Below are 115,343 nucleotides of genomic sequence, written 5' to 3' on the forward strand. Positions count from 1 at the left end.
GGGTGATAGCCCCGTATGTGAAATCGGACCGGTGGTACTAAGCGTACGACAAGTAGGGCGGGACACGTGACATCCTGTCTGAATATGGGGGGACCATCCTCCAAGGCTAAATACTCGTAATCGACCGATAGTGAACCAGTACCGTGAGGGAAAGGCGAAAAGAACCCCGGAAGGGGAGTGAAATAGATCCTGAAACCGTGTGCATACAAACAGTAGGAGCGGACTTGTTCCGTGACTGCGTACCTTTTGTATAATGGGTCAGCGACTTACATTCAGTGGCAAGGTTAACCAGATAGGGAAGCCGTAGAGAAATCGAGTCCGAATAGGGCGATCAGTCGCTGGGTGTAGACCCGAAACCAAGTGATCTACTCATGGCCAGGATGAAGGTGCGGTAACACGCCCTGGAGGTCCGAACCCACTAATGTTGAAAAATTAGGGGATGAGCTGTGGGTAGGGGTGAAAGGCTAAACAAACTTGGAAATAGCTGGTTCTCTCCGAAAACTATTTAGGTAGTGCCTCAAGTATCACCATCGGGGGTAGAGCACTGTTATGGCTAGGGGGTCATTGCGACTTACCAAACCATTGCAAACTCCGAATACCGATGAGTGCGAGCTTGGGAGACAGACGTCGGGTGCTAACGTCCGGCGTCAAGAGGGAAACAACCCAGACCGCCAGCTAAGGTCCCAAAGATTGGCTAAGTGGAAAACGAAGTGGGAAGGCTAAAACAGTCAGGATGTTGGCTTAGAAGCAGCCATCATTTAAAGAAAGCGTAATAGCTCACTGATCGAGTCGTCCTGCGCGGAAGATGTAACGGGGCTAAGCCAGTCACCGAAGCTGCGGATATCCGTAAGGATATGGTAGGAGAGCGTTCTGTAAGCCTGCGAAGGTGTCTTGTAAAGGATGCTGGAGGTATCAGAAGTGCGAATGCTGACATGAGTAGCGATAATGGGGGTGAAAAGCCTCCACGCCGTAAGCCCAAGGTTTCCTGTTCAACGTTCATCGGAGCAGGGTGAGTCGGCCCCTAAGGCGAGGCAGAGATGCGTAGCTGATGGGAAGCAGGTTAATATTCCTGCACCGTCGTATGATGCGATGGGGGGACGGATCGCGGAAGGTTGTCTGACTGTTGGAATAGTCAGTTTCTGTCTCATAGAAGGCGCTTAGGCAAATCCGGGCGCRGRATTCAAGGGGATGGGACGAGTGAACTTGTTCACGAAGCAATCGGAAGTGGTTCCAAGAAAAGCCTCTAAGCTTCAGTCATACGAGACCGTACCGCAAACCGACACAGGTGGGCGAGATGAGTATTCTAAGGCGCTTGAGAGAACTCGGGAGAAGGAACTCGGCAAATTGGTACCGTAACTTCGGGAAAAGGTACGCCCCGGTAGCTTGATTGGTTTACTCCATGAGGGTGAAAGGGTTGCAATAAACTGGTGGCTGCGACTGTTTAATAAAAACACAGCACTCTGCAAACACGAAAGTGGACGTATAGGGTGTGACGCCTGCCCGGTGCTGGAAGATTAAATGATGGGGTGCAAGCTCTTGATTGAAGTCCCAGTAAACGGCGGCCGTAACTATAACGGTCCTAAGGTAGCGAAATTCCTTGTCGGGTAAGTTCCGACCTGCACGAATGGCGTAACGATGGCCACACTGTCTCCTCCCGAGACTCAGCGAAGTTGAAATGTTTGTGATGATGCAATCTACCCGCGGCTAGACGGAAAGACCCCATGAACCTTTACTGTAGCTTTGCATTGGACTTTGAACCAATCTGTGTAGGATAGGTGGGAGGCTTTGAAGCGGGGACGCTAGTTCTCGTGGAGCCAACCTTGAAATACCACCCTGGTTTGTTTGAGGTTCTAACCTTGGTCCGTTATCCGGATCGGGGACAGTGCATGGTAGGCAGTTTGACTGGGGCGGTCTCCTCCTAAAGTGTAACGGAGGAGTTCGAAGGTACGCTAGATACGGTCGGACATCGTGTTGATAGTGCAATGGCATAAGCGTGCTTAACTGCGAGACTGACAAGTCGAGCAGGTACGAAAGTAGGACATAGTGATCCGGTGGTTCTGTATGGAAGGGCCATCGCTCAACGGATAAAAGGTACTCTGGGGATAACAGGCTGATTCCTCCCAAGAGTTCATATCGACGGGGGAGTTTGGCACCTCGATGTCGGCTCATCACATCCTGGGGCTGTAGCCGGTCCCAAGGGTATGGCTGTTCGCCATTTAAAGTGGTACGTGAGCTGGGTTTAAAACGTCGTGAGACAGTTTGGTCCCTATCTGCCGTGGGCGTTGGAAATTTGAAGGGGGCTGCTCCTAGTACGAGAGGACCGGAGTGGACGAACCTCTGGTGTACCGGTTGTCACGCCAGTGGCATTGCCGGGTAGCTAAGTTCGGAAGAGATAACCGCTGAAAGCATCTAAGCGGGAAACTTGCCTTGAGATGAGATTTCCCAGAGCCTTGAGCTCTTTGAAGGGTCGTTCGAGACCAGGACGTTGATAGGCTGGGTGTGGAAGTGCAGTAATGCATTAAGCTAACCAGTACTAATTGCCCGTACGGCTTGTCCCTATAACCTTAGCAGGTRCAGAGGATAAGACKGTACAACGTTGCRTGTGTGTTGATACTACCAGTCATTACCCCRATCTTTGCTTCTTCCAGATTCATGGCYTTGTCGYYCMACWGRRGACAARYGYCAGTACAAGTTATGCCTGATGACCATAGCAAGTTGGTCCCACCCCTTCCCATCCCGAACAGGACCGTGAAACAACTTTGCGCCGATGATAGTGCTGCAACCAGTGTGAAAGTAGGTTATCGTCAGGCTTGTTATTCGAAAAAACCCCCATCGGTGATCCGGTGGGGGTTTTTTTACGTCNGTTGGTCCCACCCCTTCCCATCCCGAACAGGACCGTGAAACAACTTTGCGCCGATGATAGTGCTGCAACCAGTGTGAAAGTAGGTTATCGTCAGGCTTGTTATTCGAAAAAACCCCCATCGGTGATCCGGTGGGGGTTTTTTTACGTCTGGCGCTTTGGCATGCTTCACCGCATACCGGCATAAAAAAAGGCAGCGCTACGCGCTGCCTTTCTTGCTTTCCGTTTATTGAGCGCCAACCACCGGCGTGGCGCCGCTCCTGGCCACCCACTCGATCAGTGCATCGACTGCCGCGCGGCCATTGCCGTTGCCTGCCAGGTCGCTATTGATCATGGCGACCACTACGCACTGTTGATTATTCGCATCGGGCACGTAGCCGGCGATGGCCACCACATTCTTTAATGTTCCCGTCTTGATGCGCGCCCGTGCAGCGGCCGGGCTGTTCAGCAGGCGCTTGCGCATGGTGCCGTCCAGTGCCACGATGGGCAGGCTGGACTGGAACTCGGGGGCCCACGGACTGTACTGCATCGCCTGCAAGACACCGGCCATTTGCGCTGGCGCAATGCGCCCCGTGCGCGACAAGCCGGAACCGTTGTCGACCAGCATGCCCTGGGTATCGATATGGTGCCGCTGAAACCATTCCTGGATCACTTGCCGTGCCCGGCTGGCCGTGTCTTCCGGTGCCGCCATGGCGACGGGGCGGCTGCCCAGCCAGCCATCGCTTTGCAGGCTGCCCAGGCTCAGGAACAGGGTGCGGGCCAAGGTATTGTCGGAGGTCTTGTTGATATCGCGCAAGACTTCCGGCAAGGCGCGCGCCACGTGGTCGGCCAGCATCCGCGTGCCGACCGGTTCGGCCGTCGGCGGCAAGCCTGTAAATGGCGCTTCGCGCACCGTGCCCGTGATGGTGCCACCCAGGCGTTTCCAGGTGGCGCGGAACAAGCGGTCCGCATAATCGTTGCGATCAAGTACATTGATGCTGGTCGCCTTGCTGCAATTTTGCGGGAAAGTGCCGTGCAGGATCACTTGCAGCTTGCCGCTCGCATCGCGCCGGTATTCGGGCGGGCGCCAGCCATCTTCCCACCTGGCGCAACTGCCCTTGATGAGTTTCATGTCGCTCGTGATGCTGACGTTCTCGAGCGCCGGCTGCATCAGGATGCTCAATTGCCGGTCCGTCGAGTTCATATTGATATCGAGCAAATTTGTGTTCAACAATAAGGCATCGGGGATGACGTTGTAGCGGAACTCGGCCGACTCGTCGAACGGTGGCGTGCCGATATCGGGCCGGGCCGGCTGAAACAGCTGACGGTCGAGGATCAGATCGCCCTTGATTTTCACGATGCCCTGGTTGCGCAGGGTTTGCAGCATATGCTCCAGCACGTCCGCGTTGAAATCCGTGTCGGCGCCGCCGCGCAGGATCAAGTCGCCCTTCAGCACGCCATTGATGACGTCGGCGCTGGTGCGCAGTTCCGTGCGGCCGCGGAAGATGGGGCCTAATTGTTCCAGGCCCACGGCCGTCGTCACCAGCTTCATGGTGGACGCGGGCTGCATGCTGCGCTCGGCCCCATGCGACAGCACGGTGGTGTTGCCGCGCAAGACGATGGCGCCCATGGCGTCTTCGGGGATATTCGCGCTGCGCAGCAGCAGGTTGACGGATTCGGGCAATTGCGCCTGCGCATTTGACAAGCCGATGCCAGCCAGCAAGGCGGCGATGAGGATGGGACGGAACATGGTGCTCCTTAGTGGAAAAAGACGTAGGCGACAAAGACGGCCGTGATCACGCCAGCCAGATCGGCGATCAGGCCGGCCGTGATGGCATAGCGCGTCTTGCGGATGCCGACGGAACCGAAATACAGGGCCACGATATAGAAGGTGGTGTCGGCCGAACCCTGGAAGACGCAGGCCAGGCGGCCGACAAACGAGTCGACGCCGTAGGTGTTCATGGCGTCGATCATCATGGCTTTCGAGCCGGAGCCGCTGAGCGGCTTCATCATGGCCGTCGGCAAGGCGGGCACGAAATCCGTATTGATGCCCAGGTTGGCGAAGAACCAGTTCATGCCACTCATCAGGAAATTGAACACGCCCGCGTTGCGGATCACGCTGATGGCCACCAGCATGCCGACCAGATAGGGAATCACGGTGATCGACGTCTGGATGCCGCCTTTCGCGCCCTCGATGAAGGCGTCGTACACGTTCACCTTCTTGCGCAGCGCGCCGATGATGAAGATGGCGATGACGCTGATCAACACCAGATTGCTGACCACTTTCGAGACCAGCTCGATTTCCTGTTTCGTCAGGTATTGCGTGAAGTACCAGATCATGGCGACGATGGCGCTCGTCATGCCGCCCATCCAGCCCAGCACGACTCTGTTGAGCAAGTTGATGCGCTGCTTGATGGAGACCGTGATGATGCCGACCATGGTGGCGACATAGGTGGCGATCATGCACGGGATAAAGATGTCGGACGGGTCGGCCGCGCCGAGGATCGAGCGCTGCGCCATGATGGCCAGTGGAATCAGGGTCAGGCCCGAAGTGTGCAGCACCAAAAACATGATTTGCGCATTCGTCGCCTCTTCCTTGTTCGGGTTCAAGGTTTGCAGGCTTTCCATGGCCTTCAAACCGAACGGCGTGGCCGCATTGTCCAGGCCCAGCAGGTTGGCCGAGAAATTCATCACCATGTGGCCGGTCGCCGGATGGTCTTTCGGAATTTCCGGGAAGATGCGCGAAAAGAACGGGGCGATGACTTTCGCCAGCCAGCCGACGATGCCCGCCTTTTCACCGATGTTCATGATGCCGAGCCACAAGGTCATCACGCCTGCCAGCGGCAGGGCGATGTCCATCACGCCCATGCGCGCCGTTTCGAAGGTGCCGTCGATGATGCGCTTGAAGATATCGGTATCGCCGAGAAACAGCCACTGCAGCACTGCGGCCAGGAAGCCAACGAGGAAAAAGCCGGACCAGATGTAATTAAGTGCCATATGCGATCAGTTCTGTATTTCGGGGAGGTGAAAGGTGCTGCAAACAAAGTATAGAGGCAGCCCGATACGAGTTGATGAAAGAATGCAGCAATCGCATGCCAAAAAGTTATAAGCTGGCAGCCTGTTTTCATTGGCGCCCCGTAGCTTGCCCGCGTAGTGTGGGGGATGCCTGTCGCTTATCGCTGTTCGTTACCCTTGTCTGCACTGGACCACTGATGATGTTTTTACGCAAAACCGCCTGCGCCGCCGGCCTGGCCCTGTTGACGCTATTTACCGTGCCCGCCGATGCCGCCACCGATGCCCGCGCGAACAAGACCCTGCATTTGTTTTTGAGCACCAGCGAGACGGGCCTGGACCCGGCCGTGGCCTCGGACCTGGCCAGCCTGAATTTGATGGAAAACATTTTTGACCCGCTGCTGCGCTATGACTACCTGGCGCGCCCGGTGCAACTGCAGGGCAACACGGCGCGCGGGATGCCGACCGTGGAAGACGACGGCCGCACGTATATTTTTCACTTGCAGCCCGGCATTTTCTTCACCCCCGATCCCTCTTTCAAAGGCCAGCCGCGCGAAGTGACGGCGCAGGATTATGTGTACAGCCTGACGCGGCTGTATGACCCCAGCCTGAAGTCGCCGTGGTTGTTCTTGCTGGAAGATAAGCTGGTGGGCGACGCGGCCCTGAAAAGCAAATTCAGCTACGACACGCCGATCGCCGGCCTGCAGGCGCTGGACAAATACACCTTGCGCATCCGCTTGAATGGCGTCGATCCGAACTTCCTGTTTTACCTGGCCATGCCGGCGACCGCCGTGGTGGCGCGCGAAGTGGCGGAGGCGTACCCGGCGGCAGGGCAGATCGGCAACCATCCCGTGGGCACGGGACCCTTCCTCGTGAAGGAGTGGAAGCGCAGCGACAAGATCGTGCTGCAAGCCAATCCGACTTTCCGTGCCACCGTGTTCCATACACAGGTCAAGGCGCTGGCCGCCTTGCCGCCGGACGCGCGCGCCATCGCCGCCGCGCTGGAAGGCAAGCAATTACCGCTGGTCGAGCGCATCGAAGTGCGCATCGTCGAGGAATATCAATCGCGCATGCTGGGTTTTCTGAAAGGCGAATTCGATTACCTGGAGCAAGTGCCCGAATCGATGACGGACATGGTGCTGGAAAACGACGCCTTGAAACCGGCGCTGGCCGCCAAGGGCTTGCAACTGACGCGCTTTCCCGTGCTGCAGACGTATTACATGTGGATGAACATGGACGACCCCGTGCTGGGCGGCACGAGCAAGGACAAGCTGGCCCTGCGGCGCGCCATCGCCCTCAGCTACAACAGCCGCGAAGACATCGCGTTATTAAAAAAGGGGCTGGCCTTGCCGGCGCAATCGCCGCTGCCGCCCAACATGCTCGGTTACGACAAGCATTACCGCAGCCCCGTCGGCTACGATCCGGCGCTGGCGCGCGCCCTGCTGGACCGCTTCGGCTACAAGGCGGGGGCCGACGGTTTCCGCGCGCAGCCGGACGGCACGCCCTTGCTGCTCACCATGCATACGGAGCCGAGCACGGTAGGACGGCTGCGCGATGAATTGTGGCGCCGCAACCTGAACGCCATCGGCCTGCGCGTGGAATTCAAGAGCGACAAGAAGACGGAAATCATCAAGGCGTCGCGCCTGGGCAAGGTGCAGATGTTCGAGACCAACTGGATCGCCGACTTCCCCGATGGCGATAACTTTATGCAATTGTTGTACGGTGGCAACGTTGGCCGCGCCAACTATGCCCGCTTCAACTTGCCCGATTACAATAAACGCTATGAGGAGGCGCGCCTGCTATCCGATACGCCGCGCCGACGCAGTCTGTACTTCGACCTGTTTCAGCTGATCCACGCTTACACGCCGTGGGTGCTGCTGACGCATCCCATCTCTGCCGACCTGCAACAACCGTGGCTAAAAAACTACAGGCGCCACCCCGTGGAATTCACGTCCTGGCGCTATCTGGACGTGGATAAAACCAGGGCTGGCCCCGCAGGCAAGTGACCCTGTCGCTGAAAAGGGCATTCATTCCAAAAAGTTATGGTTAGGAAAGCATTTTTCATTGGCTGGGCCCGGATGCATCGCGCTACTCTGAAAATGAAAACAAATAAAGTAAAGCGCTGGCGTCATAAAAAAATGTACCGCGAGACAGACGCCGCGACCTTACAAAACAGCCTGGACTTGAGAACTCAAGTTTCGATTGCCCAACAAGGAGAGACCAGTGAAATTGAAGAAACTAGCGCAGTTGGTGGCATTGATGGGGGTGGTGGGGCCGGTGATGGCACAGGAAGCGGCGGCGCCGGCGATGCAACGGGTCGAAGTAACGGGCAGCAGCATCAAGCGCGTGGCCAAGGAAGGCGCGCTGCCGGTGCAAGTCATCAGCTTTGACCAGATCGAAAAACAGGGCATCACGACGACCGAGCAACTGGTGCGCACCCTGTCGGCGAATGGCACGGGCGCCGATAACATGACGTCGGGTAATAACGTGTTTGGCGCCGATGCCGACCGGGTCAGCGGTGGCGCCTCGTTCGCCTCGCTGCGCGGCCTGGGACCGTCGAGCACTCTGGTGCTGTTGAATGGCCGCCGCATCGCCACGCACGGCGCCAGCGGCAAGTCGGTCGACCTGAACTCGATACCGCTGGGTGCAATCTCTCGCGTGGAAATTCTCAAGGATGGCGCTTCGGCCATCTACGGCACGGACGCCATCGGCGGCGTGATCAATTTCATTCTGAAAACCAATTACAGCGGCGTGGAAGCGTCCGTCTCCACGAATGACACGCAGGCCGGCGGCGGCGCCACGCGCCGCGCTTCCCTGCTGGCAGGCACGGGCTCGCTGGAGTCGGACCGCTACAACATCATGGCCAGCCTGACGGTTGATAAAGCGCAACAGCTCAATGGCCGCGACCGTTCCTTCGTCAACGGTTTCCAGCCGGGCCGCGGCCTGTCGCCCGATACCACGGGCACGCCGTTTGCCAACCAGATGGGGGGAGCCGGGACGGCGCTGGGTGCCTCGTTCCAGCTGCCTGGCGATGCAAACAAATACCTGCAAGCCAATCCGCTGAGCTTCCAGGGCAAATGCGACACCATCGCCGGCATGTCGCAATACCAGACGGAGCTATGGAAAGACGTGACCTCGCCGCTGCGCACCAGATATTCGTGTGCGTACGACTATGGCGCCGATTACGTGCTGCAATTTCCCGTCGAACGGGCCAATCTGTTGTCGCGCGGCACGTTCCAGCTGGCGCCCGACCACCGCATGTTTGTCGAAGTGCTCGGTTCGCGCACCAAGGCGACAGCTATCCTGACGCCGATGCAGGTGCAGGCGACGGTCGCCAACAAGAATCTGTACCCGGTGGGCGGCGCGTATTACCAGGATCTGTCGGCCTACATCCCGTCGTTCGACAACACCAAGCCGATTTCCTACAAATGGCGCGCCAATGACGTGGGCAACCGCACGCAGGAAAACACCACCGACAATGCGCGCGTGCTGGTGGGATTTGAGGGCAACTTCGGCAAGTGGGATTACAAGGCCGGCATTTCGCGCGCCGAAAGCAGCACCAAGACCAAGCTGACGGATGGCTATTCCTACACGGACAAGCTGTACGCGGCCCTGGCGACGGGCATCATCAACCCGTGGGTGGGCGCCGGCCAGAGCCAGACGGAAGCGGCCAGGCAATTGATCGAATCGACCAAGTTCCGTGGCGACTTCCAGCACGGCAAGACGACCCTGACGCAGATCGACGGTTCCGTTTCGGGCGAACTGTTCCAGCTGCCGGCCGGTGCGCTGGCCATGGCGGCCGGCTTCGACTTGCGCCGCGAAGGTTACAGTTTCGCGCAAGACGTCGATGCCACGCAGATTTTGCTGTCGCCAGGCAATGCCGCACTCAAAGATGCCAGCCGTACCGTCAAGGCCGTATATGCGGAACTGCTGGTGCCGGTCACGAAAGACCTGGAAATGCAGCTGGCCATCCGCCGCGACGATTACAGCCTGGTGGGCGCGACGACGAATCCGAAAGTGGCCTTCCGCTACCAGCCGGCCGACTTCCTGCTGTTCCGCGGTTCGGCCAGCAAGGGTTTCCTCGCGCCGAGCTTCCAGCAGCTGTATTCCGGTTCGCTGAGCCAGGAATTGCCGAACGGCGTGGTCGACCAGGAAGGCTGCGCCAAGCATCCGGGCGTGCCCGAGTATTGCTCCATCGACCGCCTCGACTACAAGACGGGCGGCAACACGAATTTGAAGCCGGAAACGTCGAAGCAGGGCAGCGTCGGTTTTGTCATCGAACCGTTCAAGGGCTATTCGGCCTCGTTCGACTACTGGGCCATCAACACCAAGGACCGCATCCTGAACCGCACGCCGCAAATCGTGCTGGCCAATTACCAGGCGCTGAACCAGTACATCCACCGCAATCCGGACGGCACCATCGAGTACGTGCAGGCGGGCTGGATCAATGCGGCAGGCAGCCGCGTGCGCGGCCTCGACGTGGGCTTGCGCGGCGAAGGCAAGGTCAATGACGCGAAATGGACGGCGACCCTGGATGGCACGTATATGGACAGCTTCAAGTTTGCCGAATATCAAGGCCAGGAATACCAGGAACTGGTCGGCAAGTTCTATACGCGTGACCTGTATTTGCGCTGGAAACATAACGCCAGCTTTGGCGTATCGCGCGGCGACTGGAGCGGCTTGCTGATCCAGAGTTTTTCGTCGGGCTACAAGGACCAGTTGCCGAATGGCGGCAAGGGCGCGCCGCCACCGGGCTTCAAGCCGGACGTGTCCAGCTACACCACGTATAACCTGTCGGGCACCTACACGGGCTTCAAAAATACCACCATCACCGTGGGTATCCAGAACTTGTTCGACCGCGATCCACCGTTCACCGCGCACAACGTGGATGAAGTGGTGGGCGCCGGCTGGGACCCGCGCGTGGCCGACCCGCGCGGCCGTTCGCTGTCGTTCCAGCTGAAGTACAAGTTCATGTAAGGCGGTCATGCCGGCGGCGATCCCGTCGGCATGCTAACCTCGTGCGGCGGCGCCTGGCGTCGCCGTTTTTATTCCAGGAAAGGGCCGCATGTCCAGTCAGACCAATCTCAGCCGGCGCCGCTTCGGCGGCTTGCTGGCCGCCACCGTGGGGGCGGCAGGCACACCGGCGTGGGCGGCGGCCGCGCAAGGGAAGGACAAACGCATGCAACAGCACCACGCATTGATCAAACCGGCGCGCCTGCGCGACGGCGACCTGGTGGCCATCATCGCGCCGGGCGGTTTCACGGATGAAGAGGCCATCGCCAAGGCCCAGCGCAATATCGAATCGCTGGGCTTGCGCGTCAGCCTGGGCGCGAATATCCGCGCCGTGCACGGCAACTATGCGGGCACGGTGCAGCAGCGCCTCGACGATCTGCACGCGGCGTTCGCCGATCCCGAGGTCAAGGCGATCTGGGCCATTCGTGGCGGCTCCGGCTGCATTTCGCTGCTGGCGCTGCTCGACTACGCCTTGATCCGGCGCAATCCGAAAGTGCTGATCGGCTATTCCGATATCACGGCCCTGCACCTGGCCATCGCCAGCCAGACGGGCCTGGTGACCTTCCACGGACCCGTGGCCTCGTCCACGTTTTCCGATTACACGGTGACGCAGCTGCGCAATGTACTGATGACGCCGCAAGACAGCTACACGATCCCGATGGCGCTGGACAACCATCGCCGTGCGCAGACGCAGCCGAACTTCGCCATCCGCACCGTGCATGGCGGCCAGGCGACGGGACGCTTGACGGGCGGCAATCTGTGCCTGGTCAGCGCGCTGGCCGGCACGCCGTATGCGGCCGATTTCCGCGAACGCATCTTGTTCCTGGAAGAAATCAATGAAGTGCCGTACCGCATCGACCGCATGCTGTGCCAGCTCGACCTGTCCGTCGGTTTCAAGCACGCGGCGGCCTTGATGCTGGGCATCTTCGAGCATTGCGAGGCGGCCGAGGGCGATACGGCGCTGACCCTCGATGCCACCCTGGACCAGCATTTGCAGCCCTTGCGCGTGCCGGCCGTCAGCGGCTATTCGTTCGGCCACATCCGCCACCAGTTCACGCTACCGATGGGCATCTTGGCGACCCTGGATGCGGACCGGCAAACCTTGACCTTGCTGGAGCCAGCCGTCTGCTAGCGTACGGTGCAGCGGGGCGATTGTCAGTATGCTAGTGTGATAAGGCGTGGCACGAGGCCGCGCCGCCTTTCTCACCGCACACGACATGATCAACCGCCACGCCAGTACCTACATCCTCAGCCACCCGCTGGCCTTCGTGCTGCAGGTATTGAAGGGCTTTCGCGCCAACCAGGGCTTGCTGCTGGCGGGCGCCGTCGCGTATTACTCGCTGCTGTCCATCGTGCCCCTGCTGATGCTGGTGGTGGTGGCCCTGTCGCACGTGATCGCGCAGGACGAATTGCTGCAAACAATCGGCCATTACCTGGAATGGCTGGTGCCGGGCCAGTCGAAAGCCATCGTGGCGGAAGTGGCGCATTTCCTCAACAACCGGGGCGTGATCGGCTGGCTGCTGCTGCTGACCATGCTGTTTTTCAGCTCCCTGGCGTTTACCGTGCTGGAAAACGCCATGAGCGTGATCTTTATCCACCGCGTCGCCATCCGCCGCCGCCATTTCCTCATTTCCGCGGTGCTGCCGTACTGCTACATCCTGTGCCTGGGCGTGGGCATTTTGCTCATCACCCTGGTGGCGGGCAGCTTGCAGGTGATGGGCGAGGAAAGCGTGCGCTTCCTGCGCCACGACTGGGGCCTGGAAGGGGTGTCGGGCGTGTTGCTGTACTTGCTGGGGCTGGCGGGCGAAATCCTCGTGCTGAGCTCGATCTACCTGGTCATGCCCGTGGGGCGATTATCGATCACGCATGCGCTGATCGGCGGCGTGACGGCGGCCCTGCTGTGGGAAATCGCCCGCCATGTACTGGTCTGGTATTTTTCCACCCTGTCGCAGGTCAACGTCGTGTATGGCTCGATGACGACAGCCATCGTCGTCATGTTCAGCCTGGAAATCGGCGCCACCTTGCTGCTCTTGGGCGCGCAAGTGATTTCCGAATACGAAAGAGTGGCGCGTGGCGGCGAAGAAGACAAGCCACTGGCGCTAAGGACTTGATTTAAAGTATGGTTTGAATTCGTTGTTGCACTGCACAAAAGCCTGTGCTATACTGCGTTCAGTGATTGAGATTTGCTTGCAAATAGTCTCACTATCCAGGCTCAGCGCGGCGACCGGCAGGTGTAATGTCGATGGCGTGACAGTGCGAAAGCGTGGATTTTGTAATTCCGGATACGTTGGTCGATTTTACACTTGGAGTCACCATGCAGATAGCATGGGAGTCCGAAAATCAGGAGGCACTTTGCAGATAGCACTGGCGTCCATGACACGATTAAAGCATTGGTAATACATTGGAACGAAGCCTGCATATGTGCAGGCTTTTTTTTCGTCTGGTGGACGCATTTATAAACCTACTGCGCAGCCTGCTATTGAATCGGCGTTACTCGCCGTACCGAAGTACGGCTGCGTTACTCAATCCGATATCAGGCTTGCTCGCGACGGTTTCTAAAAGCGCCGGGACTTTTACTGCTTTTTATAAAGCCCTGGCGATGAGTATCTTCTGGATATCGCTGGTGCCCTCGTAAATCTGGCACACGCGCACGTCGCGGTAGATGCGCTCGACGGGGAAATCGGACACATAACCGTAGCCGCCGTGCACCTGGATGGCGTCGGAGCACACTTTTTCCGCCATTTCCGACGCAAACAGCTTGGCCATGGCCGCTTCCTTCAAACACGGCAAGCCCGCATCCTTCATCGACGCCGCATGGCGGATCAGCTGGCGCGCCGCTTCAATCTGCGTCGCCATGTCCGCCAGGCGGAATTGCACGGCCTGGTGTTCATAGATGGGTTTGCCGAAACTCTCGCGTTCGCGCGCATAGCTCAAGGCCGCTTCGTACGCGGCGCGCGCCATGCCCACCGCTTGCGAGGCGATGCCGATGCGCCCGCCTTCCAGGCCGGACAGGGCGATCTTGTAGCCTTGGCCCTCTTCGCCTATTAAATTTTCCGCAGGGATGCGGCAGTTCTCGAACAGGATTTGCGCCGTGTCCGATGAATGCTGGCCCATCTTCTGTTCCAGTCCCGCCACGATGTAGCCCGGCGTGTTCGTCGGCACCCAGAAGGCGCTGATGCCGCGCTTGCCGGCCGCCTTGTCGGTGACGGCCATGACGATGGCCACGTCCGCATACTTGCCGCTGGTAATGAACTGCTTCGTGCCGTTGAGCACATAGTCATTACCGTCGCGCGTGGCCGTCGTGCGCAGGGCCGAGGCGTCGCTGCCCGTGTGCGGTTCCGTCAGGCAAAACGCCCCGAGCATCGTGCCTTGCGCCAGCGGACGCAGCCATTGTTCCTTCTGTGCATCATTGGCGTACATCATGGCGATGCTGCACACGGGGCAATTGTTGACGGAGATGATGGTCGAGGTGCCGCCATCGCCGGCGGCGATTTCTTCGAGCACCAGGGCCAACGATACGTAGTCGAGGCCGGCGCCACCGAGCGCTTCCGGCACGGCCACGCCAAAGGCGCCCAGCGCGGCCAGTTCCTGCAATTCTTCTTTCGGGAAATGATGTTCCTTGTCCCAGCGGGCCGCATTGGGCGCCAGGCGCTCGCGCGAAAAGCTGCGCAGCGCCTCCTGAATCATGGTCTGTTCTTCATTGAGTATCATGGGACGTCGTCTCGTTTGTTTTTATGGTGTGTAGGGAACTACCAGCCGATGGGCTTGCCGTCGTAGTTGCGAAACACGGCTTTGTCCGTGGCCGGCAGGCTGGCCAAGGTGGCGCGGATGCCGGCGGCACTTTCCTCGGGCGAAATATCGGCGCCGGCGCCGCCCATGTCCGTGCGTACCCAGCCCGGGTGGAACGCCACGCAGCTGACGCCTTGCGGACCATGCACGAGGCTGGTATCGATCAGCACGGAATTCAAGGCCGCCTTGCTGGCGCGGTACAGCGAACCGCTGGGGTTGCCCCGTTCGCTCAGGGAACCCATGTGCGAGGACAGCACGGCCAGCTTGCCCTTGGCATTGGCCACCAGCGGCGCCAATATCGGCAGCAGGCGCATGGCCGCCAGCACGTTGGTGTGCATGACGAGGTCGAAATCGGCTTGCGCAGGGAAACCGTCGTGGCGGGGGCCGTACACGCCCGCGTTGAGGATGGCCACGTCGAGCTTTTCATCGTCGAGCTTCCAGCCCAGGCCGGCACAGCCTTCCACATCCGTCACGTCGAGCTGGTGCGCTTCCGCGCCCAGTTGCTTGAGGGCCTCGCAAGCGTCCGGCGTACGCGCCGTGGCGATCACTCGCCAGCCATCGTGGCGGTATTGACGGACGATTTCGTGGCCGATGCCGCGCGAGGCGCCGATGATCAATGCGGTAGGCATATGTTTTCTCCCTGAAAATAAAATGAAAGGCGCGCACCGTGGTGCGCGCCCGTGCTCGGGAAGAGCTTATACCAGTTCGATCGCCATCGCCGTCGCTTCGCCGCCGCCGATGCACAGGGCAGCCACGCCGCGCTTGCCGCCGGTTTTCTTCAGGGCGCCCAGCAGGGTGACGATGATGCGCGCGCCCGAGGCGCCGATCGGGTGGCCCAGCGCGCACGCGCCGCCGTGGATGTTGATCTTGCTATGCGGAATATCGAGATCGTGCATGGCGGCCATCGGCACGGCCGCGAAGGCTTCATTGATCTCGAACAAGTCCACGTTGCTGCTGCTCCAGCCCGTCTTGGCGTAGAGTTTTTTCACCGCGCCGATGGGGGCCGTGGTGAACTCGTTCGGCGCCTGCGCATGCGTGGCGTGGCCGTGGATTTTCGCGATGACGGTGCAGCCCAGCTTTTTCGCCGTCGATTCGCGCATCAGCACCAGGGCGGCCGCGCCATCGTTGATCGACGAAGATGAGGCGGCCGTGATGGTGCCATCCTTCTTGAATGCCGCCTTCAGGGTCGGGATTTTTTCCAGGCGGGCTTTTTGCGGGCCTTCATCGATGCTGACGACGGTGTCACCGCCGCGGCCGGAAACGGTGACTGGTACGATTTCCCATGCAAAACTGCCATCCTTGGTGGCCGCTTGCGCGCGTTTCACGGATTCGATGGCAAATGCATCCTGCGCTTCGCGCGTGAACTGGTACTGGCTGGCGCACTCTTCGGCAAACGTGCCCATCGAGCGCGCATTGCCCTTTTCATCGCGGCTGTAGGCGTCTTCCAGGCCATCCATCATCATGTGGTCATAGATCATGCCGTGGCCGATGCGGTAGCCGCCGCGCGCCTTCGGCACGAGATAGGGGGCGTTGGTCATCGATTCCATGCCGCCCGCCACCACCACGTCGGCGCTGCCGGCGAGCAAGGTGTCGTGTGCGAACATGGTCGTCTGCATGGCCGAGCCGCACATTTTCGACAGGGTCACGGCGCCGGTAGAGTCCGGCAAGCCCGCCTTGCGCAAGGCCTGGCGCGCGGGCGCCTGGCCCTGGCCTGCCATCAGGCAATTGCCGAAAAACACATGTTCAACGGCATCGGGCGCCACGCCGGCCCGCTCGACGGCGGCGCGGATGGCCACGGCGCCCAGGTCGCTGGCGGTCACGTTGGCAAAATCGCCCTGGAAGGCGCCCATGGGGGTGCGCGCGGCACCGACGATTACGACTGGATCATTCATGTTGGATCTCCGGTTGAGGGTAGGGATGGTGACTGCATACAAAAACGCAGGTGCTGCGGATACGGGAAGACGTCCTCGATATGGCCGTCTTCGATGCGCTGCTTGCGCGCCTGCCAGTATTGCGCCGTCAGCAGGTCGGCATGGTGCTGCATGAAATAGCTGCGGATGCGGGGATTGCCCAGCAGGAAGGTCCCGAATTGCTCGGGAAACACATCGTGCTTGCCGATGGGATACCAAGGTTCGGCCGACATTTCTTCCTCCTCCGTGCGGGCTTGCGGGATGACGCGGAACTGGCAATCGGTGATGTACTCGATTTCATCGTAATCGTAAAATACGACACGCTGATGACGGGTTACGCCAAAGTTTTTATACAGCATGTCGCCAGGGAAAATATTTGCCGCCACCAATTCCTTGATGGCGTTGCCGTATTCGACGATGGCGTGTTCCACCAAGTCGTCGCGGCCTTCTTTCTCGGCATTGCTCAGCCACATGTTCAGCGGCACCATGCGCCGCTCGATGTACAGGTGGCGGATGATGATCTGCTCCCGGTCCTCTTCGACCAGCGAGGGGGCGAACTGTTTCAGTTCGGCCAGCAGTTCCGTGGAAAAACGGTCGCGGGGAAAGGCCACGTTGGAATACTCGAGCGTGTCGGCCATGCGGCCCACGCGGTCGTGGTGCTTCACCAGCAAATACTTTTGCTGGACTTGCGCGCGCGTGGTTTCCTTGGGCGGCGGAAAAAAATCCTTGATCACCTTGAAGACATATGGAAACGACGGCAGGGCAAACACCAGCATGACCAGGCCGCGGATGCCGGGCGCGCTCTCGAAATGATCCGACGAGTGTTTCAGGTGCTGCAGGTAGTCGCGGTAAAACAAGGTCTTGCCCTGCTTTTGCAAGCCCAGTATCGTATAAATCTCACTGCGAGGCTTGCGCGGGAGCAAACTTCGGAGAAATTGTACATAGGCCGACGGCACTTCCATATCGACCAGGAAATACGCGCGCGTAAACGAAAACAGCACGGCGATCTGCTGCTGCTCGAACAGCACCGTGTCGAGCACCAGCTTGCCGTGGCGGTTGTGCAGGATGGGCACGACGAACGGGTATTCGCGGTTGCCGTTGATGGCCTTGCCGACCAGGTAGGCGCCCTTGTTGCGGTAGAACAAACCGGTCAAGACCTGGAGCTGGTGGTTCGGCTCCAGCCGGTCGCCGCCGAACAGCTGCCGCAGGCGCGCTTCCACCTGGGCCACGTCGCGCTCGAGGTTGGCAAATGCGCAGTCCAGCTGGAAGTTGTTCACCATGCGCTGCAAGGTGTGGCGCAAGCCATCCTTGCCCGGATAGTACACGCGGTAAGTAGGAGCGGGGTCTTGCGTTTCGATGTACTCCGTGGAAACGACGGGGCGCACGAAAATATAGTCGTTATTGAAATAGGTGCGGTGCAGGATGTTGCAGCAGACGGAATTGAAGAAGGTTTCCGCCAGTTCCGGCTGCTTGTGTTCCGTCAGCATGCCGATGTAGTGCAGCTTGAGTTCGCGCCACACTTCGTCGGTCAACTCCGACTCTTCGTACTCATCTTCGAGCATCTGCACGCATTCCTGCACGCGCTTGTCATAAAAGTCGATGCGTTCGCGGGCCGCCGTTTGCGCCGCGGCCCAGGCGCCTTGCTCGAAATACCGCTTGGCTTGCTGGCTCGTTTCGCGGAACAGGCGGTAATGCTTGTCGAAGCCGAGCAAGATGGTGCGCGCGATATCGAATGCAATCTGGGAAGAAAGCAATTTGGGGAAGGCAATGTGCGTCATATCTGTGCTCGCATGAATGGCTCATCACCCAGTCGATTGCCGCGCGCCCGTACTTACTTGGTTTCCGCAAACAGTTCGCGGCCTATCAGCATGCGGCGGATTTCGCTGGTCCCGGCGCCGATTTCGTACAGCTTGGCATCGCGCCACAGGCGGCCGGCCGGATACTCGTTGATGTAGCCGTTGCCGCCCAGGGCCTGGATCGCTTCGCCCGCCATCCAGGTCGCCTTCTCCGCACTATACAGAATAGCGCCGGCCGCATCCTTGCGCAGTTGGCGCACGGCTTCCGGCGTGGTGGCGCGGTCGCAAGCCTGGCCCACGGCATACACATAGGCCTTGCACGCCATCATGGTCGAATACATATCGGCCAGTTTGCCTTGCATCAACTGGAATTCGCCGATGGGCTGGCCGAATTGCTTGCGGTCATGTACATAGGGCACGACCAGATCCATGCAGGCCTGCATGATACCCAGCGGCCCGCCGGACAGCACGGTGCGCTCGAAATCGAGGCCCGACATCAGCACGTTGACGCCCTTGCCCAGGCCGCCGAGCACGTTTTCGGCCGGTACTTCGCAATCCTGGAACACCAGTTCGCCCGTATGCGAGCCGCGCATGCCCAGCTTGTCGAGCTTTTGCGCGATGGAAAAGCCCTTGAAATTCTTTTCGATCAGGAAGGCCGTCATGCCGCGCGGACCCGCTTCCAGGTCGTTCTTCGCGTACACCACCAGCACGTCCGCGTCGGGGCCGTTGGTGATCCACATCTTGGTACCGTTCAAGACCCAGCGGTCGCCCTTGAAGTCGGCGCGCAGCTTCATGCTGACGACGTCCGAGCCCGCGTTCGGTTCCGACATGGCCAACGCGCCGATGTGCTCGCCCGTGATGAGTTTCGGCAGGTATTTCGCCTTTTGCTCGGCCGTGCCGTTGCGCTTGATCTGGTTCACGCACAGGTTCGAGTGGGCGCCGTAGGACAGGCCGACGGAAGCCGAGGCGCGCGAGATTTCTTCCATGGCGATGATGTGCGCCAGGTAGCCCATGCCGGCGCCGCCGTACTCTTCGCTGACGGTGATGCCGAGCAAGCCCATGTCGCCCATCTTGCGCCACAGGTCCATGGGGAACTGGTCCGTGCGGTCGATGTCGGCCGCGCGCGGCGCGATTTCGGCGGCGGCGAATTGTTGGATCGCTTCGCGCAAGGAGGCGATGTCGTCGCCGTGGTCAAAGGTCAAGCCTGGGAGATGGAGCATGTCGTCCTCGTCGTCGTTATAAGTATGAGTGTGGCGGTCATGGTGGCCGGGGCAGTAAAGCTGTGAGTCAATGAAGCAATGATACCTAGTTGTGACGTTTACGTAAACGTCAAGCGATGCGTGTGCGGCCTGCGCCGCCGCGTGAATGCCTAGTTTGTTTGCGCCTTATCAAGGTTCAAGTCCGCCAGCATGCGCGCGCACGCATCTTCATGCGCGCTGATCTCCGCCAGCGCCATTTCGATATCGATGCGCTGCTGCTCCAGGGTCTGCCGGTGCTGCGCCAGCACGCCCAGGAAGCGGTCCATCTGCGCGCGCGTGTCCTTCGGCGACTCGTACATGTCGACCAGGCTCTTGATCTCCGACAACGCCAGGCCCAGGCGCTTGCCGCGCAGGGTCAGTTTCAATCGGGTGCGGTCGCGTGGCGTGTAGACGCGGCTACGGCCACCGGCGCCTTCGCGTTTCGGGCTGAGCAAGCCCTGGTCCTCATAGAAGCGGATGGCGCGCGCCGTGATGTCGAATTCCCGCGCCAGTTCGGTAATGGTATAGGTCGTCGTGGGTGCGGGCGGTGTCGGTTGCATGGGTGGTCGGTAGCTGGATGGATGATGCGAGGCAATGGTTGGCAAAGTGCCGTTTACGTCAACGTCAATACTATTGTAGCTTGCCCTGCCCGTGCTGCAACAAAGAAAAAAGAAGACGTGAAGGGGGAATTTGGCGAATCAGGCAACAATTACTGAAAATAAATTGATTCTTCTTGCACAAACGCGCTTAAGATCGAGAGTTGGTGGCCAACATGACACCAAAAAGAGCTTTCCTGGCATAACGGCGACATTCTTTTCGCTGTGATGGCAGTAAAATTTTTTAGGCGCAGATTCTTTCCTGTAGGCACGATCAAAAAACAACGTTTCACTATGAACACGTTGTTCATATCGTTTCCATATTGGAAACAAAATGGCCCTTCTGAAAACTTTGTCTACAAGAAATTGTATGACATGGGCATTGCGCGTATCGATAGAGGAGGGCATTATCCGATACCGTACGTTGTAATGCCAAACCGAGGCTTTGAATCGTGCTGCAGTGCGAAAATCAAGGCTAGCCGCGAATTTGACCCGAAGCCACGCAGAATCGCAAGAGAAAATTCGGCCCACTTTTTGACCTGAAAAGCCCGGCCGGAGTGTTAATTGTTAATTGATGCTCTTTTCAAATGTAACAATCTGTATGGTCATTCAAGAAACTGACTTTCATGTTACAACATGAAATAGTACACCTATGAATTCTTCTAACGAACGCGAAAGCTTCAGCCAGCGACTTCAGTTGGCTCTCAAAAACGCCCATTACTCTCCAGACAGCCCGACCAGACTGGCCCGGGAATTCAACATCCGTTTCGATGGACGCCCGATTACTGTGCATGCAGCTAGGAAATGGTTAGTAGGTGAAGCAATTCCCACGCAAGAAAAATTGCGCATGATTGCCCAATGGTTGGGTGTTCCCGCGGAATGGTTGCGTTTTGGCGGCCCGGAAAGCGCCACGCCGAATGGCGAAGCGGGCAGCGCTTTATCGCGCTTTGAGTCCGCTGATGTGAAATTAATTGCCGATTTGCAAAGATTAGATGAACATCATCGTCAAATCGCGCGAGAATTTATTCGCATGCTGGTGAGAGTCAACTACCAAAAGTAAGCATTCAGGCCCTCCCCGGCCGGTGCCGTCCGCCTTACGCTGACGGCGCTCCCCCTGTCCTTTTATTTGCGCAAGGTCATACTGGAGACATGATTTTGCCGCACAATAAGACCTCGCATGTTGCGCTGCAGCGGAATTATTTGACAATAATCCCGTCCGCAGCGGCGCAGCGGCCAATACCAGCGCATAATCACGTCAGAAGCAGCCAGTTCATCCACTACGGAGCCGAGCATTTGAGCCGTCTTATGAAAAGTAACTACAGCAATACCGCGCAGCTGAAGGACTTGATGACCGTGCCCCCCATGACTGCCGCGCAACATGCGGAAGTGATGCGCAAACGGATCGCCCACCGCAGGATGGTTGAAGAAGCCAGGGATTTGAAGCAGGCCAGTGCCCATCAGTTCGACAAGCGGTGAGTGGTGGATGCCTGACCAAAGCTGCTGCGCGTCGCGCTTTGCGGCCGGCGATGCTCACCGTACTAAAGTACGGTTGCGCTTCTCGGCCACAAATCACTGCCGCTCGCTACGCTTTTGTCAGGCATCGTGACGCCGACTCAATCGTGACGCCAACTACAAGATAGGGGTGTCGCCAGTGGGCTTAAGACCATTCCACCGCGGCGCCAGGCTGTGCTCGATGCCGAGCAGGTCGATGACGCGCGCCACCGTATGGTCGACCATCTCCGCGATGCTGTGCGGGTGGTGATAAAAGCTGGGTAAGGGCGGGAAGATGATGCCGCCCATTTCGGTCACGGCCGTCATATTGCGCAGGTGCGCCAGGTTGAACGGCGTCTCGCGCACCATCAGGATCAGGCGGCGGCGCTCCTTGAGCACCACATCGGCGGCCCGCGTGATCAGATTATCCGACAAGCCATGCGCGACGGCCGCCAGCGTCTTCATCGAGCATGGTGCGACGACCATGCCATCCGATTGAAACGAGCCGCTGGCGATTGACGCGCCGATGTCGCGCAGCTTGTGCACGACGTGCGCCTGCGCTTCGATGTCCTTGCGCCCCACGCCCGTTTCCTGGTGCAGGGTCAGTACGGCCGCATCCGACAAGACCAGATGCGTCTCGACGCCGGGGATGGCACCGAGCAATTGCAGCAGCCGCAAGCCATACACGGCGCCTGTGGCGCCCGTGATGGCCACGACGACACGGCGCGGCCGCTGCGTTTGGCTATCAGGCATCCAGCAGGGACTTCAGTTCGCCCGATTCAAACATTTCATTCATGATATCGGAACCACCGATGAACTCGCCTTTCACGTACAGCTGTGGAATGGTCGGCCAGTTCGAGTAATCCTTGATGCCTTGGCGCACTTCCGGGTCATCCAGCACGTTGACGGTAGCGATGTTTTCTACGCCGCACGCTTTCAGGATCTGGATGGCGCGGCCGGAAAAGCCGCACTGCGGGAACTGGGCCGTGCCCTTCATGAACAGCACGACTGGCGTGTTCGTCACGGTTTCTTTGATCCAGGTTTGTACGTCGCTCATAGCTGCCTCTGATGGGTAAATAAATAGATGCCGTCATTTTATAAGAAAACGCCGGCACGGGTATGCGCTCAAGTCATAAATTGGGCAAGTCAGCCACGTTCAGGCGTGCAAGGTCTTGCCCAGGCAGACCGATTGTGCCGCGCCCACGTATTTGCCCCAGGCAATGACTGGAGCATAGCCGTGTTTGGCATAGAACGCCACCGCGCGGCTATTGACCACGCGGGTGGACAGGTGCAGCGCCTGGTAGCCATGCCGGCGCGCCTGCGCCTCCACGTGGGCCAGCAGGGCCGCGCCCACGCCCAGGCCACCTTTGCCGGGGCGCGCATACATGCGCTTGAGTTCGCCTATGGAACTGTCCGCCCCGCCCAGCGGGCGCAGGGCGGCGCAGCCCTGCAGTTCCCCGTCGGCATCGCGGGCGATATAAAAGCCGCCGCGCGGCGTTGCCGCTTCGGCATCGAAAGAGGCGCGGCCGCTGTCGCCATTGATGCGCAGCAGCGCGTCCGACAATTCGTCGAGCAGCAGCTGCGCATCCGGGCCGGCGGCATCGACCGCCAGGATGACAAGGTCATGCCTGGCGGCCATGGGCTTAGCCGCGCAGCTTGGCGAACGCGGCGGCCATGCTGCCGGCTGGCTCTGGCGCGTTGCGCGACTGCGACTGGTGCTGCGCCATGCTGCGGCGGTCGTTGCGGTCGCCGCGTTGCTCCGGTTTGCTGCCCGCTTGCGGCGCGCTGTCCGTCAAACGCATGGTCAGCGCGATGCGCTTGCGCTTTTCATCGACTTCCAGCACTTTCACGCGCACCACTTGCCCCGCTTTGACCACCGTGTGCGGATCTTTGACAAACGTGTTCGACAGGGCGGAAATGTGCACGAGGCCATCCTGGTGCACGCCGATGTCGACAAAGGCGCCAAAGGCGGCCACGTTGGTAACGACGCCCTCGAGTATCATGTCCGGACGCAAGTCGCGGATTTCTTCCACGCCTTCCTTGAAGGTGGCCGTCGTGAATTCCGGACGCGGGTCGCGGCCCGGCTTTTCCAGTTCCTTCAGAATGTCGGAAATGGTCGGCACGCCGAACGTTTCATCCGCGTATTTTGCCGGGCTGAGGGTTTTCAGCAAGGCGGTCTCACCGATGACGGCCTTGATATCCTTCTTGATGTCGGCCAGGATCTTTTCCACCAGCGGGTACGATTCCGGGTGGACGGCCGAGGCGTCGAGCGGGTTCTCTCCGCCCATCACGCGCAAGAAGCCCGCCGCCTGTTCGTAGGTCTTGTCGCCCAGGCGCGGTACGGCCTTCAAGGCCGCGCGCGACGTGAACGCGCCCTTCATGTCGCGGTAGGTGACGATGCTTTGCGCTACGCTGGCCGACAGGCCGGAGACGCGGGCCAGCAGCGGCGCCGATGCCGTGTTGACGTCCACGCCGACGGCATTCACGCAATCTTCCACCACGGCATCGAGCGAGCGTGCCAGCTGGCTTTGGCTCACGTCGTGCTGGTACTGGCCCACGCCGATCGATTTCGGGTCGATCTTGACCAGTTCGGCCAGCGGGTCTTGCAGGCGGCGCGCGATCGACACGGCGCCGCGCAAGGACACATCCATGTCCGGCAACTCTTTCGAGGCGAATTCGGACGCCGAATACACCGACGCGCCTGCTTCCGAGACGACGATCTTCGTCATCTTCGCTTCCGGATGCTGCTTGATCAAGTCCTGCGCCAGCTTGTCCGTCTCGCGCGAGGCGGTGCCGTTGCCAATCGAAATCAAGGACACATTGTGCTTGGCAGCAAGACGGCCCAGCGTGTGCAGCGAACCGTCCCAGTCGTTCTTCGGCTGGTGCGGGTAGATCACGGCCGTGTCGACCACCTTGCCGGTGGCATCGACGACGGCGACTTTCACGCCCGTGCGCAAGCCAGGATCGAGCCCCATGGTGGCGCGCTGGCCGGCCGGCGCGGCCAGCAGCAATGCCTTCAAATTGGTGGCGAACACGTTGATCGCGTCAAGTTCCGAGCGTTCGCGCAGCGCGCCCATCAGTTCCGTTTCCAGGTGCATGAAGCTTTTCACGCGCCAGGTCCAGCGCGCCGTGTCCGCCAGCCACTTGTCGGCCGGGCGGCCTTGTTGCTTGATGCCGAAGCGGGCGGCGATGCGGCCTTCGCACGGATTGTGCGGCGCATCCCATTTCGGTTTTTCCGCTTCCGTGTCCAGGCGCAGGGTGACGTCGAGGATGCCTTCGCGGCGGCCCCGCAGCAGCGCCAGCGCGCGGTGCGAGGGGACGGTGGAAATGGTTTCCGAGTAATCGAAATAATCGGCGAATTTTTCGCCTTCGTCCTGTTTGCCTTCCACCACTTTCGATTCGACGATGCCATGTTCCTGCACGTATTCGCGCAAGGTTTGCAGCAGCGTCGCGTCTTCGGCGAAGCGCTCCATCAGAATCTGGCGCGCGCCATCGAGGGCCGCCTTGGTGTCCGCCACGCCCGGATTGTTGCCGTCGGCACTCGTAAACGCGTCGCGCAGGAACTTGCCCGCTTCCGTTTCCGGCGTCAGTTCCGGGTTCTCCAGCAAGCCGTCGGCCAGCGGCATCAGGCCCGCTTCGATGGCGATCTGCGCCTTCGTGCGGCGCTTCTGCTTGTACGGCAGATACAGATCTTCCAGGCGCGTCTTGTCTTCCGCGTGCATGACGGCGTCGAGCAGCTCGGGCGTCATCTTGTTCTGTTCCGTGATCGAGGCCACGATGGCGGCGCGCCGCTCTTCCAGCTCGCGCAGGTAGCGCAAGCGCTCTTCGAGCAGGCGCAGCTGGATATCGTCGAGGCCGCCGGTCGCTTCCTTGCGGTAACGGGCGATGAAGGGCACGGTGGCGCCTTCGTCGAGCAGTTCGATGGCGGCGGCAACCTGCACCGGTTTGGCGGCAAGTTCAAGGGCAAGGCGTTGTTCGATAGTGGGCAGCATGGTTGTTTCCAGAGCGATCAAGCCTGGAATGATACGCAATCGGCGCGATTGCGCAATCTTGACAGCGCAAATGGACTGTGCGTTGACAAGCGGCCTAGCGGGCCGGCAGCAGCGGGCTGGCGGGTGCGGGAGTTGGCGGCCTCTGCGGCGTGACGGACTTGCCGAAGGCATTGCCCATGCGGTGTTCGAGGGCGGCGCGGTTGTACAGCCCCAGTTGGTTCGACGGGCGCTGCATGACCGCTTCGGCGCCGGACAGGGTGGGCGGCGGCCGGTTCAGGGTGTTGCTGTTTGGCAATAATTTTTCAGTCAGGCACGACATCGATGGCGCGCGCTGGCCTTGCCCTTCCGCTTCCGCGCAGCCTTTCTGGGGGGCGGGTGCCTTCACGACGACGGTGTGCTCGTCCGCCTGCGCGGGCAGGGCGGCGCAGATCAACAGCAACAGCGATAACAGGCGTGCCATGGCGGCTCCCGGAGCGGTGGACAAGCGCTCAGCATAGCAAAGTCATGTGTCGCAGTGATGACACGCCAGCCCGGCAGCTATATGACCGATGTCATGCAGTTGTCATTTTACGCAGCTACCATCCTGCCATTCTGCAGACAACATTGCAGTCAAGACACTTCATGAGCAGGATTTTTCGTTGATTCCCCTGGAAAATGACACTAAGCCACCGCCGCGCCGCAAGGGGCAATGCCCTGTCCGCCTGCTTGCTGATGACATTGATGACATTCATGACATTCGCGCGGCCCGCTGCCGGTGCGGATGGCGCTGATGCCAGCGCGCACTCTACCCTGCGCTTCGACTTGCCCGCCCAGCCGCTCGACGCGGCCCTGGTGGCGTTTGGCGAAGTGACCGGGTACTCCGTGCTCGTCAGCAGCCAGCTGGCGGCCGGCAGAGTGGCGGCGCCCGTGCGCGGCGAGTATACGCCGGCCGAAGCACTGCAGCGCCTGCTGGCAGGCACGCAGCTGGGCGCGCGCTTCAGCGGCAGCAATGCGTTTACCTTGCTGGCGCTGGCCGACGCCCCTGTGGCGCCGGCGCCCGTGCCGGCCGAGGCCGCTCCCGCCGCGCCACCGTTGCAAGGCTACGCGTCCGTCCTGCAGCGCTCGCTCACGCGCGCCCTGTGCCGCTTGCATCCGGACGCCTTCGGCCGCTACCGGCTGGCCTTCCAGCTGTGGCTGGACGAGCGGGGCAAGGTGCGCGACGTGCACGTGCTCGAAGGGAGCGGCGTGGAACAGCGCGACCGCGCCGTGTTGCAGCGTTTGCGCAGCCTGCTGATGGATGGCGTGCCGCCGGCGGGTTTGCCGCAACCGCTGACGATTTTACTGACGCCGCGGCCCGACCCCGGCGCCGATTGCGCGCCCTACCTGCCGGCCGGAGCGCCCTGACGATGTCGGACTTGCTGAAAGCCACCTTGCGCAAGCTGTTCCTGGAACGCTACGGACAGTTTCGCCGCCACCTGCAGCGCCGCCTGGGCTCGGAAGACCTGGCCAACGATGCGCTGCATGAAACATATTTAAGAGTGGAAAAGATGACCGCGCCCGAGGCGATCAGCTACCCGTCCGCCTACCTGATGCGCATCGCCATCAACATTGCGGAAGATCAACGCCGCGACAATGCGCGCCTGCTCAGCCTGCCCGATATCGACGATCTGTACGAGATGGCCGACGAGCTGGCCGACCCGGCCCGCACCTACAGCGCGCGCGCCGAAATCGAGGAACTGGAACGGGCGCTGCAGGAGCTGCCGAAACGCCGGCGCGCCATCGTCATCGCCGCCCGCGTCGATCAGTTGCCGCACCGCGACATCGCCGAGCGCTTCGGCATTTCCGCCCGCACGGTGGAGAAGGAATTGCGCGCCGGCCTGGAACATTGTTGCGAGCGCATGGGACGCGATTTCATCCAGCGCTTCGGTCCCGGCGCGGGAAAAACGTCTACACATCATGACTGAACAAGCGGAAGACGATATGGGTGTCATCCAGAAGGAAGCGCAGGCGTGGGTCGTGCGCCTGGCCTCGGGCCAGGTCAGCGAGCGCGATGCGCAAGTGTTTCGCCACTGGTGCGCGCGCAGCCGCAAGCATGCGACGGCGTTTGCCGAGGCGCGCGCCGTGTGGAGTGCGATGGCGCCCGCCGCGCATGCGGTCAAGCGGGCGCAGGCACCCGTGAACGTGGCGCGGCGCGCCTGGCTGGGCGGCGCAGTGGCTGCCTCGCTGGGCTTGCTGGTGCTGCGCCCGCCCACGGACCTGTGGCCGGCCGTGGCGGGCCTGGGCGCCGACTACGCCACCGGTACGGGCGAGCAGCGCGAAGTGGCGTTCGATGGCGGCGTGCTGGTGCAGATGAATACGCAGACGCGTCTCGACGCGGCGCCCGTGCAGGACGGCGCCGCGGCGCTGGTGCTGCTGGCGGGCGAGGCGGAATTCCAGGCCGGCCTGCGCGGTGCGGCGAGGGTGCGCGTGCAGGCGGGCGACGGCATGGTGTCGGCCGGCAGCGCACGCTTCAATATCCGCCTGTTCGGCCAGGAAGTGTGCGTGACGTGCCTGGCGGGCCGCTTGCGCGTGGCGCAGGCCGGCAACGATGCGGAGCTGGCCGCCGGCCAGCAGCTGCGTTACCGGCCCGAGCATTTCGGCATCGCCCGCGCCGTGGAAAAAAGCGACGTCAGCGCGTGGCGCCACCGGCTGCTGGTGTTTAAACAAAGCACCCTGGCCGAGGTGGTGGACGAGGTGAACCGCTACCGTCCGGGCAAGCTGATCCTCAATGGTGACGCCTTGAAGCACACGCGCGTGCAAGCGAGCTTCTCGCTCGACCGCCTCGACGATGTGATCGCCCTGATCCAGGATGCATATGGCGCGCGCGTGACGCGGCTGCCGGGCGGCATCGTGCTGTTCGGCTGAGGCCCGCCTTGGCACGCCAAGGCGGAGCGCCAATTATGACATTTTCATGACCTTTTGCAGTCCCGGACCTTGTTCCCTGTCAATGCTGCTGGAAGCCGCGAATCAGTGCCTGCCGCCCGCCCCGTGCGTGCCGCGCGCCGCCTCGCGATATCGGTCAGCAACGGAACATGAAAAGGGAATGTCGCCATGCAGCGAAGCAAGTCGGTCACGAAACACGCATCCTCCTCCGCCATGGCGGGCAACCGGACCGGGCGCCCGGTGCGCCTGAAACCGCTGGCGCTGGCCATCGCCATGCTGCTGCAGACGGGCGGCGTGCAGGCGCAGCAGCCGTTCAGCGGCGCCTGGTTTGCGGGCAAGGGCGCGCAGCAGGGCACGGCCGCCGCCACCGGACGCTTGCCGAATGGCCAGGCCATCATCGGGACGGACAATAAGCAGGCGCAGCAGCAAAAAGCCAATGCGCAGCTGCAAAGTTCGCTGAACAATCTGCAACTGGCGGCGCGCGCCATCGCGGTGCAGCAGGCGGCCCAGCAGGCGGCGCGCCAGGCGGCCATCGCCGCCGGCGCGAAGGTGCCGGAAGGCCTGGCCGAAGGCGGCTTGAAAGTCGACAGCAACAGCCTGACGGCAGGCTGGTTCAATGCGAATGGCCCCACGCAGGCGCAGGCCGATGGCAAGACCGTGGTGACCGTCAAGCAGACGGCCGACAAGGCGATCCTGAACTGGGAGACGTTCAATATCGGCCAGAATACCACCCTGCAATTCGACCAGTTGGCGAACTGGTCCGTGCTCAACCGGGTCAACGATCCGCTGGCCCGGCCCAGCCAGATCCGTGGCCAGATCAAGGCGGACGGCACGGTGATGCTGGTCAACCGCAACGGCATCCTGTTTACGGGCAGCAGCCAGGTCGACACGCGCAGCCTGGTGGCCGCCGCCGTGGGCATGAGCGACAGTCAATTCAAGAAGGGCATCTACAGCGAAACGCTGGGCTCGGGCTTCAAGCCCACGCTGGCCAACGACCTGGTGCTAAACGGCAGCGTGGCCACGCACGGCAACGCCACGGCCGACGTGGTGGTGCAGGCCGGCGCGCAGATCAGCACGCGCAAGCCGCAGACGGTGACGGAAGGCGGCGGCTATGTGCTGCTGGCCGGGCGCGAAGTGCATAACGGCGGCAGCCTGTCGGCGCCGAACGGCCAGGTGACGCTGGTTGCCGGCGACAGCTTCGTCATCCGCAAGGGGCTGGGCACGGACGCCAACCAGACCTCCAGCACGCGCGGCAACGAGGTCGACGCCAAGTTCAACGCGCACAGTGGCGCCGGCACGGCGATGAATACGGGCCTGGTGCAGGCGCTCACCGGCGACGTCACCCTGGTGGGCCGCGACGTGCAGCAGGCCGGCGTGTTGCTCAGCAGCACCAGCGTGACGACACGCGGCACCGTGCACCTGAAGGCCGACGGCAGCGACGGCCTGGTCACCCTGGCGCCGGACAGCCTCACCACGGTACTGCTCGACGACAGTGGCGCCACCGCGCTGGACGTGCAGCGCGATGCGCTCATCAAGGACTCAGCCCTGCTCAGCGACGGTGCCTACAACCGCCGCGACCTCTCGCTGATCCAGATCGCCTCCGGCCGTGACATCGTCTTCGACAGCGGCTCGCTGACCCTGGCCACCGGCGGCCAGGTCAATGCGCTGGCCACGCGCCGCACGCAAGTCGCGCGCGGCGCCAGCATCGACGTTTCCGGTGCCGTCGGCGTCAACGTGGCGATGGCTTCGAACAACGTGCTGATCAATGCGCAGGGCAACGAGCAGCGCGACGCGCCCGGCAACCGCGACAGCAAGGTGCTCAACAACGCCGACCTGTGGGTCGACCGGCGGGACCTGGTACGCGTGGCGGCCGGCACGAATGGCTATCCTACCGACCGCTGGTACACGGGCGGCGGCTTGCTCGAAGTGAGCGGCTATCTGAACACCAGTGGCCATGGCATCGGCGAATGGGCGGCGCAGGGCGGCACGGTGGCGTTCAAGGGCGGCGAACTGGTGACCCAGGCCGGTTCCTCGCTCAATGTTTCCGGCGGCACCTTCGACGTCCAGACCGGGATGATTCGCCAGAGCTGGCTCAGCGGCAAGGATGGCCAGCTGTACCGGTTGTCGACGGCGCCCGGCGACGTGCTCTATAGCGGCCTGTATCGTGGATTCGAATCGTTGCACAAGCGCTGGGGAGAGGGGGCGACCGAAAACTTTGCCAACCCCCTGATCGGCGCGCGCGAACGCCTGGAAAACGGCTATATCGTGGGCCGTGACGCTGGCCGCGTCATCGTCGGCACCGGTTCCGCGGTGCTCGAAGGCGGCATCGAATCGAGCGTGTTCCAGGGCGAGCGCCAGAAGGCGACGCGCGATGCCACCCTGGATAGCTACCGCCAGTCGCAGCTGGCGGCGCCCCGCAAGGGAGAATTGCTGCTGGGCCAGATCGTGCCGGTATTCGATGCCACCAGCGCACAGTTGCGCGACAACCCGACGGCCCTGCTGCAGTCGCTGCACGTCGGCACGGCCGGCGCTGGCAGCGCCCCAATGGCCGCGCCCGGCCTGCCGGACGCCATGCCTGACAGCCTGGTCGGCAAGGCCTTCCTCGATGCGGGCTGGCTCAACGCCCAGCAACTGGGCGGCTTCAAGGCCTATGTCACCGGCGGTATCGCGGTCGATGCCGCCGTGCAAGTCGCTCCTGGCGGCGAGATTGCGCTGCACGCTCCCGAGGTAGCAGTGAATGCCGGCTTGAGCGCGCGCGGCGGCAGCATCGCCCTCGGCGACATCGTCAACAAGCTGGCCAGCAGCGGCAATGGCTGGATCGACACCGTCATCGCGCCGACACCGAAAGGGCAGACGGCCGGCATCAAGGTCGCATCCGGCGTCACGCTCGACACCCGCGGCCTGTGGAGCCAGCTGCAGCTGGACCCGAGCGACATTTCCGGCTTGCCGTACGTCAATGGCGGCAAGGTGTCGCTGGTCGGCAGCGGCGCCGTCACCCTGGCTGCCGGCAGCGTCATCGACACTTCCTCCGGCGCGGCCACGCTGGCCAATGGCAAGTTGCAGGGCGGGCGTGGCGGCAACATCACTCTCAAATCAAACCAGAACGACGTCGATGGAAAAGGCTCGGCGGCGCTGGTGATGGACGGCGAGTTGCGCGGTTACGGCGTGAAGGGGGGCGGCACGCTGAGCATCGATTCCGGCATCGGCGTGGCCATCGGTGGCGGCGTGCTGGCCGAGAACGGCATCTTGCCGGCGGGCCAGTCTGTTCCGGTGCACCTGACCCTGGCAGAGGCCTTCACCATCAAGGCCGGCACGGTGCTCGACAGCGATTTCAGCTATATCAGCAACCGTCTTGCGCCCGGCCAGCCGTTGCTCGACCTGCCTGACTTCAGCGTGTCGCGTCCCTACACCCTGGCTGCCCCGTGGGTGGTGCCGCCGGCCTCGGTCAGCTGGGAATATATCTACATCGGCGCCACGAATGGCTCCACGTACATGTCCGGCATGACCGTGCCGGCAGGCGTCACGCTGAACAGCGTGCAGGGCAAGCTTGGCTCCGGCTACCTGGTACCGGCCGCGGCGTTCCCGAACGGCATGCCCGTCGCTCCCTATAGCGCGATAGTGGCCGCCGGCACCGCGTTTGCGGCGGACGTGACCCTCAACGCGGGTGACCGCCTGATGGCCGGCAACCGCGTGCCGCAGGATCTGGCGATCAAGCCGCTGCTGATACTGGACAGTTCCCTGTTCCAGCGCGGCTTTGCGCACTACGACATCAGTGGCCAGCAAGGCGTGCAGGTGGCGCAGGGCGCCGCCATCGACGTGGCGATGCCGGTGCTGCGCGCCGATCCGGCGGTGGCGCGCACGCTGGCCAGCGGCGCCGATCCCGCCGCCGCCTTGCAGCCGTGGCTGGGGCCGCAGTGGCAGGAAGACGCCGTCAAGGGCGTGTTGACGCAACGCGCCGGCGCCGATATCGCCTTGGCGGCCGGCACCCGCAGCGCCAAGGCGCCGCTGGTGATCGGCCAGGGCGCCGCGCTGCGTGTGGACGAGGGGCAGAGCATCAGCCTCACCGGCAATGGCCAGGTCACGGTGGAAGGCAAGCTCAGTGCCGCCGGCGGGCGCATTTCCGTGCTGCCGGGCCTGCTGGTCACCGGTAACGAGAGCAATCGTCCGGATGGCAGCGCCAATGCCCAGTCGATCTGGATCGGCGACGGCGCGGTGCTCGACGTGGCCGGCCGCGCGGCCACCGCCATCGATGCCCAGGGAGGCGTGTATGGCCATGTCGGCAGCGGCGGCACCATCGAGATCGGCGCCAGGCACAAGCTTGACGCCACCCGGGTCGAGGCGGCCGACGCTTTTGTCGTGCTGCGTCCTGGTGCGCGCCTGGAAGCGTCCGGCGCAGCGGCCACACTTGACCTGCCCGGCCAGGGCAGCGTGCTGGTGGCCGGCGACGGCGGCAGCATCGCGCTCAGCTCCTTCCGTGGACTGTTCCTTGACGGCGGCATGCATGCGGCGGCCGGTGGCGCGGGCGCGGCCGGCGGCACCCTGGCGCTGAACCTGGAAACACCGAACTACGGCATCGTCGGCAAGATCGACTTGAAGGGACTCGTCGTCGAAGACGCGGTGCGCGTGCCGCGCGAACTGGTGGTGTCGCGCCTGCAGGGCGACAGCGGCCTGGCCAGCGACCTGATGGCCGGCGACAGGGACCCGGCGCTGCGCTACGGCGCGGCGCGCCTGGGCGTCGACCGCATCCAGGCCGGCGGTTTCGACCACCTGGCCCTGCTGTCCAACGGCTTGCTCAGCTTTGATGGCGATGTCGACCTGTCGCTGGGACAAAGCCTGCGCCTGACCGCCACCTCGCTGGCGCTGGGCCAGAAGGCCGACGCCGCCACGCAGGTCAGGCTGGCGGCACCGTATATCCGCCTGTCGGGCACCACCCGTACGCAAGCCGATGACCATTTGCTGCCCAACCCGGTCAACGGTTCGGGCAATCTCGGCGCGGGCGGCGGCAAGCTGGGCACGCCGGCCGTCGCCGACACTGCGCGCCTGGCCCTCGATGCCGCCTTGATCGACCTTGCCAACACCGTCAATTTCGGCGCCAATGGCAGCATCGTGCAGAACGTCGCCAAGGACCTGGAAGTCAAGCGTGACGCCTTTGGCGAGCTGGAACTGCGCAGCAGCGGCGATATCCGCATGCTCGGCGATGCCGCGCTGTACACGCCCGGCAACCTGACCCTGGCGGGCGCGCAGATCTATCCTGCCAGTGGCGCCAAGGGTCGCGTGATCGTTGGCCAGAAATCGGTGCTCAACGAGTACGGACAGATGGTGCGCCAGTTCGACCCCGCGCGCAGCCTGACCATCGAGCGCGCCGGCGATCCGTCCGCGCCGCTGCCGGCCATGCCGTACTCGGTATTCGGCTCGCTCGAACTGGGCGCGGCCACGGTGAACCAGGGCGGCGTGTTGCGGGCGCCCTTGGGCAAGATTGCGGTGGGCATGAACGGCTCGGGCGCGGTGACCAGCCAGCTCAATGTGCTGCCCGGCAGCGTGACCTCGGTCAGCGCGAATGGACTGGTCATGCCTTACGGCGGCACGCTCGACGGTCTCAGCTACATGTATGACGGCGACGACGTGGCGTACAAGGGCGTGGGCAACGATCCGGCGATCGTACTCGCCGGCAAGAGCGTCGACGTGCGCGATGGTGCCGTGCTCGACATGACGGGCGGCGGCAGCCTCATGGGCGCCGCTTTCCTGGCCGGGCGCGGCGGCTCGACCGATGCGCGCCTCAATCCATTGGTGCAGACCTCGGCCAAGGGTGGCTTCGTGCTGCCCGGCCTGGCCACCAACCCCGTCTACGCCATCGTGGCCGGACCGCAGGCCGCCTATGCGCCTGTCGTTGCCGAGAACGGCGCGGGCGATCCGGCGCTGGGCCGCCAGATTACTATCGGCACCGGCGTGCCTGGCCTGGCGGCCGGCACCTACACCTTGCTGCCGTCGAGCTTTGCCCTGTTGCCGGGCGCCTTCCGGGTCGAACTCAATGGACTGGCGGCCGGCGGCATGCCCATGGGGACGGCCACGGCCATGCGCAATGGTTCGTATGCCGCCGCGGTGCAACTGGGCATCAGCAACACCAGCCAGCGCGACGTGCGGTCATCGCAGGCGCTGCTGACGTCGGCCGACGTGCTGCGCAGCTATTCGCAATTCAACGAAACCAGTTATGCCGACTTCGCGCTGGCCCAGGCCGTGCGCGACGGCGTGCCGCGTCCGCTGCTCGAACGCGATGCCAAGGCGCTGCACTTCGACCTGGTGGCACCCGTGGCCGGCGACAGCACCGCCGCCACCGACGCGCTGCGCTTTGCCGGCAAGGCGCAGTACACGCCTGGCAAGGATGGCTTCGGCGGCAGCGCCCTGCTGCTGGGCGGCTACAGGCGCAACTATGAAATCCTGGGCAGCGGCGCCGCGCCCACCGCCGGTTTCGATGGCACGTCGGTGCGCGTGGACGCCCTGAACGCCATTGCCGCGCCGCGCCTGGGCATCGGCGGCTTGCCAGTGGCTAATTACAACGATCCGTTCACCGGCCGTCAGCAAGCCAACGTGGCGCAGTTCCAGAGCGGCGCGGGTACGGTCGTGCTGCGCGACGGCGCGGTGCTGCGCGCTGGCGAGGTTTTCCTGGTGACCGATACCAAGGCCGGCGGCATCATCATCGAGCAGGGCGGCGGCATCAATACGCTGGGCCGCGGCACCGCCGCCTGGGATTCATCGAACGGCTTCGTGTATGCGCCGGGCGCGTCCAGCGTGCTGGCCGTTTCGAACGGGCGGCTCGACATGCTGGCCCCGACCTTCAGCACGGATCCGATCCGCGGGGCGGGCCGCATCGATATCGGCGCCTGCGCGCCGGGCGCCACATGCAGCGGCGCGACGCCGCTGTATTCGGAAGGCACGATCGCCGCCGCCACGGACCAGAGCTTCCAGCTGCGCGACGCCACCACCTACGGCACGCGCAACCTGGTGCTGGCGGTGGGCGGCATCAACGTCGGCAGCGAAGCGTCGCTGGCGGCGATGGCTGCGCGCGATGCGCTGCCGGCCGGGTTGACGCTGAACCAGGGCATTCTCGACCGCCTGCTGCGCGGCGACGCCAGTGCCGGCGCACCTGCGCTGGACAACCTGGTGCTGACGGCGCGCGACGCCATTAATTTCTATGACAACGTCGAATTGTCGACCATAGACGCGAGCACGGGAAAATCGTCGCTGGAGCGCCTGGTGATCGGCACGCCGGCGATCTATGGCGCCGGCGGCAGCGACGCCGTCGCGCGCATCCACACCGACGTGCTGGTGTGGAATGGCGCCACCACGGCGCCGGGCCTGCCAGCCACCGAAGGGGCGGGCAGCGGCAAGGGGCGCCTGCAGATCGACGCCCGCCAGGTCGAGTTCGGCTATGGCCCCAACAGCCGGCCAGACACCATCCACAGCATGGACCGGCTGATCCTCGGCTTTGGCGATGTCGCCATCAACGCCGCCGAGCGCATCACCGCCAACCATAGCGGCTCGCTGGCCGTCTACCAGTCGCAAAGCGGCTGGGATACGGCCAGCAAGGGCTACCTGCGTAGCGGCGGCAACCTGACCCTGAATACGGCGCTGCTGACCGGCAACGCCGGCTCGGTCAACAAGATCAAGGCGGGCGGCGACATCGTGGTCTCCAGGCCATCCACGGCCAAGGATGTGCCTCAGGACGCGACCGCCCTGGCCGGTGCGCTGGGCGCGGAGATCGCGCTCGACGGGCGCAGCGTCACCCTGGACACGTCCGTGCTGTTGCCGAGCGGCAAGCTCACTGTCTCGGCCGAGCGCGACGTGCTGCTGGGCGACGCCGCCCGGCTTGACCTGGCCGGCCGCAAGATCGCCTTCCACGACGTGAGCAAATACAGCTGGGGTGGTGACGTGGTACTCGACAGCCGCAGCGGCGACGTGCGCCAGGCTGCCGGTTCGCGCATCGACATCTCGGCCGTATCGAACCGCGCCGGCAAGCTGACCGCCACGGCGCTGGGCCAGGAAGCGGGCACGGTGTCGTTGCTGGGCGGTATCGCGGGCGGCAGCAGCGGCCACTATGACGCCGGCGGCACCGAGGTGCCGTTCGCGGCCGGCGGCGCCGACATCCGCGGCCAGCATATCGCGGACTTTGGCAGCCTGAACCAACGCCTGACGGATGGCGGGGTAGTCGGCAGCCGCAGCTTCCAGCTCAAGCAGGGCGACCTGGTGCTGGGCAACGAGCTGCGCGGACGCGAAATCAACGTCTCGGTCGATGCCGGCCACCTGACGGTCAAGGGCACCGTCGACGCCAGCGGCGAGCAGGTCGGCAGCATCCGCCTGGCCGCGCGCGACGGCGTCCACCTGGCCGGCAGCGCCGTGCTCGATGCCCACGGCAGCGTGTTGCGGGTCGATAGCTATGGCAAGGTCATCGAGGCACCCAACCGTGCCGTGATCGACATCGATGCCGGCAGCGGCCGCCTGGTGCTCGACAGCGGTGCGCGCATGGACTTGCGCGCCGGCACGGCCGGCAAGGCCGACCGGATCGCCTCGCTGGGCACGCTGGAACTGAGCGCGCAACGTGTCGGTGGCGCTCGTGGCAACGACATCGCCATCGATGCGGCCGGTCCGCTGGCCATCGACGGCGCCCGTGCCATCACAGTCAACGGCTTCTGGTCGTACACGGACGCCCGTCCGGGCACCGACGCGACGGCCGACGGCCGTCCCTACCAGGTCATCGACCAGGACTACCTGGACCGCAAGCACGACGACAGCGTGGCCTTCATGACGGGCGCCCTGGCGAATGACGGGCTGATGAATGGCCGCCTGTCCGGCCTGCGCAACTACCGGGACGCCTTCCACCTGCGTCCGGGCGTAGCCATCCTCAGCGCCACGCCGGGCGGCGACCTGCATGTCGATGGCGACATCGACCTGTCGGGCTACCGCTACGCCAGCGTCAACCCGCATGCCATGCACACCGCAGTGCGCGGCTCGGGCGAAGCGGGCGCGCTGGTGCTGCGCGCCGGCGGCAAGCTGAACATCTTTGGCAGCCTGAACGACGGTTTCGACGGTGCGGCCCTGCCGGTCACGCCGGACGACAATGGCTGGGTGCTGACCAAGGGCCGCGTGCCCTGGGGCGCCGACGTCATCGTGCCGCATGACCAGCTGGTCACGCTGGCCGACGACACTTTCTTCCAGTCCGGCCGCACCCTGAACTACGATCTGCCCATGAAAGCCATGGGCTTGCGCGCCGACACCGCGCTGCCGGCGCAGGCCACCTTGACGGCCGACTTGCAGTTGCCGGCCGGAACCGTGCTGGGTGGCGCCGTGCGCAATGCGGCTGGCGCGGTGATATATGCGGCTGGCACAGTGTTGGCCAGCAATGTCACGCTGAGCAGTGGCATGCGGCTCGATGCCGGCACCCGCCTGCCGGTACCGATGCGGGTCGCCGCCATGACCTGGCCCGGTGGCGTGCCGCTGCCGTATCCGATCGGCGCGGTCAACGATACGCCCAGCCCCGACTATAACGGCGATGGCGTGCCCGATACCCCTGCCAATGGGGTGATACTGGCTGGCAATTTGACCCTGCGCAAGGGCGCGCTGGTGCCGAGCGAAACCTGGGTGCGCCTGCCCGACGGCGCCGATATGGTCAAGCTGCGCCCGAGTGACGCGGCCGGCAACCAGGGACGCAACTGGGCCCTGGCGCCGATGCTGGCGAGCGGTTCCCAGTCGTGGTCGATGCGCCTGGTGGGCGGCGCCGATACGCAGGCGGCCGACAGCCGCGCGCTGCGCCAGGGGGCACCGGACGCGGGCTTGCTGCTGACGGATCATCATTACGGCATGGGCCAGGCTTACGAGCTGCCCACCGTGGCCGTGCCGCCGACGCCTGGCGTGGCGGGCAACTTTTACTGGATGGGCCAGTCGGACATCTATGCCGGCTATCCGGCTGGCACGAAGATCAATCTCGACGATTTTCCGAGCGTGGAAGCCTTGCTGGAATACAACCAGTGGGGCGTGGGCGACCTGGTGACCTGGCTGCCCGAGGGCGCCAGTTTTCCAGCGGTGGCCAAGCCGGCGCGGCAACAGCTGTTCAGCGTGCTGCGTACCGGTACGGGCGACCTGGACCTGCTTGCCGGTGGCAACTTCAGCCAGAGTTCGCCGTATGGCGTCTACACGGCCGGCACGCAGGCGGCCGACGTTGGCGCCGCCTACCGTCAGGCGCGCGCGACTGATCGCAACGGTTCCATCCTCGGTCCCGATGGCGCGGCCTTCAAGCCCTACGTCGATGGCGGTGCGCAAAGCCTGTACCAGGCCTGGTATCCGGACCACGGCGGCAACGTGCTGGTGCGCGCCCAAGGCGACGTGACCGGCGATCTGGTCGGCGCCGCCCGCGGTGATCGCCGCACGGACGACCTCGGCTACATGCGTCCCCAGCTCAGCAGTACAGGTGTTGGCAACTGGCTGTGGCGCCAGGGCACCGGCAGCGCCGTCGCCCAGGCTGACGGCGTGCCGACCGCCTGGTGGATCAACTTCGGCAGCTACGTCGCCGGTGGCAGCGGCAGCAATTACCTGTTCGAGACGCTGCCGGTGATGACCGGCTTCACGGGCATCGGCACCCTGGGCGGCGGCAACCTGGTGCTGGAGGCCGGCGGTGCCGCCGGCATGCTGTCGACCCGCGCCGACCAGTCCGGCAGCGCCGTGGCGCGCAGCCAGGGCCTGAATTTGGTGGTGGCCAGCACTGGCCGGGTGGCGCCGGACGGTTCGGCGATGACCTTGACCGGCGGCGGCGACCTGGACTTCCGCATCGGCGGCGGCCTGAACCCGGTGGCCGAAGTGCGTTCGTTCGCCACGCCGACGGGCGAGGTCACGTCGCAGACCCGCTTCGAGGGCAGCCGTAGCGACCTCAATAGTACCTTCGTCAACTTGCGCGGCGCCATGCGCATGGCGGCCGGCTCGGTGGGCGGCATCGAGTTGCGCTTCGACAAGGGCGATAACCAGGAGTCGCGCGCCTATCAGGTCTACAAGGCCACGTCGTCGATCGGCGGCGGCGGGCCGGTGCTGGTGCCGGGCGATGCCGGCGTGCGCATCGATACGCGCGGCGACCTGGTGCTCGGTGGCGTGGGCGACGCCGGCCGTGTCACGCAGGTGAACAATGGCACGCCGTTTACCGCACAAGGGGTGGCGCACGATGGCGAGGGTTACAGCTGGTTCTCGCTGTGGACGCCATCGACCGCCATCGACCTGTTCAGTGCGGGCGGCAACCTGACGCCGTCCACCGCCTGGATGGATGACCGCGCCAGCGCCAACCTGGCGTCCGCCGGCGGGCGCTTCGTGCTGCCATCGCAACTGCGGGCGGTCGCGGCCAGCGGCAGCCTCTACTACGGCAACTCCAGCCTGGGCGGCAAAGACCTTACGGGCGTCCCGCTGCGACCCGCGGCCGGCCTGCTGCTCGCACCCTCGCCGGTCAGTCCACATTTCACCCGCAGCACCCCGGGGCAACTGGAACTGATGGCCGGTGATTCGATCTATGCGGGCGGTTATTCGGTGACGGCTTCGGGCGCCGATCCGACCATGCTGCCTAGTCCTTTCAATCCCGGCTTCGCCGGTGTTTCCGGCGTCACCGTGTACGGCGACCTGTATACGCACAACGTGAGCCAGAATGCGCAGGCGCCCGACTTGCTGTTCGTGCCGCGCGATGCGGGCGGCTCGCCGCAACGCTATCCGCTGTTCACGTTTGCGCCGCCGACCGCATCGGGCTATGCGGTGCAGGGCCAGCTTCCGGCGCGCTATTACGCCGCCGAGGGCGATCTTGTCGGGTTGCGCACGGGATCGATCATCACGCGCAATGTCGGCAAGACGGAGCGGCTCAGTACCTGGTACGAAGGCGGCGGGCCGGTGGCGCTGCGCGCCGGACGTGACATCGTCAACTCCGGCACGGCGCTGGGCCTGTTCGACGGCACGCCCGATGGCCTGCTGGGCTGGAGTTCGCAGGTGGCGTACAACAACCCGGCGCTGCCGCTGCGACCGACCCTCGCCACCCTGGGGGCGGCGAGTGGCAATCTGCTGGTGCACAACAATCCGGACGATGTCTCGGTGGTCAGCGCGGGCCGCGACCTGCGTTACAGCACCTTCTATGTGGCCGGTCCCGGCACGCTGGAAGTGACGGCCGGGCGTGACATCTACATGGCAGACAAGGCGGAACTGAAAAGCATCGGGCCGGTGGTCAACGTCAAGCCGGGCGACCGCAGCAGCGGCGCCGGCATCGTGGTCGCTGCCGGGGTGGGAGCGCATGGTCCCGATTACGCCGCCTTCGCCGCACGCTACCTCGATCCGGCCAACCTGAGCGAGCCGGGCAAGTCCCTGGCCGACCAGCCAGGCAAGGCGGTGGCCGTGTATGGCGGCCGTCTGGGCCTGGCCGACTGGCTGCGCACGGAATTTGGCTACAGCGGCGACGCGGCGGGCGCGCCAGCCTTCCTGGCCGCGCGCCAGAGCGAGCTCGACAAAACTAGCCAGGCCACCAGCGGTGCCGTCAGGCGCGACCTGCAGCGTGAGTACGGCCTGTCGAGCCAGTTGCATCTGGTCAACTGGCTGGAAACCCGCTATGGCGCCGGCCAGCGCAATGGTGCCGGGCTGACTTTCGATGCCGCCAGCATGGACGCCCGCAAATTTTTCGCGGCCTTGCCGGCCGAACAGCAACGTGTCTTCCTGCGCAACATCTATTTCGCCGAACTCAAGGCTGGCGGGCGCGAATACACGGCAGCGGGCGGCGTACGCGAAGGCAGCTACCTGCGCGGCCGCGAAGCCATCGCCACGCTGTTCCCGACCAAGGATGCGCAGGGCAAGCCCGTGACGTATGGGGGCGACCTGACCATGTTCAGTGGCGCCACCTACTATCTGGATGGCAGCGAGGGCGCCAGCACCACGCGGCCGCGCAAGGGGGTCACTTACCTTACTCGCGAGCAATATGCGCTTGGTGGAGACAGCCATCGGCCCGTGTTTGACCTGGCCGATGCCGGCATCCATACCGATTTCGGCGGCAACATCGACATCCTGACGCCGGGCGGGCGCACCCTGGTCGGCGTCGATGGCGGTTTCGTGCCGGGCGAAGGCTCGGGCGTGCTGACGCAGGGCGCCGGTGAAATCCAGATCTATGCCCGCGACAGCATCCTGCTGGGCCAGAGCCGCATCTTCACCACGTTCGGCGGCAACATCCTGGCCTGGTCGGCGCAGGGCGACATCAATGCCGGCCGCGGCTCCAAGTCCACGGTGGTGTTTACGCCGCAGCGCCGGGTCTACGACGACATCGGCATGGTCACCTTGTCGCCGACTACGCCGAACACGGGCGCCGGCATCGCCACCCTGAATCCGATCCCGGAGGTGCCGCCTGGCGACATCGACCTGATCGCCCCGCTCGGCACCATCGATGCGGGCGAGGCGGGCATCCGCGTCTCGGGCAACGTCAACCTGGCTGCGCTGCAGGTAGTCAACGCGGAAAACATCCAGGTGCAGGGCAAGTCCACGGGCATGCCGGCCATCGCCGCGGTGAACGTGGGCGCGCTGAGCAATGCCAGCGCGGCCGCCTCGCAAGCCGTGACGGCGGCGCAGGACGTGCTGCAGCGCGAACGGGCCGCCACGCGCCAGGCGCAGCCGTCGCTGTTCACGGTGAAGGTACTGGGCTTCGGCAACGAGCAGGCGGACGAGGGCGGCGCCGGCAAGCACAGCGGCGGCGAGCCGCAGGCGTCCAGCTACCAGCCGGCCGGCGTGGTGCAGGTGCTGGGTGCGGGACCGTTGACGGCGCCGCAGCTGCAGGCGCTCACGCCAAACGAGCGGCGCGGCCTGCAGCCATGAGATTTATGAACATTTGATGACATTCGGCAGTCGCCGCGCGCGGCGGCTGTCTAGGCATCAGTAGATCAGCATTAGCAATAAACAATACGCCGGCCCAGCGCCGCAACACAGGGCAACCGTTTGATTTTAAGGTGAATGGAAGATGCGTGAAATGACAAGCAAGGGCAGGGGCGTGCCGCCAGCGGCGCCCGCGACCGCCTTGACGATGCTGTGCCTGGCCATGCTGGGGCTGCCCGGCATGGCGCGCGCGCAGGATGCGGTGCCGGCGGCGGCTCCCGTGGCCGCGCCGGAACGGCAGGTGACGATCGAGGAATACCTGGTGCGCGGCAATACCGTGCTCGATGCCCGCGCCATCGAGGCAGCCGTGACCCCATTTCTGGGGCCGGGGCGCACCCTGAAGGATGTGGAAGGCGCGCGCGACGCCCTCGTCGCGGCATATCAAGCCCGTGGCTACCAATCCGTCTACGTCGACTTGCCGGAGCAGCAGGTGGAGCAGGGCGTGGTGGTGCTGCAGGTGAGCGAAACCAAGGTGGGCCGGCTGCGCGTTGTCGGCGCGCAATACAACTCGCCGCTCGACGTGCGCCAGCAAGTGCCGGCCCTGACGGAAGGCAAGGTGCCCGACTTTACGCAGGCGCAAGTGGAGCTGACGGCGCTGAACCGCGGTCCCAAGCGCCAGGTGATGCCGCTGGTCAAGCAGGGCAGCCTGCCCGGCACCATGGACGTGGACCTGAAGGTCGAGGACAGCAGCCCGTGGCGCGCCAACGTCGGCCTGAACAACGACTACAGCGCCGATACGAAAAAATTGCGCACGAGCATGTCGGTCGGCCACGACAACCTGTGGCAGCTGGGGCACAGCGCCACCATCAGCTTTTTCGGCACGCCGGGCGACCTGAACCAGACCAAGGTGTGGTCCGCCTCGTACGTGGCGCCGATCGGCACGCAGGGCTGGAGCGTGGAAGCGACCGGTTACCAGTCGAACAGCAACGTGGCCAGCACAGGCGGCACCAGCGTGCTGGGCAAGGGGCATGCGCTGGGCATGAAGCTCAACTACACGGTGCCCAACAGCGGCATCTGGTGGCACAGCTTTTCTGCCGGCATCGACTTCAAGGATAACCAGGAAGCGCTCACGCTCAATGGCACGGGCAGCAATATTCCGCTCAAGTACGTGCCGCTGAGCGTGTCGTACAACGGCTTTGCGCAGACGGAGACAGCGACCTACGGCCTGGGCCTGTCGCTGGTGGCCGGCACGCGCGCCGCGTTCGGCTACGGCAGCGACAGCGCCGCCTACGACAACAAGCGCTACAAAACTTCGCCCAGCTTCCTCGTGCTGAAGGGCGACGCCAACGCCACGTATACCCTGGGCAGCGGCGCGCAGCTGCATGGGCGCATGTCGGGCCAGCTGGCCGATGCGGCGCTCGTGTCGGGCGAGCAGATGGCCGCCGGCGGCGCCAATTCCGTGCGCGGCTACCTGTCGGCCGAAGCGACGGGCGACTATGGCGTGTCCGGCACGGTCGAATGGCGCACGCCCCAGCTGACGTATTTCAGCCGCCTGGAAAACTGGCGCTTGTTTGCCTTCGCCGATGGCGCGCGACTGCGCCTGCGCGATCCGATGATCGAGCAGAAAGATCTGTTTGGCCTGGCGTCCGTGGGCGTGGGCAGCAGCTTCCAGTTCCTGCGCTACTTGAATGGCCGCATCGACTTTTCGTATCCGCTGCGCGATGGCCCGCGCACGCACAAACACGTGCGCCGCATCAATTTCAACCTGTCGGCCAGCTACTGACGGGCCAGCTCAACAGCACTGCACTTTTTTAGACTTTTCTTCGGAGAATCACTGTCATGCAACGTTTTCTTTTTCTGCTCACGATCCTGGGCACGCTCGTTCCCGGCCTGGCGCATGCCTGGTGGCAGCCCGACTGGGCTTACCGCAAACCCGTCACCGTCGACGCCGGCCCGAAGGCGGGCGCCGTGGGCGGCGATCCAGGCCGCATTCCCGTGCTGCTGCGCTTGCATTCGGGTAACTTCAACTTCGAAGGCGTCAGCGACAACGGCGCCGACCTGCGCTTCGTGGCGGGCGACGACAAGACGGTGCTGAATCACCAGATCGAGCAATTCAATCCACTGTTGGGCATCGCCCTGATCTGGGTCGACGTGCCGGCCCTGACGGCCGGTACGCCGCAGCAGCTGTGGATGTACTACGGCAATCCGAAGGCGCCCGCTTCCGGCAATGGCCAGCGCACGTTCGACCCCGACTACAGCCTCGTGTATCACTTCAGCGAACCGGGCGTGCCTTCGCGCGACAGCACCGCCTACGGCAACCATGCCCAGACAGCCGTGCCGGCGCTCGACGGTTCCGTCATCGGCGCCGGTGCCCGCCTGGGCACCACGCCATTGATGCTGCCCGCCTCGCCATCGCTGGCGCAGGCTGCCGGCGCGCCGTTCACCTTTTCCGCCTGGGTGCGTCCGGACAGCCTGGGCGCCCAGCAAGTGCTGTATGCGCGCCGCGACGGCGCCAATGAATTGCTGATCGGCGTCGACCAGGGCGTGCCTTTCGTGCAGGTGAATGGCCAGCGCAGCAAGCCGGGCCAGCCTATCCAGGCCGCGCAATGGTCGCACCTGGCCGTCAAGGCAGACAAGAATAATGTGGCCCTGTACGTGGGCGGCCGTCCGGCCGTCTCGCTAGCCACGGCCCTGCCAGCGTTCGCCACGGCCGCCTCGGTGGGCGCCGATGCAGTGCCGACCGCTTCCGGCGCCACCACCCTGGCCAACTTCACGGGCGCCATCGACGAGCTGCGCCTGTCGCGCACGGCCCGTCCTGACGCCCTGCTGCTGGCCGACGCTGTCTCGCAAGGTTCCGAATCGCGCCTGGCCGTGTTTGGCGCCGATGAACAGCAGGCCGGTAAAAGCCATTTCGGCTTCATCATCGCCGCCATGCCGCTCGACGCGTGGATCGTTGTCGGCGTGCTGGGCCTGATGATGGTCTTGTCGTGGATCATCATGATCGGCAAGGGCCGCAGCTATGGCGCCATCTCGCGCGCCAATGCGCAATTCATGCAGTCGTTCCACGAAGCGGCCGGCGCGCCGCTCGACCACCTGGCGCGCAACGGCAAGCTGAGCGCTTCCGTGAAGACGGATTCCTCGCTGTGGCGCCTGTATGACGTGGCCATCGACGAGATGCGCCGCCGCCACGACCGCGGTTACGACTTGAACGCCGTGTCGAACGCGACGATCGGCGCCATCCGCGCCGCCATGGATGGCGTGATGGTGCGCGAAAGCGAGCGCATGTCGAAACGCATGATCTGGCTCTCGACCACCATCGAAGGCGCACCGTACGTGGGTCTGTTCGGTACCGTGATCGGCATCATGCTGGTGTTCGTCGTGGCGGCCATGGCCGGCGCCGTGGACATCAACTCGGTGGCGCCGGGCATGGCGGCAGCGCTGCTGTGTACGGCGGCCGGCCTGGGCGTGGCGATTCCCGCCCTGTTCGGCTACAACTGGCTGTCCTCGCGTTCTGACGCCATCGTCGCCGATATGGCCGTCTTCGTCGATGAGTTCGCCACGCGCCTGGCGGAAGAGCAGGGCGACGGACGCCAGATGCGTCCCGCGCTGCATCAGGCGTGAGGGGGCATAACCATGGCCACCTCCGCCAAGTTTACCCCCCGCAAGCGTAGCGGCGGCATCAACATCACGCCCTTCGTCGACGTGTTGCTGGTGGTGCTGGTGATCTTCATTTTGACCAGCAACGCCAGCATTCCCGGCATCAAGGTCGACCTGCCCAAGGCCAGCTCGGCCATGGCGCTGGAAAAACCGAAGACCAAGGCCATCACCATCGACAACGCGGGCCAGGTCTTCCTCGATGCCTATCCCGTCACCTTGCCCGAGCTGGAAGAGCGCTTGCGCACGGAAAAGGCGCTGACGCCCGACTTTCCCGTGATCGTGCGCGGCGATGCCGCCGTGCAATACGCGAAAGTGGTCGAAGTGCTGGACCTGCTGCGCCGTATCGACCTGAACCAGGTGGGTCTGGTGACCGGCAAGCCGGCATGAGGAGCGCAAGGTGAAGCGTGACGACATGATGAAGATGGCCGGCTCGGAATCGTCGGGCGCGGTGCAGTGGTGGCGCCGCTGGGGCGGCGTGGCCGGCGGCGCGCTGCTGGCCGCTGGTCTGGCCGCGCTGGTCTGGTATTTGCTGTCCGATACGGCGGCCACCAAGCGCGAAGTGGCGGCCCCGCCGATGCTGATGCTGCCACCGCCGCCACCGCCGCCGCCGGAACCGGAAAAATTGCCGGAACCGACACCGGACAAGGTGGTGCCGGAAGTGTCCGAGCCGGAACCGACGCCTGCCGACAAGCCCATGGATGACGCGCCGGAAAGCCCGTCGCCGGACAAGGGCGACCCCGTCACCATCGACGGCGCGGCGCAGGCCGGCAGCGATGCGTTCGGCATCCAGGCCGGGCGCGGCGGCGGCATGACGGGCGGCGGCGGTGGCGGCGGACTCGGCGCGGGATCGTATGGCCGCTACGTGGCCAACGCGCTGCAGCTGGCGTTCGCCCGCGACCCGCGCACGCGCCAGCTGGCGTTTGCCGACATCCGCGTCGACCTGTGGCTCGATCCGGAAGGCAAGACGACGAAAGTGCAGCTGGTGCAAGGCACGGGCAATGCGCAGACGGATGAGCAGGTGCTGGCCATGGTGCGCGATTTCCGCGCCGATGAGCGGCCGCCGGCATCCCTGCGTTTCCCGGCCCGCGTTTCCATCAAAGGCCGGCGCCCGTAAGCGCATGACTTTAATTCCTCATTTACCGAAAGAAGCGATGAATTCCATATTTTCTTCCCCACAGCGTGCGCGCCGTCTTCCGCTGGCGTTCGCTGCCCTGGCCCTGAGCGTGGCGGCAGGCGCCGTGCAAGCGCAGGCACCGGCCGACAGCACCATGGTCAAGCTGATCCGCGGCTTGATCCAGAGCGGCGCCCTGAACAAGGATGCCGGCGAAGCCTTGCTGGCGCAGGCGCAGAGCGAAGCGCTGGCCGCGGCGCAAGCCCGCCCGGCCGCCGCGCCGGCCGCCCTGGCCCAAGTGCAGCCGGGCGACGTGCGCGTGCCGTATATTTCGCAAACCGTGCGCGAGCAGATCCGCGACGAGATCAAGGGCCAGGTCATGGCCGAGGCCAAGGCGGGCGGCTGGGCGGCGCCGAATGAAACGCCGGCCTGGACCAAGCGCATCCGCCTGGAAGGCGACGTGCGCGCGCGCTACGAATCGCGCTATTACGACATGGCCAACAGCAATATCGAGATCGACTGGCGCTCGCTCAACAGCGGCAGCGGCTACGACGTCAATTCGAACACGAATCTGGCCCTGCCGGCGTTGCTGAACACGCGCGAAGACCGCAAGCACTTGCTGCGCGCCCGTGCCCGCCTCGGTATCCTGGCCGACATTTCCGACACCACGCAAGCGGGCATCCGCCTGGCCAGCGGCAATGACGACAGCCCGGTCTCGACCACGCAAACCCTCGGTGGCGGCCTGGGCAAGAAGAACATCTGGCTGGACCAGGCCTGGTTGTCCTACCAGCCCGCTTCCTGGCTGAAACTGACGGCGGGCCGCTTCGACAATCCATTCGTGTCCGGCGACGAACTGTTTTCCAGCGAACTTAATTTCGACGGCATCGCGGCCAAGGTGCAGCAGCCGGTCGGCGAGAGCAAGGACGTCACCGTGTTCGGTACCCTGGGCCTGATTCCGCTCGAGTATTCGTCCGACAATGCGCCTAGCCGCAGCCAGGCAAAAATGTCCAGCGAAAACAAGTGGCTGCTCGGTGCGCAGGTGGGCGCCTCGTGGAAGATCAATAGCGACCATCAACTGCGCGGCGCCGTGGCCTACTACAACTTCCGTAACATCAGCGGCGAATATTCGCAGCCGTGCGCGCTGTACGCGGGTGCCGATGGCTGCAGCACCGACTGGTCGCGTCCGTCGAGCATGCAAAAGGGCAATAGCTTGATGTTGCTGCGCAATATCGCCTTGAACCCGCTGGACCCGGCGAATACGCCGCAGCCGCAATTCGTCGGCCTGGCCTCGAAATTCCGCCTGGCCAACCTGAATGCGCGCTGGGATAGCAAGGTCGCGGGCGGCACGGACTTGCGCATCGAAGGCGATTATGTGCGCAACATGGCCTATGACAAGAATGAGATGTGGGCGCGCGCCAAGGGCGGCATCATGAACAACTTCGGCGGCACGGGTGGCGTCTCGCAAGCCGATTTCAAGAGCGGCGGCAATGCCTACATGCTGCAGGCCACCCTGGGCAAAGCGAACCCGGCGGCGCGCGGCGACTGGAACGTGCTGCTCGGTTACAAGCGCATCGAACCGGACGCTTTGCCTGACGCCTACAACGATTCCACCTTCCACCTGGGCGGCACGAATGCGCGCGGCTACTACCTGGGCGGCGCGTATGCGCTCGACAAGAATACCTGGCTGAACGGCCGCTGGACGTCGAGCCGCGAAGTGTTCGGTTCGGCACTGTCGATCGACACCCTGCAAATCGAATTGAACGCGCGTTTTTAAGGAGCCATGATGTTGATATCCAACAAAATGCGCTTGCCGCTTTTGCTGCTGATGCTGCTGGCCGGCGGCACGGCCCAGGCGCAGGCGCAGAAGGGGCAAAGCATGGAAGAGCGTTTGCGTGCCGAGCTGCGTAATGTCACGGCGCAATTGCAGCAGACGCGCGGCGAACTGGAAGCGCTGAAAGCCAAGGGTGCGCCGGCCGCCAAGGCGGCGCCGGAGGCCGCACCCGCCAGCGAGGGCTTGAAAAAGGAACTGGCGCGCAGCCAGTCGCAGCTGGCGCAAGAACGCGCGCAGCGGGAAAAGCTGGGCGAGCAGCAACAGCGCAGCGCGGCTGCCGCGCAAGAGGCGGCCGCCAGTGCGGCGCAGTACCGCCAGGCCAGCGAGCAATTGACTGCCACGGGCAAGCAGCTGGCAGCGGAACGGGCGCGCCTCGATGGCGAAGTGACGGCCCAGCGCAGCGCCCTGGCGCGCTGCGAAAGCAAGAATGCCCAGCTGTATGCGGCCGGGCAGGAGATCCTGCGAGCGTATGAAGGCCTCGGCGTGCTGGACGTCATGAAGGCGCGCCAGCCGTTCGCCGCGCAAAGCAGAGTGAAACTCGAGCAAATCGCGCAGCAGTACGGCGACCAGCTGTACCAGGGCCGCTTTGATGCGCGTCAAACAGAAACACCTGCCGCGCCCGCGCCGGCCCCCCAATAATCTTTTTAAAATGAATGGAACGACGATGGAAAATACCAACACCTTGCTGACCACCCTGAATGCGGAACAAACGGCCGAGGCCATCAAGACTGCCGGCTGCGCCGTCACCAGCATTGAACACGATGGCGTCGTGCGCCTGCACAGCGCCAGCCATGGCATCGGCTTCCAGGTGCTGTGGGGCAATGAGGCCGCGCCCGGCCAGTACGCGGACCTGACCCTGAGCTGCCCGCTGCGCGTGCAGGGCGGCGACTTGCCGGCCGGCTTGCTGGCCGAATGGCACCGCAGCAAGCGTTTCGCCCGCGTGGCCCAGCATGGCGATTTCGTCGTGCTGGAGATGGATGTGCTGGTTGCCGGCGGCGTCAGCAAGGATTACCTGAATATCAATCTGCAACTGTGGACGCAGATGATGGGACAGTTCTTCTTGTTTTTGCGCAACTTTACGCCGGCCGATACGAGCACGGCACCGGTAGTCGAGGCCGCCAGCGTGACCGAAGAAGAAACTGTGCCGGCCTGATAAGCTATCCACAGGCGGCGAAAAAAGGCCCATGACGGGCCTTTTTTGCCGTCAGCGGACCCCAAGTGTCGTATTAAATACTTATTTTTTAGGCATCGCGCATTAAAACTGCTCAAAGAGCGTGTGTGAATCAAGCCAGCAACGGCTGTATGGCGGATAATATTGCCTGTTGCCGATTTGGATACGACCTTTAGACAAAAATGCGCCCCATGGATTTTACCCGCGACGAAACCAGTGAAACCCCAGTTGCCCCGGCCAGCGCGCCGGGAGCGCCTTTGCCGTATGCCGTCGCCACCTGGCTGCAGCGGGTGGAGGCTGCCGCCCATCCGAAGGCCGTGCTGACGATTGCCGAGCCGGACCCCAAACTCAACGCCCACCGCCTGATCTATGTGCTGGCGCCCACCAGCGGCGGCCGCCACGTGGCCCTGTGCCTGTACAAGGCGCGGCTGCGGCCGAACGGCGACGTGGCGGCGGCGTCCCCCATCAGCGAAATCTTCTCGCTGCTGTCGGCGCCGCCCACCTTTTTGACGCCGGCCGACGAAGACCTCGTGCGTTTCTTCGTGGCCATGCGCAGCGGGCAGAATTCACAGACGGGCAGCGCCACGGAGCCGAAGGGCAAGGTGGGCGCGGCCCTGCTGAAAATGCTGGCCGAGCAGGATAAATTGCTATGGGCCAATTCCTGGGCCGACGTCGGCAATGGTCTCGTGTATCCGTTGAAGGAAGGTCCCGTGCGCCCCGCGCGCCTGTTCTGGCGCGACGAAGGCAAGACCATGCGCCTGGGCTGGCAAGTGGATCCGCCCGAAGGCGCGAAGCACCATGGCGCCGACCAGATCGACTACATGCTGCCCACCGATCCGCCGTGGTACATCGACAATCTGTCGTGCGGCGTGCTGGAACTGAACCAGGGCGGCTCCGATATTTCCCTGGCCGACTTGCAGGCACTGGTGGCGCAGGCGCCGCCCTTGAATGCGAACGACAAGGTGCGCGTGTCGCAACTGCTGCTGGCGCAGGGCTTGCAGCATTTGATGCCGCTGCCGCAACCGTTGCCGCAGCGCTTGCGCAAGGACGTGCCGGCGCAACCGGTGTTGCTGCTCGACAGCGCCATGCTGGCCGATGGCAGCCTGCAGCGCTGGAGCGACTTCGCCGTGCTGTCCTACGACTACGATGGCGAGCGCGTCTCGTTCGACCCGTCGCAGCGCGTGGTGCGGCAAGTGGGCGAGGTGACGGAAATTATCCAGAGAAATACGGTTGATGAAGCGCGCGCGCTGGCCACCCTGGCCGAGCTGCAATTCAAGAAGCCGGGCTCCGCTCCCTTGAGCGGCTTGAAGGGCGCCTTGCTGCTGCCTTCCCAGGCGGAATGGCTGCGTTTTGCCGAGTCCGGCATAGACGCCTTGCTGGAGCAGGGCTGGATCGTCGAAAAGACGGCCAAGTACCGCTACGACGTGAGCGACGTGGGCGACTGGTACGCGGAAATCGACGACCAGGACCCGGACAGCGGCAACGCCTGGTTCGAGCTGGAACTGGGCATCGTCGTCAACCACGAGCGCGTGCCGCTGCTGCCCGTGCTGGTGCAGCTGATCCGCAACGCGCCCAACGATTTCAATCCGAAAGTCATCGAAGCGCATGCGGACGATGACCAGATGCTGGCGACCTTGCCGGACGGCACGCGCGTGGCCTTGCCATGGGGCCGCGTGCGGCCGATTTTGAACACCCTGGGCGAACTGTATTTCAGCGACAAGATCAAATATGCCGTGCGCATGTCGACCCTGGATGCGGCGCGCCTGGAAGAGCTGGCGCGCGGCCTGGAGCTGCAGTGGACGGGCGGCGAGCAATTGCGCGCCATGGGCCGCAAGCTGAGCCAGTTCGGTTCCGTGCAAAAAGTGGCGGCGCCCGCCGGTTTGCAGGCGACCCTGCGCGATTACCAGGCCGACGGCCTGGCGTGGATGCAATTCCTGCGCGACCATGACCTGGCGGGCATCCTGGCCGATGACATGGGCCTCGGCAAGACCGTGCAAACGCTGGCGCATATCCTGGTGGAAAAGGAAGCGGGCCGCCTCACGCATCCGGCGTTGGTGATCGCGCCGACTAGCTTGATGGGCAACTGGCAGGACGAGGCGGCAAAATTCGCGCCCAGCCTGAAAGTGTTGCTGCTGCAAGGCAAGGACCGCGCGCAGCAGTTCGACCAGATCGACCAGTGCGACCTGGTGCTGACCACCTACGCCTTGTTGCCGCGCGACGAGGAAATCCTGCGCGAGCACGATTTCCACCTGGTTATCCTCGACGAATCGCATTACATCAAGAATACGCGCAGCAAGGCGGCGCAAAGCGCGGGCCTGCTGCGCGCGCGCCACCGCTTGTGTCTGTCCGGCACGCCGCTGGAAAACCACCTGGGTGAATTGTGGTCGCAATTCCACTTCTTGCTGCCCGGCTTGCTGGGCGACGAAAAGACCTTCAATACGCAGTTCCGCCATCCGATCGAGCGCCAGGACGACCCGCTGCGCCGCATGCTGCTGAACCGCCGCATCAAACCGTTCCTGCTGCGCCGCACGAAAGATAACGTGGCCAAGGAATTGCCGCCGAAGACGGAAATGGTGCGCAAGGTGGAATTGACGGGGCCGCAGCGCGACCTGTATGAAACCGTGCGCCTGGCGATGGATCAAAAGGTGCGCGAAGAAATCGACAAGAAGGGTGTGGCGCGCAGCCAGATCGTCATCCTCGAAGCGCTGCTGAAACTGCGGCAAGTGTGCTGCGACCCGCGCCTCGTGAAATCCCTGCCGGCCAAGAAGCAGTCGGCCGGGTCGGCCAAGCTGCTCGACCTGATGCAGATGGTGGAAGACTTGCTCGACGAAGGGCGCAAGATCCTGGTCTTCTCGCAATTTACCAGCATGCTGGAATTGATCGAGGAAGAGCTGGAATCGCGCGACATCCCGTATGCCTTGCTGACGGGCGAAACGAAGGACCGGGGCGCGCAGGTGGCGGCCTTCCAGCAGGGTGCCGTGCCGATCTTCCTGATCAGCCTGAAAGCGGGCGGCGTGGGCCTGAACCTGACGGCGGCCGACACGGTCATCCATTACGATCCGTGGTGGAATCCGGCGGCGGAAAACCAGGCCACGGACCGCGCCTGGCGCATCGGCCAGGACAAGCCCGTGTTTGTCTACAAATTGATTGCGAAGGGCACCCTGGAAGAAAAAATCCAGCTGCTGCAGCAAAAGAAATCGGAGCTGGCGCAATCGATCCTGGCCGAAGGCGAATCGCAAAAGATGGCCCTGACGCAGGAAGACTTGCAGCAGATTTTCGCCCCGCTGGAAGATTGACGCTGCCGCACGCGTATACTTGGCAATTCTCTCTTGCCAGGTATACCGCATGCTGCCCTTCCTGCCCTTCCTGCCTTTCCTTCTCCTGCTGCTTGCCGGCGTCATCCTCATGGCGCTGCGTTTCGTCCAGTTGCGCCGCGCCCTGCTGCGCGCGCGGGCGGGCGAAGCGCAGTTCCGCCTGTTGGCCGAACATGGCCGCGACGCCACCTTCCTGCTCGACGCCGCCACTCTCGAATTGCTCTACATCAGCCCCGCCGCGCAGCGCCTGACCGGTTACGACCTGGCCGCCTTGCGCGAACACGCGGCGCAGCTGGCGCAAGACGTGCCGGCCCGGCTGCAGCGCTGGCGCGACGGCGACACCAGCCGCTTGACCTTGCTGCGCGAAGTGGAATTGCCGCATGCGGACGGGCACCCGCTGGCGCTGGAAATCAGCTCGACCATCGTGCCTGCGGCAGCGGGGCGGGGCGTCACCGTCGTGGGCACGGTGCGCGACGTCAGCGCCGCCCAGGCGCAGGAAGCGGAGCGGGAAAAGGAGCAGAAGCGCTTCGCCTCGATGCTGTCGCATGAATTCCGCACGCCGCTGGCCACCATCGACGGCGCCATCCAGCGCCTCGTTTCGACGTCCACCGAGGCGGACGAAGCCACGCGCAAGCGCTACGTGAAGATTCAGACGGCCGTCGACCGCCTGCTGGCCATGATCGACGATTATTTGTCGCCCGAACGCATGGCGGCCATCGGCCGCGAGCGGGCCGCCGACGGCATCGCGCCGCTGGCCTTGTTGCAGCAGGCGGCCGCCACTGTGCCGGCCAGCCATCGCGTACAGCTGGAACTCGACGAGGACTTGCCGGCCCGGTTGCGCTGCGACGTGCCTGGCATGGCCCTGTGCCTGAAAATCCTGCTCGACAACGCTGTCAAGTTCAGCCCGCATGGCAGCGTCATCACCGTGTCTGCCAGGCTGGTGCCCGAGGGCGGCGTGGCTCTGTGCGTGGGCGATGCGGGACCCGGCTTGCGGGAAGAAGAATTGGCGCAGCTGTTCGAAAAAGGTTTCCGTGGAACCGATGCGACGCATGCCGGTGCGGGCCTGGGCCTGTACATGGCGCGCGCCGTGGTGGACGTGCATGGCGGGAGTTTACAGGGGCATAATCTGCCCGAAGGCGGGGCTATTTTCCGGATTTGGCTGCCGCTTCCTGGCTAGACTAGAAAAAAGTTGCTTCCGCTGAAGGCAACCGTGATAATTCCTTGACGTAAACCTATTGTGCCGTCCATCATGGTGCAGAAGTGAATGGCATGGTTTGCCCACGGTAGCTCACTAATGGAAGAATGGCGTTGCAATGACGAAAATACTGATCGTCGAAGACAATCTGGACTACGCCGAAGACATGGCGGAGTTTCTCGTTGAGCTCGAACACGAAGTTCATATCACCAGCTCGGCTGGCGGGATGTGGACCGCGTTGAGCCATGGCAATGTCGGGGTGGTCGTGCTGGACCTGGGCTTGCCCGATGAGGACGGCTTCAACGTCATCCCCCGCATGCGCCAGCTGTATCCGCAGATCGGCGTGCTGGTGCTGACGGGGCGTGTCGCCTTCGACAGCCGCATCCTCGGCTTGCGCCTGGGCGCCGACCACTATCTGACCAAGCCGATCAAATTCCCAGAACTGGCCGCCCACATCGAGGCGCTCGACCGCCGCGTCGGGCCGCAAGATCCCGTGCCCGAGCCGGGCAAGTGGACCTTGAAAGTAAGCGCTCGCCAACTTGAATTGATGGGCGCCGTCATCGCCCTGACGGAAAAGGAATTCAACTTCCTGCATCTGCTGACCATCAACACGCGCCCCGTGCCGCGCGACGTCATCGTGGCCGGCATGGGCGGCGAAGACCCCGATGCGGGCCGCCGGGTCGACATGCTCGTGTACCGGCTGCGCAAGAAAGCCAAGACGGGCCTGGGCCAGGACTTGCCGCTGCGCAGCGCGTATGGCGAGGGCTACAGCCTGTCGGCCAGTTTTAATCTGTCCTGAGACCTGATGCCAGCCACCCGCAAGAGGGTGGCTGCATAAAAAGGGACGGAGTCCATCACTTTTTCCAGCATTTCAAAGAAAACAGGGTCAGAGTCGCGTCCTGCGCTCGCAAGTGTGTAAAATCAAGGCCTTAGCCTTCATTTATCGACTTTGCCATGGCCCGTTTGCCCCGCCTCATCATTCCAGCATTGCCCCATTACGTGATACAGCGCGGCAGCAACCGCCAGAGCGTGTTCCAGGATGCGTCCGACTACGCGCAATTTTTGTCCTGGCTGAAAACGGGCGCGAAAATGTTCAAGGTGGCCATCCACGCCTACGTTTTGTTGCCAGATCAGCTACATTTATTGGCCACGCCCAGCGATGCGACGGGCCTGGGACAGCTGATGCAGTGGCTGGGACGCTATTACGTGCCGTACTTCAACCAGAAATACGGCCGGGAAGGGGCGCTGTGGCAGGGACGCTACAAAACCGCCGTCATCGATCCCGATAATTTCTTCCTCACGTGCTGCCGTTACCTGGAATGCGTGCCCGTGCAGACGGTGCTGGCCGCCCAGGCATTGGACTATAGTTGGTCCAGCTATGCCCACCATGCCGGTGTGCGGCCCGATCCCGTCATCACCGACCATGCCTTGTACTGGGCGCTGGGCAACACGCCGTTCGACCGCGAGGCGGCGTATTTGCGCCTGTTCGAGCAGGGCCTGGGCAGCAGCCAGGTCAAAGTGGTGGAACAGGCTGTATTGAAGGGCTGGCCCCTGGGTTCCGACGCTTTCAAGCAGGCGCTCGAGCAGAAAATGCAGCGGCAAGTGGTGCCCGCCAAGCGGGGCCGTCCCCGCAAAATCGTGGCCGAGTCCGACGCCAATTGAAACACATTCGCATTTAAAACAAAAAATGGTGTCTTTCTGACGATTTATTGAAATCGCTTTCACTATGTCCCTATTAAATTTTTTGAGCGACAGAATCTAATTTAATTCGACTCCGACCCTAATTTTTCTGGTTGAGTTTTTTGTTGCGTTGCACTACTCTAGTTTTTCGATAGTCATATGCAGCGGAGAAGCCCATGAAAGCGCAAGGCCTGTACGACCCAGCCAATGAACACGATGCCTGCGGCGTCGGTTTCGTCGCCCATATCAAGGGCAACAAGACCCATTCGATCGTCGAACAGGGTTTGCTGATTCTGAAAAACCTCGATCACCGGGGCGCCGTGGGCGCCGATGCGCTGATGGGCGACGGCGCCGGCATCCTGATCCAGATTCCTGACCAGTACTACCGCGAAGAAATGGCCAAGCAGGGCGTGGAATTGCCGCCGCCTGGCGAATACGGCGTGGGCATGGTCTTCCTGCCGAAGGAACACGCGTCGCGCATCGCTTGCGAGCAGGAAATCGAACGCGCCGTGCGCATCGAAGGTCAGGTGGTGTTGGGCTGGCGCAACGTGCCCATCGATACGGACATGCCGATGTCGCCTACCGTGCGCGCCAAGGAACCGGTGATCCGCCAGATTTTCATCGGCCGCGGCCCGGACATCATGGTCACCGATGCGCTCGAGCGCAAACTGTATGTGATCCGCAAATCGTCGGGCCACGCCATTCAGGCCTTGAAACTGCTGCACGGCAAGGAATTCTTCGTGCCGTCGATGTCGGCCCGCACCATCGTCTATAAAGGCTTGCTGCTGGCCGACCAGGTGGGCGTGTACTACAAGGACTTGCAGGATGCGCGCTGCATCTCGGCCCTGGCCCTGGTGCACCAGCGTTTCTCGACGAATACCTTCCCGGAATGGCCGCTGGCCCACCCCTACCGCCTGATCGCGCACAATGGCGAGATCAACACGGTGAAAGGCAACTTCAACTGGATGCGCGCGCGCGAAGGCGTGATGAAGTCGGCCGTGCTGGGCGACGACTTGCAGAAGCTGTTCCCGCTGATCTATGAAGGCCAGTCCGACACGGCGTGCTTCGACAATGCGCTGGAATTGCTGCTGATGGCCGGCTACCCGATCGCCCAGGCGATGATGATGATGATTCCGGAAGCGTGGGAAAACCACACGACGATGGATGACAACCGCCGCGCCTTCTATGAGTACCACGCCGCCATGATGGAACCGTGGGACGGCCCCGCCGCCATGGCGTTCACGGACGGGCGCCACATCGGCGGCACCCTGGACCGCAATGGCTTGCGTCCGGCGCGCTACATCGTCACGGACGACGACCTGGTGGTGATGGCGTCGGAATCGGGCGTGCTGCCGATTCCCGAGTCAAAAATCATCCAGAAATGGCGCTTGCAGCCTGGCAAAATGTTCCTGATCGACCTGGAAGCGGGCCGCATCATCGACGACCAGGAACTGAAAAACACCTACGCCAACGCCAAACCGTATAAAGCGTGGATCAACTCGGTGCGCATCAAGCTCGACGAGATCAAACTGGCCGAAGGCCAGGCCAAACTGGACCGCGCGCAGGGCGAAAAAGCCCAGCCATCGTTGCTGGACCGCCAGCAGGCGTTCGGCTACACGCAGGAAGACCTGAAATTCCTCATGGCGCCGATGGCACTGGCCGGCGAAGAAGCGACGGGCTCGATGGGCAATGACTCGCCGCTGGCCGTCATGTCGAACAAATTGAAGCCTTTGTATAACTACTTCAAGCAATTGTTCGCGCAAGTGACGAATCCGCCGATCGACCCGATCCGCGAAGCGATGGTGATGTCGCTGGTGTCCTTCATCGGCCCGAAACCGAACTTGTTAGATACCAACAACGTCAACCCGCCGATGCGCCTGGAAGTGGCGCAGCCCGTGCTGGGCTTTGACGATATGGCGCGCCTGCGCAACATCAGCGCCCATACGGGCGGCAAGTTCAAGTCGTACGAACTCGACATCTGCTACCCGCTGGCCTGGGGCAAGGAAGGCGTGGAAGCGTGCCTGGCCTCGCTGTGCGCCGAAGCCGTCGACGCCGTGAAATCCGGCCACAATATTTTGATTGTGTCGGACCGCGCCATTTGCGCCGACCAGGTGGCCATCCCCGCGCTGCTGGCCACGTCCACCGTGCACCAGCATCTGGTGAGCAAGGGTTTACGGGCCTCCACCGGCCTCGTCGTGGAAACGGGCTCGGCCCGCGAAACGCACCACTTCGCCTTGCTGGCGGGCTATGGCGCGGAAGCCGTCCACCCGTATCTGGCCATGGAAACCCTGGCCGAGATGGCGCATGGCTTGCCGGGCGAGCTGTCGGGCGAGAAAGCCATCTACAACTACACCAAGGCGGTCGGCAAGGGCTTGATGAAAGTCATGTCGAAGATGGGCATTTCGACCTACATGTCCTACTGCGGCGCGCAAATCTTCGAAGCCATTGGCTTGAACAAGTCGCTGGTCGACAAGTATTTCAAGGGCACGGCCTCGAACGTGGAAGGCATCGGCGTGTTTGAAGTGGCGGAAGAAGCGCTGCGCCTGCATGCGTTGGCCTTCGGCAACGATCCCGTGCTGATGGATAAGCTCGACGCGGGCGGCGAATACGCGTTCCGCGTGCGCGGCGAAGACCATATGTGGACGCCGGACGCGATTGCGAAATTGCAGCACTCCACGCGCAGCAACAATTTCTCCAGCTATAAGGAGTACGCGCAAATCATCAACGACCAAAGCCGTCGCCACCTGACCTTGCGCGGCCTGTTCGAGTTCAAGCTCGATCCGACCAAGGCGATCCCGCTCGATGAAGTGGAACCGGCCAAGGAAATCGTCAAGCGTTTCGCTACCGGCGCCATGTCGCTCGGCTCGATCAGCACGGAAGCGCACGCCACGCTTGCGGTGGCCATGAACCGCATCGGCGGCAAGTCGAACACGGGCGAAGGCGGCGAAGATCCGAACCGCTACACGCAAGAATTGAAGGGCATCCCGATCCGCCAGGGCGACACCATGGCGTCCGTCGTGGGCGCCGAGCAGATCGTCGTCGATATTCCGCTGCAGGAAGGCGACTCCATGCGCTCGCGCATCAAGCAGGTGGCGTCGGGGCGTTTCGGCGTCACGGCCGCTTATTTGAATTCCGCCGACCAGATCCAGATCAAGATGGCGCAAGGCGCGAAGCCGGGCGAAGGCGGCCAGTTGCCGGGCCATAAGGTGTCCGAATACATCGCCAGCCTGCGCTTTTCCGTGCCGGGCGTGGGCCTGATTTCGCCGCCGCCGCACCACGACATCTATTCGATCGAAGATCTGGCGCAGCTGATCCATGACTTGAAGAACGCCAACCCGCGCGCCTCGATTTCCGTGAAACTGGTGTCGGAAGTGGGCATCGGCACGGTGGCCGCCGGCGTCACCAAGGCCAAGGCCGACCACGTCGTCGTCGCCGGCCACGATGGCGGCACGGGCGCCTCGCCACTGTCGTCCGTGAAACATGCGGGTACGCCGTGGGAGCTGGGTCTGGCGGAAACGCAACAAACCCTGGTCTTGAACGGCTTGCGCAGCCGCATCCGCGTGCAGGCCGACGGCCAGATGAAGACGGGCCGCGACGTGGTCATCGCCGCCCTGCTGGGCGCTGACGAGATCGGTTTCGCCACGGCGCCGCTGGTGGTCGAAGGCTGCATCATGATGCGCAAATGCCACTTGAATACGTGTCCGGTGGGTGTGGCCACGCAAGATCCGGTGCTGCGCGCCAAGTTCTCGGGCAAACCCGAGTATGTCGTCAATTACTTCTTCTTCGTTGCCGAGGAAGCCCGTCAATTGATGGCGCAGCTGGGCATCCGCACGTACGACGAACTGATCGGCCGGGTTGACCTGCTGGACAAATCGAAGGCGATTTCGCACTGGAAGGCGCAGGGGCTGGACTTCTCGTCCATCTTCCACAAGCCGGAAACACCGGATCACCAGGCTTGCCGCCACGTGGAAAACCAGGACCATGCGCTGGAAAAGGCGCTCGATCACAAGCTGATCGCGCAAGCGCGCGCGGCGCTGGAAAAGGGCGAGCGCGTCTCCTTCATCTCGCCCGTGCGCAACCTGAACCGCACGGTGGGGACCATGCTGTCCGGCGAAGTGGCGAAGAAATACGGCCATGCCGGCTTGCCGGACGACACCATCCACATCCAGCTGCAAGGCACGGCGGGCCAGTCGGCCTGCGCCTTCCTGGCGCACGGCATCACGATCGACCTGGTGGGCGAGGGCAACGATTACGTGGGTAAAGGCTTGTCGGGCGGGCGCATCATCGTGCGGCCGAATACGGAATTCCGTGGCTGGGCCGTGGACAACATCATCATCGGCAACACGGTGCTGTACGGCGCCATCGCCGGCGAAGCTTTCTTCAACGGCGTGGCCGGTGAACGCTTTGCCGTGCGCAACTCGGGTGCCACCACGGTGGTCGAGGGCCTGGGCGACCATGGCTGCGAATACATGACGGGCGGCACGGTCGTGGTCCTGGGCAATACGGGCCGCAACTTCGCGGCCGGCATGTCGGGCGGCATCGCCTATGTGTATGACCCGGCGGGCGACTTTGCCAGCAAGTGCAACACGGCCATGGTCAGTCTGGACAAGGTCGTGTCGGCAGCGGAACAGCATCTCGACCGCGATGCCTGGCATACGCAGCACCGCGACGGCGCGCCGGAAGCGGACGAGGTCATCCTCAAGCGCCTGATCGAGCGTCATTTCAAGCACACGGGCAGCACCCGCGCCCGCGTCCTGCTCGACGACTGGGCCGCGGCGCGCGGCAAGTTCGTGAAAGTCTTCCCGAACGAATACAAGCGCGCACTGATCGAGATGGCAGCGGACGCCGCCATGGAAGTGCAAGCCGTCGCCGCCTGAGCCAGCCAAGCTCATTGCCAAATGAACGACCAGGGAGCGGCCATGCCGCTCCCCGCCAGCCAAATACAAAGGAACTATCGTGGGTAAAATTACCGGCTTCATGGAATTCAAGCGCCAGGACGAACACTATCTGGAGCCTGCCGCGCGCCTGAAGAACTACAAGGAATTCGTGCTGCACCTGTCGGACGCGCAAGCGACCGTGCAGGGCGCGCGCTGCATGGATTGCGGCATCCCCTTTTGCACCACGGGTTGCCCCGTGAATAACATCATTCCCGACTGGAACGACCTGGTGTACCGCGGCGCTTACCGCGAAGCGCTCGACGTTTTGCATTCGACAAATAACTTCCCGGAATTTACGGGCCGCATCTGCCCGGCGCCGTGCGAATCGGCCTGCACCCTGGGCATCCATGAAGATCCGGTCGGCATCAAGTCGATCGAGCATAAAATCATCGACATGGGCTGGGAGCACGGCTGGGTCACGCCGCAGCCGGCGGGATTCAGCACGGGCAAGAAAGTGGCCATCGTCGGCTCCGGTCCTGCCGGCCTGGCGGCGGCGCAGCAGCTGGCGCGCGCCGGCCATGCCGTCACCGTATTTGAAAAGAGCGACCGGGTCGGCGGCTTGCTGCGCTACGGCATCCCCGACTTCAAGATGGAAAAATCGCACATCGATCTGCGCGTGAAACAGATGGAAGCCGAAGGCGTGGTTTTCCGTACCAGCGTGCTGGTCGGCAAGGATTTTCCGGCCAACGTGAACAACTGGGCCAAGGAAACCATTTTCCCGGAAGACCTGGAAAAAGAATTCGACGCCGTCATCATGGCCGGTGGCGCGGAGCAGCCGCGCGACTTGCCCGTGCCGGGCCGCGAGCTGAAGGGCGTGCACTTTGCCATGGATTTCCTGCCGCTGCAAAACAAGGTCAACGCGGGCGACAAGCTCAAGGACCAGATCAAGGCCACGGGCAAGCACGTGGTGGTGATCGGCGGCGGCGACACGGGTTCCGACTGCGTCGGCACGTCGAACCGCCATGGCGCCGCCTCGGTGGCCCAGTTCGAACTGATGCCGCAGCCGCCGGAACAGGAAAACAAGCCGCTGGTCTGGCCGTACTGGCCGACCAAGCTGCGCACCTCGTCCTCGCACGAGGAAGGCTGCGAGCGCGACTGGGCCGTGGCCACCAAGCGTTTCGAAGGCAAGGGCGGCAAGGTGGAAAAGCTGATCGCCTGCAGAGTCGAATGGAAAGACGGCAAGATGAGCGAAGTGCCGAACTCGGAATTCGAGATGAAGGCGGACCTGGTCTTCCTGGCCATGGGTTTTGTTTCACCAGTACAACAAGTGTTGCAAGCGTTCGGCGTCGATACGGATGCGCGCGGCAATGTCAAGGCGACAACGGATGGCGCCGGCTGCTACCAGACCTCGGTGGCCAAGGTGTTTGCGGCCGGCGACATGCGCCGTGGCCAGTCGCTGGTGGTGTGGGCCATCCGTGAAGGACGCCAGTGCGCGCGCGCCGTCGATGAGTTCCTGATGGGTGCCTCCCTGCTGCCACGCTAATTAACGAGCAATTGTTCGTTTTTTTGACAGGGCCACGGCGCGGTTTGCGGCGTGGCCCTTGTTATTTTTAGTTGGCAGGTCGATGGCCGTGAACGCTGGCGGATGAGGGCGCGATGCGCAGGTCAAATTTCCACTACAATATCTGACTTTCGATTCATTAGTGTTGTATTCTTCCCCATTACGGGGCTGTCCCAAGGGGTGTCTCAGCAGAGGTTGGCGTTTCTGCACTACAATACGCCATTAAAATAGTGAGCTTCGTCGTGCCAAATCTTGTTGAGATCCGTGATTTACACTTTGCCTATGGAGAACGTTCGATTTTATCGGGCCTTCAAATGGATTTCCCACGTGGAAAAGTTGTGGCCGTCATGGGTGGCTCCGGCAGTGGCAAGACGACCGTACTGCGCCTGATCGGCGGGCAGTTGCGTCCCAGTTCCGGTTCCGTGAATGTGGACGGCCAGATCGTCCATACGCTGGGGACCGACCAGTTATATCAGTTGCGCCGCAAGATGGGCATGCTGTTCCAGCACGGCGCCCTGTTTACGGATTTGACGGCGTTCGAAAACGTCGCGTTCCCTCTGCGCGAACACACGGACTTGAATGAAGAGCTGATCCGCACCCTGGTGCTGATGAAGCTGCACGCCGTGGGCTTGCGCAATGCGGCGCAATTGAAGCCGGCCGAGATCTCGGGCGGCATGGGCCGCCGCGTCGCGCTGGCGCGCGCCATCGCGCTCGACCCCGAACTGATCATGTACGACGAGCCGTTCGCCGGCCTGGACCCGATTTCCATGGGCGTGACGGCCAATTTGATCCGCAATCTGAACGATGCGCTGGGCTCCACGTCTATCCTGGTATCGCACGATGTGAAGGAGTGTTTCGCCATCGCTGATTACGTCTATTTTCTGTCATCGGGCAAAATTGTGGCGCACGGCACGCCGGCCGAGATGGCCGTGTCGACGCATCCGTACGTCAAGCAGTTCGTCAATGCCGAGGCCGATGGCCCCGTGCCCTTCCATTATCCGGGCAAGTCGCTGGCCGACGACCTGGGCCTGCATGCGGGAGCGGGCCGATGATCGCGCGTTTCCTGGCGTCGATCGGAGCATGGTTGCGCAATTCGGTACAAGACCTCGGCTTTGCCGTGCGTTCCTTCTTTATCGTCGTGGCCGCCTCGGGCGGACTGTGGCGCCGGCCCCACCTGCTCATTGAGCAACTGTTTTATATCGGCAGCCGTTCGCTGGTGATCATCGCCGTCTCCGGCCTGTTTGTCGGCATGGTGCTGGGCTTGCAAGGTTATTACACCCTGAGCACCTTTGGCGCGACGCAGTCGCTGGGGCAGCTCGTTGCGCTGTCGCTGATGCGCGAACTGGGACCGGTCGTCACGGCGTTGCTGTTCGCGGGCCGCGCCGGCACCTCGCTGACGGCGGAAATCGGCCTGATGAAGGCGGGCGAGCAATTGTCGGCCATGGAAATGATGGCCGTGAACCCGATCCAGCGCGTGCTGGCGCCCCGTTTCTGGGCCGGCGTGATCGCCATGCCTATCCTGGGCGGCATCTTCACGGCCGTCGGCATCATCGGCAGCTATCTGGTCGGCGTGGTGCTGATCGGCGTCGACGAAGGCTCGTTCTGGTCGCAGATGCAAGGCGGCGTGAATGTTTGGAAGGATATCGTCAACGGTACGTATGTCAAAAGCTTGGTGTTCGGGATCGCGGTGACCTTTATCGCCCTGTTCCAGGGTTATCAGGCGCAGCCGACACCGGAAGACGTCTCCGGCGCCACCACGCGCACGGTGGTGATTTCCTCGCTGATGGTGTGGTGGCTCGATTTCATGATGACGGCGTTGATGTTTAGCAAGTAATTACGGATCAGCAAAAAAATTAGCGGCCTGGGCTGTAACTGCGCAGGTGGCGGCAAGTAAAAATTATTTAGGATTGTTTATGCAACGTAAATCTTTGGATGTCTGGGTTGGCTTGTTCGTCTTGCTGGGTGTGGCGGCGGTGATGTTTCTGGCGTTCAAGGCCGGCAATATGAGCTCGCTGTCTTTCAGCAAGACGTATACCATTACGGCAAAGTTCGACAATATTGGCGGCCTCAAGCCGCAGGCACCCGTCAAGGGCGCGGGCGTGGTGGTAGGGCGCGTGGCGCAGATCACATTTGACGACAAGACGTATCAGGCGCTGGTGAAACTCGACATCGAAGATGGCTACAAATTTCCGAAAGACAGCTCGGCCAAGATTTTGACGGCCGGTTTGCTGGGTGAGCAATATATCGGCCTGGAAGCAGGCGGTGATTTGGCCAACCTGGCAGAGGGCGACAAGATCGCCCGTACTCAATCGGCCACAGTGCTGGAAGACCTGATCAATCAGTTCATCTACAGCAAGGCAGCGGAAGGAAAGGACAGCAAATGAGCGAGTCGACCAAAAAAAATCAAGGCAGCCTGGCGCGTATCGGCCTGGCCCTGGCCATCGCCGCCGGCGTGAGCGCCTGCGCCACCGGCACCAATCCGCGCGACCCGCTGGAAGGGTATAACCGCGCCATGTTCAAGTTCAACGACACCGTCGACCAGGTGGCGCTGAAGCCCGTTGCCACGGCCTACAAGACGGTGACGCCGTCGTTCGTGCAAACAGGCGTGGGCAACTTCTTCGGCAACCTGGCCGATGTGTGGAGTGCCGTGAACAACTTGCTGCAAGGCAAGGGAGAAGCGGGCTTGCAAGACGTCGTGCGCGTCAGCATGAACTCGACCTTCGGCATCCTCGGCCTGATCGACATCGCGTCGCAGGCCGGCATTCCCAAGCATAACGAAGACTTTGGCCAGACCCTGGGCTGGTACGGCGTCCAGTCGGGGCCGTACGTGATGCTGCCGCTGCTGGGCCCATCGACCGTGCGCGACACGGTGGCCTTGCCGCTCGACATCGCAGGCGACCCATGGCGCTACAAGGATCCCGTCAATGTACGCAATATCGGCACGGTGACGCGCGTGGTCGACAAGCGCGCCGCGCTGCTCGACGCGACCAACCTGATGGAAGCGGCCGCGCTGGACCGCTATGAATTCATCCGCGACGGTTTCCTGCAGGCGCGCGAAAGCAAGGTGTTCGACGGTGATACGGACCGCCGCGACCGCAAAGTGCCAAAAAACGACAGCAGCGATTACGAGCCGGAGTACGAGGCAAAACCGCAAGCTGCCAATGACGCGCCTGCGGCCACCGCCGCCGCCGAGGTGGCGCCAGCGGACCTCGTAACATCTGGTAGCAATACCGTTGCTTCCGAGGCCAGGCCCCAGGAGTAAACTGAACACAAGAACACCACGGCTGCGATCAACGCCAGCCGGTGCATAGCAACACCATGAAAGGTAGAACCATGAAATTGATGAAACAACTGCTGGCGATGGCGACCATCGCCTTTGCCACCGCGGCCCAGGCCGCACCCGCCGTCGAAGCGCCGGACGCCTTGGTCAAACGCATCAGCCAGGACGTGATCGACACGGCCAAGGCCGACAAGGCCATCCAGGCCGGCGATATCAAGCGCGTCACCGAATTGGTGGAAAGCAAGATCTTGCCGTATGTGGATTTCCAGCGCATGACGTCCCTGGCCGCCGGCCGCTTCTGGCGCGATGCCACGCCGGACCAGCAAAAGCAGCTGTCCAGCGAATTCCGCACCCTGCTGATCTACACGTATTCGGGCGCCCTGTCGCAGATCAAGAACGAAACCGTGGAATTCAAGCCGCTGCGCGCCGACCCCGCCGACACGGAAGTGGAAGTGCGCTCGCAAGTGAACGTGGCGCGCGGCGAACCCGTGCCGCTGAACTACCGCGTGGCGAAAACCCCGGCCGGCTGGAAGATCTATGACATCAACGTGCTGGGCGCGTGGCTGGTGGAAACGTACAAAAGCAGCTTTGCCAGCGAGATCAGCAAGGGTGGCATCGATGGCCTGATCAAGACCTTGCAGGCAAAAAACAAGGCCCTGGCCAGCCGTCCCGCTGCCAAAGCCAAATAATCGGCTATCATATAGCTCCAGACCCAGCTCCAGACCAGCGCAGCCCGACGCCATGCCCGACTCTCTCGACACCTTGCAGTCCCTGACTTCCCTGACCGTGCACAATGCCACTTCGGCATTGGAGCAGGGTCTGGACGCCATCCGCTCGGGTCAGACGAAGTTTGACTTGCGCAACGTCAAGGCCGTCGATTCGGCCGCCGTGTCCGTCATGCTGACGTGGCAGCGCGCCGCGCAGGACGCGGGCGGCGTGCTGGAGCTGAAAAACCTGCCGAACAACCTGAAAAACCTCACCAAGCTGTATGGCGTCTGCTCGCTCGTCTCGAGCACCTTGAGCGCCGACGACTGCGCCAGCGCCGGCGGCCACGCCGAACGCAGCCCGTCCGACCTGCATCATCATTGATCCTGTCCCACTCCCCGCATCAGCAGTAGCTTTCAAGCCGGCAGGCCAGCAGCGCCGCCGGCTTGATCTCCAAGTGTTCCACGAATTTTCCAACTATAATTGACTGTTGCGCCGTCCTCGCCTGAAGGTGGCGCCCTGCACCGGCCTGCCGGCCTCGATGTCTCCGGCAACTGGCGCATCACACCAGACGCATTACACTTGAAACAAGCACATGACCGCAATTCAAATCACGAATGTAGAAAAGAGCTATAAATCGCTCAAGGCGCTGGGCGGCGTGTCGCTGGCCATCGAAGAAGGCGAGTTCTTTGGCCTGCTCGGTCCCAATGGCGCCGGCAAGACCACCCTCATTTCCATCATCGCCGGCCTGATACGCCCCGACGCGGGCACCGTCAAGATCCATGGCCACGACGTGGTCAAGGACTTCCGCAACGCGCGCCGCAACCTGGGCGTGGTGCCGCAGGAACTCGTGTTCGACCCGTTTTTCACCGTGCGCGAAACCCTGCGCCTGCAGTCCGGCTATTTCGGCCTGCCGAACAACGACAAGTGGATCGACGAGGTCATGGAAAACCTCGACCTGACCGGCAAGGCCGACACCAACATGCGCGCGCTGTCCGGCGGCATGAAGCGCCGCGTGCTCGTCGCCCAGGCGCTGGTGCACAAGCCGCCCGTCATCGTGCTCGATGAGCCGACGGCCGGCGTCGACGTGGAACTGCGCCAGACGCTGTGGAAGTTCATCTCGCGCCTGAACCGCGAAGGCGGCCACACGGTCGTGCTGACCACCCACTACCTGGAAGAGGCGCAAGCCATGTGCCAGCGCGTCGCCATGCTGAAAAGCGGGAAGGTGGTGGCGCTCGACACCATGTCGGCCCTGATCCGCCGCATCGCCGGCTCGCAGCTGCAGCTGCACCTGAAACACGGCAGCCTCCCGGCCGACCTGCAGCACCTGGTGCTGCACCCGGAAGAACAGCACGCGCCGAACAAGTTCAGCCTGCGCGTCAACGAATACAGCGAAGTCGAGAAAATCCTCGCCCGCCTGCGTGTAGCGGGCGTCGAGATCGATGAAATGCAATTGCAACAAGCCGACCTGGAAGATATCTTCTTGCAGATCATGGATAAAGGTACCGTATGATTTCGACAGGATTTCGCACCCTCGTCTACAAAGAGACGCTGCGCTTCTGGAAAGTGGCAACGCAAACCGTGGCCGCGCCCGTGCTCACGTCGATGCTGTACCTGCTGGTGTTCGGCCATGTGTTAGATGGCCGCGTCGAGCCGAGCCCCGGCGTCAGCTATACGGCCTTCCTGATTCCCGGCCTGGTCATGATGAGCGTGCTGCAAAACGCGTTTGCCAATTCCTCGTCCTCGCTGATCCAGTCCAAGATCACGGGCAACCTGGTGTTCGTGCTATTGACGCCCCTGTCGCACTGGGAAATCTTCTCGGCGTATGTACTCGCTTCCGTCGCGCGCGGCCTGGCCGTGGGCTTTGGCGTGTTTGCCATCACTTGCTGGTTCGCCGACCTGTCGTTTGTCGCGCCGCTGTGGATCGTCATCTTCGCGTTTCTCGGCGCCGCCATGCTGGGCACCATGGGCCTGATCGCCGGCATCTGGGCCGAGAAATTCGACCAGCTGGCCGCCTTCCAGAACTTTTTGATCATGCCGGCCACCTTTTTGTCGGGCGTGTTCTATTCGATCCATTCGCTGCCCGCGTTCTGGCAGACGGTGTCGCACCTGAACCCCTTCTTTTACATGATCGACGGCTTCCGCTACGGCTTCTTCGGCACCTCCGACGTCAGCCCGTGGCTCAGTCTTTCCATCGTCGCCGGCTTCCTCGTGATCCTGGCGCTGGCGTCGATCCGCCTGCTGAAAAGCGGCTATCGTTTGCGTCACTAGTTGCGACACTGATTGCGCCATTGACGGCGGCATATCCCATTACTACCTTATTCAATATCAAGGACTTATCGTGACCACCACTCCAGAACTGATCCACGGCTACCTGTCGGCCGGCCTCGAATGCACGCACCTCGAAGTGGAGGGCGACGGCCAGCACTTCCAGGCCGTGATCGTCTCGCCCGCGTTTGCCGGCAAGCGCCTGATCCAGCGCCACCAGATCGTCTACGCGGCGCTGGGCGACCGCATGCGCGAAGAAATCCACGCGCTGTCGATGAAAACCCTGACACCTGAAGAATTCCAAGGATAAGCACATGGACAAGCTCCTCATCAACGGCGGCAACCGCCTGAACGGCGACATCGCCATCTCCGGCGCGAAAAACGCCGCCTTGCCCATCCTGTGCGCAGGCCTGCTGACCGCGGGCGACCTGAACCTGACGAACGTGCCGCATTTGCACGACGTGGCCACCATGCTCAAACTCCTGGGCCAGACGGGCCTGAAGGTGCAGCAGGACGGCGACCGCGTCGTTCTCAACGGCAGCGCCATCGACACCCTGGAAGCGCCGTATGAACTGGTGAAAACCATGCGCGCCTCGATCCTGGTGCTGGGCCCCATGCTGGCGCGCTTCGGCGAAGCCAAGGTCTCCTTGCCGGGCGGCTGCGCCATCGGTTCGCGCCCCGTCGACCAGCACATCAAGGGCCTCGAGGCGCTGGGCGCCGAGATCCGCATCGAAGCGGGCTACATCTACGCCAAGTGCGCCAAGCTCAAAGGCGCGCGCATCGTGACCGACATGATCACCGTCACCGGCACCGAGAACCTGCTGATGGCCGCGACCCTGGCCGAAGGCGAGACCATCCTGGAAAACGCCGCCTGCGAACCGGAAGTGACCGACCTGGCGCACCTGCTGGTGGCCATGGGCGCGAAGATCGACGGCATCGGCACCAGCCGCCTGGTGATCCAGGGCGTCGAGTCCTTGCACGGCGCCGCGCACGCGGTGATCGCCGACCGCATCGAAACGGGCACCTTCCTGTGCGCCGTGGCGGCCACCGGTGGTGACATCACCTTGCGCAATGTGCGCACGGACATCCTCGACGCGGCGCTCGACAAGCTGCGCGCCATGGGCCTGACGATGACCTTCGGCGCCGACTGGATCCGCGCCGAGATGTCGGCCCGTCCGAATCCCGTCAGCTTCCGCACCACGGAATACCCGGGCTTCCCGACCGACATGCAGGCGCAGTTCATGGCTGTCAACACGATCGCCAATGGCGCCAGCCGCGTCACCGAGACGATCTTCGAGAACCGCTTCATGCACGTGCAGGAAATGAACCGTCTGGGCGCCGACATCACCATCGAAGGCAATACCGCCATCATCGCCGGCGTCAAGCAGCTGCGCGGCGCGCCCGTGATGGCGACCGACCTGCGCGCGTCGGCCTCGCTGGTGATCGCGGCCCTGGCCGCCGATGGCGAAACCCTGATCGACCGCATCTATCACCTCGACCGCGGCTACGACCGCATGGAAGTGAAATTGTCGGCCGTCGGCGCGAACATCGTGCGCATCAAGTAAAAACAAGAAAAGGAACGAGCATGAACGGATCGAACAACGGTGACAGCTCCCAGCTGATTTTGGCGCTCTCGAAAGGCCGCATTTTTGAGGACACCATGCCGCTGCTGGAAGCGGCCGGCATCAAGGTGCTGGAAAACCCGGAGACCTCGCGCAAGCTGATCTTGGCCACCAACGATCCGAACGTGCGCGTCATCATCGTGCGCGCCAGCGACGTGCCGACCTATGTGCAGTATGGCGCGGCCGATTTCGGCGTGGCGGGCAAGGATGTCTTGCTCGAGCACGGCGGCGAAGGCCTGTACCAGCCGATCGACCTGAATATCGCTGCCTGCCGCATGTCGGTGGCGGTGCAAGCCGGTTTTGACTATGAAAAGGCCGTGCACCAGGGCGCGCGCCTGCGCGTGGCCACCAAGTTCGTGCACACGGCGCGCGAGCACTTCGCCGCCAAGGGCGTGCACGTCGACCTGATCAAGCTGTATGGTTCGATGGAGCTGGCGCCTTTGGTCGGCCTGTCCGACGCCATCGTCGACCTGGTCAGCACGGGCAGCACCCTGCGCGCGAACAACCTCGTCGAGGTCGAGCACATCATGGAAATTTCGTCGCGCCTGGTGGTCAACCAGGCTGCGCTCAAGCTCAAGCGCGAGCGCTTGCAGCCGATCATCGAGGCGTTTGAACGCGCCTCGCAAACTGCTTCGCAAGCCTAGACAACACATTCAGTAGCAGAAAGCCGATTATGCCGATACAGATACGCAAGCTCGATTCAAGCCAGGAAGGTTTCCAACAATCGCTCGACACCTTGCTGGCGTTCGAGGCGGGCACCGATGCAGCGATTGAAACGTCGGTCGCGAAAATCCTGGCCGATGTGAAAACGCGCGGCGACGCCGCCGTGCTGGAATACACCAACCGTTTCGACCGCATTCCGCATGGCGGCGCGGCGGAAATGGCGGCCTTCGATATTTCGCAAGCCGAATTGCAGGCGGCCCTGAACGGCCTGCCGTCGGCCCAGCGCGAGGCGCTGCAGATCGCCGCGCAGCGCATCCGCGCCTTCCACGAACGCCAGCGCGAGGAATTGCGCGGTTTTACTTACACCGAGCCCGATGGCACGGTGCTGGGGCAAAAGATCACGCCGCTGGACCGGGTCGGCATCTACGTCCCGGGCGGCAAGGCCGCTTATCCGTCGTCGGTGCTGATGAACGCCATTCCCGCGCACGTGGCCGGCGTGGGCGAAATCATCATGGTGGTGCCGACGCCCGATGGCGTGAAAAACCAGATGGTGCTGGCCGCCGCCGCGATCGCGGGCGTGACGCGCGTGATCACCATCGGCGGCGCGCAAGCCGTCGGCGCGCTGGCCTACGGCACGCAGACCATCGCCGCCGTCGATAAAATCGTCGGCCCCGGCAACGCCTACGTGGCCGCCGCCAAGCGCCGCGTGTTCGGCATCGTCGGCATCGACATGATCGCCGGGCCGTCCGAAATCCTGGTGCTGTGCGACGGCACGACGGACCCCGACTGGGTCGCGATGGACCTGTTTTCGCAGGCCGAGCACGACGAGCTGGCGCAAGCCATCCTGCTGTGCCCCGACGCGGACTATATCGCCAAGGTGGAAGAGAGCATCGCCAAGCTGCTGCCGACGATGCCGCGCCAGGCCACCATCAGCACTTCGCTGGCCGACCGTGGCGCGCTGATCAAGGTGCGCAGCATGGCCGAGGCGTGCGAGATCGCCAATGCCATCGCGGCCGAGCACCTGGAAATCTCGGCGGACAACCCACAGCAGTGGGCCGAGCAGATCCGCCACGCGGGCGCCATGTTCCTGGGCCGCTTCTCGTCCGAATCGCTGGGCGACTATTGCTGCGGTCCCAATCACGTGCTGCCGACCTCGCGTACGGCGCGCTTTTCGTCGCCGCTGGGCGTGTACGACTTCCAGAAGCGCTCGTCCATCATCCACGTCAGCGAAGCGGGCGCGCAAACCCTGGGCCGTGTTGCCGCCACGCTGGCGTATGGCGAAGGCTTGCAGGCGCACGCGCGCAGCGCCGAACTGCGTCTGAAGCCGCAGCCATGACGAAGTTGGCGGAGCGGCCGGACTGGGTCAACCGGGTCTATTGCGAAGACGCGCTGGCGGGGCTGGCGCGCATTCCCGATGGTTCGGTGGACCTGATCCTGACGGATCCGCCGTACAACCTGGGCAAGGATTACGGCAATGCCTCGGACCAGCAGTCGGTGGCCGACTACTTGCGCTGGACGGAACAGTGGATCGATGCGGCGCTGCCCAAGCTCAAAGCCAACGGCAGCCTGTATATCTTTTTGACCTGGCGCTATTCGCCGGAGATCTTCGTCATGCTGAAACAGCGCATGGCGATGATGAATGAAATCATCTGGGACCGCCGCGTGCCGTCCATGGGCGGCAGCGTGCGCAGCTTTTCATCGGTGCACGACACCATCGGCTTCTTCGTCAAGCGCAAGGATTACTACTTCGACCTTGACGCGGTGCGCATCGCCTACGACGCGGCCACCAAGAAAGCCCGTTCGCGCTCGATTTTCATCGGCGCGAAATGGCTGGAAGTGGGCTACAACCCGAAAGACTTGTGGAGCGTGTCGCGCCTGCACAAGGAACACCCGGAACGGGCCGACCACCCGACGCAAAAGCCGCTCGAAATCATCGAGCGCATGGTCAAGGCTTCGTGCCCGCCCGGCGGCGTGGTGCTCGACCTGTTCATGGGCAGCGGCACCACGGCGCTGGCGGCCAAGCGCTGCGGGCGCGATTTCGTCGGCTTTGAACTCAATCCCGACTACTGCGCCATCATCGAACAGCGCCTGGCGGCCCTCACGCAGGAGCTGGCAGCACCGCCCGCGGCCAAGCCCGCCAAGGCGGCGAAAAAGCCGGCGGCCGCCAAAAAAACGGCGGCTACCAAAAAAACGGCCGCCGTGAAAAAAGCGCCGGCCCGCAAGGCGCGCAGCGCCGGCGTGCCGGAAGACGTCGTCATTTAGTCTCCCCAATTCCATCAGGAGTGTTTGCAGCATGTCTTTCCTCGATCAGTTAATCAGCAACACCGTGCGCTCCGATGTGCGGGCCGTCAAAAGCTACCAGGTCGCCGATGCCGGCGGCTACATCAAACTCGATGCGATGGAAAACCCGTATCCGCTGCCGCCGCAGCTGCGCGAGGAGCTGGGCGCGCGCCTGGCCGGCGTCGCGCTGAACCGTTATCCGCCATCGTACGCCAGCCTGCAGCAAGCCATCTGCGCCAATCTGGGCGTGCCAGCCGGCTACGACGTCATGCTGGGCAACGGCTCCGATGAACTCATTTCCATCCTGGCCATGGCCTGCGCCCGTCAGGAGCCGGGCCAGCGCGCCGTGCTGCTGGCGCCCGTGCCGGCCTTCGTCATGTATGCGCGCTCGGCGCAGTTCGCGGGCATGGATTTCGTCGGCGTGCCCCTGCAGGCTGACTTCAGCCTGGATATGCCGGCCATGCTGGCGGCCATCGCAGCGCACCGCCCGGCGCTGGTTTTCCTCGCCTATCCGAACAACCCGACGGGCAACCTGTTTGCCAGCGCCGACATCGAACGCATCCTTGCCGCCCTGGGCGACACGGGCATCGCCGTCGTCGACGAGGCGTACGAGCCGTTCGCGCAGCACAGCTTCATGGGCCGCCTGCCCGAATTCGATAACCTGGTGGTGATGCGCACCGTGTCGAAACTGGGCCTGGCCGGCATCCGCCTCGGCTACATGTCGGCCGCGCCGGCCCTGCTGGCGCAATTCGAGAAAGTGCGTCCGCCGTATAACGTGAATGTGCTGACGCAGGCGGCGGCCGAATTCGCGCTCGAGCACCTCGACGTGCTCAATGCGCAGGCGGATCTGCTCAACAGCGCGCGCGACGACCTGGCACGGCGCCTGGCGGCGCTGCCGGGCGTGACGGTCTTCCCTTCGAAGGCAAATTTTCTTCTGATTCGTGTGGCGGATTCCGACGATGTTTGCGCAAAACTGCTTGCCCGCAGGGTTTTAATTAAAAATATGAGTAAAATGCATGCTGCGCTGGCCAATTGCCTGCGCATCAGCGTCAGTACCCCGGAAGACAATGCCCTTTTTTACGATGCCTTCAAGGCATCCCTCGTTTAGCCTATCGCCAGAGCCTCCCATGAACCGCACCGCAGAAATCACGCGCAACACCAATGAGACGCAAGTTCGCGTCGCCCTCAACCTGGACGGCACGGGCCAGCAAAAGCTCAATACCGGCGTGCCCTTCCTCGACCATATGCTGGACCAGATCGCCCGCCACGGCTTGATCGACCTCGATATCGAAGCGACGGGCGACGTGCATATCGACAACCACCATACGGTGGAAGACGTGGGCATCACCCTGGGCATGGCGGTGGCCAAGGCCATCGGCGACAAGAAGGGCATCCGCCGCTACGGCCACGCGTATGTGCCGCTGGACGAGGCGCTGTCGCGCGTGGTGCTCGATTTCTCGGGCCGCCCTGGCATCGAATACCACATCCCGTTTACGCGCGCCATGATCGCCGGCTTCGACGTCGACCTGACCCTGGAATTTTTCCGCGGCTTCGTCAACCATGCGGGCGTGACTTTGCATATCGATAACTTGCGCGGCACGAATGCCCACCATCAGTGCGAAACCGTGTTCAAGGCCTTTGGCCGCGCGCTGCGCATGGCTGCCGAGCTCGACGAGCGCGCCGCCGGCATCATTCCATCGACCAAGGGCAGCCTGTAAGCGCCGCTCTCGCTATACTGTAGATTCCGGGATCAAACATGAATAAAATTGTGGTGGTGGATTACGGCATGGGCAATTTGCGCTCGGTGGCGCAAGCCTTGCGTGCCGTGGCGCCGGAAGCCGACGTGCGCATTTCGGGATTGGCGCAAGACATCGACAGCGCCGACCGCATCGTCCTGCCGGGCCAGGGCGCCATGCCCGACTGCATGCGCAGCCTGCGCGAATCGGGCGTATTGGAGGCGCTGCTGCGCGCCGCCGACAGCAAGCCCGTGCTGGGCGTGTGCATCGGCGAGCAAATGCTGTTCGACGGCAGCGAAGAGGGCGACGCGGCCGGCTTGGGCTTGATGCCAGGCCAAGTCGTGCGCTTCCAGCTCGACGGCCAGGTGCAGGAAGACGGCTCGCGCTTCAAGGTGCCGCAAATGGGCTGGAACCAAGTGCGGCAAACGGCGTCCCATGTCATGTGGGATGGCATCGCCGACAACGCGTATTTTTACTTTGTGCACAGTTATTTTGCTCAACCTCAAGAGGCGGCGCACACGGTGGGCGAGACTGTCTATGGCGCGCCGTTCGCCTGCGCCGTCGCCCGTGATAATATTTTCGCGACACAGTTTCACCCTGAAAAAAGTGCTGCCGCTGGCTTGCAGCTGTACAAGAACTTCGTTCACTGGCAACCTTAACGTTGGCTTTCCGGCTTTTTTTCCGCCTCTCACTCACTTTTAAATCACACTGACCATGCTGCTCATTCCCGCCATCGACCTGAAAGACGGTCACTGCGTACGCCTGAAACAAGGCGATATGGAACTTGCCACCGTATTTTCCGAAGACCCGGCCGAGATGGCCCGCCATTGGCTGATGCAAGGCGCGCGCCGGCTGCATCTGGTCGACCTGAACGGCGCTTTTGCCGGCAAGCCGAAGAACGAAGGTGCCGTGAAAGCCATCCTGAAGGCCGTGCAAGATTTCGCTGTGGAAAACGACATCGAGGAAATCCCCGTGCAGCTGGGCGGCGGCATCCGCGACCTCGACACCATCGAGCGCTACCTCGACGCGGGCATCACCTACATCATCATCGGCACGGCGGCCGTGAAAAGCCCCGGCTTCCTGCACGACGCCTGCGGCGCCTTCCCGGGCCACATCATCGTCGGCCTTGATGCCAAGGATGGCAAAGTGGCAACGGATGGCTGGAGCAAGATGTCGGGCCACGAAGTGATCGACCTGGCGAAGAAATTCGAAGCCTACGGCGTCGAAGCTATCATCTACACGGACATCGGCCGAGACGGCATGATGGGCGGCATCAATATCGAAGCCACCGTCAAGCTGGCGCAAGCCGTCAAGATCCCCGTCATCGCCTCGGGCGGCCTGCACAACATCGGCGACGTGGAAGCGCTGTGCGCGGTCCAGGCCGAAGGCATCGAAGGCGTGATCTGCGGCCGCTCCATCTATGAAGGCACGATCGACCTGGCGCAGGCGCAGGAACGCGCCGACGAACTGACCGACGCCGCCGTTTAAGCCTGCCCGGCCGGGGCGCGCGCGTGCATGCCCGGCCGAGCGACAATCTGGATACCATCATGCTTGCAAAACGTATCATCCCCTGCCTCGACGTGACCAATGGCCGCGTCGTCAAAGGCGTCAATTTCACGGAATTGCGCGACGCCGGCGACCCCGTGGAAATCGCCCGCCGCTATGACGAGCAGGGCGCCGATGAAATCACTTTCCTCGACATTACCGCCTCGAGCGACAACCGCGGCCTGATCTTCGACATCATCGAAGCCGTCGCCTCGCAAGTGTTCATTCCGCTGACCGTCGGCGGCGGCGTGCGCGTGGTGGAAGACGTGCGCCGGCTGCTCAACGCGGGCGCCGACAAGGTCAGCATCAACACCTCGGCCGTGACGAATCCCCAGCTGGTGTACGAGGCATCGCAAAAGCACGGCTCGCAATGCATCGTCGTCGCCATCGACGCCAAGCAGGTGTCGCCCGGCAAGTGGGAAGTGTTTACCCATGGCGGACGCACGGCCACGGGCCTGGACGCGTTCGAATGGGCGCGTAAAATGGAAAGCCTGGGCGCCGGTGAAATCTTGCTCACCAGCATGGACCGCGACGGCACCAAGGTGGGCTTCGACCTGGGGCTGACGCGCGGCGTGTCCGACGCCGTCAGCATTCCCGTGATCGCCTCGGGCGGCGTGGGCGGCTTGCAAGACCTGGTCGATGGCATCAAGGTGGGCCGCGCGGACGCCGTGCTGGCCGCCAGCATCTTCCACTATGGCCAGCACACGGTGCAGGAAGCCAAGCGTTTCATGGCGCAGCAGGGCATCCCCATGCGCCTGGCGTAAAGACAAGCAGTCAATATCAGCGGGATAGAAGAACATGCAGAACGGAACCATCGTAGCAAGCAATGCCAAGTGGCTCAAGAAGGTCAAATGGGACGAGCACGGCCTCGTGCCCGTGATCGCGCAGGAAGCGGGCAGCAATGACGTGCTGATGTTCGCCTGGATGAACCGCGATGCGCTGGCGCGCACGGTGGAGCTGGGCGAAGCCGTGTACTGGAGCCGCTCGCGCAAGAAACTGTGGCACAAGGGCGAAGAGTCGGGCCACACGCAAAAGGTGCTGGAAATCCGCCTCGATTGCGACGAAGACGTGGTCTTGCTGAAAATCGAGCAAGCCGGCGGCATCGCCTGCCATACGGGCCGCCATTCGTGCTTCTTCCAGAAGTTCGAAGGCGACGAGAAAACAGGCGAATGGCAGATCACCGACCCCGTCCTGAAAGACCCTGAGACGATTTACGCGGAAAGCAAGAGCAAATGAGTGAAACCCTGAAGCGTCTGGCCGCCGTGATCGAATCGCGCAAGCTGGCCAACGGCGGCGACCCCGCCACCTCGTATGTCGCGCGCCTGTTTGCCAAGGGCGATGATGCGATCTTGAAAAAAATCGGCGAGGAAGCGACGGAAACGGTGATGGCCGCCAAGGATGCGCGCCGCGACAACGATCCGTCGAAGGTCCTGTACGAATGCGCCGACCTGTGGTTTCACTCGCTGGTGATGCTGGCGCAGTTCGACCTGACGCCGCAGCAGGTGCTTGACGAGCTGGCGCGCCGCGAAGGCTTGTCCGGCCTGGAAGAAAAGGCGGCGCGCAAGGATGAGCTGCGCGACGCTGGCGAAACAGACAAACACTGACCTGACCGGAGAACGCGTGGATAACTGTATTTTCTGCAAGATTGCTGCAAAACAAATTCCCTCGACCATCGTGTATGAGGATGACGACTTGCTGGCCTTCAAGGACATCAATCCGGCCGCCCCCGTGCATCTGCTGCTGATCCCGAAGCGCCACGTGGCCAGCCTGTCCGATTGCGACGATAGCCATACGGAAATACTGGGCAAGCTGCTGCGCCTGGCGCCGAAACTCGCCGCCGAGTTCGGCTGCGCCGTCACGTATGACGCCGAGGGCACGCCTGCCGGCGGCTTCAAGACCATGATCAACAGCGGCCCGAACGGCGGGCAAGAGGTGTATCACCTGCACATGCATGTGTACGGCGGTCCCCGTCCCTGGCGCGGCCAGCACTGATTTCGCCGCGCGCCGGGTTCACGTGTATACTACCGGCATTGGTTGACGCTATTCGGGCACCGTCCCGCAAGGAGAATGTGATGGGTTCATTGAGTATTTGGCACTGGGTGATCGTTCTGGTCATTGTGATGCTGGTCTTCGGCACCAAGAAACTGGGCAATATCGGCGGTGATATCGGCAAGGCCGTCAAAGGCTTCAAGGATGGCGTCAAGGGCGACGATGACGCGCCGGCAGCCAATACCCCTCCTGCTGCGCCATCGCAAGTGGCCGACAAAAGCACCATCGACGTCGAGACGAAAGAGAAAAGCAAGTCCTGATAGCGTGGCGGGGCGCTTGCCTCGTCCGGTAACAGCCCTTGTCCGCTTATGATCGATCTCGGTCTCTCTAAAATCGCCATCATCGGCGTGGTTGCGTTGATAGTCATCGGCCCTGAAAAGTTGCCGAGAGTGGCGCGCATGGCCGGTACCCTGTACGGCCGCGCGCAACGCTACCTGAACCAGGTGAAATCCGAAGTCTCGCGCGAAATTGAAATGGAAGAGCTGAAAAACCTGCAGAAAGAAGTGCAGGAGGCGGCCCATTCCGTCCAGCAAAGCGTCGAGAAATCCATGCATGGCGTGGAAAATTCGATCTCCGGCAACCTGGCCGAGGTGGAAAACGCCTGGCGCGGCGATTCCAGTGCGTATGAGGGGCATCACGACGCCCATGAAGCCATGCTGCGCGCCACCAACGATGACCTGGCCCGCAAGGCGCGCGAATTTCGCCGCAAGAAGCTGGTGCGCAATTCCGCCATCCCTGGCTGGTACAAACAGCGCCATGGCGGCAAGCAGCACGTGCAATCGGCGGCCGCCCGCGTGGCGCGTTTCCGTCCGCGCGCCAGTTCCTCCTCCTTTTACTCATGAGTAACAAATCCCCGGTGGAAGAAACTTTTATCTCGCATCTGGTCGAGCTGCGCAACCGCCTGGTCAAGGCCTCGATCGGCATCGCCGTCGTCTGCGCCGTGCTGTTTTACTGGCCCGGCCCTTCGCATATCTACGATTTCATTGCCGCGCCGATGATCGCCTCGCTGCCGGCCGGCTCGAAAATGATCGCCACCGGCGTCATCTCGCCCTTCCTCGTGCCGATGAAAGTGACCCTGGTGATCGCCTTCATCGTCGCCTTGCCCTGGGTGCTGTACCAGATGTGGGCGTTTATCGCGCCCGGCCTGTACACGCATGAAAAGCGTTTGATCGCGCCGCTGGTTATCTCCTCGTCGCTGCTGTTCATGGCCGGCGTGGCCTTTTGCTATTTCTTTGTGTTTGGCCGCGTGTTTCACTTCATCAGCGACTTTTCGCCGTCGTCGATCGCGGTGACGCCGGATATCGAAAACTACCTCGATTTCGTCATGTCGATGTGCCTGGCCTTTGGCGCCACGTTCGAAGTGCCCGTCGTGGTGGTGATCCTCGTGCGCATGGGGCTGGTTTCCATCGCGAAACTCAAGGAAGTGCGCCCCTACATCATCGTCGGCGCCTTCGTCATTGCCGCCATCGTCACGCCGCCGGACGTGGTCAGCCAGTTCTCGCTGGCCATCCCGATGTGCCTGTTGTTCGAACTGGGCTTGCTGGTGGCGCCCATCTTCGTCAAGGTCACCCAGGCGCCGGAAGAGGCGTCCTAGACGGCAGCCACAGGCGCAGACAAAAGCCGCTGACCTTTTCCGGGAGCAGCGGCTTTTTCATTGTGCGTGGGCGCTTACTGCAGCATCAGCTTGCTGAGGATGCCCAGGTTGAGCAGGATCAAGGTGCTCATCATCCAGTACATGTGTTTCATGTCGGCGCCCTGGCGCAGGTCCATGCGTTCCCGGCGGGCGTCGAATTTTTGCTCCAGGGCGTCTATTTTAGTGTCGAGCCTGAGCTCCAGCCCATCGATTTTCACCTCCAGGGCGCCGACCTTGGTATCGACGTTTTGCGACACCAGCTTGATTTCTCCCATCAGATTGCGCTCCAGCGCCGCCAGCTCGCCATGCACCACCACGGCAGAGCCCAGTACTTCGCCCAAGGCCGTGGCATGCGCTTCCGCCTGTTGGGTGGGCACGCCCGCCGAGGCGAGGCGTTTGGCGTAATCGAGGGTGTCGAACTGGATGGGCATATGCATGGACGCTCCTGATATCCAGCCTAGCAGGAAAATCGGCAATTGCCAGTGAGGAGTGCGGTGGCGCCTGCCTTCCCGTCAGCTTAATGGACAGGGCAGCCGCTGGTTTGCGGCGGCGCAAACGCATGCAAAAAGGGCGCCGCTGCGCCCTTTGCAAGCTGACGGCGAGCGCCGCTTAATTCATCAATTCCTTGATGACTTTGACAGGCGCGCTGCCGTAGCTGAGGAATTGCTCGTGGAAATCCTTCAGCACGAACTTGTTGCCCAACGCTTGCTTGCGCTGTTCGCGCAAGTCCATGATTTCGCTGTAGCCGCTGAAGTAGCTGGTCAGTTGCACCGAGCTCAGCTGCACGCGGCGCCATTTTTCCGTTGCTTCACGCTGGGTCTGGAAGGCCTGGCGCGTCAGCAGGTCGAGCGCCTGTGCTTCCGTCATGCCCAGCACGTGCACGCTGTAGTCGAGGATGGTGTTGGTGACGCTGCGCAAGTTCCATTTCGAATACATCAGCCACATTTCCGGCGCGTTGTTGCCATAGCCCGATTCGAGCATCATGCGCTCGCCATACACGGCCCAGCCTTCGATCATGGCGCCATTGCCGAAGATCGATTTCACCAGCGACGGCGATTTATTCGCGTACACGAGCTGCGTGTAATGGCCGGGAATGGCTTCGTGGATGTTCAGGATCTGCAAGATCCAGTGGTTGTACTCGCGCAAGCTGCTTTCCGCCTGTTCCGGCGTTTCGCCGTCGAGCGGCGTCACGTTGTAATACGTGCGGTCCTGCGGGCGGTAGGGGCCGGGCGCCTCGATGCTGGCGCCGGCCACGCCGCGCTGGTAGGCGGGCGTTTCACGCACGACCAGGGGCTTTTTCGGGTCCATCGTCAGCAGATTGTGGCTGGTCACCCATTCCTGCAATTCCGGTATCTGGCGGCGGATTTCCGGCACGAAATTGGCGGGCGCCACGTGGTTGCTGGACAGCTTGTCGATCACCATGCCGATCTTTGCCGTGCGGTCCGCCGGCTTGGCCGTGCTGCCCATGGTTTTTACCCACAGCTCGTCGGACAGGCTATCCATGTGCTCGAGCAGCTTTTCGCGCGCGGCCAGGGCCTTCTGGTACATCTGCTCGGCGCTGACGCTGGCCTGGATATCGTAGGCGAATTTCTGTTCATATAAATCCTTGCCGATGCGGAAGGAGCGCGCATTGCCGTTCTGCGCCAGCGCAGTGTCCTGTTCCGTCAGCCAGGCCGCATAGCCTTGCACGGCCGTGCGGGCCGCGGCGATGCGGGCGTTGTACAGCTGTTTTTCCGTCGGCGTCAGGATGGAGCCCTGGGCCGTCTTGTTCAGGTCGTCAAGCACGCTGAGCACGCCGGCGCTCTGGGCGATGGCCAGCTGCGTGTGTTCGCGCGTGGGCTGATGGATACTGGCGCGCGCGGCCGCATAGTATTGCGGCACGCTGGCGATGCGCTTGAGCAAGGTGCGCAGGCGCTGCGGCTGCGAGGCGTATTCCGTGTTCAGGATGAAATCGATGGAGCCGGCCACGTTATACTGGGCAGGATTCCATTCGAATTCGCGGAAGGTGGTCAGATACCAGCGGTCCGATTGCAGTTTATTCGTCAGCAAGGCCAGGTCGGTACGTTGCTTGTCTGACATCTTACTCGCATTCAGCTTGCCGAACTTGCCCAGCCATTCTTCGATGAAGGCCAGTTGCTTCTGGCGGCTGGCCGCGTCGGGAATGCTCAGGTTGGCGGCGCCATCATACTTGCCGACCGAAATCGCGCTTTCCGGGTCCAGGCGCCACAGGGCGGTGAGGAACTGGCCGCTGAGGTTATTCATGGAGCGGTCGCTGCTGTTCTCGCTGGCGACGGCCGCGACCGTGGCTGCCGTGGCCGCCGTGACGACGGCTGCTTTCTTGGCGACGGTTTTTTTCTTGCTGCTGCTGGTGCCGGCCTTGCCTTGCTTCTGCGGTTTATTGGCGGCGCTGGCCGGTGTCAGGGTAAAAGCCATCATCAATGCGGCGAGCGCAACTTTATTTTTTATCAGCATAGTTTATCTCTTGAATATTTTGCTGTTTGTCGATATCAGAAAATAATAAACTGATAATATAAGTAACAAACAACTATTGAAAGGTTGGCCTTGCTTTGCTGGGCGGCCCAAAGATTAGCATTAATTGCCGCCGCTGCGCAGTTTTTTGCGCCGGGAACGCGCGCGGTGTCAGACGACGATGGCGCTGCCGCGCAGCATGTCCTGGTGGCGCGCATTGATAGCCGCCACGGCATCCTTGCCGCGCGCCATGCCGGTGGCGTGGATTTCCGTTTCTTGCGTGTAGCGCTGGCGGACTCTTACCGTATAGGATTGGAACAGCCAGCTCCAGAAGTTCGTTTCATAGACGGCTTCATCCATGTCGCGCCATTTGACGCCCGTCAGTTTCTTTTTCCACGGCAAGATACCAGACGCCAGCCACACGCCCGTCTCGTCGTAGTACAGCTGATAGCTGCGGATCGTCAGCAGGCGGTAGCCGACGATCAGCGCCGAGCCGATCAGCACCACGAAGGCGGCGCGCGCGTTGTACTTGAAGGCCAGCGGCAGGGCGGCAAAAAACAGCAGCACGGCGATGATGAAGGTGCTGACGTAGGCGGTCCAGGATTTGCCGCACAAAAAGGTGGCGCGCTGGCCGGCGCTGGTGGCGATATAGTCGGTCATGGCGTGGCATAAAAACGGGGAAAAACGATCATCGCATGGAACGCGGCTTCCCCGTTCATTTTTTAAAGCTCATCGCTTCAACCCTTCCTGCAGCATGCCCAGCATGTCATTGGCCGACATGCGCGCGGCCGCGTCGCTGCCTTCCAGTAGACTGTCGGCCAGGTCGCGCTTGTGCTGGTGCAATTCGACGATGCCTTCCTCGATCGTGTGTTTCGCCACCAGACGGTAGATGGTGACGGGGCGCAATTGCCCCATGCGGTGGGCGCGGTCCGAGGCCTGGTCTTCCACGGCCGGGTTCCACCACGGGTCCATGTGGATCACGTAGTCGGCCGCCGTCAAGTTGATGCCCATGCCGCCCGCTTTCAGGCTGATGAGGAATACATCGCCATCGCCGGCCTGGAAGGCATCGACGCGGCGCTTGCGCTCCTGCATCGGCGTGGCGCCATCGAGATATTGATAGGCCACGCCATGCTGCTCCAGATGCTTGCGGATCAGGGTCAAATGGTCGACGAACTGGCTGAAGACGAGCACCTTGTGGCGGTTTTYCAGCAAGCCCGACAGCAGCTCGGCGAAGGCGGCCAGCTTGCTGCTGGCCAGGCCCAGTTCCGGCGCCACCAGCTGCGGATTGCAGCAGGCGCGGCGCAGCTTCATGATTTCGGCCAGGATCTGGATGGCCTTTTTCGAGGCCGGCCCTTCCACCATGGCCAGCTTTTCCAGTGCTTCGCGGCGCAAGGATTCGTACAGTGCCGTTTCCTGCGGCGACAATTCCACTTCCAGCACGATTTCCGTGCGTGACGGCAATTCCGACAGCACTTGCGTCTTCGTGCGGCGCAGGATGAACGGCGCAATCAGGCGGCGCAGCCGCAGGCGCGCGCCGGCCGCCGCCCGCTTGTCCTGGTCCTTTTCGATCGGTCCCGCAAAACGCAGATTGAACTGGTCGAGGGTGCCCAGCAAACCGGGGTTAATAAAACGGAACAGATTCCACAGTTCGCCCAGGTGGTTTTCCAGCGGCGTGCCGCTGGCCACCATGCGGAAGTCGCCTTGCAGGGCCATCACGGCTTGCGAGCGCTTGGTGGCGCCATTCTTGATCGCCTGCGCTTCGTCGAGCACGATCGTATGCCAGCGCACGCCGGCAAACAGCGCCGCTTCCTGCTGCAGCAAGCCATAGCTGGCCACCACCACGTCGAACGGCTGCAGGGTGTCGAGCATATCGGCCCGGTCGCCGCTGCCGAACAGTTTTACTTTCAAGGTCGGCGCGAAGCGCTGCGCTTCGCTGATCCAGTTCATGCACACGGAGGTGGGCGCCACGACGAGGGTCGGGCCGTTCGGTGCACGCGCCAGTATCAGCGCCAGCGCCTGCAAGGTCTTGCCGAGTCCCATGTCGTCGGCCAGGCAGGCGCCCACGCCCCAATGCGCCAGACGCGCCAGCCAGGTAAAACCGGCCAGCTGGTAGTCGCGCAAGTCGGCTTGCAGGGTGCTGGGCAGCTGCGGTTGATAATCGTCGAGGGCGCGCAGGCGCAGCAAGTGTTCGCGCCACAGTTTGTCGGCCTTCACGCCGCCCGCATCGCTGGCCAGCTCTTCCAGCGCGAAGGCGGCCAGCGGGTGAATGTGCACGCCATCGGCATTCGCCTCGCCATACGCGGCCAGTTCCGACAGGCGGCGGTGCAATTCGTCGCTGAGCGCCAGGAACTGGTTGTCGCCCAGGGCCACGAAGCGGCTTTTATTGTTCTGCATCAAGTCGAGCAGGGCGCGCAAATCCATGACCTTGTCTTCGTCGATCTGCACTTCGCCGCTGGCGGCAAACCAGTCTTTTTCGCTCTTGATGTTCAGGCGCATCTGGCCGCTATCGATGCGTTTTGACACGCGCATGGTTTCGCCTTCGGGCCAGGCCAATACCATGCCGGCGGGATCGAGCGCCTGCAGCTCCACCAGCAGCTGCAGGCCCAGCGCTGGCTGGCCCAGCAGCCATTCGCCATGCTCTTCTTGCGCCTCTTCCAGCACCAGGCATTTTCCGATCAGCTGGCGCTGCGCTTCGCGTTCCGCATTCAGGTCGCGCCGCGCCTGTACGGCCCGGCCCGCCACATCGGCAAACACGCTTTCGGCGCCGCTGCCCGGTGCGTAATAGGCCCCGTTGTCGAGCAGCGGGCGGACCAGAATCTGCATTTTCAAGCCCTGCTGGTAGGGCAGCAAATGCACGTGCAGGCGGTGGTCGGCCGTGATCGCTTCCGCGTCGCCGGCGCCGCCGCCGATATCGGACTGCACGGTAACCATGGACGAGATGGCGCCGATGGCTTGCATGACCTGTTTTTCCGCGTGCAGCGGCACGGACAGGCCCAGGCCCACGATGGCGCCGATGCGCCGGTGTTCGTCGAGGATGTGCACCACGCGCAAGCGCGTCGGCGTCTCGCGCTGCACCACGACATTGCTGCCGCTGTCGGGCAGCGGCGGCTGCATGCCCAGCCACAGTTGCCCCTCGTGCGACTTGATCAGGAGCTCGGGTGCGCCGGCGATCAGTTCCACGCGCGTCTCGGGGTGGTCGAGCCAGAAGACGAGCGGGTGGCCCACCAGCAGCACGGCGGCCTTGTCCAGCTCCACCTCATAGCGCGGTGCCGACGAATAATATTGTTTGAACGGCGCGATGCTGCCCGCCGCGCGCGCGTCTTGCGGCGTGAGGAAATCGATGTCGCCCGCCTCTTCGGCCAGGCGCTTGAGCCCCATGGCGCGGCCCTTGCTCCAGCCGCCCCGCGCGTCGCGTTTCTGCTCGCGCACTTCCACTGCCGTCAAGCCAAAGCGCGGGTCGAACGCCACCAGCCACACGAGGCGCGAGACGCTGCCGATGGCTTCGGCGGGGGCGTTCTGCTGCAGGTTGATCAGGGCGCTCAGCTGGCGCTGCCACGCTTCCTGGCGCTCGAACCACGGCGCCATGTCCGTCAAGCCGTGTTGCGCGCGTTTGGCCGTGGCATAGCGCTCCTGCTGCGGCTCGCCCATCAGGCCCAGCAAGCCGGCCGCCTGCGCCGCGATCAGGTCGTAGCCGGCCGCGTCCGCTTGCCGCACCAGCGCTCGCAGCTGGTCCTTGCGTTCGCTCAATTGCGGCAGCGCCAGCCAGTAGTACAGCAAGCCCTGAAACAGCTGCGCCTGCAGTCCCGTTTCCCAGCTGCGCGTGGGGATCGCATCGGCTTGCAGCACGCCGGCGCGCACCAGGCGCAAGGTATTGAGTTGCTGGTAGACGATGCTGTCGTGGTTCGGTTGCGCGTGCAGCGCGATATCGAGGTAGGTCTCCGCGGTTTTCAGCTGCTTGGCGTCGTTGCCGCGCAGCAGAGCGAGCACGTACAGGTGGCCGCCGATGCCCGTGAAGCACAGCTTGCGCTTGCCTGTTTCCTTGCGCAACCCTTTCAAGGCCGTTTCAAAGCCCGCCACGGCGTGCGCATGTTCGCCGCGTAACAGGGCGATGCTGCTGTCGACAAACAGCGCCTGTGGCCCCTGCTGGCCCGTCAGGTAGCGCGCGGCCGCGTCGAGTTCGCCGCACAGCAGGGCGTCTTCGGCCAGGGCCAGCGGCAGGGCGGCGCCGATATGGTCGCCGGCCGCCGTCTGGCGCGCGTGGTGGGCGCGCGCGTAGGTGCGGATGGCGTGCGCCGTGGCCGGTTCGCGCGGGGCGTTGCCCAGCAGCACGGCGAGGATGTCGTCCTGCAGTTGCGGCATGACGAAAGACAGCATTTCCGGCTCGAACGGCCGGCCGAAAATCTCGATCAGCGGGTGCAGCTGCTGCGCTTCATAGCACGCCATGCAGGCGGCCAGGATGGCGGCCACGTGGCGCACCTCGTCATTGCGCAAGAGGGCGATGCGCAGGCGCGCCACGCCTTGCCGGTAACTGCGCAATTCCACATAGCCATCCCAGTTGCGCCGCACGGGATTGATCAGCTCGATGGCCTGGCACAGGTCGCGGAATGTCAGGTGCTCGATGGCGGCGCGCATGGCGGGCCAGCGCAGCCTGGTTTCACAGGCAAAGCCCCGTCCCACCACCTCGCTGGCCAGCGCCAGACGCGTCAGCCGTTGCAGCATGTTGGTCACCGTCAGCAGGGAAAACGGCGTGCCGTCGGGCTCGACGACATTGGCGCGCTGCAAGTGTTCATACACGGCATGCTTGCCCACCGGCTCGCCCGCGATCGCCAGCAAGGCCAGGATCATCCGTTCGTGCTGTTCCAGGGCGGCGAACTCGTCCAGCAGAGGTTGATCTACATTCTGTTCGCTCATGCGGGCAAGTTGGCGATATGCACGGGCGGCTCGCCGGCCGCCACGGGCAGGCCGAACACGCGCTGGTAGAAATACAGTTCCGCTTCCAGCGTGCGCACGATGTTTTCCGCCTTGCGGAAGCCGTGGCCCTCGCCTTCGAGCGGCACATACGCGACGGGTACGCCGCGCACCTGCAGGGCATCGACCATCAGCTGTGACTGCTGCGGCGGCACCACCTTGTCATCGAGGCCCTGGAAGAAGATCATCGGGCGCGACAGTTTATCCGTGTGGTGGATGGGCGAACGCTCGCGGTACAGCGCTTCGGCTTGCGGCTGCGAGGCGATCAGGTAGTCGGTATAGCGCGATTCGAATTTGTGCGAATCGTCGTCCAGGCCCTTCAGATCGGATACGCCATAGTAGCTGGCGCCCGCCTTGAAGACGTCGTGGAAGGTCAGCGCGCACAGGGTTGTCAGGCCGCCGGCGCTGCCGCCGCGCACGATCAGGCGCTCGGGGTCGGCCAGGCCGTTGGCGGCCAGGTAACGGGCGCCGGCGATGCAGTCTTCCACGTCGACGATGCCCCATTGCCCGCGCAGCGCGTCGCGGTATTCGCGGCCGAAACCGCTGCTGCCGCCGTAGTTGACGTCGAGCACGCCGATGCCGCGGCTGGTCCAGTATTGTGTCGCCAGTTTCAAGGTATTGCTGGCCATGCTGGTGGGGCCGCCATGGCTGATGACGATGACGGGAGGTAATGTTCCCGCCGGCGCCTGCACGTCGTCGTTTTTCGGCGGATAAAAGAAGGCGTAGGCCGTGCGGCCGTTGCTACTTGGAAAGCTCAAGCTGCGCGGCACGGACAGGTAGTCGAGCGCGGGCAGGTGTGCGATCGACTGCGCCAGCACTTCCAGCTCATGGTTAGCCAAATCGATGCGCGCCAGCTCCAGTGCGATGGTGGGGCTGCCGCCCAGCAGCGCGACGAAGCCGGGGCCCACGCGCAGTTCGCGGATTTCCTGGTACGGGTGCGGGATCGGCTCCAGCTTGGCTGCCGCCACGTTCAATTGCGCCAGATAGCTGATGCCGGCCTGGATATACGTGCAGACGATCTCGTCGTCGGACAGAAAACCGTACATGCTGCCGCCGAAGGTCCAGTGCGGCGTGGCGAATTCCGCTTCCATCGGGCACAGCGCCTCGATGTCGGCGCCGTGCAGGCGGTACAGATTCCACCAGCCGCTGCTGTCGGAAACAAAGTGCAGCAAGCCCTTCGGCGACCATTCCGGCTGGCAAATCGACTCGCGTGCGCCGCCGGCGATCAGGCGCGGCGAACCGAGGCTGCCGTCCGCCTGCACGTCGGCCAGCCACAGTTCCGTGCCTTGCCACGGCAGGCGCGGGTGGTCCCAGCTGATCCAGGCCAGCTGGCTGCCGTCCGGCGACAAACGCGGCGCCGCATAAAAATCGTGACCGCGCGCCAGCACCGTTTCGCGCCCGTCGAAGCCGACGCCGGCCAGGCAGTTTTCCGGATGCGCGTGGCCCTCCGCCGGATGCTGTTCGCGCACGGCGATCAGGCGGGACCGGGCCGCATCGACGACGAAGTCCGCATGGCGCGTATTGCCGCCCGTGGTGAATGCTACGGGCGTGGCGTCGCCAGCCACGCGGTACAGGCAATTGTCGGCGAAATGCGAGAAATACACGGTATCGCCGGCAACCGCATACGCGCCGCCGCCGTATTCATGCACGCGCGTGCGCACATTGAACGGCGCTGGCGTCAGTTCATCGACCCGCGCGCCGCGCTGGCGCAGCAGGGTGTTGCGGCCCGCCTCGCTGGCGCGTCCGGCCAGCCAGTACACGTCGGCGCCATCCGCCCCGCCCAGGGCCAGCTGCGTCAGCGGCGAGGCGCCGGCGGCGACGATGGCTGCGCTGATCGGCGATGGCCAGATGCCATAAGGGGTGCAAGATGCGGTCGAGGTCATGCGGGCTCCGTGTCGTGGTGGAAAGAAGGGGGCCTCCAGGCGGCGTCAGGCAGCGCGGCGGCGTGCATCATCATAATGGAAGGGCTGGCACAACGAAAGTCATCGCTGTGCGTGGCAAATGCTGCAAAGCGGCACCGGAATCAATGAAATGGCAGCGATTGGATGCGATAATACCGCTTCCCCAAGCTCGATTGCCTGCCATGCCACAATTTGCTCCGCTCCAGAATGACACTTTCCTGCGCGCCCTGCTGCGCCAGCCGACCGAGCACACTCCCGTCTGGCTGATGCGCCAGGCGGGCCGCTACCTGCCCGAATACCGCGCCACGCGCGAGCGGGCCGGCTCCTTCCTGGGCCTGGCGAAGAATCCCGATTACGCGACGGAAGTCACCTTGCAGCCCCTGGAGCGCTTCCCGCTCGACGCGGCCATCCTGTTTTCCGACATCCTGACGGTGCCCGACGCCATGGGCCTGGGCCTGTATTTCGCCGATGGCGAAGGGCCGAAGTTCGAGCGCCCGCTGCGCACGGAGCAGGACGTGAAGGCCTTGCAAGTGCCGGACCTGGCGTCGCTCGACTACGTTTTCAAGGCCGTCACGCAAATCCGCACGGAACTCAATGGCCGCGTGCCGCTGATCGGTTTTTCCGGCAGCCCGTGGACCCTGGCCTGCTACATGGTGGAAGGCGGCGGCTCGAAAGAGTTCCATACCATCAAGAAGATGCTGTACAACCGCCCGGACCTGATGCACCACATCCTGGCGATCAACGCCACCTCCGTGGCGCAATACCTGAATGCGCAGATCGATGCCGGCGCGCAAGCCGTGATGATCTTCGATTCCTGGGGCGGTGCGCTGGCCGACGGCGCCTATCAGGAATTCTCGCTGGCCTACATGCAGCAAGTGGTGGCGCAGCTGAAACGCGACAAGGATGGCGTCAAGATTCCCGCCATCGTGTTTACCAAGGGCGGCGGCCAGTGGATCGAGCAGATCGCCGACATCGGCGCCGATGCCGTGGGCCTGGACTGGACCGTCAACCTGACGCGCGCGCGCCAGCTGGTCGGACATAAAGTGGGCTTGCAGGGCAATCTCGACCCCGCCATCCTGTTCGCCAGCCCCGAGCAGATCCGCGCCGAAGTGGCGAAAGTGCTGGGCGCCTTCGGTGCGCCGTCGGCAGGCACGGGCCACGTGTTCAACCTGGGTCATGGCATTTCCCAGTTCACGCCGCCGGAATCCGTGGCAGCCATGGTGGAAGCCGTGCACAGCATGAGCCGCGCCATGCGCAGCGGCCAGTAAGTCGTCGTTTTCCCCTGGCGCAGGGGCAGAAAAGGCAGGCTTTCCAACGGAAGCCTGCCTTTTTCTTTGCTGGGCCTTAGCAAGACATAGCGACTTATGCACAATTTTTTTTACTGCGGAAATAACAGGCAGTGTAAAAGCCATGCCCGGGGGCGATTTGCAAGTGTTTGATTATTAAGGAATAAAAAATTCATTGACTAGCGGACTTTGTTGCTATTGATAAGGTTATTCTTTCGTCCGCTTGCCTTATTCCTTCATTGTCCACAAAGTTATCAACAGATTCTGTGGATAAAATTGAAAAGTATTTTGTTAACCGATACTTAGCGCCGATGTTCAGGTTTCACCTGAAGTGCATGTTGCAGCGCATGATAATTGAACAATGTTTCGTCGTCCTTCAGATAAAAACGAACGCTTGCCCGGCAATTGTCAATTTTGCTGCATGCCGTCCGCGTTTTTCTCGATCGGACGCCTCAAAATGGTGCTGATTTCTGTATCAATACATTACAAATGGCTCAGTTATGCACAGCGGCGGAAATGTCCTGTGGATTTGTGGCCGCCCGGGCATCAATTTTTAAGCCATTGATTTTAAATGATTAATTTTTCTTGCGTGCCGCGCTTGACGGCAGTCGAAATTTTATGTCCACATTTTTCTGAAAGTTAATTTTGCTTTGTCCACAAAGTTATCCACAGAATTTTCTTCAGGCACGAGAGCACGCCGTCCCGTCCGTCGTTAGGCGTTTGACGGACGAAACAAGTATCATGGCCCGCTGGCTTAATGCCGGACATCCCGCCGCGCCATCGCCCCTGCGGCGCGTTTTTTTATTCAGATAGGCCCTACCCCCATGTCGCAGTGCATTTTGACGTCGTGCATCCTGAACATCGCGCTCGACACGCCCTTGAACGCCCTGTTCGACTACCGCTGGACAGCGGCGGCGGATACGGGCGCTGCCGTGCCGCAGCCGCAAGTGGGGCAGCTGGCGCTGGTGCCATTCGGCCGGCGCGAAGTGATGGGGCTGATCGTCGGCGTGTCCGACAGCACCGATGTGCCCGCCGCGAAATTGAAGGACGTGCTGGCCGTGCGCAGCCAGCTGGCGCCGCTGTCGGCACAGTGGCTGGCGCTGGCCGCGTTTGCCGCCGATTACTACCAGCGCCCGCTCGGCGAAGTGGCGCTGCCGGGCTTGCCGAAGAACTTGCGCGTGCTCACCACCGTGGCGCTGGACCGCGCCATCAAGAAGCTGGCCAAGCTGGCCGACGCGCACGACGGCACGCCGCTGAACATGCCGGCGCTCAATGCTGCTCAGCAAGAGGCGGCCGATGCCATCGGCGGCGCCCAGGGTTTCAAGCCCACCCTGCTGTACGGCGTGACGGGCAGCGGCAAGACGGAAGTGTATCTGCAAGCGTGCGCCCAGGTGCTGGCGCGCGAGGACGATGCGCAAATCCTGATTCTGGTGCCGGAAATCAACCTGACGCCCCAGCTGGAAGGCAATATCCGCGCGCGCTTTCCCGGCGTCATGCTGGCGACTTTGCACAGCAGCCTGTCCGAAGGCGAGCGCATGCTGCACTGGCTGGCCGCGCACCAGGGCCAGGCGCGTATCATCCTCGGCACGCGCCTGGCTATCCTGGCATCGTTGCCAAAATTGAAATTGATCGTCATCGACGAAGAGCATGACCCGTCCTACAAGCAGCAGGAAGGCTTGCGCTATTCCGCGCGCGACCTGGCCGTGTGGCGCGCCTGGCAATTGCAGATTCCCATCGTGCTCGGTTCGGCCACGCCGTCGCTGGAAAGCTGGCACCATGCACAGACGGGGCGCTACCGCAAGCTGGAATTGCGCGAGCGGGCCGTCAAAAATGCGGTGTTGCCGCGCGTCAAGATCCTCGACATGGAGCGCGACAAGCCGAAAGATGGCCTGACCTCGCACCTGGTCGCCGCATTAAAACTGCGCATGGAGCGCGGCGAGCAGTCGCTGCTGTTCCTGAACCGGCGCGGCTATTCGCCCGTGATCTGCTGCGAATCGTGCGGCTGGATCAGCAATTGCACGCGCTGCACCTCGTTCATGGTGCTGCACAAGCCCGAGCACCGGCTGCGCTGCCACCATTGCAGCCTGGAACTGCGCATCCCCCGCCATTGCCCCACGTGCGGCAACGTCGACTTGCAGCCGCTGGGACGGGGCACGCAGCGCGTCGAAGAAGGCTTGCAGCAATTGTTTCCCGAGGCGCGCATCTTGCGCATCGACGCCGATTCCACGCGCAAGAAGGGCAGCGCGCAGGAAGCGTTCGACACCGTGCACCGGGGGGAAGTCGATATTCTGATCGGCACGCAGATGGTGGCCAAGGGCCACGATTTCAAAAAGCTGACCCTGGTCGGTATTCTGAATCCGGACACGGCCCTGTTTTCGCAGGATTACCGCGCCAGCGAACGCCTGTTCGCCCAGCTGATGCAGGTGGCGGGCCGGGCCGGGCGGGCCGCGCAGACGGCAGGGGGCAGCGTCAGTGAAGTGCTGATCCAGACGCGCTATGCGCGCCATCCGCTGTACGACGCCGTCGTCAACCACGATTACGACCATTTCGCCACGACCCTGCTGGAAGAGCGGGCGCAGGCGGCGCTGCCGCCGTATCTGTTCCAGGCCCTGCTGCGCGCCGAGGCGCCCGAGCTGGCCACGGCGATCGAATTCCTGCAGGCGGCCAAGGAATGCATGGAACACCCGCAGGTGACCATCAATGACCCGATTCCCATGAGCATGACGCGCGTCTACAACGTGGACCGCGCCCAGCTGCTGCTGGAGTCCAGCTCGCGGCCCGCCCTGCAGGCGTTTTTAAAGGAATGGTTAGCCGAGTTGCGCGCCATGAAGACGCGCGTAAAGTGGTCGCTGGAAGTGGACCCGCTCGATATTTAAATTACTGCAGGTAATCGCGCGCCGCTTTGACGATCTGCTCCGACAGCAGCTTGGTAAACGGCGTGTCCAGGGTCCACGCGTGCCAGCTCAGCGGCACATCCAGGGTGCGGCCCGGCAGCAGATCGACGAGCCGGTCCGTCGCCAGCGCCTGCGCGGCCAGGCGCTGCGGCATCAGGCCGTAGGCCAGGCCATCCTGCACGCAGGCGCGGCGCGCCGCTTCCACCGGCAAGGTATGGTGCGGAAACGGTTCGCGCATGTTCAATTGTTCCGCCAGGAAACGCGCCAGCAAGCCATGCTGGCCCACGACGGCCGGCGCCAGTTGCACCGCCTCGGCCATAAAACCATCGCCGAACCAGTGGCCCGCAAACACGGGTGTAGCCACGCAGACATAGCGCAAGGTACCCAGCGGCGTGACGCTGGTGGCGGCCGCCGCGTCGATCGCCGTGCCGGATTCGGCCGCCACGCAGCCAAACACGGAACCGTCGCGCACCATCTGCAAGGCGCTGTCGCTGTCGGCCAGGCGTACGTCGAGCTGGCAGCGCGGCGGCGCCAGCAGGGCGGACAAGGTGTCGGGGAACCACGTGGCCAGGCTGTCGCCATCGATGGCGATGGCGATTTCCGGCATGCTGACGCTGTTGCCCAGGTCGATGTCGAGCGACGCTTCCATCAGCTTGACGTTGCGGTGATGCACGATCAGGCGCTGGCCCAGGCCTGTCGGCACGGCCGGCTGGCCACGGATGATCAGCAAGCGCCCGCTGGCGTCTTCCAGCGCCTTGATGCGCTGCGAGACGGCCGACTGGGTGATGCCCAGCGCCAGGGCGGCCTTGTCGAAACTGCCATGGCTGGCCACGGCGTCCAGCACGGCCAGCGCGCGATAATCGAGTGATCCCATTAGCTCAGCTTATAAATTTTGAAAATGATTAGTTATACTAATACACATATTGCAGCAAAGTAAAACCTTATTTTCGCCAAACGGGTAGTATCGAACGCTGTGAGCAACTCAGTGGGATGGATCGCACGATGAAGACGATACAAGTGGATGTGGCCGTGATCGGCGGCGGCACGGCCGGCATGACGGCGCACAGGGCGGCGCGCATGCAGGGCAAGCGCGTGCTGATGATCGAAAGCGGACCGTACGGCACGACGTGCGCCAGGGTCGGCTGCATGCCCAGCAAGCTCTTGATCGCGGCGGCCGAGGCGGCCCATGCCGTGGCTGCCGCGCCCGCTTTCGGCGTGCATCCGGGGCCCGTGCGCATCGACGGCCGGCAAGTGATGGCCAGGGTGCGCAGCGAGCGCGACCGTTTTGTCGGCTTCGTGCTCGACGGCGTCAACGCCATCCCCGACGAAGAAAAGCTGCGCGGCCATGCACGTTTTATTTCCCCCGGCACATTGCAGGTCGATGAACACACGCTCGTTGAAGCCGGCAGCGTGGTGATCGCCACCGGTTCCACGCCCATCGTGCCGCCCGAGTGGCAAGCGGCGGGTGAGCGCGTCATCAGCAGCGACGCCGTGTTCGAATGGACGGACTTGCCAAAGTCAGTCGCCGTGGTCGGCAGCGGCGTCATCGGTCTGGAACTGGGCCAGGCGCTGGCGCGGCTGGGCGTGCGCGTGACCTTGTTCGCGCGCGGTAATAAAGTCGCGCAGCTGACGGACCCGCTGGTGCTGCGCGAGGCCGATGCCGTGCTGGCGCGCGAACTCGATATCCGTTTCATGACCAAGGTCGCGCACATGGCAAAAACGCCGGACGGCGGCGGCATCGCGCTGACCAGTAGCGATGACGCGGGCCAGGAAAAAACCGAGCAGTTCGAGTACGTGCTGGCCGCCATCGGCCGCCGGCCGAACGTGGACAAGATCGGCCTGGAGACGGCGCAGATCGAACTCGACCGTCACGGCATCCCCCTGCATGACCCGCACACCATGCAGTGCGGCAAGAGCGCCATCTTTATCGCCGGCGATGCCGACAACGCCTTGCCGCTGCTGCCCGAGGCAGCCGACGAGGGCCGCATCGCGGGCGAGAACGCGGCCCGTTACCCCGAAGTGAAGCCGGGTTTGCGCCGCACGCCGCTGGCGATCGCCTTCACGGAGCCGCAGATCGCCACCTTGGGCGCCACCTACCAGCAATTGTGCGTGAGCCACGCGGGCCGCTTTGCCGTGGGCGCCGTGTCGTTCGGCAACCAGGGCCGCAGCCGCGTCATGCTGCAAAACCAGGGCATGTTGCGCGTGTATGCGGAGTTTGGCAGCAAGCGCTTTCTTGGCGCCGAGCTGATCGGCCCTCGGGCGGAACACCTGGGCCACTTGCTGGCCTGGGCATGCCAGGCGCAGCTGACGGTGCCCGCCATGCTCGACATGCCGTTCTACCATCCCGTCATCGAGGAAGGCGTGCGCACGGCCTTGCGCGAACTGGCGCTGCACCTGGAAAAAGATCCGGAACACGCACCGGGCTGCGCCGACTGCTCGCCTGGCGTCTGATGCAATTTTTATATTTACACAATTTTGTAGACAAGCGCACATGATTGCGCGATCATCGCTGCCACATTGAAATATTGATTAAAAGCAAAAAATATTTCAATTGGTACATACCGCTGATGCCAGGATGGTAAAAACAAGCGGGTGCAGGCGATGATGGAGGCGATGTGAAAATTCGGCGCATTTACGCGGGAGAACTCGCCCTGGGCGTGGCCTTGCCCTGGGACGTGCACGGCGAAACGGGCGGCTTGCTGGCCAGGCTGGGCCATGTCATCAGCAGCGAGAACCAGATCGCATTGCTGCTGGCGCGCGGCGTCATCGCCGATACCAGCGCCGACGTGCCGCGCACGGCGACGGAGGCGCCGTCGGCCCTGCGCATGCTGAACCTCGTCACGGCTGGCCTGGCCCTCGTTCTGCCGCTCATTGCGGCCGGGCAGGCGGGCAGCCACTTATCCTTGGTGCCGTTGGCGCAACTGGTGGAAGAGGCCGTTGTTCTGGACGCCGACGTGGCGCTGGCCTGCATTCTGCACAACCAGGGCGCGGGCGACTTTGCCGCGCGGCACAGCGTCGACACGGCCGTCATCGCGGCCCTGCTGGCGCGCGCCCTGAAACTCGACGACGCCGTCGTGCGCAGCGTGCTGCTGGCCGCGCTCTCCATGAATGTGGGCATGCTGGAACGCCATGCGGATTTCCAGCACAAGGCGGGTCCGCTGGACGCGCAGGAGCGCGCCTATTTGCGCGCCCATCCGCAAGCGGGCGTCGACTTGCTGCGTGCCGCGGGCGTGACGGACGCCGTCTGGCTGCAAGCCGTGCTGCAGCACCATGAAAATATCGATGGCAGCGGCTATCCGCTGGGCACGCAAGGCGAGGCGATCGGTATCGGCGCCCGGCTGGTCATGCTGGCCGACCGCTATTGCGCGCGCGTCTCGAAGCGCAGCTATCGCCAGCCTTTGCTGCCGAACGTGGCCCTGCGCGAGATGCTGTCGGCGGAAAAAGCGACCCTGGACGCGCCGCTGGCGTCCCTGCTGGTGCGCGAGCTGGGCATCTATCCCGTCGGCACCTTCGTCAAACTGCTCAATGGAGAAATCGGCATCGTCACGCGCAAGGGCTTGAATGCCACCACGCCCCATGTGCAGTCGCTGATCGGCCCGCGCGGCGCGCGCCTGGATGTGCCGCTGCGGCGCGATACGCGCGTGGACTTGCATGCCATCCGCGAAGTGCTCAGCGCGGAGCAGGCGGGACTGCAGTTTCGCCCCGACCAGCTGTGGGGCCGCAGCGCAAGAGTTTGAATTAGTTCAGCAGACCTGCATCCAGCCGTCCCTCGAGCGCCAGTTCGCGCATGACGCGCACCGTGTCGATGTCGGATTCCTTGTAGGCCGAGCGGCGGAAGTCGTCGTACAGGGCGTTGGCTTCGTCGGTGGCCGCGTCGTGGCCGTCGTCGTACTGGAAGCGCACCCACAGGCTCGCTTCGTCCGGCATTTCGATGGTCATCACCAGCGAGGAGGCGCTGATGTCTTTTTGCGCCGGCACTTCGTAGCGCACTTGCAATTGCGGCACCAGCACCACCTTGTCGTTGATGACCAGTTCGCCATAGCGCAGGCTGCGCGCGAAACCGGCATCGCAGCGCTCGCTGATCTGGCACTCATCGAGGTGCGGCACGAACAGCTTTGGCGATTCGGCACGCAAGACCAGGCCGCGCCAGACTTGCTCCAGGGTCAAGGTGTCGATCAGCGGGTTCAAAGGATCGTTGATTTCAATCAGGTGTTCAAATTTCATGGGACTGCCATTCGGTAAGTGGGCGCGCGCGGGCGATATAGGCGGAATGGTACTCCAGGCGTGGCATCGCCGCACGCATTGAATCGGCCAAGATGGCGGCATATGGCGATATATCAATGCCATTGCCTGTTTTTCTGGCAGGCGTCATGCTGCAAAAGGCGGGCGCGACGCTGTTACAATGGGCTGCTGTTCCCTGCGGAAATACCCTGATGTCCAAAGCACCACAGTTCGGTCTGAATGCGCCCCAAAGCGAAGCGGTTACCTACCTCGACGGCCCTTGCCTGGTGCTGGCGGGCGCCGGTTCGGGCAAGACGCGCGTGATCACGCAAAAGATCGCCCATCTGATCGAAGACCGGGGCTACGACCCGCGCACCATCGCCGCGCTGACCTTCACCAACAAGGCGGCGCTGGAAATGCAGGAACGCATCGCCAAGCTCTTGAAACAGCCGCGCCAGGCCAAGCAGTTGACGGTGTCGACCTTTCACTCGCTGGGCGTGAAAATCCTGCGCCAGGAAGCCAATGGCGTGGGACTGAAAGACCGCTTTTCCATCATGGACAGCGACGACTGTTTTTCCCTCGTGCAAGATCTCGCCATTACCACCGATAAACAGGTGATCCGCGGCATCCAGAATGCCATGTCCTTGTGGAAAAATGGCCTGATCGACCCGGACATGGCGCTGGCGCAAGCCAAGGATGAAGATGAAGCCAACGCGGCGCGCATCTACCGCAGCTATGTGGCGACGCTCTCCGCCTACCAGGCCGTCGATTTCGACGATTTGATCCGCCTGCCCGTGGAATTGTTCCGCAACAACGGTCCCGTGCGCGACAAGTGGCAGCGCCGGCTGCGCTACCTGCTTGTCGATGAATACCAGGATACGAATACCTGCCAGTACGAACTGGTCAAATTGATGGTGACGGGCATCGGCAAGAAGCCGATGTTTACGGCCGTGGGCGACGACGACCAGGCGATTTATGCGTGGCGCGGCGCCACGGTGGAAAATTTAAAAACGCTGGAAACGGATTTCCCCGATTTGCGCGTGATCAAGCTCGAGCAGAATTACCGCTCCACCATGCGGGTGCTCAATGCGGCCAACGCTGTCATCGGCAACAACCCGAAACTGTTTGAAAAGTCGCTGTGGTCCGAACACGGCCTGGGCGAGCCGATCAAGGTGCTGGGCATGCAGACGGACGAGCAGGAGGCGGAGCAGGTCGCCATCATGATCTCGGCCGACCATTTCGAGCGCAAGAACAAATTTTCCGACTACGCGATTTTGTACCGGGGCAACCACCAGGCGCGCATCATCGAACAGTGTCTGCGCAAGGAACGCATCCCGTACACGATTTCCGGCGGCCAGAGTTTCTTCGACAAGGCCGAGATCAAGGACATCATCAGCTATCTGCGCCTGCTGGCCAACGAAGACGACGACCCGGCCTTCATCCGCGCCGTGACGACGCCGCGCCGCGGCGTGGGCCAGTCGACCCTGGAAGTGCTGGGCGCATTCTCGGGGCAGTGGCAGTGCTCGCTGTTCCAGGCCGTCTTTAAAGGCGGCATCGAGGCCAAGCTGACGGATCGCCAGCTGGGGCCGCTGCGCGACTTCTGCAACTTCATCAACGACCTCGAGTCGCGCGCCAGCCGCCCTGGTGCGGCCGGCAGCGGCGACAACGCGGCCGAAGTGCTGGACGACATGATGAAGGAAATCCACTACGAATCGTATCTGTACGATGCCTTCGAGGAACGGCAGGCGCAAAGCAAGTGGCAGAACGTGCTCGAATTCGTCAACTGGCTCAAGGAACGGGGCCGGGGCGGCAAGGACCGCGACGGCGAAGAAAAGAACGTGCTGGAACTGACGCAGATGGTGGCCCTGATGACGATGCTGGAAGGCAAGGACGAGGAGCAGGACGCCGTGCGCATGTCCACCCTGCACGCGTCGAAAGGGCTCGAGTTTCCGCACGTGTTTCTGGTCGGCGTGGAAGAGGGGATCTTGCCGCACAAGGGCGACGCGGACGCGCCCGCCGAAACCATCGCCGCACGCATCCAGGAAGAGCGGCGGCTGATGTATGTGGGCATCACGCGCGCCCAGCGCACCTTGCACGTCACCTGGTGCAAGAAGCGCAAGCGGGCGGGCGAGCAAGTCCATTGCGACCCGTCGCGCTTCATCAAGGAAATGCAACTCGACGTGGGCGACGCCGTGCCGACGGAGGCGGAAGTGATTTCGCCGAAAGAACGCTTGGCGCGCATGAAGGCCTTGCTGGCCGCGCCGAAGGCTTAAGCAGCGTTCACGCTTCCACGGTGTTGTCGGGCGTGGTTTTCGGCACGATGGCCAGCTGCATGCCCAGCGCATCGAGCATCTTTACAATGGTTTCAAAGCGCGGTTTGCTGCCTTCGCGCAAGGCTTTATACGCGCCTTCGCGCGTGATGGCGGCCCGGGCCGCCACCTTGCCCATGCCATAGGCACGCACCACGTCGTTCATGGCCGACTGGAACAGTTCGGCGTTGCCGGTGGCGACGATTTCGCTCATGTAGGCGGCCACGGCGGCCTTGCTGGTCAGGTGTTGCGTCGGATCAAATTTGCTCAGGCCTAAGGCTTCCAGGTCGTCGAGGTCGAAGGTGTCATGGTCTATATCGGGGTTCATTTCTTTCGTGCTCCTGTGAATGCCGCCGCCGCTTTCTTCAGGGCCGCCTGCCGGGCTTTCAAGTCCCTGAGTATCGCTTGCGCCTGCTTGATGTCGCGCCGCTGGCTGGATTTGTCGCCACCCAGCAGCAGCAAGATCAAGGTGCCCAGGTTGGTTTCGTGAAAGTACACGCGCCAGCCAGGTCCCGTCTGTAAAAAACGCAGTTCGCACACGCCTTCGCCCACGGGCCGCCAGTCGCCCTTTTTACCGTGCTGCAAATGCTTGATGCGCGCATCGATGGCGGCCGCCGCCACATCGTGCAGGGAGTCTTCCCAGCGCCGGTATTCGGCCGTCTTGCGCGTATCGATCAGCAGTGGCTCGGTTGGTGTTGGTGTTGGTTCAACCATTGTAATCGTTTGTTCTCATTCGTCAAGCGGTTTGATCCAGCTATACACAGAGAATAGGCAGGAATCGGCGCCGCACCGGGAAGAATGCCGTTTGTTTGTCCTGGCGCACGCCGCTGCGGCGGTAGAATGCCGCTTTCAGTCAGGAATCACCGGGAGCACCATGGACAATGCAGAACAGATGGAAACACGTTTCGTCGATATCGAAATCAAGCTGGCGCAGCAGGAAGACCTGGTCGAGTCGCTGAACCAGATGGTGTACCAGCAGGGCAAGCGCATCGACCAGCTGGAAGCGATGCTGCACAAGCTGGGCGAGCACGTGCGCGACGGGGCGCAGCAGGCAAATGGCGGGCTGGTCAACGAGCGTCCGCCGCATTATTAAATCGGTATCCTGGTACGGGACGCATGAAAACCGTTCATCACTGGCGGGCGCGCTACCATCGGTAGTTGCTGGTGACGCAAGTGTGTCAGGCTGTTATTATTTCAGGCTGGCCCGCGACACAATCGCGGCTCTCTTGCGTTCCTTGAAAGAAGACATGACCCGTCCTACAATGCTCGTCATCGCCGCCAGCCTGATGCTGGCGCCAGCCGCCGCCGCTTTTGCCGCCACCGCCGCTACCACCGTGCCCGCCGCTACCGCAGCCTTGCCCGCCTCGAACCCGTTTGCGCAAGCGAGCAGCCTGCCATTCCAGTATCCGCCGTTCGACAAGGTGCAGGACGCCGACTACGCGCCGGCCTTTACGGCAGGCATGGCCGCCAACCTGGCGGAAATCAACGCGATTGCCAATAACCCGAAAGCGGCCACCTTCGACAACACCATCGTGGCCATGGAACGCTCGGGCCAGCTGCTGGGCCGTGTGCGCACCGTGTTTTCCGTGATGTCCGGTTCCAACACGAATGAGACGATCCAGGGCCTGGAACGCGAGCTGGCGCCGAAAATGGCGGCCCACAGCGACGCGATCATGCTCAATGAAAAATTGTTCAAGCGCATCGACAGCCTGTACGCCAAGCGCGACAAGCTGGGCCTCGATGCCGAATCGAAGCGCCTCTTGGTCCGCTACCACACTGATTTTGTACGCGCCGGCGCCAAGCTGTCGGCGGCGGACAAGGAAAAGCTGCGCGCCTACAACGGCCAGCTGGCTGCCTTGTCGACCAAGTTCGCGCAAAATGTACTGAAGGAATTGAACGCGTCGGCCGTCGTCGTCGATACGCGCGAAGAACTCGACGGCCTGTCGCCGGCCGCCATCGAAGTGGCTGCCGGCCTGGCCAAGAAGCGCGGCCTGGATGGCAAATACGTGATCGCCCTCGTCAACACGACGGGCCAGGCGCCGCTGTCTCTGCTGACCAACCGCGCCGTGCGCGAACGCATCATGGCCGCCTCGCAAGCGCGCGGCAGCCGGGGCGGCGAGTTCGACAACACCGAGGAAGTGCTGGCACTGGCAAAGCTGCGCGCCGAACGTGCCGCGCTGATGGGCTACCCGAACTACGCGGCCTACTCGCTGGAAGACCAGACGGCGCACGACACCACCGCCGTCAACGCCCTGCTGGGCGAGCTGGCCAAGCCGGCCGTCGTCAATGCGCGCCGTGAAGCGGACGATATCCAGAAGGTCATCGATGCGGGCACAGGCGGTTTCAAGGTGGGTGCCGCCGACTGGGCTTTCTATAGCGACAAGGTACGCGCCGAACGCTACAACTTCGATGAGACGCAGTTGAAACCGTACTTTGAAATGCACAGCGTGCTGACCAAGGGCGTGTTCTTTGCCGCCGGTAAATTGTACGGCCTCACGTTCAAGCAGCGTACCGACTTGCCCGTCTACACGTCCGACATGCTGGTGTACGACGTCTTCAATGAAGATGGCACCCAGCTGGCCATCTTCACGCTCGACCCTTACGCGCGCAGCAACAAGCGCGGCGGCGCCTGGGCGAATGCCTACGTGGGCCAGTCGACCTTGCTGAACCGCAAGCCGGTGATCGCGAATAACCTCAACATTCCGAAACCGGAAGCGGGCCAGCCGACCCTGATGACGTTTGACGAAGTCAACACCATGTTCCACGAATTCGGCCATGCGCTGCACGGCATGTTTTCGAACGTGAAATACCCGCGTTTTGCCGGCACCAGCGTGCCGCGCGACTTCGTCGAATACCCGTCGCAAGTCAATGAAATGTGGGCGCTGTGGCCGGAAGTGCTGCAAAACTACGCCAAGCACTACCAGACGGGCGCGGCTATTCCGGCCGAACTGCTGGCGAAAGTGACGGCGGCCGACAATTTCAACCAGGGCTATAAAACCACCGAGTATCTGGCGTCGGCCCTGCTGGACCAGCGCTGGCACCAGCTGGCGCCAAGCCAGATCCCCACCGACGTGCTGGCGTTTGAAAAAAACGCCTTGACGGAAGCGGGTGTCGATTTCGCCCCGGCACCGCCACGCTACCGCACCACGTATTTCTCGCACGCGTTCGCGGGCGGCTATTCGGCCGGCTACTACGCGTATCTGTGGTCGGAAAAGCTCGATGCCGACACGGTCGAGTGGTTCAAGGAAAACGGCGGCCTGACGCGCAAGAACGGCGACTGGTTCCGTAGCAAGTTGCTGTCGCGCGGCGGCAGCGCCGATGCGCTCGACATCTACCGCAATTTCCGCGGCCGCGATGCGAAGATCGAACCGCTGCTGGAACGCCGTGGCTTGAACGGCAAGTAATTCCTCCCCCAGCACTGGCCTCGCCTGTGCTGAACATCAATGGCCACCCAGTAATGGGTGGCCATTTTTATTTGGAGTTTTCGATTGCAAACCGTGGTAAACCGGGCATTTCGCGTGCTGCACCACAGGATCGCCCATGTTGGATGACGTCTGTGTGACAGGCTGCTATGATCTGCCACTGGCCCGCGACGCGATCGCGGTTCTTCCCCGCGCTTCCTGAAAGATGTCATGATCCGTCCACAACTGCTCGTCATCGCCGCCAGCGTCATGCTGGCCCACGCCGCCCCGTCCGCCATGGCTGCCGCCACGGCAAAATCCGCGCCTGCCGCTGCCGTCAGCGCCCAGAACCCCCTGCTCAAAGTGAGCCCGCTGCCGTTCCAGATGCCGCAGTTCGGCTTGATCAAGGACGAGCACTATGCGCCGGCGTTTGCCGAGGGCATGAAACGCCAGCTGGCCGAAGTCAATGCGATTGCCAACAACCGCCAGCCGGCCAGTTTCGAAAACACCATCGTGGCCCTCGAACGCACTGGGCAGTTGCTGCACCGCGTGCAAAGCATCTTCAGCAACATGACCTCGACCAACACGAACAGCGTGCTGGAAGCGGTGGAAGTGGACGTGTCGCCGAAACTGGCCGCGCATGGCGATGCCATCACCCTGAACCCGAAATTGTTTACCCGCATCGACACCCTGTACGCCAAGCGCGACAAGCTGGACCTCGATGCCGAATCCCTGCGCTTGCTGGAACGTTATCACACGGATTTCGTGCGCGCCGGCGCCAAGCTGTCCGATGCGGACAAGGAAAAACTGAAAGCCTATAACGCCGAGCAGGCGGGCCTGGAAACGGCCTTCGCGCAAAACGTGCTGAAGGAAACGAATGCCAAGAGCATCGTTGTCGACACCCGCGCCGAACTGGCCGGCATGACGGACAGCGATATCGACACGGCCGCAGCGGCCGCCAAGGAACGGGGTTTGACGGGCAAGTTCGTCATCGCCCTGGTGAATACCAGCGGCCAGCCGCCGTTGGCCGTATTGACGGACCGCAAGACACGCCAGCGCCTGATGGATGCCTCGCTGAACCGGGGCAGCCAGGGCGGCGAGTTCGACAACCGCGCCATCGTGTTAAAACTGGCCAAACTGCGCGCCGAACGGGCCACCTTGCTCGGGTACGCCAACTATGCCGCGTACTCGCTGGAAGACCAGACGGCCAAGACCACGACGGCCGTCAACACCCTGCTGTCGGAACTGGCCAAGCCGGCCGTGGCCAACGCGCGCCGCGAAGCGGCCGACCTGCAGCAAGTGGTCGATGCGGAAAAGGGCGGCTTCCAGGTGGCGGCCGCCGATTGGGCCATCTACACGGACAAGCTGCGCAAGCAACGGTTCAATTTTGATGAAAACGAGCTGAAACCGTACCTGGAACTCAACAGCGTGCTGAACAACGGCGTTTTCTTTGCCGCGAATAAGTTGTATGGCATCAGCTTCAAAGAGCGCAAGGACTTGCCGGTGTACAACCCGGACGTGCGCGTGTATGACGTGCTGGACGCCAACGGCAAGCCGCTCGCCCTGTTCATCGCCGACTTCTATGCGCGCGGCAACAAGCATGGCGGCGCGTGGATGAATGAATACGTGTCGCAGTCGTCGCTGATGGGCACGCATCCGGTGGTCGCGAATCAATTGAATATTCCGAAGCCGCCCGCCGGCCAGCCGACGCTGTTGACGTTTGATGAAGTGACGACCATGTTCCACGAATTCGGCCATGCGCTGCACGGCATGTTTTCGAACGTGAAATACCCGCGCTTTGCCGGTACCAGCGTGCCGAGCGACTTCGTCGAATACCCGTCGCAAGTCAATGAAATGTGGGCCGTGTGGCCGGAAGTGCTGCAAAACTATGCCAAGCACTACCAGAGCGGCGCGGCCATGCCGCAGGAATTGCTCGATAAAGTCACGGCGGCGAAGAAATTCAACCAGGGTTTCATGACGACGGAATACCTGTCGGCGGCCCTGCTGGACCAGCGCTGGCACCAGCTGGCGCCGAGCCAGATCCCGACCGACGTGCTGGCCTTTGAAGCGGCATCGCTGAAGGATGCGGGCGTCGATTACGCGCCCGTGCCGCCGCGCTACCGCACCACGTACTTCTCGCACAGCTTCTCGGGCGGTTACTCGGCGGCATACTATGCCTACCTGTGGTCGGAAAAGCTGGATGCGGAATCGGTCAACTGGTTCAAGGAAAACGGCGGCCTGACGCGCAAGAATGGCGACTGGTTCCGCAGCAAGTTGCTGTCGCGCGGCGGCAGCGTCGATGCGCTGCAGCTGTTCCGCGACTTCCGCGGCCGCGATGCCACGGTGGAACCATTGCTGGAACGCCGCGGCTTGAACGCCAAGTAAGGCGTCCTCATCAGAAGCTTGCGTTGCGTTGACATGGCGCACGCAAGCTTTCCGTGCCGGCGGCGTAGAATTGAGTAAGATGTAAACAAGAAGGCAGTTGAAAGAGTATATGAGTCAGCAAGATTTGAATGGCATTACCCTGGAAGGTATCGTGACGCGCCTGCACGCCCACTACGGTTGGGACGGCCTGGCCAAGCATATCGATATCAATTGCTTCATCAGCGATCCCAGCATCAAGTCGAGCCTGAAGTTTTTGCGCAAGACCCCGTGGGCCAGGAGCAAGGTGGAACAATTGTTCCTGGACACGCAATTTACTGACTGACAGGAAAAAACATGGATAGCAAACTCAAGGAATCGTTGCAACAGCTGCATTCGACACTGGCAAGCAGCGGTCCCGTCGATGAAGAACTGCATGGTTTGCTGCAAAAACTCGATGTTGACATCAAGTTGCTGATGGAAAAGCGCGCCGCGCAAGAGCAGGAAGAAGAGTCGACCACGTATGGACTGGCCGAGCGCAGCCAGGAATTGTCGGCCAAGTTTGCCGTCAAGCATCCGAAACTGGAGCCGGCGCTGCGCGAGTTGGGCGAGATTCTGGCGAACATGGGGATTTGATCGGGAGTAGCCGTTTCGCGATCGCAATGCGCCCCGCTGGGACGCATTGCTCCCCAAGTGATTGAAAAATAAACGTTTTTTGTACTGAAATCCAACAGTAAAAAGCAGGCCTTCAGGTTGGACATGGCCAATTCCGGTACAATCCGTACCCTATGAGCTCCCCTACCAATTTATTTGCGACCGTTCCCAAGCGGTCTGCCCGCGCTGCCGTGGCGCCTTTCCTGCCGATGTCGAGTGCCGAGATGGACGCCCTGGGCTGGGACCAGTGCGACGTCATCCTCGTCACGGGCGACGCCTACATCGACCATCCGAGTTTCGGCATGGCCCTGGTCGGCCGCCTGCTCGAAGCGCAGGGTTACAGAGTCGGCATCATCAGCCAGCCCGACTGGCTGTCGGCCGACGCCTTCCGCATCCTCGGCAAGCCGCGCCTGTACTACGGCATTACCGCCGGCAACATGGATTCCATGGTCAACCAGTACACGGCCGACCGCAAGATCCGCTCCGACGACGCCTACACGGCCAATGCCGAACCGAATAAACGCCCGGACCGCGCCGTTACCGTGTACGCCCAGCGCGCGCGCGAAGCGTATTCCGACGTGCCCATCGTCATCGGCAGCATCGAGGCATCGTTGCGCCGCATCGCCCATTACGATTACTGGTCGGACAAGGTCCGCCGTTCCGTCTTGCCCGATTCCAAGGCTGATTTGTTGATCTTTGGCAATGCCGAGCGGGCGCTGGTCGACCTGACCCACCGCCTGGCCGCCGGCGAAAACATCAAGGACATCCGCAACTTGCGCGGCACGGCCTTCATGGTGCCGGCCGGCTGGCTGCCCGGCGACGACTGGGGCGTGCACAATTCCACCCGCGTCGACGTGCCCGGCAAGATCGACCCGCACTACAGCCCGTATGAGATGGTGCAGGAAGACAAGACCGCCTGCGCCACGGAAAATGCGTCGAAATCGGCTGAAGTCATCAAGCCGATCCGCATCATGAGCCGCGAAGAGCGCCTGGCCATGGCCAAGGAAAAGCACGACAAGACCGTCGTGCGCCTGCCGTCGTACGACGTCGTCAAGGATGACCCGGTGATGTACGCGCACGCGTCGCGCGTGTTCCACCTGGAATCGAATCCCGGCAATGCGCGTGCCATGGTGCAGGCGCACGGCGAACGCGACGTGTGGCTCAACCCGCCGCCGCTGCCGCTGGCCATGGACGAGATGGATGGCGTGTACGACATGAACTACGCGCGCGCGCCCCACCCGAGCTATGGCAAGGCGCACATCCCCGCCTGGGAAATGATCCGCTTTTCCGTCAACATCATGCGCGGCTGCTTCGGCGGCTGCACCTTCTGCTCGATCACGGAGCACGAAGGGCGCATCATCCAGAGCCGTTCGGAACCGTCGATCCTGCGTGAAATCGAGCATATCCGCGATAAAACCAAGGGCTTTACGGGCACCATTTCCGATATGGGTGGTCCGACGGCGAATATGTACCGCCTGGCCTGCAAGGAAAAAGAGATCGAAGTGTCGTGCCGCCGCCTGTCCTGCGTGTATCCGTCCATCTGCGTGAACCTGGGCACGGACCACAGCAAGCTCATTTCCCTGTACCGCAAGGCGCGCGCCATTCCCGGCATCAAGAAAGTGCTGATCAGTTCGGGCTTGCGCTACGACCTGGCCGTGCGTTCGCCCGAGTACGTCAAGGAACTGGTCACGCACCATGTGGGCGGCCTGTTGAAGATCGCCCCTGAGCACACGGAAGAGGGGACGTTATCGAAGATGATGAAGCCCGGCATCGGCGCCTACGACGAATTCAAGGAAATGTTCGACCGTTTTTCCTTGGAAGCGGGTAAGAAGCAGTATTTGATCCCGTATTTCATCGCCGCCCATCCGGGTACGACGGATCTGGACATGCTGAACCTGGCCCTGTGGCTAAAGAAAAACAATTTTAAATTGGACCAGGTACAGACCTTCATGCCCACGCCGATGGCTATGGCCACGACGATGTACCACACGCGCAAGAATCCTTTGCGCAAGGTCACAGCCGACTCGGAAGTGGTGGAAACGGCGCGCAGCGGCAAGATCCGCCGCACGCATAAAGCCTTCCTGCGCTACCAGGACCCGGCCAACTGGCCGATCTTGCGCGAAGCGCTGGTCAACATGGGCCGTGGCGACTTGATCGGCAATGGCGACAAGCATTTGATACCGGCCTGGACGTCGTCGGAATCGGGCGGCCTGGCCGCAGGCGAACGCAGCCGCCAGACGCATGGCGCCGGCACGCCGGACAAGTTCAAGGTCACGCCGGGCAAGAACCGCATCGCCCTGGGCGGCACGGCAGCGGCGCCCAAAGCGTCGGCCGCCGAGTCGAAAGTGCGTCCATCGATTCTGTCGACCATCAAGACGAAGGCCAAGCCGGCCGCCGTGCCGATGGGGCGTGGCAGCAAGCCGCCGGCCAAGGGCGGCCATGCCGCGCCGGCACGGGGTGGACGCAAGTAAATAGTCTTCGCCCTCGGGCATCCTTTGAAAAACCCGGCAACGCGTACTGCGTTGCCGGGTTTTTTGCTATGGGCGCACCAGGATGGGGCATAAAACGCGGGGGCGGCGGGATTTTTACCAATATTTAAAAATTGAATAGAGTAAAAGGTAATTTTCCCTTGTGGCAATTTGGTGTTTGAAAATATACTCGTTGGATATTTAGCCGTACGGCAACAAAGCTGCCATTCTGGCAAGCGCCAGCGTACGCGACTCCCAGCGTTGATATGAAAAGAGATGCCAATTGAAATGCCTTTCCTGCCAAGCCGAGAATAAGCCGGGCGCCAAATTCTGTTCTTCCTGCGGCACGACGTTTGCCGTCGCCACGACCGCCGCCGCCGCTGCCGTGCCGGGCAAATCCTGTGGCCAGTGCGGCCATGATTGCAAGCCCGACGCCAAGTTCTGCCCCAAATGCGCGTTCAGCTTTGCCGTGGCGCCAGTGCTGCCGCCAGAACCTGTTGCGGCACCTGTTTCGGCGTCCATTCCTGAACCAGTGAGTGTGGTCGTTCCTGAGCCCGCTCCAGTGGCAGAAATGGTCGCGCAAGCTGTTCCGGAACCCGTTCCCGTCTTCGTCCCGGAGCCGGTCGCGCCACCGCCGCCACCGCCCGTGCTGGAAAAGCGCCGTGCCGATCCTGCACCCGCACCCGCACCCGCACCCGCACCCGCACCCGCACCCGCACCCGCACCCGCAGCGGAACCCGCACCAGCGCCAGCTCCCGTGGCCGACACGCCAAGTGACAGCCCCGCGGCAGGCAGCCGCAAGAAACTGATCGCCGCAGGCGTCGCCGCAGTGGTGCTGCTGGGCGGTGCGGGGGCTTACTATTTTCTCTCAAGCAAGCCGGCTGCACCGGCGCCGGAAGCTGTTCCAGTCCTGCCCGCGCAGGCGGAACCCGCGCCTGCCGCCGAGCAGCCGCTGGCCATCAGCGACCCGGCGCTCGACGGCGCGACGGCGGCCGAGCCTGCCGTTGCGCCTGCTGCACCCGCCCCGGCACCTGTCGCCGCGCCCGCCCCCGAGCCGGTGCCTGCACCCGCCCCGGCTGTGGAAAAACCGGCTCCCGTCGCGGAAAAACCGGCCAAGCCGGTCAAGGTGACACCGCCACCGGCGCCTGTCAAACAGACTAGCGGCCTGGAAAGCGTGATCACGGACAGCCTGTCGGAAGCGAGCCACTGCATGAGTCAGCGCAAGTACGACTGCGCCATTGCCAACGCGAATGCCGTGCTGCGCATGGACACGGGCAACCGTTACGCGCTCGACATCAAGCGCAAGGCGAAGGAAGCGCAAGACAAGGCGCTGTCGCAAATCCAGATCGAGTAAGCCGCGCGGCTTGCCTTCCATTCCTATTTTGATCCTTCCGGAGAATAACGTGAAAAACTTGAAACAAATTGCCAAGCCCATGGTGGCGCTGCTGGTCGTGTCTTCGATGCTGGCCGGTTGCGCCGCGCCGGGCGGCCCTGGCGCCACGGGCAATACCACCACCGCCGGCACGGAAGCGGCCAGCGGCGAATGCAATACGGCCATGCTGGCCGGCATCGGCGCCGTCGTGGGCGGCTTGCTGGGCGGCGGCAACAATACCGTGCGCGGCGCGGCACTGGGTGCCAGCCTGGGCGCACTCGCCTGCGTGGCCCTGAATTATCAAAGCCAGCAAGTCAAGACGTCGCAGCAGGTACAGGCCGACTACAAGGTGGCCAACAAGGGCAAGCTGCCCGAGCAATCGACCCTGGTGAAATACGAGACAGGCTTTACGCCGTCTTCCGTACGTCCGGGCCAGAAGGCGCAGACCAATTCGTATATCGAAGTGGCGGCCGGCACGCGCGATCCGAACCCGCTGGTGGAAGAGGAATTGAGCCTGTACAAGCCAAATGGCGAACTGATCAAGACCGTGCGCAAGGTGGTCAGCAGCAATAACGGCAGCGGCGCCTACAAGGGCGGCTTCTCGATTCCCATGCCTGAAGGCGTGCCGCAGGGCATTTACCCGGTACGCACGGCCCTGTACCTGAATAGCAAGCGCGTCGGCGGCCAGGACGTCAAGCTGCAGATCGTCCAGCGCCAGGCGCCTGCGTCCGACCTGCAACTGGCCCGCGCTTACTGACACTGATTGCCACGGGGCGGCCATGCCGGTCGTTCCGTTCCCCGATTTACCCCCATCCAGGCTAGACATGACCATTTCCACAGAAGCATCTAAACCTCTTCCCTTTTCCTCCGCGCTCGGTTCGCTGATCGAAGCGACCGACGCCATCAAGAATTTCCGCGCGATTGCCCTGCTGGCCCTGACCTTCATCGGCGCCGTGCTCGTCGGTGGCCTCCTGACGATGCTGGCCGGCAGCATGAGCAGCGTGCTGCTGGGCTTCCTGGGCGGCTTGATGGCCTTCCTCGTGATGTTTTACGGCTCCAACGCCGTAGGCATCCTGCTGATGCGTGATGCCCAGGGCCAGCCTGGCTTGAGCCTGGTGGATGCCGTGCTCGTGTCGCTGTACACGAGCCACCGCCTGATCGCGGTCGTGTTCCTGGAATTTCTGATCGTGCTGGCGGCCATGATCGCCATCGCCATCATTTTGTTTGTCTGCAAGATCCCCGTGCTCGGCCCTGTGCTGTACACGCTGGTCTTCCCGCTGTCGGCCATCGTACTGGGCGTGCTGGTGTTTGCGCTGTTTTACGTGATGCTGCCGCTGGCGGGCCCCGCCGCGTGGTCGGGCGCCACCGTGTTCCAGATCATTGCCCGCCTGAACCTGATCGTGCGCACCAAGCTGGTATCGGTGATCTTGCTGGAAGTGCTGCTGTTCCTGATCACGACGTTTGTGGCGCTGCTGATCTTTGGCGTGGTCGGTACCGGCGTGTCGCTGACCAGCGGCATGTCGGCTGGCATCCTGGGCCTGGGCGGCCAGATGAATATGTATTCGCTGGCTTCGGGTCTGAGTAGCGGTTCCGGCTACATCATCGCAGCGGGTCTGGGCGGCGGCTTGCTGATGGCGGCCGCGGCCGTCGTGCCCGGCCTGATCTTTACCAAGGGCGTGTGCATCATTTACCTGAACGCCACGCGCAATGTCGATTTCAGCGCCTCGGAAGCGAGCCTGAACGACGGGCTGGCCACGGTCAAGAAGAAAGCCGAAGAAGCGCGTGAACGCGCGCGTGCCCTGGCCGAACAGGCCGCCGCGCCTGCGGCACCGGCTGCTGCGCCGGTTGACAGCCTGCATTGCCCGAGCTGCAAGGCCCCGGTCGCGTCCGATGACGTGTTCTGCGGCGAATGCGCGCATAAACTCAAGTAAGGCCGACCATGGCGCAATTCTGTAAACAGTGCGGCACCGCCCACGCGCCCGACGCGCGCTTTTGCGACGAGTGCGGCAAGGCCGTCAACGCTGCCCCATCACCGGCACCCGCGGCGGCCACGACACCGGCGCTGTCCGGCCTGAAGCGGCGCCACGTCATGATCGCCGGCGGCGCGCTGGCGGTGCTCATCGTGGCTGGCGGCGCCCTGGCGTGGCTGCTGGCGCCGGAAGCGGCGTCGGCCAGCAGTTTTGGCCGCGCCATCGACGCCCACCTGGCGGTCGACGAGGCGGCGCGCGACAAGCTGCTGTGCTTCACCAACTTGCCGTACCAGAAGGAAGAAATCCGCGTGGCGTCGTACGACAGTTCCACTCGACAATGGCTCGATATCCTCGTGCGTAGCGGCCTGTACAACGCTCCCGTCGAGCAAAGCAGCGGCGGCTGGCTGGCGCAATCGCAATTCGTCTATGCGCTGGCCGCGCCGGGCAAGGCCGCATTGCGCGGCGACAAGCTGTGCGTGGCCAAGGGCGTGAAAGTGGCCAAGGTCAGCGGCTACGAGCAGGTGCGCGAGATGGGTGGGCAGCCGGTGGCGATGGCCACGGCCACCCTGGCGCTGAGCGATGAGGCGGCATGGCTCGTCAAATCGCCAGACCGCGCGCAGATCCTGCAACGCTTGCCAGGCGGCGGCCTGGAAGTGCAACTGCCGCTGGCGCTGGTCGACAAGCAATGGCAAGTCACCGACCGTGCGAAAATGCGCCAGGCCGCCATGGCCATGGCGGGCGCCATGCGCAATGCCTCGGGTGCGCAAGGACCGGGCATGCTGGACAAGCTGAAAAGCCTGTTCAGCTTTGGCGGCCACCCGCTGGTGGGCAAATGGAAGACCTCGGCGGGCGAAGTCCTGGAATTTACGCGGGACAGCATGATCGATGAACATGGCAAGACAAGCAAGGCCACGTTTGCCGCCGAGGGCAGTGTCGTGACGATCCTCTCGGAAGAGCGGGGCGGCATGCCCATGCAGGTCAGCCTGAGCAACAGCAACAATACGGCCACGCTCATGCTCGGCGGCATGCCGATCGCGGTGCTGCAGCGCGTGCGCGATTAAGCGTCGGGCAGGCGGCGCAGCATGCCGCCTTGCCTCATTCCCGAAGCCCGGCCCTGCCGGGCTTTTTTACGCCCGCCAGGCGCCGGTGCACCCGTCAATTTATCTTGACATCAAGATAGTTCGCGCCCACACTGGCTTTTTATCTTGATGTCGAGATAGTACATGTCCGCCTTTTCTGTCCGCCCCGCCTGGGGCGATATTCTGCTGACGGCGCTGGCGCCCCTGATCTGGGGTTCCACGTACATCGTCACATCGCAACTGCTGCCGCCCGACCGGCCGTTCACGGCGGCCCTGATCCGCGTGCTGCCGGCCGGCTTGCTGTTGCTGCTGATCATGCGGCGCCTGCCCGCGCGGCGCGACTGGGGCCGCGTGCTGATCCTGTCGGCGCTCAATATCGGCGTGTTCCAGGCGCTGCTGTTCGTCGCTGCCTACCGCTTGCCCGGCGGCCTGGCGGCCGTGGTGGGCGCCATCCAGCCGCTGCTGGTGATGGGCCTGGCCTGGGGCGTGGAAGGACGCCGCCCGGCCCGGCTGGCGTTGGGGGCCAGCGTGCTGGGCGTGGCCGGCATGGGTATTTTATTGTTGTCGCCGCGCACGGTGTGGGAACCCGTCGGCATCGCCGCGGCGCTGGGCGGCACGGCGTGCATGGCGGCCGGCACCTATCTGACGCGGCGCTGGAAGCCGGACTTGCCCGTGCTGGCGCTGACGGGCTGGCAATTGCTGCTGGGCGGCCTGATGCTGGCGCCCGTCGCCTGGCTGGCCGACGCGCCGTTGCCGGCCTTGTCGCTGCAGCAAGTGCTGGCCTACGCCTACCTGTGCCTGGCCGGCGCCCTGCTGGCTTATGCCTTGTGGTTCCGCGGCATCGCCAGGCTTTCTCCCGTGGCCGTCTCCTCGCTGGGCCTGCTCAGTCCCCTGATGGCCGTCGTGCTGGGCTGGGCCTTGCTGGGCCAGGCCATGACGGGCTGGTCGATGCTGGGCTTGCTGCTGGTGCTGGCCAGCGTGCTGGCCGTGCAGTGGGCCAGCGCCCGTCCCGCAACCAAGTCCTGATTTCCGCGCATGTCCCCTCGGCAGGCCGAGCATATCGGCTTGCCTGCCTCCCTCTGTACGCATCCCTTTTGCTGCACCGCACATACAGTTTTGCTTGCACTGATATGGGGCATTGAGGCACTATTCGCTTCGCGCAAACGTTTGCGCGCAACGAATTTCCTCAAAAGCATGCAGTACACGTGCTTGACCAACAACTCTGGAGACGCTCATGACATCCCGTATTCGCCTGAAAATGATTGCCGCCGCTGTCCTCGTGTGTGCCTTGCCCGCCGTGCCGGCGATGGCGCAAACGCCAGCCAAACCGAAGGTGGCATTGGTGATGAAGTCGCTCGCCAATGAATTTTTCCTGACC

Annotated in this window: 86 protein-coding genes, 2 rRNA genes and 1 pseudogene (1 of these 89 running past the window's edge); 67 read left to right on the forward strand and 22 right to left on the reverse strand. The window is 62.9% G+C overall.

Features of this window, described 5'->3' with window-relative positions; all coding sequences use genetic code 11:
* Both CBW66_RS15005 and rrf read left to right on the forward strand, forming a co-directional pair.
* Positions 1–2,558: ribosomal RNA gene (locus CBW66_RS15005) — 23S ribosomal RNA — on the forward strand; the annotation flags it as partial.
* 139 nt (positions 2,559–2,697) lie between these two features.
* Positions 2,698–2,810, forward strand: a 5S ribosomal RNA gene (gene rrf, locus CBW66_RS15010).
* Positions 2,811–3,086: 276 nt separating this feature from the next.
* Here rrf and dacB read toward each other — a convergent pair.
* Positions 3,087–4,589, reverse strand: a complete 1,503-nt coding sequence (gene dacB / locus CBW66_RS15015; protein ID WP_086137440.1) for a D-alanyl-D-alanine carboxypeptidase/D-alanyl-D-alanine-endopeptidase — start codon at positions 4,587–4,589, stop codon at positions 3,087–3,089.
* 8 nt (positions 4,590–4,597) lie between these two features.
* A complete protein-coding gene (locus CBW66_RS15020) occupies positions 4,598–5,836 on the reverse strand; it encodes a nucleoside recognition domain-containing protein (RefSeq protein ID WP_034753725.1) in 1,239 nt (412 codons plus the stop codon).
* A gap of 215 nt (positions 5,837–6,051) precedes the next feature.
* Here CBW66_RS15020 and CBW66_RS15025 point away from each other — a divergent pair, with 215 nt between their 5' ends.
* From CBW66_RS15025 to CBW66_RS15040, 4 genes are all read left to right on the forward strand, one after another.
* Positions 6,052–7,857 carry an ABC transporter substrate-binding protein gene (locus CBW66_RS15025; protein WP_170932889.1) on the forward strand — a complete coding sequence of 602 codons (1,806 nt, stop codon included), beginning with the start codon at positions 6,052–6,054 and terminating at the stop codon, positions 7,855–7,857.
* A gap of 217 nt (positions 7,858–8,074) precedes the next feature.
* Positions 8,075–10,828: a TonB-dependent receptor gene (locus tag CBW66_RS15030; protein ID WP_230492325.1), complete on the forward strand. Its 2,754-nt coding sequence runs from the start codon at positions 8,075–8,077 to the stop codon at positions 10,826–10,828.
* 88 nt (positions 10,829–10,916) lie between these two features.
* Positions 10,917–11,996: an LD-carboxypeptidase gene (locus tag CBW66_RS15035; protein WP_086137441.1), complete on the forward strand. Its 1,080-nt coding sequence runs from the start codon at positions 10,917–10,919 to the stop codon at positions 11,994–11,996.
* Positions 11,997–12,081: 85 nt separating this feature from the next.
* Positions 12,082–12,975 carry a YihY/virulence factor BrkB family protein gene (locus tag CBW66_RS15040; RefSeq protein ID WP_086137442.1) on the forward strand — a complete coding sequence of 298 codons (894 nt, stop codon included), beginning with the start codon at positions 12,082–12,084 and terminating at the stop codon, positions 12,973–12,975.
* Between the two features lie 472 nt (positions 12,976–13,447).
* On the opposite strand, the gene CBW66_RS15045 is transcribed toward CBW66_RS15040, so the two are convergent.
* From CBW66_RS15045 to CBW66_RS15070, 6 genes are all read right to left on the reverse strand, one after another.
* Positions 13,448–14,575: an acyl-CoA dehydrogenase family protein gene (locus CBW66_RS15045; protein WP_086137443.1), complete on the reverse strand. Its 1,128-nt coding sequence runs from the start codon at positions 14,573–14,575 to the stop codon at positions 13,448–13,450.
* Between the two features lie 38 nt (positions 14,576–14,613).
* A complete protein-coding gene (locus CBW66_RS15050) occupies positions 14,614–15,282 on the reverse strand; it encodes an SDR family oxidoreductase (protein WP_070313415.1) in 669 nt (222 codons plus the stop codon).
* Positions 15,283–15,348: 66 nt separating this feature from the next.
* The gene (locus tag CBW66_RS15055; protein WP_086137444.1) at positions 15,349–16,545 is read right to left on the reverse strand and encodes an acetyl-CoA C-acyltransferase; all 1,197 of its coding nucleotides are present in this window, start codon (positions 16,543–16,545) and stop codon (positions 15,349–15,351) included.
* Positions 16,542–18,341 (reverse strand): bifunctional isocitrate dehydrogenase kinase/phosphatase, encoded by a 1,800-nt coding sequence (gene aceK, locus CBW66_RS15060; RefSeq protein WP_086137445.1) that lies wholly within the window; start codon positions 18,339–18,341, stop codon positions 16,542–16,544. The genes CBW66_RS15055 and aceK overlap by 4 nt, the downstream gene beginning before the upstream one ends.
* A gap of 53 nt (positions 18,342–18,394) precedes the next feature.
* Positions 18,395–19,579 carry an isovaleryl-CoA dehydrogenase gene (locus CBW66_RS15065; RefSeq protein WP_086137446.1) on the reverse strand — a complete coding sequence of 395 codons (1,185 nt, stop codon included), beginning with the start codon at positions 19,577–19,579 and terminating at the stop codon, positions 18,395–18,397.
* A gap of 149 nt (positions 19,580–19,728) precedes the next feature.
* Positions 19,729–20,157, reverse strand: a complete 429-nt coding sequence (locus CBW66_RS15070) for a MerR family DNA-binding transcriptional regulator (RefSeq protein WP_086137447.1) — start codon at positions 20,155–20,157, stop codon at positions 19,729–19,731.
* Between the two features lie 688 nt (positions 20,158–20,845).
* On the opposite strand from CBW66_RS15070, the gene CBW66_RS15075 reads away from it, so the two are divergent.
* Together CBW66_RS15075 and CBW66_RS15080 are read left to right on the forward strand one after the other, a co-directional pair.
* A complete protein-coding gene (locus CBW66_RS15075) occupies positions 20,846–21,253 on the forward strand; it encodes a hypothetical protein (protein ID WP_034753756.1) in 408 nt (135 codons plus the stop codon).
* Positions 21,254–21,342: 89 nt separating this feature from the next.
* Positions 21,343–21,669 (forward strand): hypothetical protein, encoded by a 327-nt coding sequence (locus tag CBW66_RS15080; protein WP_086137448.1) that lies wholly within the window; start codon positions 21,343–21,345, stop codon positions 21,667–21,669.
* Between the two features lie 153 nt (positions 21,670–21,822).
* Here CBW66_RS15080 and CBW66_RS15085 read toward each other — a convergent pair whose 3' ends face one another.
* The 5 genes from CBW66_RS15085 to CBW66_RS15105 all read right to left on the reverse strand — a co-directional run bounded on the left by CBW66_RS15085 (position 21,823) and on the right by CBW66_RS15105 (position 26,136).
* On the reverse strand, positions 21,823–22,437 hold the full coding sequence (locus CBW66_RS15085) for a UbiX family flavin prenyltransferase (protein WP_086137449.1): 615 nt from the start codon (positions 22,435–22,437) through the stop codon (positions 21,823–21,825).
* Positions 22,430–22,741, reverse strand: a complete 312-nt coding sequence (gene grxD, locus CBW66_RS15090) for a Grx4 family monothiol glutaredoxin (RefSeq protein ID WP_034753766.1) — start codon at positions 22,739–22,741, stop codon at positions 22,430–22,432. The genes CBW66_RS15085 and grxD overlap by 8 nt, the downstream gene beginning before the upstream one ends.
* 99 nt (positions 22,742–22,840) lie before the next feature.
* A complete protein-coding gene (locus CBW66_RS15095; protein WP_086137450.1) occupies positions 22,841–23,323 on the reverse strand; it encodes a GNAT family N-acetyltransferase in 483 nt (160 codons plus the stop codon).
* 4 nt (positions 23,324–23,327) lie between these two features.
* A complete protein-coding gene (locus CBW66_RS15100) occupies positions 23,328–25,676 on the reverse strand; it encodes a Tex family protein (protein WP_086137451.1) in 2,349 nt (782 codons plus the stop codon).
* A gap of 94 nt (positions 25,677–25,770) precedes the next feature.
* Entirely contained in the window at positions 25,771–26,136 is a 366-nt protein-coding gene (locus CBW66_RS15105; RefSeq protein ID WP_086137452.1) for a hypothetical protein, read from the reverse strand.
* A 260-nt stretch (positions 26,137–26,396) separates the two neighbouring features.
* Between CBW66_RS15105 and CBW66_RS15110 the strand changes: the two genes are divergently transcribed.
* The 41 genes from CBW66_RS15110 to tatC all read left to right on the forward strand — a co-directional run bounded on the left by CBW66_RS15110 (position 26,397) and on the right by tatC (position 80,573).
* Positions 26,397–27,059, forward strand: coding sequence for a secretin and TonB N-terminal domain-containing protein (locus CBW66_RS15110; protein ID WP_170932890.1), 663 nt, complete (start codon positions 26,397–26,399; stop codon positions 27,057–27,059).
* A 2-nt stretch (positions 27,060–27,061) separates the two neighbouring features.
* Entirely contained in the window at positions 27,062–27,619 is a 558-nt protein-coding gene (locus CBW66_RS15115) for an RNA polymerase sigma factor (protein WP_086137454.1), read from the forward strand.
* Positions 27,612–28,559, forward strand: a complete 948-nt coding sequence (locus CBW66_RS15120) for a FecR domain-containing protein (RefSeq protein ID WP_086137455.1) — start codon at positions 27,612–27,614, stop codon at positions 28,557–28,559. The genes CBW66_RS15115 and CBW66_RS15120 overlap by 8 nt, the downstream gene beginning before the upstream one ends.
* A gap of 186 nt (positions 28,560–28,745) precedes the next feature.
* On the forward strand, positions 28,746–42,437 hold the full coding sequence (locus CBW66_RS15125; protein WP_086137456.1) for a filamentous haemagglutinin family protein: 13,692 nt from the start codon (positions 28,746–28,748) through the stop codon (positions 42,435–42,437).
* Between the two features lie 142 nt (positions 42,438–42,579).
* Positions 42,580–44,217 (forward strand): ShlB/FhaC/HecB family hemolysin secretion/activation protein, encoded by a 1,638-nt coding sequence (locus tag CBW66_RS15130; RefSeq protein ID WP_086137457.1) that lies wholly within the window; start codon positions 42,580–42,582, stop codon positions 44,215–44,217.
* A 56-nt stretch (positions 44,218–44,273) separates the two neighbouring features.
* Positions 44,274–46,055, forward strand: a complete 1,782-nt coding sequence (locus CBW66_RS15135; RefSeq protein ID WP_086137458.1) for a DUF2341 domain-containing protein — start codon at positions 44,274–44,276, stop codon at positions 46,053–46,055.
* A gap of 12 nt (positions 46,056–46,067) precedes the next feature.
* On the forward strand, positions 46,068–46,478 hold the full coding sequence (locus tag CBW66_RS15140) for a biopolymer transporter ExbD (RefSeq protein WP_034753784.1): 411 nt from the start codon (positions 46,068–46,070) through the stop codon (positions 46,476–46,478).
* Positions 46,479–46,488: 10 nt separating this feature from the next.
* Complete coding sequence (locus CBW66_RS15145) at positions 46,489–47,205, forward strand: energy transducer TonB (RefSeq protein WP_230492324.1); 717 nt, start codon at positions 46,489–46,491, stop codon at positions 47,203–47,205.
* A gap of 37 nt (positions 47,206–47,242) precedes the next feature.
* Positions 47,243–48,976, forward strand: a complete 1,734-nt coding sequence (locus CBW66_RS15150; protein WP_086137459.1) for a putative porin — start codon at positions 47,243–47,245, stop codon at positions 48,974–48,976.
* Positions 48,977–48,982: 6 nt separating this feature from the next.
* Positions 48,983–49,672: a hypothetical protein gene (locus CBW66_RS15155; protein ID WP_086137460.1), complete on the forward strand. Its 690-nt coding sequence runs from the start codon at positions 48,983–48,985 to the stop codon at positions 49,670–49,672.
* Positions 49,673–49,697: 25 nt separating this feature from the next.
* Complete coding sequence (locus tag CBW66_RS15160) at positions 49,698–50,186, forward strand: YbjN domain-containing protein (protein ID WP_230492323.1); 489 nt, start codon at positions 49,698–49,700, stop codon at positions 50,184–50,186.
* Positions 50,187–50,395: 209 nt separating this feature from the next.
* Positions 50,396–53,500 carry a DEAD/DEAH box helicase gene (locus tag CBW66_RS15165; RefSeq protein WP_086137462.1) on the forward strand — a complete coding sequence of 1,035 codons (3,105 nt, stop codon included), beginning with the start codon at positions 50,396–50,398 and terminating at the stop codon, positions 53,498–53,500.
* A gap of 49 nt (positions 53,501–53,549) precedes the next feature.
* Positions 53,550–54,695, forward strand: a complete 1,146-nt coding sequence (locus CBW66_RS15170; RefSeq protein ID WP_086137463.1) for a PAS domain-containing sensor histidine kinase — start codon at positions 53,550–53,552, stop codon at positions 54,693–54,695.
* Positions 54,696–54,831: 136 nt separating this feature from the next.
* Positions 54,832–55,512, forward strand: a complete 681-nt coding sequence (locus tag CBW66_RS15175) for a response regulator transcription factor (RefSeq protein ID WP_034753797.1) — start codon at positions 54,832–54,834, stop codon at positions 55,510–55,512.
* Between the two features lie 155 nt (positions 55,513–55,667).
* A complete protein-coding gene (locus CBW66_RS15180) occupies positions 55,668–56,375 on the forward strand; it encodes a transposase (RefSeq protein WP_086137464.1) in 708 nt (235 codons plus the stop codon).
* A 194-nt stretch (positions 56,376–56,569) separates the two neighbouring features.
* Positions 56,570–61,270: a glutamate synthase-related protein gene (locus CBW66_RS15185; protein WP_086137465.1), complete on the forward strand. Its 4,701-nt coding sequence runs from the start codon at positions 56,570–56,572 to the stop codon at positions 61,268–61,270.
* Positions 61,271–61,349: 79 nt separating this feature from the next.
* Positions 61,350–62,813, forward strand: a complete 1,464-nt coding sequence (locus tag CBW66_RS15190; protein ID WP_086137466.1) for a glutamate synthase subunit beta — start codon at positions 61,350–61,352, stop codon at positions 62,811–62,813.
* Positions 62,814–63,073: 260 nt separating this feature from the next.
* Positions 63,074–63,883: an ABC transporter ATP-binding protein gene (locus CBW66_RS15195; RefSeq protein WP_086137632.1), complete on the forward strand. Its 810-nt coding sequence runs from the start codon at positions 63,074–63,076 to the stop codon at positions 63,881–63,883.
* Positions 63,880–64,665 (forward strand): lipid asymmetry maintenance ABC transporter permease subunit MlaE, encoded by a 786-nt coding sequence (gene mlaE / locus CBW66_RS15200; protein WP_086137467.1) that lies wholly within the window; start codon positions 63,880–63,882, stop codon positions 64,663–64,665. The genes CBW66_RS15195 and mlaE overlap by 4 nt, the downstream gene beginning before the upstream one ends.
* 79 nt (positions 64,666–64,744) lie before the next feature.
* Positions 64,745–65,215 carry an outer membrane lipid asymmetry maintenance protein MlaD gene (gene mlaD, locus CBW66_RS15205; protein WP_086137468.1) on the forward strand — a complete coding sequence of 157 codons (471 nt, stop codon included), beginning with the start codon at positions 64,745–64,747 and terminating at the stop codon, positions 65,213–65,215.
* Positions 65,212–66,093 (forward strand): VacJ family lipoprotein, encoded by an 882-nt coding sequence (locus tag CBW66_RS15210; protein ID WP_086137469.1) that lies wholly within the window; start codon positions 65,212–65,214, stop codon positions 66,091–66,093. Before mlaD ends, CBW66_RS15210 begins: the two co-directional genes overlap by 4 nt.
* 71 nt (positions 66,094–66,164) lie before the next feature.
* A complete protein-coding gene (locus CBW66_RS15215) occupies positions 66,165–66,800 on the forward strand; it encodes a phospholipid-binding protein MlaC (protein WP_086137470.1) in 636 nt (211 codons plus the stop codon).
* Between the two features lie 52 nt (positions 66,801–66,852).
* Positions 66,853–67,200 carry a lipid asymmetry maintenance protein MlaB gene (locus CBW66_RS15220; protein WP_034780949.1) on the forward strand — a complete coding sequence of 116 codons (348 nt, stop codon included), beginning with the start codon at positions 66,853–66,855 and terminating at the stop codon, positions 67,198–67,200.
* Between the two features lie 211 nt (positions 67,201–67,411).
* Positions 67,412–68,329 (forward strand): ABC transporter ATP-binding protein, encoded by a 918-nt coding sequence (locus CBW66_RS15225; RefSeq protein WP_086137471.1) that lies wholly within the window; start codon positions 67,412–67,414, stop codon positions 68,327–68,329.
* The gene (locus CBW66_RS15230; RefSeq protein WP_076569463.1) at positions 68,326–69,087 is read left to right on the forward strand and encodes an ABC transporter permease; all 762 of its coding nucleotides are present in this window, start codon (positions 68,326–68,328) and stop codon (positions 69,085–69,087) included. Before CBW66_RS15225 ends, CBW66_RS15230 begins: the two co-directional genes overlap by 4 nt.
* A 70-nt stretch (positions 69,088–69,157) precedes the next feature.
* Positions 69,158–69,394, forward strand: a complete 237-nt coding sequence (locus CBW66_RS15235) for a BolA family protein (protein WP_034753824.1) — start codon at positions 69,158–69,160, stop codon at positions 69,392–69,394.
* A 4-nt stretch (positions 69,395–69,398) separates the two neighbouring features.
* On the forward strand, positions 69,399–70,649 hold the full coding sequence (murA, locus tag CBW66_RS15240) for a UDP-N-acetylglucosamine 1-carboxyvinyltransferase (RefSeq protein ID WP_086137472.1): 1,251 nt from the start codon (positions 69,399–69,401) through the stop codon (positions 70,647–70,649).
* A gap of 20 nt (positions 70,650–70,669) precedes the next feature.
* Positions 70,670–71,350 (forward strand): ATP phosphoribosyltransferase, encoded by a 681-nt coding sequence (gene hisG / locus CBW66_RS15245; RefSeq protein WP_086137473.1) that lies wholly within the window; start codon positions 70,670–70,672, stop codon positions 71,348–71,350.
* 29 nt (positions 71,351–71,379) lie between these two features.
* Entirely contained in the window at positions 71,380–72,705 is a 1,326-nt protein-coding gene (gene hisD / locus CBW66_RS15250) for a histidinol dehydrogenase (RefSeq protein ID WP_086137474.1), read from the forward strand.
* Positions 72,702–73,631, forward strand: a complete 930-nt coding sequence (locus CBW66_RS15255; RefSeq protein ID WP_086137475.1) for a site-specific DNA-methyltransferase — start codon at positions 72,702–72,704, stop codon at positions 73,629–73,631. Before hisD ends, CBW66_RS15255 begins: the two co-directional genes overlap by 4 nt.
* Before the next feature lie 31 nt (positions 73,632–73,662).
* Positions 73,663–74,757 carry a histidinol-phosphate transaminase gene (gene hisC, locus CBW66_RS15260; protein ID WP_086137476.1) on the forward strand — a complete coding sequence of 365 codons (1,095 nt, stop codon included), beginning with the start codon at positions 73,663–73,665 and terminating at the stop codon, positions 74,755–74,757.
* 19 nt (positions 74,758–74,776) lie between these two features.
* Positions 74,777–75,367, forward strand: coding sequence for an imidazoleglycerol-phosphate dehydratase HisB (gene hisB / locus CBW66_RS15265; protein ID WP_010402123.1), 591 nt, complete (start codon positions 74,777–74,779; stop codon positions 75,365–75,367).
* A 38-nt stretch (positions 75,368–75,405) separates the two neighbouring features.
* Positions 75,406–76,044 (forward strand): imidazole glycerol phosphate synthase subunit HisH, encoded by a 639-nt coding sequence (gene hisH, locus CBW66_RS15270; RefSeq protein WP_086137477.1) that lies wholly within the window; start codon positions 75,406–75,408, stop codon positions 76,042–76,044.
* 55 nt (positions 76,045–76,099) lie between these two features.
* Positions 76,100–76,873, forward strand: a complete 774-nt coding sequence (hisA, locus tag CBW66_RS15275; protein WP_086137478.1) for a 1-(5-phosphoribosyl)-5-[(5-phosphoribosylamino)methylideneamino]imidazole-4-carboxamide isomerase — start codon at positions 76,100–76,102, stop codon at positions 76,871–76,873.
* A gap of 59 nt (positions 76,874–76,932) precedes the next feature.
* Positions 76,933–77,694, forward strand: a complete 762-nt coding sequence (gene hisF, locus CBW66_RS15280; protein WP_034753845.1) for an imidazole glycerol phosphate synthase subunit HisF — start codon at positions 76,933–76,935, stop codon at positions 77,692–77,694.
* Positions 77,695–77,728: 34 nt separating this feature from the next.
* Positions 77,729–78,166 carry a phosphoribosyl-AMP cyclohydrolase gene (gene hisI, locus CBW66_RS15285; RefSeq protein WP_070219635.1) on the forward strand — a complete coding sequence of 146 codons (438 nt, stop codon included), beginning with the start codon at positions 77,729–77,731 and terminating at the stop codon, positions 78,164–78,166.
* Positions 78,163–78,534: a phosphoribosyl-ATP diphosphatase gene (locus CBW66_RS15290; protein ID WP_034753849.1), complete on the forward strand. Its 372-nt coding sequence runs from the start codon at positions 78,163–78,165 to the stop codon at positions 78,532–78,534. Before hisI ends, CBW66_RS15290 begins: the two co-directional genes overlap by 4 nt.
* Before the next feature lie 16 nt (positions 78,535–78,550).
* Positions 78,551–78,922, forward strand: a complete 372-nt coding sequence (locus CBW66_RS15295; protein WP_086137479.1) for a histidine triad nucleotide-binding protein — start codon at positions 78,551–78,553, stop codon at positions 78,920–78,922.
* Positions 78,923–79,002: 80 nt separating this feature from the next.
* Complete coding sequence (gene tatA, locus CBW66_RS15300) at positions 79,003–79,239, forward strand: Sec-independent protein translocase subunit TatA (RefSeq protein ID WP_046683197.1); 237 nt, start codon at positions 79,003–79,005, stop codon at positions 79,237–79,239.
* A gap of 48 nt (positions 79,240–79,287) precedes the next feature.
* A complete protein-coding gene (gene tatB, locus CBW66_RS15305; RefSeq protein WP_086137480.1) occupies positions 79,288–79,821 on the forward strand; it encodes a Sec-independent protein translocase protein TatB in 534 nt (177 codons plus the stop codon).
* Positions 79,818–80,573: a twin-arginine translocase subunit TatC gene (gene tatC, locus CBW66_RS15310; RefSeq protein ID WP_086137481.1), complete on the forward strand. Its 756-nt coding sequence runs from the start codon at positions 79,818–79,820 to the stop codon at positions 80,571–80,573. Before tatB ends, tatC begins: the two co-directional genes overlap by 4 nt.
* Before the next feature lie 74 nt (positions 80,574–80,647).
* On the opposite strand, the gene CBW66_RS15315 is transcribed toward tatC, so the two are convergent.
* From CBW66_RS15315 to CBW66_RS15335, 5 genes are all read right to left on the reverse strand, one after another.
* Positions 80,648–81,049, reverse strand: coding sequence for a hypothetical protein (locus tag CBW66_RS15315; RefSeq protein ID WP_086137482.1), 402 nt, complete (start codon positions 81,047–81,049; stop codon positions 80,648–80,650).
* 172 nt (positions 81,050–81,221) lie between these two features.
* Entirely contained in the window at positions 81,222–83,081 is a 1,860-nt protein-coding gene (locus tag CBW66_RS15320) for a DUF885 domain-containing protein (protein ID WP_086137633.1), read from the reverse strand.
* A 171-nt stretch (positions 83,082–83,252) separates the two neighbouring features.
* The gene (locus CBW66_RS15325) at positions 83,253–83,741 is read right to left on the reverse strand and encodes a hypothetical protein (protein WP_086137483.1); all 489 of its coding nucleotides are present in this window, start codon (positions 83,739–83,741) and stop codon (positions 83,253–83,255) included.
* A gap of 69 nt (positions 83,742–83,810) precedes the next feature.
* Positions 83,811–87,992, reverse strand: coding sequence for a DEAD/DEAH box helicase (locus CBW66_RS15330; protein WP_086137484.1), 4,182 nt, complete (start codon positions 87,990–87,992; stop codon positions 83,811–83,813).
* A complete protein-coding gene (locus CBW66_RS15335; RefSeq protein WP_086137485.1) occupies positions 87,989–89,932 on the reverse strand; it encodes a prolyl oligopeptidase family serine peptidase in 1,944 nt (647 codons plus the stop codon). Before CBW66_RS15335 ends, CBW66_RS15330 begins: the two co-directional genes overlap by 4 nt.
* Before the next feature lie 200 nt (positions 89,933–90,132).
* Between CBW66_RS15335 and hemE the strand changes: the two genes are divergently transcribed.
* Positions 90,133–91,218: a uroporphyrinogen decarboxylase gene (hemE, locus tag CBW66_RS15340; RefSeq protein WP_086137486.1), complete on the forward strand. Its 1,086-nt coding sequence runs from the start codon at positions 90,133–90,135 to the stop codon at positions 91,216–91,218.
* An 842-nt stretch (positions 91,219–92,060) separates the two neighbouring features.
* Complete coding sequence (locus tag CBW66_RS15345; protein ID WP_086137487.1) at positions 92,061–94,112, forward strand: primosomal protein N'; 2,052 nt, start codon at positions 92,061–92,063, stop codon at positions 94,110–94,112.
* Between the two features lies 1 nt (position 94,113).
* Here the strand turns inward: CBW66_RS15345 and CBW66_RS15350 are convergent, their stop codons facing one another.
* Entirely contained in the window at positions 94,114–95,004 is an 891-nt protein-coding gene (locus tag CBW66_RS15350) for an ArgP/LysG family DNA-binding transcriptional regulator (protein ID WP_086137488.1), read from the reverse strand.
* Between the two features lie 128 nt (positions 95,005–95,132).
* On the opposite strand from CBW66_RS15350, the gene CBW66_RS15355 reads away from it, so the two are divergent.
* Positions 95,133–96,581 carry a dihydrolipoyl dehydrogenase gene (locus CBW66_RS15355; RefSeq protein ID WP_086137634.1) on the forward strand — a complete coding sequence of 483 codons (1,449 nt, stop codon included), beginning with the start codon at positions 95,133–95,135 and terminating at the stop codon, positions 96,579–96,581.
* 164 nt (positions 96,582–96,745) lie between these two features.
* Positions 96,746–97,867: an HD-GYP domain-containing protein gene (locus CBW66_RS15360; RefSeq protein ID WP_230492322.1), complete on the forward strand. Its 1,122-nt coding sequence runs from the start codon at positions 96,746–96,748 to the stop codon at positions 97,865–97,867.
* 1 nt (position 97,868) lies between these two features.
* Here the strand turns inward: CBW66_RS15360 and CBW66_RS15365 are convergent, their stop codons facing one another.
* Complete coding sequence (locus CBW66_RS15365; protein WP_086137489.1) at positions 97,869–98,354, reverse strand: SRPBCC family protein; 486 nt, start codon at positions 98,352–98,354, stop codon at positions 97,869–97,871.
* A gap of 209 nt (positions 98,355–98,563) precedes the next feature.
* Between CBW66_RS15365 and CBW66_RS15370 the strand changes: the two genes are divergently transcribed.
* Positions 98,564–100,624, forward strand: a complete 2,061-nt coding sequence (locus tag CBW66_RS15370) for a UvrD-helicase domain-containing protein (RefSeq protein WP_086137636.1) — start codon at positions 98,564–98,566, stop codon at positions 100,622–100,624.
* A 7-nt stretch (positions 100,625–100,631) separates the two neighbouring features.
* Here CBW66_RS15370 and CBW66_RS15375 read toward each other — a convergent pair whose 3' ends face one another.
* Entirely contained in the window at positions 100,632–100,988 is a 357-nt protein-coding gene (locus CBW66_RS15375) for an addiction module antidote protein (protein WP_086137490.1), read from the reverse strand.
* On the reverse strand, positions 100,985–101,374 hold the full coding sequence (locus CBW66_RS15380) for a type II toxin-antitoxin system RelE/ParE family toxin (RefSeq protein ID WP_230492321.1): 390 nt from the start codon (positions 101,372–101,374) through the stop codon (positions 100,985–100,987). Before CBW66_RS15380 ends, CBW66_RS15375 begins: the two co-directional genes overlap by 4 nt.
* A gap of 160 nt (positions 101,375–101,534) precedes the next feature.
* On the opposite strand from CBW66_RS15380, the gene CBW66_RS15385 reads away from it, so the two are divergent.
* From CBW66_RS15385 to CBW66_RS15440, 13 genes and pseudogenes are all read left to right on the forward strand, one after another.
* Complete coding sequence (locus CBW66_RS15385) at positions 101,535–101,753, forward strand: SlyX family protein (RefSeq protein WP_070290273.1); 219 nt, start codon at positions 101,535–101,537, stop codon at positions 101,751–101,753.
* 154 nt (positions 101,754–101,907) lie between these two features.
* The gene (locus CBW66_RS15390) at positions 101,908–104,064 is read left to right on the forward strand and encodes a M3 family metallopeptidase (protein ID WP_230492320.1); all 2,157 of its coding nucleotides are present in this window, start codon (positions 101,908–101,910) and stop codon (positions 104,062–104,064) included.
* Positions 104,065–104,292: 228 nt separating this feature from the next.
* Entirely contained in the window at positions 104,293–106,446 is a 2,154-nt protein-coding gene (locus tag CBW66_RS15395; RefSeq protein ID WP_086137492.1) for a M3 family metallopeptidase, read from the forward strand.
* A 109-nt stretch (positions 106,447–106,555) separates the two neighbouring features.
* Entirely contained in the window at positions 106,556–106,768 is a 213-nt protein-coding gene (locus CBW66_RS15400; RefSeq protein ID WP_070219603.1) for a VF530 family DNA-binding protein, read from the forward strand.
* Positions 106,769–106,779: 11 nt separating this feature from the next.
* Positions 106,780–107,058 (forward strand): DUF4404 family protein, encoded by a 279-nt coding sequence (locus CBW66_RS15405; RefSeq protein ID WP_070219601.1) that lies wholly within the window; start codon positions 106,780–106,782, stop codon positions 107,056–107,058.
* Positions 107,059–107,285: 227 nt separating this feature from the next.
* Entirely contained in the window at positions 107,286–109,547 is a 2,262-nt protein-coding gene (locus tag CBW66_RS15410) for a YgiQ family radical SAM protein (RefSeq protein ID WP_216354564.1), read from the forward strand.
* 280 nt (positions 109,548–109,827) lie between these two features.
* Positions 109,828–109,938 (forward strand): annotated as a pseudogene (locus CBW66_RS29795) (zinc-ribbon domain-containing protein); the annotation flags it as partial.
* Between the two features lie 168 nt (positions 109,939–110,106).
* Positions 110,107–110,898, forward strand: coding sequence for a hypothetical protein (locus tag CBW66_RS15415; protein WP_230492327.1), 792 nt, complete (start codon positions 110,107–110,109; stop codon positions 110,896–110,898).
* A 49-nt stretch (positions 110,899–110,947) separates the two neighbouring features.
* Entirely contained in the window at positions 110,948–111,673 is a 726-nt protein-coding gene (locus tag CBW66_RS15420; RefSeq protein WP_139841592.1) for a hypothetical protein, read from the forward strand.
* 67 nt (positions 111,674–111,740) lie between these two features.
* Positions 111,741–112,847, forward strand: a complete 1,107-nt coding sequence (locus tag CBW66_RS15425; protein WP_086137496.1) for a zinc ribbon domain-containing protein — start codon at positions 111,741–111,743, stop codon at positions 112,845–112,847.
* A gap of 8 nt (positions 112,848–112,855) precedes the next feature.
* The gene (locus tag CBW66_RS15430; RefSeq protein WP_086137497.1) at positions 112,856–113,947 is read left to right on the forward strand and encodes a zinc ribbon domain-containing protein; all 1,092 of its coding nucleotides are present in this window, start codon (positions 112,856–112,858) and stop codon (positions 113,945–113,947) included.
* A gap of 162 nt (positions 113,948–114,109) precedes the next feature.
* Positions 114,110–114,991 carry an EamA family transporter gene (locus CBW66_RS15435; RefSeq protein WP_086137498.1) on the forward strand — a complete coding sequence of 294 codons (882 nt, stop codon included), beginning with the start codon at positions 114,110–114,112 and terminating at the stop codon, positions 114,989–114,991.
* Positions 114,992–115,223: 232 nt separating this feature from the next.
* Positions 115,224–115,343: the 5' end (the start) of a sugar ABC transporter substrate-binding protein gene (locus tag CBW66_RS15440; RefSeq protein ID WP_086137499.1), read on the forward strand. Its footprint extends 816 nt past the window's final position; the window shows 120 of its 936 coding nt (coding positions 1–120); its start codon is at positions 115,224–115,226; the stop codon falls past the right edge of the window.

Source organism: Janthinobacterium sp. GW456P (genome assembly GCF_002127655.1).
GTDB lineage: Bacteria > Pseudomonadota > Gammaproteobacteria > Burkholderiales > Burkholderiaceae_D > Janthinobacterium.

Bases quoted from the DNA above. Each gene is read 5' to 3' on its own strand.
- dacB (WP_086137440.1), bottom strand. From the start codon at position 4,589: ATGTTCCGTCCCATCCTCATCGCCGCCTTGCTGGCTGGCATCGGCTTG.
- CBW66_RS15020 (WP_034753725.1), bottom strand. From the start codon at position 5,836: ATGGCACTTAATTACATCTGGTCCGGCTTTTTCCTCGTTGGCTTCCTG.
- CBW66_RS15025 (WP_170932889.1), top strand. From the start codon at position 6,052: ATGATGTTTTTACGCAAAACCGCCTGCGCCGCCGGCCTGGCCCTGTTG.
- CBW66_RS15035 (WP_086137441.1), top strand. From the start codon at position 10,917: ATGTCCAGTCAGACCAATCTCAGCCGGCGCCGCTTCGGCGGCTTGCTG.
- CBW66_RS15040 (WP_086137442.1), top strand. From the start codon at position 12,082: ATGATCAACCGCCACGCCAGTACCTACATCCTCAGCCACCCGCTGGCC.
- CBW66_RS15045 (WP_086137443.1), bottom strand. From the start codon at position 14,575: ATGATACTCAATGAAGAACAGACCATGATTCAGGAGGCGCTGCGCAGC.
- CBW66_RS15050 (WP_070313415.1), bottom strand. From the start codon at position 15,282: ATGCCTACCGCATTGATCATCGGCGCCTCGCGCGGCATCGGCCACGAA.
- CBW66_RS15055 (WP_086137444.1), bottom strand. From the start codon at position 16,545: ATGAATGATCCAGTCGTAATCGTCGGTGCCGCGCGCACCCCCATGGGC.
- aceK (WP_086137445.1), bottom strand. From the start codon at position 18,341: ATGACGCACATTGCCTTCCCCAAATTGCTTTCTTCCCAGATTGCATTC.
- CBW66_RS15065 (WP_086137446.1), bottom strand. From the start codon at position 19,579: ATGCTCCATCTCCCAGGCTTGACCTTTGACCACGGCGACGACATCGCC.
- CBW66_RS15070 (WP_086137447.1), bottom strand. From the start codon at position 20,157: ATGCAACCGACACCGCCCGCACCCACGACGACCTATACCATTACCGAA.
- CBW66_RS15075 (WP_034753756.1), top strand. From the start codon at position 20,846: ATGAATTCTTCTAACGAACGCGAAAGCTTCAGCCAGCGACTTCAGTTG.
- CBW66_RS15080 (WP_086137448.1), top strand. From the start codon at position 21,343: ATGATTTTGCCGCACAATAAGACCTCGCATGTTGCGCTGCAGCGGAAT.
- CBW66_RS15085 (WP_086137449.1), bottom strand. From the start codon at position 22,437: ATGCCTGATAGCCAAACGCAGCGGCCGCGCCGTGTCGTCGTGGCCATC.
- grxD (WP_034753766.1), bottom strand. From the start codon at position 22,741: ATGAGCGACGTACAAACCTGGATCAAAGAAACCGTGACGAACACGCCA.
- CBW66_RS15095 (WP_086137450.1), bottom strand. From the start codon at position 23,323: ATGGCCGCCAGGCATGACCTTGTCATCCTGGCGGTCGATGCCGCCGGC.
- CBW66_RS15100 (WP_086137451.1), bottom strand. From the start codon at position 25,676: ATGCTGCCCACTATCGAACAACGCCTTGCCCTTGAACTTGCCGCCAAA.
- CBW66_RS15105 (WP_086137452.1), bottom strand. From the start codon at position 26,136: ATGGCACGCCTGTTATCGCTGTTGCTGTTGATCTGCGCCGCCCTGCCC.
- CBW66_RS15110 (WP_170932890.1), top strand. From the start codon at position 26,397: ATGACATTCATGACATTCGCGCGGCCCGCTGCCGGTGCGGATGGCGCT.
- CBW66_RS15115 (WP_086137454.1), top strand. From the start codon at position 27,062: ATGTCGGACTTGCTGAAAGCCACCTTGCGCAAGCTGTTCCTGGAACGC.
- CBW66_RS15120 (WP_086137455.1), top strand. From the start codon at position 27,612: ATGACTGAACAAGCGGAAGACGATATGGGTGTCATCCAGAAGGAAGCG.
- CBW66_RS15125 (WP_086137456.1), top strand. From the start codon at position 28,746: ATGCAGCGAAGCAAGTCGGTCACGAAACACGCATCCTCCTCCGCCATG.
- CBW66_RS15130 (WP_086137457.1), top strand. From the start codon at position 42,580: ATGCGTGAAATGACAAGCAAGGGCAGGGGCGTGCCGCCAGCGGCGCCC.
- CBW66_RS15135 (WP_086137458.1), top strand. From the start codon at position 44,274: ATGCAACGTTTTCTTTTTCTGCTCACGATCCTGGGCACGCTCGTTCCC.
- CBW66_RS15140 (WP_034753784.1), top strand. From the start codon at position 46,068: ATGGCCACCTCCGCCAAGTTTACCCCCCGCAAGCGTAGCGGCGGCATC.
- CBW66_RS15150 (WP_086137459.1), top strand. From the start codon at position 47,243: ATGAATTCCATATTTTCTTCCCCACAGCGTGCGCGCCGTCTTCCGCTG.
- CBW66_RS15155 (WP_086137460.1), top strand. From the start codon at position 48,983: ATGATGTTGATATCCAACAAAATGCGCTTGCCGCTTTTGCTGCTGATG.
- CBW66_RS15160 (WP_230492323.1), top strand. From the start codon at position 49,698: ATGGAAAATACCAACACCTTGCTGACCACCCTGAATGCGGAACAAACG.
- CBW66_RS15165 (WP_086137462.1), top strand. From the start codon at position 50,396: ATGGATTTTACCCGCGACGAAACCAGTGAAACCCCAGTTGCCCCGGCC.
- CBW66_RS15170 (WP_086137463.1), top strand. From the start codon at position 53,550: ATGCTGCCCTTCCTGCCCTTCCTGCCTTTCCTTCTCCTGCTGCTTGCC.
- CBW66_RS15175 (WP_034753797.1), top strand. From the start codon at position 54,832: ATGACGAAAATACTGATCGTCGAAGACAATCTGGACTACGCCGAAGAC.
- CBW66_RS15180 (WP_086137464.1), top strand. From the start codon at position 55,668: ATGGCCCGTTTGCCCCGCCTCATCATTCCAGCATTGCCCCATTACGTG.
- CBW66_RS15185 (WP_086137465.1), top strand. From the start codon at position 56,570: ATGAAAGCGCAAGGCCTGTACGACCCAGCCAATGAACACGATGCCTGC.
- mlaE (WP_086137467.1), top strand. From the start codon at position 63,880: ATGATCGCGCGTTTCCTGGCGTCGATCGGAGCATGGTTGCGCAATTCG.
- mlaD (WP_086137468.1), top strand. From the start codon at position 64,745: ATGCAACGTAAATCTTTGGATGTCTGGGTTGGCTTGTTCGTCTTGCTG.
- CBW66_RS15210 (WP_086137469.1), top strand. From the start codon at position 65,212: ATGAGCGAGTCGACCAAAAAAAATCAAGGCAGCCTGGCGCGTATCGGC.
- CBW66_RS15215 (WP_086137470.1), top strand. From the start codon at position 66,165: ATGAAATTGATGAAACAACTGCTGGCGATGGCGACCATCGCCTTTGCC.
- CBW66_RS15220 (WP_034780949.1), top strand. From the start codon at position 66,853: ATGCCCGACTCTCTCGACACCTTGCAGTCCCTGACTTCCCTGACCGTG.
- CBW66_RS15225 (WP_086137471.1), top strand. From the start codon at position 67,412: ATGACCGCAATTCAAATCACGAATGTAGAAAAGAGCTATAAATCGCTC.
- CBW66_RS15230 (WP_076569463.1), top strand. From the start codon at position 68,326: ATGATTTCGACAGGATTTCGCACCCTCGTCTACAAAGAGACGCTGCGC.
- murA (WP_086137472.1), top strand. From the start codon at position 69,399: ATGGACAAGCTCCTCATCAACGGCGGCAACCGCCTGAACGGCGACATC.
- hisG (WP_086137473.1), top strand. From the start codon at position 70,670: ATGAACGGATCGAACAACGGTGACAGCTCCCAGCTGATTTTGGCGCTC.
- hisD (WP_086137474.1), top strand. From the start codon at position 71,380: ATGCCGATACAGATACGCAAGCTCGATTCAAGCCAGGAAGGTTTCCAA.
- CBW66_RS15255 (WP_086137475.1), top strand. From the start codon at position 72,702: ATGACGAAGTTGGCGGAGCGGCCGGACTGGGTCAACCGGGTCTATTGC.
- hisC (WP_086137476.1), top strand. From the start codon at position 73,663: ATGTCTTTCCTCGATCAGTTAATCAGCAACACCGTGCGCTCCGATGTG.
- hisB (WP_010402123.1), top strand. From the start codon at position 74,777: ATGAACCGCACCGCAGAAATCACGCGCAACACCAATGAGACGCAAGTT.
- hisH (WP_086137477.1), top strand. From the start codon at position 75,406: ATGAATAAAATTGTGGTGGTGGATTACGGCATGGGCAATTTGCGCTCG.
- hisA (WP_086137478.1), top strand. From the start codon at position 76,100: ATGCTGCTCATTCCCGCCATCGACCTGAAAGACGGTCACTGCGTACGC.
- hisF (WP_034753845.1), top strand. From the start codon at position 76,933: ATGCTTGCAAAACGTATCATCCCCTGCCTCGACGTGACCAATGGCCGC.
- hisI (WP_070219635.1), top strand. From the start codon at position 77,729: ATGCAGAACGGAACCATCGTAGCAAGCAATGCCAAGTGGCTCAAGAAG.
- CBW66_RS15290 (WP_034753849.1), top strand. From the start codon at position 78,163: ATGAGTGAAACCCTGAAGCGTCTGGCCGCCGTGATCGAATCGCGCAAG.
- tatA (WP_046683197.1), top strand. From the start codon at position 79,003: ATGGGTTCATTGAGTATTTGGCACTGGGTGATCGTTCTGGTCATTGTG.
- tatB (WP_086137480.1), top strand. From the start codon at position 79,288: ATGATCGATCTCGGTCTCTCTAAAATCGCCATCATCGGCGTGGTTGCG.
- tatC (WP_086137481.1), top strand. From the start codon at position 79,818: ATGAGTAACAAATCCCCGGTGGAAGAAACTTTTATCTCGCATCTGGTC.
- CBW66_RS15315 (WP_086137482.1), bottom strand. From the start codon at position 81,049: ATGCATATGCCCATCCAGTTCGACACCCTCGATTACGCCAAACGCCTC.
- CBW66_RS15325 (WP_086137483.1), bottom strand. From the start codon at position 83,741: ATGACCGACTATATCGCCACCAGCGCCGGCCAGCGCGCCACCTTTTTG.
- CBW66_RS15335 (WP_086137485.1), bottom strand. From the start codon at position 89,932: ATGACCTCGACCGCATCTTGCACCCCTTATGGCATCTGGCCATCGCCG.
- hemE (WP_086137486.1), top strand. From the start codon at position 90,133: ATGCCACAATTTGCTCCGCTCCAGAATGACACTTTCCTGCGCGCCCTG.
- CBW66_RS15345 (WP_086137487.1), top strand. From the start codon at position 92,061: ATGTCGCAGTGCATTTTGACGTCGTGCATCCTGAACATCGCGCTCGAC.
- CBW66_RS15350 (WP_086137488.1), bottom strand. From the start codon at position 95,004: ATGGGATCACTCGATTATCGCGCGCTGGCCGTGCTGGACGCCGTGGCC.
- CBW66_RS15355 (WP_086137634.1), top strand. From the start codon at position 95,133: ATGAAGACGATACAAGTGGATGTGGCCGTGATCGGCGGCGGCACGGCC.
- CBW66_RS15365 (WP_086137489.1), bottom strand. From the start codon at position 98,354: ATGAAATTTGAACACCTGATTGAAATCAACGATCCTTTGAACCCGCTG.
- CBW66_RS15370 (WP_086137636.1), top strand. From the start codon at position 98,564: ATGTCCAAAGCACCACAGTTCGGTCTGAATGCGCCCCAAAGCGAAGCG.
- CBW66_RS15375 (WP_086137490.1), bottom strand. From the start codon at position 100,988: ATGAACCCCGATATAGACCATGACACCTTCGACCTCGACGACCTGGAA.
- CBW66_RS15380 (WP_230492321.1), bottom strand. From the start codon at position 101,374: ATGGTTGAACCAACACCAACACCAACCGAGCCACTGCTGATCGATACG.
- CBW66_RS15385 (WP_070290273.1), top strand. From the start codon at position 101,535: ATGGACAATGCAGAACAGATGGAAACACGTTTCGTCGATATCGAAATC.
- CBW66_RS15390 (WP_230492320.1), top strand. From the start codon at position 101,908: ATGACCCGTCCTACAATGCTCGTCATCGCCGCCAGCCTGATGCTGGCG.
- CBW66_RS15395 (WP_086137492.1), top strand. From the start codon at position 104,293: ATGATCCGTCCACAACTGCTCGTCATCGCCGCCAGCGTCATGCTGGCC.
- CBW66_RS15400 (WP_070219603.1), top strand. From the start codon at position 106,556: ATGAGTCAGCAAGATTTGAATGGCATTACCCTGGAAGGTATCGTGACG.
- CBW66_RS15405 (WP_070219601.1), top strand. From the start codon at position 106,780: ATGGATAGCAAACTCAAGGAATCGTTGCAACAGCTGCATTCGACACTG.
- CBW66_RS15410 (WP_216354564.1), top strand. From the start codon at position 107,286: ATGTCGAGTGCCGAGATGGACGCCCTGGGCTGGGACCAGTGCGACGTC.
- CBW66_RS15425 (WP_086137496.1), top strand. From the start codon at position 111,741: ATGACCATTTCCACAGAAGCATCTAAACCTCTTCCCTTTTCCTCCGCG.
- CBW66_RS15430 (WP_086137497.1), top strand. From the start codon at position 112,856: ATGGCGCAATTCTGTAAACAGTGCGGCACCGCCCACGCGCCCGACGCG.
- CBW66_RS15435 (WP_086137498.1), top strand. From the start codon at position 114,110: ATGTCCGCCTTTTCTGTCCGCCCCGCCTGGGGCGATATTCTGCTGACG.